This is a genomic window from Nonlabens sp. Asnod3-A02, assembly GCF_045063755.1.
Classification (GTDB): domain Bacteria; phylum Bacteroidota; class Bacteroidia; order Flavobacteriales; family Flavobacteriaceae; genus Nonlabens; species Nonlabens xylanidelens.
The window spans coordinates 752230-867572 of sequence record NZ_JBEFOC010000008.1 but is presented as its reverse complement, the minus strand read 5'-3'; the positions used below and the strand labels follow the sequence as shown (position 1 = coordinate 867572).

At 35.2% G+C, this 115343-nt stretch carries 112 protein-coding genes (2 of these 112 only partly in view); 50 read left to right on the top strand and 62 right to left on the bottom strand.

The window, feature by feature from the left end:
• Positions 1-530: the beginning of a 2-oxoglutarate dehydrogenase complex dihydrolipoyllysine-residue succinyltransferase gene (gene odhB / locus ACJJVN_RS13960; RefSeq protein ID WP_405378846.1), read on the bottom strand. Its footprint begins 757 nt before the window's first position; 530 of the gene's 1287 nt are visible here — the first part of the coding sequence; its start codon is at positions 528-530; the stop codon falls past the left edge of the window.
• A 3-nt stretch (positions 531-533) separates the two neighbouring features.
• The gene (locus ACJJVN_RS13955; RefSeq protein WP_405378843.1) at positions 534-3278 is read right to left on the bottom strand and encodes a 2-oxoglutarate dehydrogenase E1 component; all 2745 of its coding nucleotides are present in this window, start codon (positions 3276-3278) and stop codon (positions 534-536) included.
• 115 nt (positions 3279-3393) lie between these two features.
• On the opposite strand from ACJJVN_RS13955, the gene ACJJVN_RS13950 reads away from it, so the two are divergent.
• Positions 3394-3933: an alpha-ketoglutarate decarboxylase gene (locus ACJJVN_RS13950; protein WP_405378840.1), complete on the top strand. Its 540-nt coding sequence runs from the start codon at positions 3394-3396 to the stop codon at positions 3931-3933.
• A gap of 25 nt (positions 3934-3958) precedes the next feature.
• Here ACJJVN_RS13950 and ACJJVN_RS13945 read toward each other — a convergent pair whose 3' ends face one another.
• Positions 3959-4264 carry a hypothetical protein gene (locus tag ACJJVN_RS13945; RefSeq protein WP_104514458.1) on the bottom strand — a complete coding sequence of 102 codons (306 nt, stop codon included), beginning with the start codon at positions 4262-4264 and terminating at the stop codon, positions 3959-3961.
• A gap of 206 nt (positions 4265-4470) precedes the next feature.
• Between ACJJVN_RS13945 and ACJJVN_RS13940 the strand changes: the two genes are divergently transcribed.
• Entirely contained in the window at positions 4471-6927 is a 2457-nt protein-coding gene (locus tag ACJJVN_RS13940) for a ligase-associated DNA damage response DEXH box helicase (protein ID WP_104514457.1), read from the top strand.
• A gap of 3 nt (positions 6928-6930) precedes the next feature.
• Here the strand turns inward: ACJJVN_RS13940 and ACJJVN_RS13935 are convergent, their stop codons facing one another.
• The 7 genes from ACJJVN_RS13935 to ACJJVN_RS13905 form a co-directional block, all read right to left on the bottom strand.
• On the bottom strand, positions 6931-12435 hold the full coding sequence (locus ACJJVN_RS13935) for an AAA domain-containing protein (RefSeq protein ID WP_405378837.1): 5505 nt from the start codon (positions 12433-12435) through the stop codon (positions 6931-6933).
• Complete coding sequence (locus ACJJVN_RS13930; RefSeq protein ID WP_405378834.1) at positions 12428-13669, bottom strand: M48 family metalloprotease; 1242 nt, start codon at positions 13667-13669, stop codon at positions 12428-12430. Before ACJJVN_RS13930 ends, ACJJVN_RS13935 begins: the two co-directional genes overlap by 8 nt.
• A 133-nt stretch (positions 13670-13802) precedes the next feature.
• A complete protein-coding gene (locus ACJJVN_RS13925) occupies positions 13803-14507 on the bottom strand; it encodes a hypothetical protein (RefSeq protein WP_405378832.1) in 705 nt (234 codons plus the stop codon).
• 58 nt (positions 14508-14565) lie between these two features.
• A complete protein-coding gene (gene hflX / locus ACJJVN_RS13920; protein ID WP_405378830.1) occupies positions 14566-15777 on the bottom strand; it encodes a GTPase HflX in 1212 nt (403 codons plus the stop codon).
• Positions 15778-15908: 131 nt separating this feature from the next.
• A complete protein-coding gene (locus ACJJVN_RS13915; protein ID WP_405369929.1) occupies positions 15909-16370 on the bottom strand; it encodes a hypothetical protein in 462 nt (153 codons plus the stop codon).
• Between the two features lie 69 nt (positions 16371-16439).
• Positions 16440-17480, bottom strand: a complete 1041-nt coding sequence (locus ACJJVN_RS13910) for a transporter (protein ID WP_104514451.1) — start codon at positions 17478-17480, stop codon at positions 16440-16442.
• A gap of 101 nt (positions 17481-17581) precedes the next feature.
• Entirely contained in the window at positions 17582-17923 is a 342-nt protein-coding gene (locus ACJJVN_RS13905; RefSeq protein ID WP_405378827.1) for a hypothetical protein, read from the bottom strand.
• 185 nt (positions 17924-18108) lie between these two features.
• Between ACJJVN_RS13905 and ACJJVN_RS13900 the strand changes: the two genes are divergently transcribed.
• Positions 18109-19032, top strand: coding sequence for a histone deacetylase (locus tag ACJJVN_RS13900; RefSeq protein ID WP_405378824.1), 924 nt, complete (start codon positions 18109-18111; stop codon positions 19030-19032).
• Positions 19033-19061: 29 nt separating this feature from the next.
• On the opposite strand, the gene ACJJVN_RS13895 is transcribed toward ACJJVN_RS13900, so the two are convergent.
• Positions 19062-19493 carry a hypothetical protein gene (locus ACJJVN_RS13895; protein WP_405378822.1) on the bottom strand — a complete coding sequence of 144 codons (432 nt, stop codon included), beginning with the start codon at positions 19491-19493 and terminating at the stop codon, positions 19062-19064.
• Positions 19494-19727: 234 nt separating this feature from the next.
• On the opposite strand from ACJJVN_RS13895, the gene ACJJVN_RS13890 reads away from it, so the two are divergent.
• On the top strand, positions 19728-20279 hold the full coding sequence (locus ACJJVN_RS13890) for a hypothetical protein (protein ID WP_405378820.1): 552 nt from the start codon (positions 19728-19730) through the stop codon (positions 20277-20279).
• A gap of 426 nt (positions 20280-20705) precedes the next feature.
• Positions 20706-21308: an ATP-binding cassette domain-containing protein gene (locus ACJJVN_RS13885; RefSeq protein ID WP_405378817.1), complete on the top strand. Its 603-nt coding sequence runs from the start codon at positions 20706-20708 to the stop codon at positions 21306-21308.
• 2 nt (positions 21309-21310) lie between these two features.
• Here ACJJVN_RS13885 and ACJJVN_RS13880 read toward each other — a convergent pair whose 3' ends face one another.
• From ACJJVN_RS13880 to ACJJVN_RS13865, 4 genes are all read right to left on the bottom strand, one after another.
• Positions 21311-22039 carry a hypothetical protein gene (locus ACJJVN_RS13880; RefSeq protein WP_104514444.1) on the bottom strand — a complete coding sequence of 243 codons (729 nt, stop codon included), beginning with the start codon at positions 22037-22039 and terminating at the stop codon, positions 21311-21313.
• A 33-nt stretch (positions 22040-22072) separates the two neighbouring features.
• Complete coding sequence (locus tag ACJJVN_RS13875) at positions 22073-23131, bottom strand: CNNM domain-containing protein (protein ID WP_104514443.1); 1059 nt, start codon at positions 23129-23131, stop codon at positions 22073-22075.
• Between the two features lie 76 nt (positions 23132-23207).
• Entirely contained in the window at positions 23208-23774 is a 567-nt protein-coding gene (locus tag ACJJVN_RS13870) for a GNAT family N-acetyltransferase (protein ID WP_405378812.1), read from the bottom strand.
• 29 nt (positions 23775-23803) lie between these two features.
• Entirely contained in the window at positions 23804-24754 is a 951-nt protein-coding gene (locus ACJJVN_RS13865) for an SPOR domain-containing protein (RefSeq protein WP_405378809.1), read from the bottom strand.
• A gap of 190 nt (positions 24755-24944) precedes the next feature.
• Here ACJJVN_RS13865 and ACJJVN_RS13860 point away from each other — a divergent pair, with 190 nt between their 5' ends.
• The 5 genes from ACJJVN_RS13860 (at position 24945) to ACJJVN_RS13840 (ending at position 28401) form a co-directional block, all read left to right on the top strand.
• On the top strand, positions 24945-25655 hold the full coding sequence (locus ACJJVN_RS13860) for a hypothetical protein (protein WP_405378806.1): 711 nt from the start codon (positions 24945-24947) through the stop codon (positions 25653-25655).
• Between the two features lie 25 nt (positions 25656-25680).
• Positions 25681-26700 (top strand): phenylalanine--tRNA ligase subunit alpha, encoded by a 1020-nt coding sequence (gene pheS, locus ACJJVN_RS13855; protein ID WP_405378803.1) that lies wholly within the window; start codon positions 25681-25683, stop codon positions 26698-26700.
• Positions 26701-26711: 11 nt separating this feature from the next.
• Positions 26712-27107, top strand: a complete 396-nt coding sequence (locus ACJJVN_RS13850; protein WP_104514437.1) for a GTPase — start codon at positions 26712-26714, stop codon at positions 27105-27107.
• Positions 27108-27155: 48 nt separating this feature from the next.
• Positions 27156-27554: a hypothetical protein gene (locus ACJJVN_RS13845; RefSeq protein ID WP_405378800.1), complete on the top strand. Its 399-nt coding sequence runs from the start codon at positions 27156-27158 to the stop codon at positions 27552-27554.
• A gap of 265 nt (positions 27555-27819) precedes the next feature.
• On the top strand, positions 27820-28401 hold the full coding sequence (locus ACJJVN_RS13840; RefSeq protein WP_405378797.1) for a fasciclin domain-containing protein: 582 nt from the start codon (positions 27820-27822) through the stop codon (positions 28399-28401).
• 76 nt (positions 28402-28477) lie between these two features.
• Here ACJJVN_RS13840 and ACJJVN_RS13835 read toward each other — a convergent pair whose 3' ends face one another.
• Genes ACJJVN_RS13835 through hemA form a run of 5 tightly spaced genes read right to left on the bottom strand, consistent with a single transcriptional unit; the run spans position 28478 to position 32806 of the window.
• Positions 28478-29011 carry a 3-hydroxyanthranilate 3,4-dioxygenase gene (locus ACJJVN_RS13835; protein WP_405378794.1) on the bottom strand — a complete coding sequence of 178 codons (534 nt, stop codon included), beginning with the start codon at positions 29009-29011 and terminating at the stop codon, positions 28478-28480.
• A gap of 37 nt (positions 29012-29048) precedes the next feature.
• Positions 29049-29999, bottom strand: a complete 951-nt coding sequence (locus ACJJVN_RS13830; RefSeq protein ID WP_405369944.1) for a hypothetical protein — start codon at positions 29997-29999, stop codon at positions 29049-29051.
• 4 nt (positions 30000-30003) lie between these two features.
• Positions 30004-30957, bottom strand: a complete 954-nt coding sequence (hemC, locus tag ACJJVN_RS13825; protein WP_405378791.1) for a hydroxymethylbilane synthase — start codon at positions 30955-30957, stop codon at positions 30004-30006.
• A 10-nt stretch (positions 30958-30967) separates the two neighbouring features.
• Complete coding sequence (locus ACJJVN_RS13820; RefSeq protein ID WP_405378788.1) at positions 30968-31534, bottom strand: hypothetical protein; 567 nt, start codon at positions 31532-31534, stop codon at positions 30968-30970.
• Positions 31535-31552: 18 nt separating this feature from the next.
• The gene (gene hemA, locus ACJJVN_RS13815) at positions 31553-32806 is read right to left on the bottom strand and encodes a glutamyl-tRNA reductase (protein WP_405378786.1); all 1254 of its coding nucleotides are present in this window, start codon (positions 32804-32806) and stop codon (positions 31553-31555) included.
• A 191-nt stretch (positions 32807-32997) separates the two neighbouring features.
• Here hemA and ACJJVN_RS13810 point away from each other — a divergent pair, with 191 nt between their 5' ends.
• Complete coding sequence (locus tag ACJJVN_RS13810; RefSeq protein WP_104514430.1) at positions 32998-33873, top strand: AraC family transcriptional regulator; 876 nt, start codon at positions 32998-33000, stop codon at positions 33871-33873.
• Positions 33874-34208: 335 nt separating this feature from the next.
• On the opposite strand, the gene ACJJVN_RS13805 is transcribed toward ACJJVN_RS13810, so the two are convergent.
• A complete protein-coding gene (locus ACJJVN_RS13805; protein WP_405378785.1) occupies positions 34209-35114 on the bottom strand; it encodes a nicotinic acid mononucleotide adenyltransferase in 906 nt (301 codons plus the stop codon).
• A gap of 135 nt (positions 35115-35249) precedes the next feature.
• Positions 35250-35846 carry a CvpA family protein gene (locus ACJJVN_RS13800; protein WP_405369948.1) on the bottom strand — a complete coding sequence of 199 codons (597 nt, stop codon included), beginning with the start codon at positions 35844-35846 and terminating at the stop codon, positions 35250-35252.
• Between the two features lie 189 nt (positions 35847-36035).
• On the opposite strand from ACJJVN_RS13800, the gene ACJJVN_RS13795 reads away from it, so the two are divergent.
• Positions 36036-36473 carry a hypothetical protein gene (locus ACJJVN_RS13795; protein WP_104514427.1) on the top strand — a complete coding sequence of 146 codons (438 nt, stop codon included), beginning with the start codon at positions 36036-36038 and terminating at the stop codon, positions 36471-36473.
• Between the two features lie 132 nt (positions 36474-36605).
• Here ACJJVN_RS13795 and ACJJVN_RS13790 read toward each other — a convergent pair whose 3' ends face one another.
• From ACJJVN_RS13790 to ACJJVN_RS13775, 4 genes are all read right to left on the bottom strand, one after another.
• The gene (locus tag ACJJVN_RS13790; RefSeq protein WP_405378783.1) at positions 36606-38153 is read right to left on the bottom strand and encodes a glycine--tRNA ligase; all 1548 of its coding nucleotides are present in this window, start codon (positions 38151-38153) and stop codon (positions 36606-36608) included.
• An 82-nt stretch (positions 38154-38235) separates the two neighbouring features.
• Positions 38236-39357: a hypothetical protein gene (locus ACJJVN_RS13785; RefSeq protein WP_405378781.1), complete on the bottom strand. Its 1122-nt coding sequence runs from the start codon at positions 39355-39357 to the stop codon at positions 38236-38238.
• Positions 39350-40096 (bottom strand): glycosyltransferase family 2 protein, encoded by a 747-nt coding sequence (locus ACJJVN_RS13780; protein ID WP_405378779.1) that lies wholly within the window; start codon positions 40094-40096, stop codon positions 39350-39352. Before ACJJVN_RS13780 ends, ACJJVN_RS13785 begins: the two co-directional genes overlap by 8 nt.
• Before the next feature lie 146 nt (positions 40097-40242).
• The gene (locus ACJJVN_RS13775; RefSeq protein ID WP_405378777.1) at positions 40243-41124 is read right to left on the bottom strand and encodes a hypothetical protein; all 882 of its coding nucleotides are present in this window, start codon (positions 41122-41124) and stop codon (positions 40243-40245) included.
• Positions 41125-41380: 256 nt separating this feature from the next.
• On the opposite strand from ACJJVN_RS13775, the gene ACJJVN_RS13770 reads away from it, so the two are divergent.
• From ACJJVN_RS13770 to ACJJVN_RS13760, 3 genes are all read left to right on the top strand, one after another.
• Positions 41381-42016: a ComF family protein gene (locus ACJJVN_RS13770; protein WP_405378775.1), complete on the top strand. Its 636-nt coding sequence runs from the start codon at positions 41381-41383 to the stop codon at positions 42014-42016.
• Positions 42017-42151: 135 nt separating this feature from the next.
• Positions 42152-42919 (top strand): enoyl-CoA hydratase/isomerase family protein, encoded by a 768-nt coding sequence (locus ACJJVN_RS13765; protein WP_405378773.1) that lies wholly within the window; start codon positions 42152-42154, stop codon positions 42917-42919.
• A gap of 103 nt (positions 42920-43022) precedes the next feature.
• Positions 43023-43286, top strand: a complete 264-nt coding sequence (locus ACJJVN_RS13760) for a hypothetical protein (protein WP_405378771.1) — start codon at positions 43023-43025, stop codon at positions 43284-43286.
• A 64-nt stretch (positions 43287-43350) separates the two neighbouring features.
• Here ACJJVN_RS13760 and ACJJVN_RS13755 read toward each other — a convergent pair whose 3' ends face one another.
• The 10 genes from ACJJVN_RS13755 to ACJJVN_RS13710 form a co-directional block, all read right to left on the bottom strand.
• Entirely contained in the window at positions 43351-44508 is a 1158-nt protein-coding gene (locus tag ACJJVN_RS13755; RefSeq protein WP_405378769.1) for a metal ABC transporter permease, read from the bottom strand.
• Positions 44505-45617 (bottom strand): metal ABC transporter permease, encoded by a 1113-nt coding sequence (locus ACJJVN_RS13750; protein WP_104514420.1) that lies wholly within the window; start codon positions 45615-45617, stop codon positions 44505-44507. Before ACJJVN_RS13750 ends, ACJJVN_RS13755 begins: the two co-directional genes overlap by 4 nt.
• A 4-nt stretch (positions 45618-45621) precedes the next feature.
• Positions 45622-46359, bottom strand: coding sequence for a metal ABC transporter ATP-binding protein (locus ACJJVN_RS13745; protein WP_104514419.1), 738 nt, complete (start codon positions 46357-46359; stop codon positions 45622-45624).
• Positions 46359-47267, bottom strand: a complete 909-nt coding sequence (locus ACJJVN_RS13740) for a metal ABC transporter solute-binding protein, Zn/Mn family (protein ID WP_405378767.1) — start codon at positions 47265-47267, stop codon at positions 46359-46361. Before ACJJVN_RS13740 ends, ACJJVN_RS13745 begins: the two co-directional genes overlap by 1 nt.
• 52 nt (positions 47268-47319) lie before the next feature.
• Complete coding sequence (locus ACJJVN_RS13735; protein WP_104514417.1) at positions 47320-48108, bottom strand: transporter; 789 nt, start codon at positions 48106-48108, stop codon at positions 47320-47322.
• On the bottom strand, positions 48108-48761 hold the full coding sequence (locus ACJJVN_RS13730) for a metal-dependent transcriptional regulator (RefSeq protein WP_405378765.1): 654 nt from the start codon (positions 48759-48761) through the stop codon (positions 48108-48110). The genes ACJJVN_RS13735 and ACJJVN_RS13730 overlap by 1 nt, the downstream gene beginning before the upstream one ends.
• Before the next feature lie 96 nt (positions 48762-48857).
• On the bottom strand, positions 48858-49448 hold the full coding sequence (gene nadD / locus ACJJVN_RS13725) for a nicotinate (nicotinamide) nucleotide adenylyltransferase (RefSeq protein ID WP_104514415.1): 591 nt from the start codon (positions 49446-49448) through the stop codon (positions 48858-48860).
• Complete coding sequence (gene gmk / locus ACJJVN_RS13720) at positions 49432-50031, bottom strand: guanylate kinase (RefSeq protein WP_104514414.1); 600 nt, start codon at positions 50029-50031, stop codon at positions 49432-49434. Before gmk ends, nadD begins: the two co-directional genes overlap by 17 nt.
• Positions 50031-50906 (bottom strand): YicC family protein, encoded by an 876-nt coding sequence (locus ACJJVN_RS13715; RefSeq protein WP_104514413.1) that lies wholly within the window; start codon positions 50904-50906, stop codon positions 50031-50033. The genes gmk and ACJJVN_RS13715 overlap by 1 nt, the downstream gene beginning before the upstream one ends.
• A 46-nt stretch (positions 50907-50952) precedes the next feature.
• Positions 50953-51543 (bottom strand): Crp/Fnr family transcriptional regulator, encoded by a 591-nt coding sequence (locus ACJJVN_RS13710; RefSeq protein WP_405369959.1) that lies wholly within the window; start codon positions 51541-51543, stop codon positions 50953-50955.
• A gap of 389 nt (positions 51544-51932) precedes the next feature.
• Between ACJJVN_RS13710 and ACJJVN_RS13705 the strand changes: the two genes are divergently transcribed.
• From ACJJVN_RS13705 to ACJJVN_RS13680, 6 genes are all read left to right on the top strand, one after another.
• Positions 51933-52589, top strand: coding sequence for a uroporphyrinogen-III synthase (locus ACJJVN_RS13705; RefSeq protein ID WP_405378763.1), 657 nt, complete (start codon positions 51933-51935; stop codon positions 52587-52589).
• Positions 52582-53607 carry a uroporphyrinogen decarboxylase gene (gene hemE / locus ACJJVN_RS13700; protein ID WP_405369961.1) on the top strand — a complete coding sequence of 342 codons (1026 nt, stop codon included), beginning with the start codon at positions 52582-52584 and terminating at the stop codon, positions 53605-53607. The genes ACJJVN_RS13705 and hemE overlap by 8 nt, the downstream gene beginning before the upstream one ends.
• Before the next feature lie 9 nt (positions 53608-53616).
• Positions 53617-54423 carry an EI24 domain-containing protein gene (locus tag ACJJVN_RS13695; RefSeq protein WP_405378761.1) on the top strand — a complete coding sequence of 269 codons (807 nt, stop codon included), beginning with the start codon at positions 53617-53619 and terminating at the stop codon, positions 54421-54423.
• On the top strand, positions 54420-55322 hold the full coding sequence (hemF, locus tag ACJJVN_RS13690) for an oxygen-dependent coproporphyrinogen oxidase (RefSeq protein ID WP_405378759.1): 903 nt from the start codon (positions 54420-54422) through the stop codon (positions 55320-55322). Before ACJJVN_RS13695 ends, hemF begins: the two co-directional genes overlap by 4 nt.
• A gap of 176 nt (positions 55323-55498) precedes the next feature.
• Entirely contained in the window at positions 55499-56461 is a 963-nt protein-coding gene (locus ACJJVN_RS13685; RefSeq protein WP_405378757.1) for an OmpA family protein, read from the top strand.
• A gap of 21 nt (positions 56462-56482) precedes the next feature.
• Positions 56483-57193 carry a hypothetical protein gene (locus ACJJVN_RS13680; protein WP_405378755.1) on the top strand — a complete coding sequence of 237 codons (711 nt, stop codon included), beginning with the start codon at positions 56483-56485 and terminating at the stop codon, positions 57191-57193.
• 69 nt (positions 57194-57262) lie between these two features.
• Here ACJJVN_RS13680 and ACJJVN_RS13675 read toward each other — a convergent pair whose 3' ends face one another.
• Both ACJJVN_RS13675 and ACJJVN_RS13670 read right to left on the bottom strand, forming a co-directional pair.
• Entirely contained in the window at positions 57263-58360 is a 1098-nt protein-coding gene (locus tag ACJJVN_RS13675) for a DNA helicase PriA (protein ID WP_405378753.1), read from the bottom strand.
• A gap of 95 nt (positions 58361-58455) precedes the next feature.
• Positions 58456-59610 (bottom strand): SPFH domain-containing protein, encoded by a 1155-nt coding sequence (locus ACJJVN_RS13670; protein ID WP_104514404.1) that lies wholly within the window; start codon positions 59608-59610, stop codon positions 58456-58458.
• Positions 59611-59860: 250 nt separating this feature from the next.
• Between ACJJVN_RS13670 and ACJJVN_RS13665 the strand changes: the two genes are divergently transcribed.
• From ACJJVN_RS13665 to ACJJVN_RS13655, 3 genes are all read left to right on the top strand, one after another.
• Positions 59861-61018 carry an imelysin family protein gene (locus ACJJVN_RS13665; RefSeq protein WP_405378752.1) on the top strand — a complete coding sequence of 386 codons (1158 nt, stop codon included), beginning with the start codon at positions 59861-59863 and terminating at the stop codon, positions 61016-61018.
• Positions 61019-61111: 93 nt separating this feature from the next.
• Entirely contained in the window at positions 61112-62506 is a 1395-nt protein-coding gene (locus ACJJVN_RS13660) for a di-heme oxidoredictase family protein (RefSeq protein WP_405378750.1), read from the top strand.
• Between the two features lie 2 nt (positions 62507-62508).
• Positions 62509-63606 (top strand): imelysin family protein, encoded by a 1098-nt coding sequence (locus tag ACJJVN_RS13655; RefSeq protein ID WP_405378748.1) that lies wholly within the window; start codon positions 62509-62511, stop codon positions 63604-63606.
• Here the strand turns inward: ACJJVN_RS13655 and ACJJVN_RS13650 are convergent.
• Both ACJJVN_RS13650 and ACJJVN_RS13645 read right to left on the bottom strand, forming a co-directional pair.
• Entirely contained in the window at positions 63603-64346 is a 744-nt protein-coding gene (locus ACJJVN_RS13650; protein WP_405378746.1) for a metallophosphoesterase, read from the bottom strand. The genes ACJJVN_RS13655 and ACJJVN_RS13650 overlap by 4 nt on opposite strands.
• Entirely contained in the window at positions 64343-65479 is a 1137-nt protein-coding gene (locus tag ACJJVN_RS13645; RefSeq protein ID WP_405369971.1) for an ATP-binding protein, read from the bottom strand. The genes ACJJVN_RS13650 and ACJJVN_RS13645 overlap by 4 nt, the downstream gene beginning before the upstream one ends.
• Positions 65480-65616: 137 nt before the next feature.
• Here ACJJVN_RS13645 and ACJJVN_RS13640 point away from each other — a divergent pair, with 137 nt between their 5' ends.
• The 4 genes from ACJJVN_RS13640 (at position 65617) to ACJJVN_RS13625 (ending at position 69326) form a co-directional block, all read left to right on the top strand.
• On the top strand, positions 65617-66375 hold the full coding sequence (locus tag ACJJVN_RS13640) for a UDP-2,3-diacylglucosamine diphosphatase (RefSeq protein ID WP_405378744.1): 759 nt from the start codon (positions 65617-65619) through the stop codon (positions 66373-66375).
• Positions 66376-66473: 98 nt separating this feature from the next.
• Positions 66474-68315: a PAS domain S-box protein gene (locus ACJJVN_RS13635; protein ID WP_405378742.1), complete on the top strand. Its 1842-nt coding sequence runs from the start codon at positions 66474-66476 to the stop codon at positions 68313-68315.
• 144 nt (positions 68316-68459) lie between these two features.
• On the top strand, positions 68460-68846 hold the full coding sequence (locus ACJJVN_RS13630) for a hypothetical protein (protein ID WP_405378740.1): 387 nt from the start codon (positions 68460-68462) through the stop codon (positions 68844-68846).
• 120 nt (positions 68847-68966) lie between these two features.
• Positions 68967-69326: a hypothetical protein gene (locus ACJJVN_RS13625; protein ID WP_405378738.1), complete on the top strand. Its 360-nt coding sequence runs from the start codon at positions 68967-68969 to the stop codon at positions 69324-69326.
• On the opposite strand, the gene recJ is transcribed toward ACJJVN_RS13625, so the two are convergent.
• Positions 69323-71020 (bottom strand): single-stranded-DNA-specific exonuclease RecJ, encoded by a 1698-nt coding sequence (recJ, locus tag ACJJVN_RS13620; protein ID WP_405369973.1) that lies wholly within the window; start codon positions 71018-71020, stop codon positions 69323-69325. The genes ACJJVN_RS13625 and recJ overlap by 4 nt on opposite strands.
• A gap of 126 nt (positions 71021-71146) precedes the next feature.
• Here recJ and ACJJVN_RS13615 point away from each other — a divergent pair, with 126 nt between their 5' ends.
• A complete protein-coding gene (locus tag ACJJVN_RS13615) occupies positions 71147-71737 on the top strand; it encodes a carboxymuconolactone decarboxylase family protein (RefSeq protein WP_405378736.1) in 591 nt (196 codons plus the stop codon).
• A gap of 74 nt (positions 71738-71811) precedes the next feature.
• Here the strand turns inward: ACJJVN_RS13615 and ACJJVN_RS13610 are convergent, their stop codons facing one another.
• Entirely contained in the window at positions 71812-72621 is an 810-nt protein-coding gene (locus ACJJVN_RS13610; protein WP_405378734.1) for a hypothetical protein, read from the bottom strand.
• A 243-nt stretch (positions 72622-72864) separates the two neighbouring features.
• Between ACJJVN_RS13610 and recQ the strand changes: the two genes are divergently transcribed.
• Positions 72865-75027: a DNA helicase RecQ gene (gene recQ, locus ACJJVN_RS13605; RefSeq protein WP_405378732.1), complete on the top strand. Its 2163-nt coding sequence runs from the start codon at positions 72865-72867 to the stop codon at positions 75025-75027.
• 49 nt (positions 75028-75076) lie between these two features.
• Here the strand turns inward: recQ and ACJJVN_RS13600 are convergent, their stop codons facing one another.
• From ACJJVN_RS13600 to ACJJVN_RS13590, 3 genes are all read right to left on the bottom strand, one after another.
• The gene (locus ACJJVN_RS13600) at positions 75077-76081 is read right to left on the bottom strand and encodes an acyl-ACP desaturase (protein WP_405378730.1); all 1005 of its coding nucleotides are present in this window, start codon (positions 76079-76081) and stop codon (positions 75077-75079) included.
• 75 nt (positions 76082-76156) lie between these two features.
• On the bottom strand, positions 76157-76900 hold the full coding sequence (locus ACJJVN_RS13595) for a lysophospholipid acyltransferase family protein (protein WP_405369977.1): 744 nt from the start codon (positions 76898-76900) through the stop codon (positions 76157-76159).
• 320 nt (positions 76901-77220) lie between these two features.
• A complete protein-coding gene (locus ACJJVN_RS13590; protein ID WP_104514387.1) occupies positions 77221-77631 on the bottom strand; it encodes a BrxA/BrxB family bacilliredoxin in 411 nt (136 codons plus the stop codon).
• A 252-nt stretch (positions 77632-77883) separates the two neighbouring features.
• Here ACJJVN_RS13590 and ACJJVN_RS13585 point away from each other — a divergent pair, with 252 nt between their 5' ends.
• Entirely contained in the window at positions 77884-78234 is a 351-nt protein-coding gene (locus ACJJVN_RS13585; RefSeq protein WP_405369978.1) for a hypothetical protein, read from the top strand.
• Positions 78235-78289: 55 nt separating this feature from the next.
• Positions 78290-79438: a sensor histidine kinase gene (locus ACJJVN_RS13580; RefSeq protein ID WP_405378728.1), complete on the top strand. Its 1149-nt coding sequence runs from the start codon at positions 78290-78292 to the stop codon at positions 79436-79438.
• A gap of 16 nt (positions 79439-79454) precedes the next feature.
• On the opposite strand, the gene ACJJVN_RS13575 is transcribed toward ACJJVN_RS13580, so the two are convergent.
• Positions 79455-80909, bottom strand: a complete 1455-nt coding sequence (locus tag ACJJVN_RS13575; RefSeq protein WP_405378726.1) for an ATP-binding protein — start codon at positions 80907-80909, stop codon at positions 79455-79457.
• A 175-nt stretch (positions 80910-81084) separates the two neighbouring features.
• Between ACJJVN_RS13575 and ACJJVN_RS13570 the strand changes: the two genes are divergently transcribed.
• Both ACJJVN_RS13570 and ACJJVN_RS13565 read left to right on the top strand, forming a co-directional pair.
• On the top strand, positions 81085-81576 hold the full coding sequence (locus tag ACJJVN_RS13570; RefSeq protein WP_405369979.1) for an RNA methyltransferase: 492 nt from the start codon (positions 81085-81087) through the stop codon (positions 81574-81576).
• Positions 81577-81657: 81 nt separating this feature from the next.
• Complete coding sequence (locus tag ACJJVN_RS13565; protein WP_104514383.1) at positions 81658-81852, top strand: cold-shock protein; 195 nt, start codon at positions 81658-81660, stop codon at positions 81850-81852.
• Positions 81853-82003: 151 nt separating this feature from the next.
• Here the strand turns inward: ACJJVN_RS13565 and ACJJVN_RS13560 are convergent, their stop codons facing one another.
• The 7 genes from ACJJVN_RS13560 to ACJJVN_RS13530 all read right to left on the bottom strand — a co-directional run bounded on the left by ACJJVN_RS13560 (position 82004) and on the right by ACJJVN_RS13530 (position 89170).
• Positions 82004-82528, bottom strand: coding sequence for an OmpH family outer membrane protein (locus ACJJVN_RS13560; RefSeq protein WP_104514730.1), 525 nt, complete (start codon positions 82526-82528; stop codon positions 82004-82006).
• A gap of 74 nt (positions 82529-82602) precedes the next feature.
• Positions 82603-83496, bottom strand: a complete 894-nt coding sequence (locus ACJJVN_RS13555; protein ID WP_405378724.1) for an OmpH family outer membrane protein — start codon at positions 83494-83496, stop codon at positions 82603-82605.
• A gap of 34 nt (positions 83497-83530) precedes the next feature.
• Positions 83531-86110 (bottom strand): outer membrane protein assembly factor BamA, encoded by a 2580-nt coding sequence (gene bamA, locus ACJJVN_RS13550; protein WP_405378722.1) that lies wholly within the window; start codon positions 86108-86110, stop codon positions 83531-83533.
• 1 nt (position 86111) lies between these two features.
• A complete protein-coding gene (locus ACJJVN_RS13545; protein WP_104514381.1) occupies positions 86112-86846 on the bottom strand; it encodes an isoprenyl transferase in 735 nt (244 codons plus the stop codon).
• Positions 86847-86848: 2 nt separating this feature from the next.
• Positions 86849-87535, bottom strand: coding sequence for a DUF6089 family protein (locus tag ACJJVN_RS13540; RefSeq protein WP_405378720.1), 687 nt, complete (start codon positions 87533-87535; stop codon positions 86849-86851).
• 102 nt (positions 87536-87637) lie between these two features.
• Positions 87638-88513, bottom strand: a complete 876-nt coding sequence (locus ACJJVN_RS13535; RefSeq protein WP_405378718.1) for an NAD kinase — start codon at positions 88511-88513, stop codon at positions 87638-87640.
• The gene (locus ACJJVN_RS13530; RefSeq protein ID WP_405378716.1) at positions 88514-89170 is read right to left on the bottom strand and encodes a CBS domain-containing protein; all 657 of its coding nucleotides are present in this window, start codon (positions 89168-89170) and stop codon (positions 88514-88516) included. It lies immediately after the preceding gene.
• Positions 89171-89255: 85 nt separating this feature from the next.
• Between ACJJVN_RS13530 and ACJJVN_RS13525 the strand changes: the two genes are divergently transcribed.
• From ACJJVN_RS13525 to clpX, 8 genes are all read left to right on the top strand, one after another.
• On the top strand, positions 89256-89969 hold the full coding sequence (locus ACJJVN_RS13525; protein ID WP_405378714.1) for a pyridoxine 5'-phosphate synthase: 714 nt from the start codon (positions 89256-89258) through the stop codon (positions 89967-89969).
• Positions 89969-90730, top strand: coding sequence for an alpha/beta fold hydrolase (locus tag ACJJVN_RS13520; RefSeq protein ID WP_405378712.1), 762 nt, complete (start codon positions 89969-89971; stop codon positions 90728-90730). Before ACJJVN_RS13525 ends, ACJJVN_RS13520 begins: the two co-directional genes overlap by 1 nt.
• 103 nt (positions 90731-90833) lie before the next feature.
• The gene (locus ACJJVN_RS13515; RefSeq protein WP_405378710.1) at positions 90834-92084 is read left to right on the top strand and encodes an OmpP1/FadL family transporter; all 1251 of its coding nucleotides are present in this window, start codon (positions 90834-90836) and stop codon (positions 92082-92084) included.
• An 11-nt stretch (positions 92085-92095) separates the two neighbouring features.
• Positions 92096-93694, top strand: coding sequence for a G-D-S-L family lipolytic protein (locus tag ACJJVN_RS13510; RefSeq protein ID WP_104514375.1), 1599 nt, complete (start codon positions 92096-92098; stop codon positions 93692-93694).
• An 80-nt stretch (positions 93695-93774) separates the two neighbouring features.
• Positions 93775-94122, top strand: coding sequence for a phage holin family protein (locus ACJJVN_RS13505; protein ID WP_405378708.1), 348 nt, complete (start codon positions 93775-93777; stop codon positions 94120-94122).
• Between the two features lie 109 nt (positions 94123-94231).
• Complete coding sequence (tig, locus tag ACJJVN_RS13500; protein WP_405378706.1) at positions 94232-95560, top strand: trigger factor; 1329 nt, start codon at positions 94232-94234, stop codon at positions 95558-95560.
• A 92-nt stretch (positions 95561-95652) separates the two neighbouring features.
• Entirely contained in the window at positions 95653-96327 is a 675-nt protein-coding gene (locus tag ACJJVN_RS13495) for a ClpP family protease (RefSeq protein WP_405378704.1), read from the top strand.
• A gap of 160 nt (positions 96328-96487) precedes the next feature.
• The gene (gene clpX / locus ACJJVN_RS13490; RefSeq protein ID WP_104514371.1) at positions 96488-97723 is read left to right on the top strand and encodes an ATP-dependent Clp protease ATP-binding subunit ClpX; all 1236 of its coding nucleotides are present in this window, start codon (positions 96488-96490) and stop codon (positions 97721-97723) included.
• A gap of 64 nt (positions 97724-97787) precedes the next feature.
• On the opposite strand, the gene ACJJVN_RS13485 is transcribed toward clpX, so the two are convergent.
• From ACJJVN_RS13485 to ACJJVN_RS13475, 3 genes are read right to left on the bottom strand one after another with little or no spacing between them, the layout of a single operon-like run.
• A complete protein-coding gene (locus ACJJVN_RS13485) occupies positions 97788-98558 on the bottom strand; it encodes a hypothetical protein (protein WP_405378702.1) in 771 nt (256 codons plus the stop codon).
• Entirely contained in the window at positions 98555-99337 is a 783-nt protein-coding gene (locus tag ACJJVN_RS13480; protein ID WP_405378700.1) for a hypothetical protein, read from the bottom strand. The genes ACJJVN_RS13485 and ACJJVN_RS13480 overlap by 4 nt, the downstream gene beginning before the upstream one ends.
• A complete protein-coding gene (locus ACJJVN_RS13475; RefSeq protein WP_405378698.1) occupies positions 99327-100484 on the bottom strand; it encodes a hypothetical protein in 1158 nt (385 codons plus the stop codon). The genes ACJJVN_RS13480 and ACJJVN_RS13475 overlap by 11 nt, the downstream gene beginning before the upstream one ends.
• Before the next feature lie 240 nt (positions 100485-100724).
• Between ACJJVN_RS13475 and ACJJVN_RS13470 the strand changes: the two genes are divergently transcribed.
• The gene (locus ACJJVN_RS13470) at positions 100725-102326 is read left to right on the top strand and encodes an Ig-like domain-containing protein (protein ID WP_405378696.1); all 1602 of its coding nucleotides are present in this window, start codon (positions 100725-100727) and stop codon (positions 102324-102326) included.
• On the opposite strand, the gene ACJJVN_RS13465 is transcribed toward ACJJVN_RS13470, so the two are convergent.
• From ACJJVN_RS13465 to ACJJVN_RS13455, 3 genes are all read right to left on the bottom strand, one after another.
• Positions 102313-103089 (bottom strand): nitrilase family protein, encoded by a 777-nt coding sequence (locus ACJJVN_RS13465; RefSeq protein ID WP_405378694.1) that lies wholly within the window; start codon positions 103087-103089, stop codon positions 102313-102315. The two genes, ACJJVN_RS13470 and ACJJVN_RS13465, sit on opposite strands and share 14 nt — an antisense overlap.
• A gap of 90 nt (positions 103090-103179) precedes the next feature.
• A complete protein-coding gene (locus ACJJVN_RS13460) occupies positions 103180-104472 on the bottom strand; it encodes an aminopeptidase P family protein (protein ID WP_405378692.1) in 1293 nt (430 codons plus the stop codon).
• Between the two features lie 370 nt (positions 104473-104842).
• Positions 104843-105637 (bottom strand): DUF6503 family protein, encoded by a 795-nt coding sequence (locus ACJJVN_RS13455; protein ID WP_405378690.1) that lies wholly within the window; start codon positions 105635-105637, stop codon positions 104843-104845.
• A gap of 168 nt (positions 105638-105805) precedes the next feature.
• On the opposite strand from ACJJVN_RS13455, the gene ACJJVN_RS13450 reads away from it, so the two are divergent.
• Genes ACJJVN_RS13450 through ACJJVN_RS13425 form a run of 6 tightly spaced genes read left to right on the top strand, consistent with a single transcriptional unit; the run spans position 105806 to position 112691 of the window.
• Complete coding sequence (locus ACJJVN_RS13450; RefSeq protein WP_405378688.1) at positions 105806-108646, top strand: WD40/YVTN/BNR-like repeat-containing protein; 2841 nt, start codon at positions 105806-105808, stop codon at positions 108644-108646.
• 18 nt (positions 108647-108664) lie between these two features.
• Positions 108665-109054 carry a hypothetical protein gene (locus ACJJVN_RS13445; protein WP_405369997.1) on the top strand — a complete coding sequence of 130 codons (390 nt, stop codon included), beginning with the start codon at positions 108665-108667 and terminating at the stop codon, positions 109052-109054.
• A gap of 39 nt (positions 109055-109093) precedes the next feature.
• A complete protein-coding gene (locus tag ACJJVN_RS13440; protein WP_405378686.1) occupies positions 109094-109912 on the top strand; it encodes a cyclase family protein in 819 nt (272 codons plus the stop codon).
• A gap of 9 nt (positions 109913-109921) precedes the next feature.
• A complete protein-coding gene (locus tag ACJJVN_RS13435) occupies positions 109922-110542 on the top strand; it encodes a DUF4230 domain-containing protein (RefSeq protein ID WP_405378684.1) in 621 nt (206 codons plus the stop codon).
• A 1-nt stretch (position 110543) separates the two neighbouring features.
• Positions 110544-110912, top strand: a complete 369-nt coding sequence (locus ACJJVN_RS13430; protein WP_405378682.1) for an MmcQ/YjbR family DNA-binding protein — start codon at positions 110544-110546, stop codon at positions 110910-110912.
• Positions 110913-112691 (top strand): MutS-related protein, encoded by a 1779-nt coding sequence (locus ACJJVN_RS13425; protein ID WP_405378680.1) that lies wholly within the window; start codon positions 110913-110915, stop codon positions 112689-112691.
• 62 nt (positions 112692-112753) lie between these two features.
• Here ACJJVN_RS13425 and ACJJVN_RS13420 read toward each other — a convergent pair whose 3' ends face one another.
• The 3 genes from ACJJVN_RS13420 to ACJJVN_RS13410 all read right to left on the bottom strand — a co-directional run bounded on the left by ACJJVN_RS13420 (position 112754) and on the right by ACJJVN_RS13410 (position 114990).
• Entirely contained in the window at positions 112754-113284 is a 531-nt protein-coding gene (locus ACJJVN_RS13420) for a hypothetical protein (protein ID WP_405378678.1), read from the bottom strand.
• Positions 113285-113298: 14 nt separating this feature from the next.
• On the bottom strand, positions 113299-113838 hold the full coding sequence (locus ACJJVN_RS13415) for an RNA methyltransferase (RefSeq protein ID WP_405379258.1): 540 nt from the start codon (positions 113836-113838) through the stop codon (positions 113299-113301).
• 150 nt (positions 113839-113988) lie between these two features.
• Complete coding sequence (locus ACJJVN_RS13410) at positions 113989-114990, bottom strand: type IX secretion system membrane protein PorP/SprF (protein ID WP_104514358.1); 1002 nt, start codon at positions 114988-114990, stop codon at positions 113989-113991.
• 346 nt (positions 114991-115336) lie between these two features.
• Here ACJJVN_RS13410 and ACJJVN_RS13405 point away from each other — a divergent pair, with 346 nt between their 5' ends.
• Positions 115337-115343: the start of a NifU family protein gene (locus tag ACJJVN_RS13405; protein WP_104514357.1), read on the top strand. The gene runs 905 nt beyond the window's last position; only the first 7 of its 912 coding nucleotides appear in the window; its start codon is at positions 115337-115339; its stop codon lies off the right edge, out of view.

Genomic DNA, 115343 nt, shown 5'->3' with positions numbered 1-115343 from the left:
GCATTTACCGCATCGTTTTTAGTAATACGACCATCACGACCGCTACCAGAAACAGACTTAGTATCTACACCTTTTTCATCAAGAATTTTCTTAGCCGCAGGACTTGCAGTACCGCTAGCATATGTTTCTTTAGCTTGAGTAGGTTGTGGAGCTTTAGAAGATGCGGTCTTGCTGTTATCAGCATTATCCTTTTGCATCTCTTTGGCTACATCTCCATTATTTCCTCCTTCATCGCCACCTCCCATAGAAGACGGTGCGTTATCCACATCTTTAGAACCACCATTAGGGTTTGTTGCTTCTGTATCAATATGACACACAACAGCACCTACGGCAACAGCATCACCTTCTTCAGCCTTTAGGGTGATAATACCACTAGCTTCAGCTGGTAATTCTAGGGTAGCTTTATCGCTATCTACCTCTGCTATGGCTTGGTCTTTTTCAACCCAGTCACCATCGGCAACTAACCATTCTGCTATTTCTACTTCTGTAATCGACTCGCCTGGTGAAGGCACTTTCATTTCTAGAGCCATAATTTATTTATTGGTATTAAATACATCTTCTATTATTCTTGCCTGTCTTCTTTTAGATCTAGTAGAACTACCAGAAGCAGGAGCTGCGTACATATTTCTTGAGCACACTCTCCATGATCTAGTCTCTGGCATGTGTAGCATTAAGTGGGAATATGCTCCCATATTTCTAGGTTCTTCTTGTGCCCAAACGACATCTTTAGAACCGTATTTTTTAATAACTTCTTGCATTTGATCTACTGGTAGTGGGAACAATTGTTCTAGTCTTACCAGCGCCACATCGGTACGGTTATTTTCTTCTCTATATTCTAATAGATCATAATAGAATTTACCAGAAGTGAATACTAATGTTTCCGCTTTCGCGAAAGCGTCACCATCAACATCTATAACTTCTTGAAAATGCCCGTTCTCAAATTCAGACACCGTGCTTACCGCTTTAGGATAACGCAACAAAGATTTAGGAGTAAAAACAACAAGAGGCTTGCGGTAATTCACTTTCATCTGGCGGCGCAATAGGTGGAAAATGTTTGCTGGCGTTGTACAGTTTGCCATAAACATATTATCCTTTGCACAAAGCTGTAAATAACGTTCTATACGTGCACTAGAGTGCTCTGCTCCCTGACCTTCATAACCGTGTGGCAATAATTTTACCAAACCGTTTTGATTTTTCCATTTATCTTCTCCAGCACTTATGTACTGGTCCATCATAATTTGTGCACCATTTGAAAAATCACCAAATTGTGCTTCCCAAATCGTTAGTGTTTTAGGTCGTGCCAGCGCATAACCGTATTCAAAACCTACCACACCATATTCAGATAGGTGTGAGTTATAGATATACATTTGTCCTTTTACATCAAGATTGTTGTGCAAAATAAACTCATGCTCATTATTCTCTGATTTCACCACTGCGTGACGGTGAGAAAAAGTACCTCTTTCTACATCCTGACCACTCATTCTTACATTAAAACCTTCTTGCATTAAAGAACCATAAGCTAGATGTTCTCCCATAGCCCAGTCCAGTCGGTCTTCGTCAAACATTTTCTGACGTGTTTCGACAATCTTCTTTATTTTTCTAATGAAGTTGCGATCTTCTGGCAGCTTAGAAATAGTCGCAGTTATTTCTTCTAGAATTTTGCGATCTACACCAGTTTCTACCTGTTGCATCATTTCCACTTCCGTCGCTTGTTCAAAACCATTCCACTCATCTTGCATGAATGGTGTGATGATGGTATTTTCCATCTGGCGAGAAGTAGCAAGTTCTTCTTCTAGACGTTCTTTATATTGCTTTTCTAATTCTTTTACTTTAGAATTATTTATAATTCCTTCTTTAAGTAATCTGTCTGCATAAATATCACGTGGATTTTTATGCTTTCCTATCGCTTTATATAATTGTGGTTGTGTAAAACGAGGCTCATCACCTTCATTATGACCATATTTTCTATAACCTAATAAATCGATAAATACATCACGACCAAATTCCATACGGTAATCTAGTGCAAAATTCATCGCATGAACTACTGCCTCAGCGTCGTCTGCATTTACATGCAATACCGGAGAAAGAGTCACTTTTGCAATATCTGTACAATAGGTACTAGATCTTGCGTCTAGGTAATTTGTTGTAAAACCTACTTGGTTATTAACTACTAGGTGAATAGTACCTGCAGTTTTATAAGCGTCTAGTTGTGCCATTTGCACTACTTCATACACGATTCCCTGACCAGCAATTGCTGCATCACCATGTAGTACAATAGGTAACACCTTAGAAAAATTCTCAGGCGTGTGCATATCTTGTTTTGCACGTGTAATACCTTCTACTACCGCACCTACTGTTTCTAGGTGAGATGGATTAGGTACGATATTAATGTTGATATCGTTACCATTATCGGTTTTTCTTTTACTTGTATATCCTAGGTGATACTTTACATCACCATCAAAAATATCTTGCTCGTAGTCTTTACCGTCAAATTCTGAAAAGATATCCTTTACAGGCTTTCCAAAAATGTTAGTCAACACATTTAAACGACCACGGTGAGCCATTCCTAAAACAAATTGATCCACACCTTTATCTGCTGCGTTTTCTATCAACGCATCTAGTGCAGGAATTAAAGACTCGTTTCCTTCTAGAGAAAAACGTTTCTGTCCTACATATTTAGTATGAAGAAATGATTCAAAAGAAACAGCTTCATTAAGTTTCTTTAAAATCTGTATTTTCTCTTCCTTATTAAAAGTAGGATGGTTATCATTTTTGTGCAACCAGTTTTGTATCCACTTCACCTCATCTGGCTTACGTATATACATGTATTCTACACCTATACTCTCGCAATAGATTTTAGTTAAATGAGCGACTATGTTCCTAAGAGTAGTTTTACCTACGCCTATTAACTCGCCAGAATCAAAAACGGTATCTAGATCACTATCAGAAAGACCGAAGTTGACCAGATCTAGTTTAGGTTCATAATTACGTCTATCTCTTACAGGATTTGTTTTAGTAAACAAATGACCTCTTGTACGATAGGCATCAATTAATTTAACTACTTGAAATTCTTTTTGCACATTTTCAGGCACCGCAACCGGTGTTCCTGAGTGCTCTACTATAAGATCACCCTCGTGGGCGCTCTCCATACCAAAGTCAAATCCTTGAAAAAAAGCACGCCATGACGGCTCTACTTGATCAGGATTAATTAAATATTCGTCGTAAAGTTGTGCGAACTGAGCAGTGTGAGCTGCATTGAGAAATGAAAACTTGTCCATATATGGAAGGAAATTTATCCTTTTTATCAATTGTTATGGCAAAAATAAAGAAATACGTTGTCATGGCATAAGGTTTTGTATATTTATAACACTACAATTTGTTAATCATTCTATCATGAAAACCTATTATTTTAAAAACATTATCATATTATCATTATTCGGTCTATTTTCTTGCATTTCTTTCAGTCAGAATCAAAATGAATCCGAATTTTGGAAAAAAGTCCGATTTGGAGGAAATGTAGGCGCAAACTTTGGAAATAGCTACACATCTATATTAATCGCACCACAAGCCATTTATCAGGTAAATCAGTTTGTTGGTCTAGGTGCTGGTCTCAATTATAGCTATTCAGAATTTGATCCTAATAGTAATTCTAGCGTACAAGGTTATAAATCTAACATTGCTGGTGGTAGTTTAATAGCTATTGCGCAACCGCTAGATTTTCTCCAAGTTAGTGGAGATTTTGAATATTTACATGTGAATAGAAACTTTGATAATCCTGCTTTTGATGACACCTACTGGGTGCCTGCCTTATTTTTAGGCGCAGGATATCAACAAGGTAATTTTGTAATAGGCGCTCGATATGATGTCCTATATAATGATCGTAAAAGTGTGTATCAAAATGGCATACAACCATTTGTTAGGGTGCTGTTTTAATGAATTGTTTTATAATTATACGGAGTTACTGCCTCAATCTAAATTGAATTTTACTCCATTCTCTCATAATGAAACCTAGAATAATACCTTGTTCTAGGTTTTTTTCTTGCACATCTGCCAGGTAATATAACTGTTGCAATTTAGGATCACTATCTTCTATTGCCTCGTTTAATAAAGAAACTAGAGCATCTAGAAATTCCTTAGGTTCATTAATTTCTATAGACTCATAACCAGATCGCTGTAAATCTTTATTTACCTGACTCTTGTACACCATAAAAACATGATGCCTATCTTCTAATTTATCTTGTAAAATGGTAAGCTTTTCTGACATATGTTGACTTTAAAGATTCAAATTTAATAGGTTACTAACACAAGTCCATTATTTTATTTCTTATTCTTGATTTATAATTTGTTTACGCTTTCGCGAAAGCGAGAAATAACAAAATCCATCTCAAGATCTCTACTGGACCTTCAAGACACTTAAAAGAAGCAAATAGACCGACTAACTAAAAGACTTCCAGCAACGCAGAAAGTTTCATGACAAAAAAAGAATTACTCCATATCGCCGAATCCTATTTTGAGACCCAAGGCTGGAAAGCTTTTCCGTTTCAAAAACAGACTTGGGATGCTTTTCTATCTGGTAAAAACGGACTGCTCAACGCACCTACTGGTAGTGGTAAAACATACGCACTTTGGGTAGGAATAGTTCTTAGTTATATTAAATCAAACCCAGATTATAAAACCAAAAATAAAAAAGGGTTAAAAGCGATCTGGATCACACCTTTAAGATCGCTATCTCAAGAAATAGCACAAACTTCGCAAAAATTTGTGGACGGTATAGGCTTACCATTTACGGTAGGAATAAGGTCTGGTGACACCACCACAAAAGAAAGGGCTGCGCAAAAAAAAGCCATGCCCGATTTATTAATTACCACCCCAGAGAGCTTGCATTTATTGCTTGCCACTAAGGATCATGTAAATGTATTTAAAGATTGTAACGCCATTATTATTGATGAATGGCACGAACTACTAGGCACCAAACGTGGTGTACAAATGGAACTGGGCCTCTCTAGACTCTCAGGAATTAACAAAAACCTGCGCATATGGGGAATTAGTGCAACAATAGGAAATCTAGAACAAGCTAGACAGGTTTTATTAGGAGTGGATTCTTACCGCTATGACAATAGTGTACTCATCAAAGCAAATCTTAAAAAAGAAATAGAAGTACGCTCCATCATTCCAGAAACGATGGAGAAATTTCCATGGCGTGGTCATTTAGGATTGCATCTCCTTGAAGATGTTGTAAAGATTATCAACGAAAGTAAATCAACACTGATTTTTACTAATACCAGAGCGCAATGTGAATTGTGGTTTCAGGCATTAATGCATAAACATCCAGAATTTGCTGGTGAGGTAGCTATGCATCATGGATCCATCAATAAAGAAACACGTATTTGGGTAGAAAATGCTATTAGAAACGAGTCTCTAAAAGCTTGTATTTGCACCTCTTCACTAGATTTAGGAGTTGATTTTGCGCCTGTGGAAACCATCATTCAAGTAGGAAGTCCCAAAGGGGTAGCTCGTTTTTTACAACGCGCAGGAAGATCTGGTCACCGACCTGGAGTAACGTCGGTTATTTACTTTTTACCTACACATGCGTTAGAACTTATAGAAGCGAGCGCTTTACAGGTGGCCGTTAAAACCCAAGCTGTTGAGGACAGACTGCCTTATCTAAATTGTTATGATGTACTTATTCAATATTTATGCACGCTAGCCGTTTCTGGAGGTTTTTATCCTGATCATATATATCCAGAGGTAAAGGCTACTTTTTGTTATCAAGAACTTACTTATGAAGAATTTGAATGGTGCTTGCACTTTATAGTTTATGGTAGTGCTTCATTAGAATCTTATGATGAGTATAAAAAGGTCTCCATAGATGAGGATGGTCGTTATTTTATAAACGATCGCGGTATCGCCATGCGACATCGTTTACAAATGGGAACCATAGTAACAGGAACTAGTATTACTGTAAAATATGCTACTGGCGGCTACATAGGTTCTATAGAAGAGTATTTTATAAGTCAATTATCACGTGGTGATGTTTTTGTATTTGCCGGTCGTACTCTAGAATTTGTACGTTTAAAGGGAATGGTAGCACAAGTGCGTAATTCTTCAAAGAAAAAAGCAAAGGTTACCAGCTGGATGGGTAGCCGCATGCCATTAACCTCTCAATTAGGTGAATTACTAAGAGAAGAAATGCAGCATTTTCAAAGCGGTAAAAAGAGAACTCCAGAGGTAAAAGCGCTCAAAGACATTATTAATAGACAACAGCAAGAAAGCATTGTACCACAGAATCATGAATTCTTGATAGAAACGTTTAAGACTAGAGAAGGATACCATTCGGTATTTTACCCTTTTGAAGGTCGATTAGTTCACATGGCTATGGCAGGACTCCTGGCTTATCGCATGAGTTTATTACAGCCTATCAGTTTTACGCTAGCTTATAACGATTACGGTTTTGAAATACTAAGTGATCAAGAATTTGATATGCAAAATGTGCTGGACAACAACCTCATCACATCAGACATGATTCTTGAAGATTTAGAAGCCAGTGTCAATGCCACTGAGCTTGCCAAAAGAAAATTTAGAGATATCGCTGTTATTTCTGGATTAGTATTTACCGGCTATCCTAACAAAGCCGTAAAAGTAAAACACCTGCAAAGCAGCAGTCAGTTGCTCTTTGAGGTATTTAGAGATAATGAACCTGATAATTTACTTTACCGTCAGGCATACACAGAAACCTACGAGCAAGAAATTGAAGAATATCGCTTGCGAGAAGCTTTTGAACGTATTGAAAACCAAACGATAGTATGGAAAGCTTGCAAACAACCTACTCCATTTTCATTTCCTATAATTACAGACCGCTTACGCGAAAAGTTATCTAGTGAAAAGCTCGCCGATCGTATTAAGAGAATGCAGATTAAGTGGGAATAAAAACTAAACCGGTCTATACCCCTTACGAGTTTTCACTCCTATTAATCGCATTTCTTCTTTAAGAACTGATACTTGATCTTCAAAGGTTTTTCTATTTTCTTGTGCTTTATTACCTATGCGACCATATCTAGTAATGATATCAAATCCATCCACAGAAATTTCCCAAAACTTGTTACTAGAACCTTCTGAGAATTCATAACGTTTAAAGATTAAATTGCTACTAGATTTTTCTTCTTTTTTAGGTTTCAAATCCTCATCAAGTTCTAATAGATCTTTCTTTTCCTGAGGTTTTGCAGCTGGTAATTCTTCATTTACAGTAGATGAAATCTGCTCTTCAATTGGAGTCTCTAATTCGTTTTCAGATTTGTTCTCAAGTTCATTTTCAAGTTCGAGTTCCGTTTCGAGTTCAAGTTCACCTTCTAACCTTTGCATGATTTTTTCCATCACACGTTCTGGTTGTTCTAACCAGTCTTTGCTATAAACATGTTGCAGTTTCCAGCCGAATGCTCTTAGAACATCTGGTTTCTGACAGTATTGCTCCAAGATATTATCAGTTGCATAATGAGTAGAACGATCTATTAATATAGCAAGTTTGTAAGAAGTCGCCTCGTTTTCGCGCACAGCGATATCACATTTAAAATGAGATTGCCCAACGGCATCGTCTATCGTATAACCTTTGGCTTCCAGCTTTTCTTTCAACTGATTAATAATAGGCAGACGTTTGGTTTTCTCTGCTTCATCTTCATGAGCATGTAAACTATCGAGAACAGAATTGGCCGCCATTAACTGACCATCAGATGTATGTTTTGCATACTTCAAGAACTTCTTAAAGTAATTTGCTCCTTCATTATAATCGTTCTTGATATTTTCTGCCTGAATAGAAGAAACGATCATCATATTTTGCTTTGCTCTTGAAAAGATAACATTAAGCCTCTTCTCACCACCGCGTCTATTAATAGGTCCAAAGTTCATAAACATCTTGCCCTGATTATTAAACCCATAACAAATACTCATGATAATTATATCACGCTCATCACCCTGAACATTTTCTAGATTTTTGACAAATAAACCTATGAATTGATCTTCTTCTGTACGCTGGTATTCTTCTTCTAATTGTATACCGAATTGAGGATCTTCTAACGCTAGTTTATCGAGAGCACTCTCTATCTCACTTTGTTGATCCATAGAAAAAGCTACAATACCTATACTTTTTTTAATGTCATTCATTAAGAAAGTACGTACCAAGTTTGCGATATAAGCAGCCTCATCTTTATTAGTACGTTTATGGTAAATAGCATTTTCCATATAATGATAACTGATGCTGCGGCTCAAAACATCTTTATAATCGATTTCTTGATCTGGATCTATTATAGGAGCTAGTGGCTCAATACCAGCATTAGGTATGCGACTGTCTGGTATAGTAAGTAGGTTTCTTTTATAGAATGCGGCATTACTAAAACTTATTAAACTCTCTCGACGGCTGCGGTAATGCCAGCCTAACATTACAGAACTCAATTTACGAGCCCCTTGATTTAATAAACTATCTGCATCGAGACTTATACCTATTTTTTCTTCTGTTTCTTCTTCGTCTTCTTCTTGATCGGTAACATTTGCACTGAAAAAGTTAGTAGGCGGCATTTGCATTTCATCTCCTACGATTATAGTTTGATGAGTTCTGAAAAGTGAAGGAACACCTTCTTCTACCGTTATTTGAGATGCCTCGTCATAAATAACCACATCAAAAATAGATGTATCAATAGGCATAGAATCACTAACACTAAGCGGACTCATCAACCACACTGGTTTAAGTGTAGTCATAATATCTTGCGCCTCGCCTGTGGCTAGTTCACGTATAGATTTATAACGCATGCTCTTACCGAATTCATTTTCCAGAATCCTGCGCGATGCATTGTATTCCTTTTTAAGAACTTTCTCTTCTTCTGTTAACTGTGCAGCCACAGACTCTGTAATACGCACTTTATTTAAGAATTTATCTCTAATCTTAGAACGTATAAATGCGACATTAGAATCGTAATAACTATCTAATAGCGAGCTTATTTTACGCACAGAATTTCCTAAACCGTCTTCACTAGATTGAGAAAACACAGGATCCTTTTCATAAACCTCCTTTACAGATTTATAAGCGGTGTGAAAAGCAATATCATCTGTTTGCCAGTCTCTGGTGCGTAGATTCTGTTGCATCTCTGGACTCAACCCATGAAGTTGCTCTATATAAGGAGCAAATAAACCTAGGGTATGTACAGCGGCTCTTCCACGCTGCAATTGGTCTTCAATTTGTACTAGTGTTTGTGCTCCATGATTAGAGAACAGACCTTCTAAATGACCATACAACTCATCAAATTGAGATTTAAAACTTAATAAGGAACGTACATAAGAAGTATGATCTCTAGTCGTCCATGCTTTGATAATATGATCTGGATTATCTTGCTGCTCTTGAATCCAATGATAATCTGTTACAAAATTAGTAAGACCAAATCTTTGTGCTGCCTCTTCTCGCTGCTCCTCTAACTGCTCTAACGCTTCATATTCTTCATTAAGCGATTTAAGAACATTGCTTATTTCTGGTTTTATCTGGTGGGCATTAAAATTATAAGAAGCTTTTACCTGTCCTTTTAATTTATACCAGCCCGGATTTAGAAATTTAAAGAAACTACCGTCTAGCTTCTCCCATTTTTGGAGAGCTGTTTTTGCATCTGTATCATCAAATTTTTGAGTCCAGTTTTCATTCTCTTCTGTAAGTCGCTCGTGCAGTCTTCGCTGTTTCTCTAATTTTCTATTCAGGTTATCTAACTCTGACGCGGCGATGGTTTTTTTATCAAAAATACCTAAAGAATCACGCTCTACTATTCTCGCTACTTTCTCTGCAAAATCAAATTCTTGATGCCACGCCTCTATAGATTGTTCTTTTACCTCAACTTCTTGTTGATCTAACAATTCTACCAGGGCATCTAATCCATCTGTTGCTTTTTCTATTTTCTCAAGAACTTCTCCTTTTACATTAGACGCTTGTAATATTTCTACAGCAACACCATTTAAAGCATAGTTTGCAATAGAACTACCGTGATCATTAAGCTTTACTTGCGAGATAAATTCTGTGATCCACGTTTCATTATCTGCCCATTCTTTATAAAAAGGTACATAAATCAACTCTTTATCTGAGAGCATTTCCTTTTCTTGATAATAAGCGATCAATACTTGATATAAATCGTATAAAGGCGGCTCACCATCTCGCATATTTATATGAAACTTTTCTAATTTACCTAGATGTGTTTCTATTTCTTGGATGGTTTTATCTCGCTTTCGCGAAAGCGTGCTCGTATTCATATTCTTTTTCATGAAAGCCTCATACGTATCTTTGAGGTTCATGATAAAAGCTTTTTTATCGGTTTGAGAATCGTGAATTAAGCAACACAACTCATCTAATTTTTTATTTTTTAAACGGTGAAAAACTACATCTAACGCCGCACGCTTTTCACAAACGAAAAGTACTTTTTTATCTCTCGCCACATAGTCGGCTATGAGGTTAGTAATCGTTTGTGATTTACCTGTTCCTGGTGGTCCTTGAATGATGTAATTCTCTCCAGATCGTGCTTTTAAAACCGCTTGCGATTGTGTTGGGTCGGACTGTATAATAGGATACAGCTCTTCTAGACTGGTTTTTTTATAAGCGTCTAGATTAATATTTTTAGGCTGATCGCTGAAGAGCTCATCAAAAACATCATCTTTAATATCTGCTTTTAAGATCTCAGAATAATCACGCACAAGACTCATTTTACGGTATTTAAAATTACCTAGAGTCATGTTGCAAGTATCCACTTCCCACACCAGCGGATTCACCTTTCCATCGTTATCGGTATGGTAAAAACTACGCCTGCGCTCTGCAACAGCAAGATCTGTATAGGGATTAATGTCTTCGTTAATGATGTATTCTAACTGGTTGTGTTTTTTGGCAATTAGATTGTTGAAAATTGCGAGACCTAACGGCTTCACATTTTCAGCGTCATAAGAATAGTCATAACTGCGAGTGCTTAAACCAGAATTACGGTTATTGAGTTTACGCTTTTTAAGTTTAAAGTTGCGTTTTGCAATTTTATGTATGAGCTGTATTTTAGGCTTATCGCGCCATTGTAAATCTATTCCTGTGCCGCCTAAAGCAATCTGGTTTTTTATACTTTGTACCAGCTCTTCTATGCTACTCGTTTCTAGATCTACAAAATCTGGCAAATCTATGTCATAAAGATCCTTGAGGTAATAACTCAAGACAGGATTCACCTCGGCCTCTGTATCATTTACCGTTAATTCATACTTATCTTTTATTCCCTTCTTTTTTGTGATAGAAACTGGCAGTAATAAAAGTGGCGAACTTATACGCTCGTCTGCGCTTTCTTTAAAATTATACCAGTGTAAAAATGCGACTACAACACGCAGTTGGTCAAAACCGTATTCGTTCTTACTCTTGCGCGCTTCTAATCGTATTTTATTAAGTGCTGGAGATAAAAATCTATTTTGATCTATGTCTAGATAACGGTTAAGATTTATCTTTTTCTTGCTTATAAATTGAGTCTCTATATGACTATTCCAAAATATTAAATCTTTCTCATTGATATTTTTATAGTCCAACAACATAGGTACAGAGGACTCTGTAAGGTTTAAAAAACCACCTCGATCATTAAAATAGAGTAATTTATTTCTTCTAGAGATATCAAAGAGTCTGCGTTTTAATTTATCGAGAATATAACTACCACGATCCGACAGATTCAGATTTCTAAAACCTTCTGTATCGGTAAGATCTACATAGTTTTCTGGATTAAAATCACGATAATTTTTAAGCTTTGCTATTATTTCTTCTAGACTAGGCGCACGATCTTCTCTATAAAGCGGTGTCATCTCCCTAATTACATGATGTATAGTAGGGTGCAAGTTTTTATTATAAAAATAAAGTCGCTCTCTGTTTTCTACAAAACGCTCTAACTCTTCTACATCTCTAAAATCTATACCGTAGGCTACACTAGCTAGTATAAAACCTAATGTAAAAATCTCGGTAATAGGATCGTAATGACCGGTTTCAAAATCCCAAGTTTTATAATGCGGTAAGTATACTGGTTTTGAAATAGGAACATCTAGATCTTTATGAATCGCGTCATGATCATAAAGTCTATCACCATAATCATCTGGAGCATCTAATGGGTCGAGAGAACTTACCTCTTTATAATTTACACTTACCTCAACCGCATAACGTTGTTTAGGCTTCTTGAATACTTTATTAGACTGTGTGAAATTTTTTCCTTCAGATTCTGTTACCAGTATGCGACCGTTATAATCAATAGAATCGATAGAATAAATACCTAAAACTAGATTGCGCTCTCTAAGAAAATGTGCTTTTTCTAAAAGTGGTAATACTCTAGCTATAAAATCTGGTGTCGTACTGCCTCCATGTTCTTTAACCTCATCTAGCAGACTGAAAAAACTTGCTTTATAATCACTCATTGTCGTAAATACTGCTATCTGGGTTCTCGGTTACACGGCTCAAATCATTCATAGCCTCTTCCTTTAATTTCTTGAAATCTCTAATAGTCAGTTTTAACTCCTTTCTTAGAATACGCTCGTAATCTTCTTTTAACTCTAATAATTCTGACACCTCCAAAGTATGCGCGAGCGGTAATTTTTCTAGTGCGCTATCTATTCTAGCAAAGTCCAATAAGAGATAACATAAATAACTCTTAGTACTAGGTGTGGTGTGTTTCAGCTTTCGCGAAAGCGAACTCGTATCTATCTTTTCACTTCTATTAAAGTCTGGAAAAAACTGTTGTGCTAGATTCATCACAGCATTAGAATTGATCCATTGAGGCCTTAAAATAAGCTGTATAAAGTCAGATGTTAATGCTCGAGTCTCTTCTTGTTCAAAAATATCTAGGCTATTGATATCCCACTTTCCCTCTATTAACCTGTGTAGTTCTTCTTCATAATCTTTAGAATTGCGTGCTTTTAAATCTAGAGCAATACTGCGCAAGTAGGATTCTGGGTGTGTTTGCTGGTTAGTAGATTCATCTTCCTGACTTATGATTTCTTTGGCCTGGTCTAGGTAACTTTGTGCATTTACGTCTGCCAGCCCTGTATTTAATTTGATGAGCATTTGTATAACCGTGTAGTGTTCTCTACAAGATTTAAAAGCACCTGTATCACAAAAAAGTTCGAGGTACAGTTGAAAAATACGTGCCGTTTCTATGATGCTATCCTCACTACGAGAGTCGTTTGCTAGAGCAAGAACTATACGTTGTGTCACCTCATAATCTCCATCTTCTATTTTAAAGAAAAGGTAGTGCGAGAGCTCGTGAGCTATTAAGGCCTTTAACTGTTTATCATCTAACAACTGTAAAACATTACCAGAAAAAACAATATGCGCTTCTCTCTCAATTACAGAAATACTTGCATTTACTTGTAGACTGTTGTTCTCTTGATAGAAAGTGACTTGTGCATCGATATTTAGGTCTTTACAAATAGCGTCAGATACACGGTATAAATTTGCATGACTATCTAGATCTAGACGGTAGGTGTTTTTAAGCAGATTCTTTTTAAAAGACTCTACTTGTTGTGCTTTAATCTTCTCGTCTTTAAACCATTGCCAGGTTTTCTTGCGACTTTTTAAATGGTCTCTTAGTTTTTTATGGTATGGAAAAGGCTCTAAAAGTGCCTTTTTATCTATTGCAACGTCGTCAGTCATTCAATTATATTATGTATTTCCCCTAGGCTTTAAAGTTAAGGAAAACGACGATGATTTAAAGAATAAATCTGTTTTCAGAAATAGGTTTTTGTCTTGCAGTTTGAAACCGTTTTAAAAAAGAAAACTATTTAACTTAATTGATTTTCAATGTTTTCTCAAATTTAGTTAAATACTCCACTCCATACTCATCTACACTTTTTCTCATTTTCTTAATCCAACTTCTACTTTTGTCATGAGGTATGTGTTCTAAAATGATTTTAGAAGAGTCTATCATATTTTCAAAAAAAGGTACCTCTCGCATATATAAAAATGTCCCGTCTGTTATTTGGTATTTTATATAATACTCTGACAATTCTAATAATTGTTCATACGCTAATTCATACTGTTTATTATCATTAAGCACAAGCAAGTATTCAAATCTCATAAATGGAATAGATACACTGTCTTTTCTTCTACTTAAGCGCCTTAAATCAATGGCTTTAGAAAAACTCTTATCGCTTTTATCAAATTTTGAATTTTGGGTTAAAATGATAGAAAAGTAAAACCAGTCGATAGAAAAATTTGAAATTTCACAAAGTTCTTGAAATAAAATCTCCGATGTTTTAAAATCAAATGTTCTGTAATAAGTTAGTCCTGTCAGCCTCAACGCTTCGATTTTTAAATCAAGATCATCATTTTTTATATATTCGCTAGATATTTCTCTAGACTTTTTAAATTCTTCAGAACTAAATAATTTCCAAGCTATTTGTAATTCTTTAGATTCTAAAATTTTCTCTTCTTTAGCGTCAATAGTTGTAATCGAATTATCAGTCAAAATAAATTGATCGACTTCAGGCAAAAAAATCTTTTTTAAATAGCTTTTGATAGATATACTGCTTTAGTTGAATTAACTATATTTATTCCTCCTCTACATATTCAGGATATAAAAATGCGTTATAAGGAAAACGCTTCACGTGAATCTCACGTACACGATCATATACTTTCTTACGGAAATCATCCATATTTTCCTTTTCGGTAGCTGAAATAAAGATCACGTTTTCACCCATTTTTGCCATCCATGTTTCACGCCATTCTTCTAATGAGTAATGAGCAGAAGTACGCTCTTCCATTAAATCAGTTTCGTCATAATCTTGAGCCTTGTAAGCATCAATTTTATTAAAAACCATAATCATAGGCTTATCGGTCGCATCTATTTCTCCCAAAATTCTATTTACAGAAGCAATATGATCTTCAAAAGATTCATGGGATATATCTACAACATGAAGCAGTAAATCAGATTCTCGGACTTCATCTAACGTCGATTTAAAAGACTCTACCAGTTGTGTAGGCAGTTTTCTTATAAACCCTACCGTATCTGTCAATAAAAAAGGCATGTTGCGCAGCACTACTTTGCGTACCGTAGTATCTAATGTTGCAAAGAGTTTATTTTCTGCAAACACCTCACTTTTTGCAACGGTATTCATCAACGTACTTTTTCCAACATTTGTGTAACCGACTAACGCTACACGAACTAATGCACCACGATTACCACGTTGTGTGGACATTTGCTTATCGATGGTCAGGAGTTTTTTCTTAAGTAATGTGATGCGATCGCGTACAATACGTCTATCGGTTTCTATTTCAGTTTCTCCAGGACCACGCATTCCTATACCACCTTTTTGTCTTTCAAGGTGCGTCCATAGTCCAACTAATCGAGGTAAGAGGTATTCATATTGTGCCAGTTCTACTTGAGTACGTGCATAACTGGTTTGTGCTCGTTGTGCAAATATGTCTAGAATCAAATAGGTTCTATCAATAATTTTTGCCTCGAGAATTTTTTCAATATTCTTTTGCTGAGATGGAGAAAGCTCATCATCAAAAATAATGGTACCTATATTATGTGATTGCACATAGGCTGCGATTTCTTCCATTTTACCCTTTCCTACAAAAGTCTTAGGATTGGGTTTTTGCATTTTTTGATGAAAACGTTTACTAACGGTTGCACCAGCGGTATAAGCTAGAAACTCTAACTCATCCATGTATTCATTAAGCTTATCTTCATTTTGTTGTTGAGTAACAACACCTACGAGGATTGCTTTTTCGTATTCGTGATTTTCTAATTCTAACATAAAGATTTTTAGACTATAACAAAGATACTTTTTTCCCTTAAAGCGAGCATACTATTTAATAAGAGCTTATGAAATGAAAAAAGTCGCATTACCAGCTGATAATGCGACTTTTAAAATAGATAAAACTTTAATTAGTTAGCTAAAATTTCTTTAGCATTAGTAATCGCCGTCATCGTGTGATCTCTTAATTCTTTAATCTCTACTACTTCTTGTTCTAAAACTGGCATTTTTTTATCAAGATCAGCTTTAGTCTCTGGAGATGGTTCCCCATAAGGAAATTTCTCAGAATAGTCTGCCATCCAGTCCATCATACCGTCGTGAGATGCTTTTAAGTTACCTGCAGTTGCATCTAACTTCATTAATTGATCTTCACTTAACTCAGCTCCTTCTTTACTAGCAACTAGCTCTCCTTTAAGCTCCATAAGCTCTCCCATTTTAGGCATGATCTCGTCATGTACATCCATGGCCTCAGTCATAAGAAGGTCGTAGGCTTCTATTTGCTTTTGTAATGCTATCTCTTCTTTACTAGGCTCGTTCTTACATGAGGCAAGAGTTAGAACAGCTAGTAATAAAATATAAATTGAATTTTTCATAGTTTTTCTTTCAAAGTTAATGGAATAACTACAATCTAATCAATAGATTGTAGTTATTCTAGATATAAATTAAAATGCGTATTGCAATCCTGCAGTAAACACGTCTTGATTCTTAAGTTGTACACCGTTAAATTCTTGTACAATAGGTAAGCTATATTCTAAGCCTAATCTAAAACCTTTTAATGATCCAGAAGGCGCATAAAGATTAACACCTAGCCCACCATTTAACCAGCTACCACCAGAATTGCGAGTGTCTGCTGTAATAACCATAAGCGGATTCAAGTCAGGGTTTGCGCCATCAATATCCTCTACCTTAACTGCCTCTATACGAGTTGACACGCTTAACCAGTCTGTTGCCTTGTAAGCAGCCCAGTTATTCCAGTTTAAACGATCTCCTAGCGTATAACCATTATCGTTATCGCTGAATCTTTTTTCACCTCTCATTTGAGAACCCCAAGAAAAATTCTTGCTTTGTCCTAAATAAGTAACAGCAAGAATACCGCTATAAGTACCACTACCTACCTGCATAGGATAAGGCAAAACTACATCATTACCCATACTCGCAGGAATCACATCTTCATTATCGATAGAACCTGTAGGAATAGAAACTCCTAACTGTGCATGAAGTCTATAAGTAGGCTTCTTAAAAAACTGGTATAAAGCTGACAGTGATGTATCTCCTAATCCACTAGACTCTGTAGTAAAAGTACCACCCATAGCTGTTAAATGCTCCATGCTCATATCCATATACATAGTCATTGCCATAAGCGTTAACTTATCTGTAGGCGCATACATAGCACCTAGCATATGCATATTCATGGTCATCTCTGTAGGAGTAACCATATAATCGCCACCGTTAGGTAGTAAAACACTCTCAAAAGAAACATCTTCACTACCTCTTTTTAAATCCTTCATAGTAGTTGTGGCAAATCTATAAGAGAACATAAATTCTCCCTTAGCATGTGTATGGTCACCCATTACATTAATAGGCGCATGACCATCTGGTCGGTTACCATTGTAAGTATGTTCTGTAGATGTTGTGTTGTTATCGCTTTGCGCGAAAGCTGACATACCAGCAAGCAGTACAGCTATAAATTGAAATTTTTTCATAGTAATATATTTCTACTCACGCCTATTTCTTTTTAGAGGCATAAGTAATTAAGAGAATATCCCATCAAAGCGATGGCATAGAATAAGTAAAACTGAAGTAATTAAGAAAGTAATCTAGGAGGCGGATTGTAACTCCAAGACCTAGAGTACCTGTAAGAATTATGATAACTGAAGTTATTATGAATATGAGTACTGAAAACAGGTGTCAAATAATCATTATCTATTACCTGAAAAAAAATAGGGTAAAAAGCATTTGCCAGCTGTACAGTCTTAGAATTTGTACCAGCGTCTTCTTGAGCAGCTAGTGTAATTTGCTTGTTAAGATGGCACTTACCATTGCATTTTAATTGCGGTCTTTCTTTATTCACGCAATACTTTGCCACTATCACATCTATATTCATTTGAAAATAGAGATAATAACTCGCCTGATATGCTGGTCGCATGGCAAAAGTCATTAACATTAAAATTGCAAAAAGTGATTTGATAAAATACTATTTATTGCAAAGATAATTGACAGTAAGTGGTCGTTAAAATAAATGTGTTTTAAATTTCAAATAGATGTAATTCTATTCACCTTACTAAGACTTATTTTTGAAAATACTATAAAATAATCTAAAACAACACTTCATTGTTTCCTATAGCTTATCATTCTATCTACCAGCATATGCTCCCAGACAGACATCGCTTTCCCATGATTAAGTATGAATTGTTAACTCAACAATTACTACATGAAGGAACAGCTACTGCTTCAGACTTTTTTGAGCCTAGCAAACTATGTCCTGATATAGATGTCTTAAGAGTTCATACCGATCAGTATCTTAAAGATTTAAAAGAGCTTACTTTAGATAAGAAAGCTATAAGAAAGACCGGATTTCCATTCAGTGAATTATTAGTAGAACGTGAATTGCGCATTGCACAAGGTACCATAGATGGCTGCATCAAGGCATATGATCACCGCATCGCTATGAATATAGCAGGAGGCACACACCACGCTTATACCGATCATGGAGAAGCATTCTGTCTATTAAATGACCAGGCTATCGCTGCAAGGTATTTGCAACACCACCATCTTGCCGACAAAATTTTAATTGTAGATCTAGACGTGCATCAAGGAAACGGCACTGCTCAAATATTTCAAAACGATGACAGTGTTTTTACATTTTCCATGCATGGTGCGGGAAATTATCCATTTAAAAAAGAACAATCAGATTTAGACATTGCTGTACCAGATGGATCAGGTGACGACTATTATCTCAACGAACTTAAAAACACATTACCAGATCTCATCCATCAAGAAAAACCAGATTTCATATTTTACCTATGTGGTGTAGATGTCCTAGAGAGTGACAAATTAGGTAGATTAAGTATGAGTCTAGAAGGTTGTAAAAGAAGAGATGAATTTGCGTTGTCCGCTTTCGCGAAAGCGAGATCACAAAATAACTCTTTCCCACCTATACAATGCAGTATGGGCGGCGGTTATTCTCCAGAAATTAAAACCATTATCGAGGCACATGCCAATACTTTTAGAGCAGCACGAGAGATTTTTATGTAAAACCTCTCTTAATCCAGCTGGTTAATCATTTATTTGAGCCAACCTTTACTTTTAATACTACGAGCAAATAACCAAAGTGCCACTGATAATACAGGGACAACTATAAAGAAAGTACGGTCTGCAGTTTCCATCATATTCCATGCATCTACAGAAAGGTCATAAATTCTACAAATTACCACGGCTAGTAAAGAGATTAAAGCTAGCATAACGGCTTGTTTTCTTTTAAACAATAACCCTACACAACAAAACACACCTGCAAATACCGCTATTCCATATGCCCAAGTATACCAAATCGGGAAGCTGGTATAAAAAGCGACTTGCTCGGCAGTATAATTCTCCATAAGAGTTTCTGTACTTCCCATAGCCTCGGCAGTCCATGCGCCGACACCCATAAGATTCCAAACTAGAAAGAGGATCGTCACGATCCAAAACCACATTTTAGGTTTAGTAGAGTAAGCCATAAGTTAAATATTTAAAGGTTAAGTTATAAATTTAATATATTCTTACTTAAACAACTAAAATACTAACTATTATTAACATTAAAGAACTATTGACTACATATACGGTATTTAAAGAACAAAATAAATCTATCAGTTTCTTCTATGTTAAAAATTAAATTTTGTAGAAAATAAAAGTTTTGGCACTTTCTTTGTCTTAAGATATGCGAACTTTGCAAAAGCATCGTTAACTACATTATGAAGACCAGACTGCCTTTTATCTTTTTATTTATTTTCATCACCTTTTTGAGCAATGCTCAAGAAAAAGAGACTACAGTAGAACTACCATTAACTGATAATTGTAAGATATTATTAAGTAGCAAATTAGACTTTTTAATCAATGGAAGTTTTCAAGATGAATCTAGTCTAAGAAAAGAAATAAGCCGTCTAAAGGAGTGTGGTTTAGATGAGTTTGATGTAAAATTCTTTGGCCGCATGGAGTCTATGTCTGCCATGTTGCGCAAGATGACCAAAGGGAAGCAAATAGAACAACTGACTTTTGAAGATTTATTTACTCAAATAGAAAAAATTAAAGCAACAAGCGGCTTCACACAAGTAAAGAAAATTACTTTACTATCTGAAACTCTTGCCACGCGCAAAGGAAGTCTCAAAAACTGGAATCAAGACATCAACCTTTTTCAAGAATTAGGCGCTTCAAAAAATGTGATAGGACAGGTTTATGAATATTTAGAATCTCACCCTGATAATACTAAAACGTATCAAGAGATTTTAGAATCTTTTAAAAAGTAATCCCGTTTCACAATAATAGATTGTTAATTAAAGCGTTAAAAATGAGAGTATAGAACTAACTAAAAGAATTTAATTAACGCATGTGGTACCATAAAATTAATCTCTGGTTTACCTGGCGAGTAATGCTTTACAACAGTTGCTTCTCCTTTTTAAGCCTCGCAAAAGGCGATCCTTATTCTACTCTTTTTGTATTTCTAACTGGTGGCTTTATAGTTGGGTTACTAGCTCAAAAAAATATTCATAAACCAGAAGAATATGTTTTTCAAAATTTAGCAATTTCTAATGTACAACGGTACACATTTGCTTATGTTGGGCATATTTTGTTTTCTCTAGTAGCATTTTCACTCATTTGGTTGATTAAGGACTATGTCTAGACTTCATATTCATATCGATAGATACAAAGTAGGCCGATTTAAAAAAATGACTTTGATTAATAACTTGGATTTAACACTTGAAAAAGGAAAGATTACAGGACTTTTAGGTAGAAACGGTTGTGGAAAATCTTCTTTGATGAATGTTATTTTTGGAAAATCAAAAGCAGATACCGTGGCTCATTTTGATGGAAAACCTATTCAATTACGTGATCATCTAAAACACCAACTCGTTGCTTATTTGCCTCAAGATACATTTATGATAGGTGCAAGAACTGTAGTAGATGCAGTACAAATGTGGTATCCAGATCCTAAAGACCAGGACAAGATCTTATACGAGCCACTTATTCATAAAGTACATCACGTAAAAGTAAAAGCTCTTTCTATAGGAGAACGACGATTTTTAGAATTCTTATTGGTCATCAACTCAGAGCGACCATTTATTTTACTGGACGAGCCATTTTCTATGCTAGCGCCTATTCAAATAGAACGTGTAAAAGAGATTATTAAAACAGTAAAACCTAGAAGAGGTATTCTGATGAGTGATCATTACTATGATAACGTACTAGAGATGTCAGACTCTTGTTATGTCTTTAAAGAATCTACTCTAGTAGCTGTGGAAAATGAAGAGGATTTAAAAAACAATCTTTATATATAAGCTTAAACCAAAGTGCTATGAAGTCTTTTCACCTCGGCAAAAGTATTTCTATGCAATTTTACATTAGGCTTACTCATATGACTGTACTCTGTAAGAAGCTCTTCTATAAGTTCCTTTGCTGCCTCTGGCTTCTTGCGATCTATTAAAAATTGAGCTAAAACTAGTCGCTCTGGATAGTGAGAATATCTAACATCGAGAGATCTCAATTGCTTTTCGGCATTATTTAACTTACCTAATTCCTTATAAGATAACCCAAGAAAGAAATGAACCTTGGACGCTCTTAACTCTGAATTGGGTTTTAAAGATCTAGCGACCTCGATAACCTTATTATAGTTTTTAAGATGATAATGAGTTATCACTAGTTGCTCTTGTACATAGGCATCATCCTTATGAGCACCGCCCAAAACAGTCTCATAATTATCTAATGCTTTTTGATATTCTTGTTTATTAAAATAAGCATCAGCTAGTGCAACACGATTTGCAAAGGTGTCAGAAAACTTCACTTTATTAATAAGGTCGTTAATCTTTTTAGTCGGATTAATGACTGTAGTAATCTCGTCGGTAATTACTTGAGCGTCATTCTTCTTAAGTACATTAAGCACTAGATAAATAAGACTCCCTATAACCGGAAGAAGAAATATGATCGCATACCAATATACTTCACTTCTATTCTTATAGGCATGATAACAGCAAAATATCTGTACCGCAACAGTTAGATAATAAAAAATCATTTCTCAAGAATTAAATACAACTGATTACTAAGACTACTTGTTACGCTTTTCCCAATTCTTACGAGCAAGTTGTTGCATGTCTTCTACTTTATCACTCTCGTCCATAATCTCAAGACCTAACATACTCTCTATAACATCTTCCATAGTAGCGACACCTTGAATACTACCAAAATCATCTACCGCAAGTGCGATGTGTTCTTTAGTAGCGATCATGGTTTCAAATAACTGTGGGATAGGCAAACTAGCAGGCACCATCGTGATTTCCCTTTTTAGGTCTTCAAGTGTATTTGCAGGTTTGTCATTAATAATATCAGACAGTATATGATCCTTAAGAACATACCCTTTAATATCATCTCTATTTGCACCGAATATAGGAATACGAGAAAATCTCAAGTCTTGATTTTGATCAAAGAAATCTCTAATAAGAGTAGTTTGTGGCGCCATAAACATAACCGACCTAGGAGTCATAATATCCTGCACCATAATGCTATTAAAATTCATTAAACTTTTAATGTACTGACCTTCTGTAGGTTCAAAAACACCTTCTTGTTCTGCTGTTTCAGTTATGGCAACAAAATCCTCACGAGTCATTGAATTCATGTGCGCACTTTTACCGATAGCCTTAGTTGTTAATTGGAGCACCCATAAAATTCCAGTCCATTTCAATGGGAAAATCATGATATTAAGAGCGCGAGTCGTAAAACCAGCAAGACCTTTCCAGTAAGTCGCCCCTATGGTTTTAGGTATAATTTCAGAAACTACTAGAATTAATACCGTCATAATTGCTGACACCACACCTACTAATGGAATTCCAAAAACGTCAGCACGATAACCTTCTCCTACTAATGCTTCAGCTTGTACTCCGACTAGAATAGCACCTACCGTATGCGCTAGCGTGTTTAAAGTAAGAATAGCGATTAATGGTTTATCCACATCTTCTTTTAAGATTTTCAAAGAAGAAATATAAGAAGCACCTTCCTGCTCCTTTACCTTTACAAATGTTCCTGTGACACTTAACAAAACTGCTTCTAGTATAGAACACAGAAATGAAAAGAAAATAGAAACAACGGCATAGATAATAAGTAATGTCATGATAAGTTGATTTGATCACGTAAAAATAAACAATTCTACTGCTGTGATTATTAATTTGTTATTAAGACCTGATTTATTAGTCCTTTTTAATCTGTTCCCATGTTTTTCTGTTGATAGAGTAAACTAAAAAACGATCGGTAATTGTACTATCTATATAGTCAGACTCTAGAGACATGCCGTTGTGCAAAGCAACTTTTATGGAACCTATATTATCTTCATGAATTACAGAAACTAGACTGTTACCAAAATTCTTATCGTATCCTCTTTCAAATGCTAGGTCTCTCAACCTTACTGCAGCCTCTTTTGCAAATCCCTGTTTCCAGAAATGAGGTAAAATAGAATATCCTACTTCTAGTCTTTTTAATCCATTTACAGTCTGGACTAGTAAACCTGACTGACCTATAAATTCATTAGTCTCTTTATGTATCATCACATTCATACCACTAGTACCTTTATCATATCGCCAGAAAGCTTTTTCAAACCACACATCACATTGTTCTTGAGCGGTTAGACCTTGCTTCATCCCTAGAAACCGACCGGTATCCTCTTCTTTAAATATAGGTAACCATGTTTGATAATCTTCTCTCTTTAAGAGTCTGAAAGTAGAACGCACCGTAGATTCTCCTGTAAGTAGGTAGTTCATATTATGAATCGATAAAAGTAATTGAAATCTTATTTAGGTAAACTACCAGTAAATAACCAAGCCTTATCAAAACCAAGGGCTCTTAATTTATTAAGCTCATTAGTTGCGTCATCACGATCTACAAAACTAGAAAATGCAACATTATGGAGACCATAAGAATTAACACCTATACGTTTTGCATCAAAACCTTTACGTTTTAATTGAGCAACACGCTTGTCTGCATTTGCAGGATCACGGAAAGCGCCAGCAACTACATGAAAGTTTTTTGTTAACGGTGCAACATCTATAGATATAGTAGGTAAAGGTTCATTAATTAAAAAACTTGCACTTTCTATAGTAGAATTCACTTTATCAGTAGACAACTGTTCTACTGCAAGGGCATCGGTTTTCACTTGAGTTTGATAACCTTTAAAACCAAGACCTAATCCTAAAAGAATAACACCTGCCGCAGCATAACGTATCCAGGAACCAGAATTAGTTTTAGCAGTTTCTAACTCTACAACAGAAACTTCTTCTACAACCATTTCTTCTTCAGCAACAGTAACCGGTGCAACTGGAAGTCTATCGATAGCAAATGTCTCGTGAGAAGTAAGGCCAAAAGCTTCTGGCAAATAATTAACCAGATACATAGGTGTAAACTGTAACGCCTTTTCTTCATTACGAGAAAAACGACCTACCTTATGTATAGTTATTGAACCATTCCTATCCATTTCTTGATCTAGAAAACGTACATAATTACGTATCTCTTGAATAGACTCATCATAAGTCAGATTTGCAACACTTGCTATATAGTTAGCCAGTAACCCATCATTTTGTTGGATTTGAGCATTAAAACTCAATCCTTTTTTAGGTGGATATATAGTATGACTGCTAGCAAAATGTTGTGCAGGAACGCGACGTGAGATAAAAGCTCCAAAACCTGGAACAACTACACACTCGTGGCGGTACAATAAATCTGATATGTAAGTAGCGATTTGCATGTCACAAACATAAAAATTAAAACAAAACGATCAAGCACTTGGGGTAACTAGTTATTAAGAAATTGAGGTCAACGTATCTAACTCATTAATTTTTAACGTTTCCGCTTTCGCGAAAGCGTAACTTTTTACTTTCATTTAACCATAAATACCTATCAAAAACCCTTTATTTGTCGCTAAAAACAGCCTACATATGATCAACTTCTTGCTGCAACAAGTAAATGATAGCGGTCCTATTTACAAAGAAACCATAATGGGACGATTCCCTGTGGAACCATTCAACACGGCTAGCAACCTTATTTTTCTAGCCTCCATTATTTATTTCAGTATTTTAATTTATAAGTCAAAAAAGAAACACTGGTTTTTATCCTGTTGCATGCCTGTTTTCCTAGCAGGATTTATAGGCGGCACTATCTATCACGCCACTCGTAGTGATGAGTTTTGGCTCTTATTAGATTGGGTTCCCATAGTCGTGCTGTGTTTTGCCTGTTCTCTATATTTCATATTTAGGTCTCCAGTAAGTTCTTGGGAAAAGATCGCATTAGGTCTAGCTATCTTAGGACTAAACATCATCCCTAGAATATTACCTATACCCAAAGGTTATCGCAACTCTATAGGCTATATAGGCACCGCTATTGCCGTATTACTTCCTATTTTTCTATATGCCTACCGTCATAAATGGAAGCATTTTAAATTTATAGCATTTGCTCTACTTTCCTTTATTACCGCAGTTTCTTTTAGAACTCTAGATAAAAAATACGACATAGAGTTTCTATATATGGGCACTCACTGGTTGTGGCATACCTTCGGTGGTATAGCTGTGTTTTTCTTAATGAGATACATTTATATGGACAACGAGAATTCTGAGCGATATATGACTAGAAAGCACCTTAAAAATGATTAAATTTGCCAGCTTATAACGTGAGATCATGCTGGATAAAGTAAAAGAACATATTGAGAAAGTACAAGCCTTTAAAGCAGATTCTAAAGAGTCTATCGAGGCTTTTAGAATTGAATACCTAGGTAGTAAAGGATTACTCAAGGATTTATTTGCAAAGTTTAAAGAAGTCCCTAACGAGCAGAAGAAAGCATTCGGTCAGGCAATCAATGAACTTAAAGAAAAGGCCAAAGAAAAGGTTGAATCTCTAAAAGAAACTATAGAGTCTAAGGAAGAAGAAGCTGGAATTTACGGCGACCTTACTCGTACTGCATATCCCATGGAAATAGGTGCAAGACACCCTATATCTATAGTAAAAAAACAGATTATTGATGTATTCTCTCGCATAGGTTTTAATGTAAGTGAAGGTCCCGAAATAGAAGACGACTGGCACAACTTTACCGCACTTAATTTACCTGCACATCACCCAGCTCGTGATATGCAAGACACGTTTTTTATACAGACAGATCCAGATGTATTATTAAGAACGCACACCTCTAGTGTACAGGTGCGTTATATGGAAGATAATAAACCACCTATAAGAACTATTTCTCCAGGTCGTGTTTTCCGTAATGAAGCGATAAGTGCTCGTGCACACTGTATATTCCATCAGGTAGAAGGACTTTATATAGATAAGGATGTAAGCTTTGCAGACATGAAGCAGACTTTACTGTATTTCACTCAAGAAATGTTCGGTAAGTCTAAAATACGCTTGCGTCCATCTTATTTCCCTTTTACAGAGCCTAGTGCTGAGATTGATATTTATTGGGGTCTAGAAACAGAAACAGATTATAAAATAACTAAAGGTACTGGCTGGCTAGAAATAGGTGGTTGTGGTATGGTAGATCCTGCTGTACTTACTAATTGCGGTATCGACCCAGAGGAGTACAGTGGTTTTGCATTTGGTATGGGTGTAGAACGTATCGCAATGTTGTTATATCAGATAGGTGATATACGTATGTTCTTTGAAAACGATGTGCGTTTTCTCAAGCAGTTTTCTAACGCTTTATAAAAATTAGTATCGTGAAATCACAACTCATTTTTGTTTACAATGCAAACTCTGGTAAGCTTAATGCATGGCTAGATAGCGCGCATAAAATAATAAGTCCCAAAACTTATGAGTGCAGACTTTGCGATCTTACTTATGGTATTTTTAAAGAAAATGCAGAATGGGCACGCTTTCGCGAAAGCGTAACTAACACATATCCATCGATAGAATTAAAGTTCTTACACATAGATGAATTTGAGAAAGAATATGCCTCAAAGTGGCTGCCTAAATATGAATACCCTTGTATTCTTTTAAAAACTCCTGAGACAGATTCTGGTTTTGAAATTTTTATGAGCGCTGGTGAAATGAATGAAATCACCACTACACCAGACCTTATTAATGCGTTAGAATCTAAAATGAAAGCTATTTAATAATGTAGTCGCGCTATCTTTTATAGATACTAATCAATACATCAATTTATGAAAAAAGACATCGTTATACCAGTGGTAAAGGACGTTTACATCGCTATCGTAAAAGAAGATAATAAAGAAAAAACAGCACAAGACTGGATCGTGTACTTAATTAATGACAGTCTAGAACCTATTGAATCTATCATGATCATGAGTCGTGGTAAACATGAAGACGGTCGCAAGACATCTACATTTAGACACGCCTTCAAATTAGTTGCAGCAAAATCTGCTTTAAAAGTAGAACTGATCATGGAAGACGTATTTCCATTTAAGAATGAATTTATTCTCACTTATTTTATTGGACCTACTCTATATGACCATGTATTTACTGCAGCACCACACTCTATAAGTGAGGACCATTTCACTGCTTTACCAATAATGAAACAAGAAGGTATATTACTTTCTTAAATTGCTATATTTTTCATTATAACCCTATTATAAGCATCAATTTACACTGTTAAAAACAGTTCTAATTGACTTATTTACAAAACCTTAAACACCTTAATTAATATTTAATTAAGGTGTTTTTGATTGAAATCATCTTGTTTTCACAAAGTGTCTTAAAAAAGGCTGTTTTAGGTTAATAGAGCGTTAAAACACGTTAGTTAGAAAACCATACGCATACTAAGCGAGTATATCATACGTATTAACGACATAACTAAAACAAACAATTATGAAAAAGTCAAATTTTTTGAGCATAGCGCTCGTAGCAGTTGCATTATTTGCAGGACAATCAACATTTGCTCAAGAGGGTAAAATGATGAAAGAAAAAACAGTAATCGTAGGTGGTGCTGAAATGTATCCTTCTAAAACAATTGTAGAAAACGCTGTAAATTCAAAAGACCACACAACACTAGTAGCTGCTGTAAAAGCTGCAGACCTAGTAGATGTACTATCTAGTACAGGACCATTTACTGTATTTGCTCCAACTAATGCTGCTTTTGAAGCATTACCAGCAGGGACAGTAGAAACTCTTGTAAAACCAGAAAACAAAGAAAAATTACAAGGTATACTTACTTACCACGTAATTGCAGGAAAATTTAATGCAGCAGATGTAGTTGCGTTAATCAAAAAGAACAATGGGAAAGCAACTGTAAAAACAGTAGCAGGATCTGAATTAACTTTATCTCTTAGTGGTGACAAAGTAGTTGTAACAGACGCAAACGGTGGTAGCGCAACTGTTACTATTGCAGACGTAGCTCAATCTAACGGTATTATACACGTAGTAGACGCAGTATTGCTTCCTAAAATGTAAATCCCTATTTATATTTTACAAGAAATCCCAAACTTTATAGGTTTGGGATTTTTTTTGTTATTAAAACTAAACCTTCTTACTCGACAAATCTAGGATCAGTAGGCATGGTTGTATTGCAATTATCACAGGTGCGCAATTCTTCACTTGCATAAAACTCTCTAAAACGTGGCTGAAAATCTTTTTCTATATCTTCTAGAATAAAAAATGTCTCGTGCAATTTATGATTACAATTATCACAATACCATAATAAACCATCTACTGCACCAGCTTCTAGACGCTTGCGTTCTATTACCAGACCTATAGAGTTTTCATGACGTACAGGAGAATGTGGCACTTTAGCAGGATGTAAATACATATCACCAGGCCCTAATTTCATAGTACGCTTCTTACCATCTTCTTGAATATGAACCTCTATATTACCTTCTAATTGGTAGAAAAGCTCTTCAGTTTCATTATAATGGTAATCTTTACGAGCATTAGGACCTGCCACTACCATTACTATGTAATCTCCTGCATCTTTATACAGATTCTTATTACCTACTGGTGGCTTTAAAAGATCTCTATTATCTTCTATCCACTTATTAAGATTAAAAGGTGCTTGAATAGCCATTTTTTATCGTTTTTTAGAAATTAAAGGTACGTAATTATTATAAGCAAGGACAACCAAATTGATCAGCATACACGTTCCACAAGACTTTAATATCTTTTCCATCTACCCAAATTAAAGAACGTCCAGGAGCATATAATTTACCGTTATCTTCCCAATTATCATTGTAAGTAAAGTATACATTTGGATAACCTTTTAAAGCTGCAAATGTTTTGTAATTTTCTAATTCTGCTGGGCAATCTAAACATGCATCATGAAATGACTTAGTTATTAAACTATCAATATTTTGATCGCTTTTGTAATCTAATTCTAATTTAAAAGGGCTGGCGATCATTAATTTTTTTTGATCTTTTTTAGAAAATGAATACTTCACATATTCTAAACATTCATCCATATACAAGTGAATAGAATCTACTTTCGTTTCAAACCTAGAATCAATAGAATGTATAAATAAAGAATTGTTATGCTCTGCGTGCTTTGAAATAGCTCCATCGCACTCATAACTTAGAAATTCTGCAAACGGAAATTCTACATCTTTATCTTTAAAAAAAAGATATCCTTTATTAGAAACCCTGTATTCCTCTTGAGTTCTATCATGTTGAAAATCTTCATAAATACCAGCTTCAGTATTATTCTCGCCAATAATTGCAGCAATAGGTTTTAAAAACTCATATTCATTAACTTCAATTTTTGACAACGAATTCAGAAATTGAGTGTTCACTTGCGGCGCATCCACATTTTGTTCTACAATAAGTGAAATTATAGAATCTAATTGCTTTGCATTAAAACGAGATCTATGATAAACATCATTACAATCTATACCAGCTTTTTGAGAAGCTATAGCTGTATAGTCTATTTCTTCATTAGCTTTTATCTCTTGATTTTTAGGTATAGAATCAACAGCTTCAGCATCAATAACACGGTCCGTATTCCCAGACTGTCCACAACTAGTGACTATCAATAATAGCAATACAAGGAATACTTTTTTCATATAATTATTTTAACTCTGTTTTAATCTCTGCCATTAATTCTTTTCCTCCTTGAGAAAGAACTTTTTGTGATTGCGCTTTCGCGAAAGCGATACATGCATCTTTATCTACATTATCAAACCATGGCATAGAATCACTAACATCTATACGTTGCTTGCCATCGAGACTCATCAATGTACCTTTAAACGATAATTGATCATCTTTCACAACGGCAATGGCACCTATAGGCGCGGTACATCCACCTTCTAGATCTCGTAAGAATGCGCGTTCCATATCTACACATACAGCAGTCTGTTGATGGTTAAGCGCCGCAATAGCAGTTAAAACTTCTTTATTGTTTCCCATAGCAGTGATCATCATCGCGCCTTGTGCTGGTGCTGGGATAAAACTATCTAGGTCAGTATATTCAAAACCGTAATTTGCTTTTAATTTTGCTAGGAGACCTATGCGATCCAGACCTGCTTTGGCAAATATGGCAGCACTCCATTCTTTATTAGTATGTAGCTTAGATAATCGTGTGTTTACATTACCACGTAGATCTACCACGTTATGATGACTGTATAAATCTAACCATTGTGATTTACGACGCAAACTACCAGTCGCGATGGTAGTTTCTTCATCTGGATTAAAATTACTTTTATAAACGAGAATATCCTTAGAAGAAGCGCGTTCCATAACCGCTGCTTGGACCATTCCTTTAGGCAATTGTGTAGGAACATCTTTTAAACTGTGCACGGCAATATCTATTTCACCTTTTACCAGCGCCACATCTAGTGTTTTAGTAAAAATACCAGTGATACCCATTTCATACAAAGGCTCTGTTAAGTTAAGATCTCCTTGAGATTTAACAGGATGCAAGATCGTTTTATGCCCCAAAGCCTCTAGCTGTGCTTGCACTGTTTTTGCTTGCCACATAGCAAGCTCACTATCTCTGGTTCCTATTCTTATTATACTAGACATACTTTTAAATCTATTTAAAAAATGTGGTTTTTAATTTAAGTTTTTCAGCGTGGTTTTCTAACCATGTTCCTAAAAGCACAAATATAACTGCAATAAATAAGGAATGAGCTAAAACTAATGCTTGTGTACCTAACATAAGGTCCATCCCAGCAGTGTGCGTAGGTGGTAAATAATCACGATGTATAGAAGTCACTATAATAACCCAACGCTCCATCCAAAAACCTATATTAGATAAAAGACTTACAAGGAAAAGAATCCATACTTTACTGCCCGCCTTAGGAATAAATAATACTAAAGGAAGAATCAAACTTCCTAACAACATTATTATATAGAAAGAAGAATAAGGACCATTTAATCTATTTAAGCTAAAAATTTCCTGGTCCGTAAAAAATGAAGTGATTACCAGTAACCAATTAAATAAACAGTTAATTAGAATTAAAAACCTCATTATTTGTAAGGCAATCTTACTCGATATTTTTGGTAGTAACGATAGGAAGTAGATAAATAGAATAATAACAAAGCCCAGACGAACGAAGTTTGCATTAATAAACTCTTGAATATTTGAGAGTATTTCCATAACCAGAATCTACGGTTATTAGGAATTTATTTGCTCTAGCTTAAAAACCTTATTTAGTAACTCGATAGCCTCTTCAGTACTTTCTTCTTCATTGCGCAAATGATTTGCAAAATGACCGGCTATTTTCTGTATAATTTTATCAGCAATAAGGTCTGCTTGTTCTTGATTAAAATCAGTAATTTTAGTCCTGTTGCTTTTAATTTCTGCTTCTTTAAGAGTAGAAAGCTTTGTTTTTAAGGCATTCATAGTAGGTGCAAAACGACGTGACTCTTGCCATAATTTAAACTCACTATGTATCTCTTTAATAATTTGATGCGCTTGTGGTATAAAGTTCTCGCGATTTTGAAGGGTGCGATTAGTAATTCTAGAAAGTTCATCTAGATGCACTAGATTTACATTACTTAGTTCTTTTACATTCTCGTTTACATTCTTAGGAATAGAAAGATCTAAAATCAATAAAGGTTTATTGGTAAATATAAGATCTTTAGAAACCGTAGGATTTTGCGCTCCAGTGGCCACAATAAGAATATCAGTTTGAGCAATTTGCTCTTCTAATTGCGCATAATCTTTTACAACTAGGTCAAATTTACCTGCAATACGCTCAGCTTTATCCTTTGTTCTATTAATAAGAGTTATCTCCTTATTATCAGTGTGTTTAATAAGGTTTTCACAAGTATTGCGTCCTATTTTACCGGTACCGAATAAAGTTATATTTTGATTAGATCCTTTTTCAAAATTCTCTAAGATGTACTGCACACTAGCAAAACTTACAGATGTTGCACCACTACTTAAATCTGTTTCTGTTTTAATGCGCTTACTAGCTTGTATTACGGCATTAATTAATCGCTCCATATAAGGGTTGACTAATTGATACGATTTTGATTTCTTAAAAGACATTTTAAGCTGACCTATAATCTCAAAATCTCCCAAAATCTGACTATCCAGACCAGTTCCTACTGTAAAAAGATGGTCATTTGCAGCTTCATTTTTATAGATGTAAGCTATTTTCTCAAACTCTTCTACCGTTCCATGAGAATGCTCACATAACAATTTAATTAATTGAAAAGGATGTTGAGCAAATCCATACAACTCTGTACGGTTACAAGTAGAGATTACAGCTAGAGAAGGAATACCTTCAGCCTTAGCCTGTATCAGCAGGTTATCAATAGCGTCTGCACTCAATGAAAACGAGCCACGCGTGACAGCGTCTGCCTTGCGGTAACTAATTCCTATTGCGTAAAATGTGAAATGTGATGCTGCTGCCGCGGCCATAAATTACTTTCTGTAGTAGTCGACAAAATTAACAGAGGATTGGCTTTAAAAATAACGCTTAACGATCCTTTTTCGTCGCTATGAGTTATCTTTGCTTTATCAAACTGTATAATAGACTATTGATGGTGCTTATCTCGCTTTCGCGAAAGCGGAATAACACTTATTTAGAGTCGTTTTAAATAACAATGAAAATGGAAAACATCGCTAAAGGTGCTGGAGAGGTAACTATCATAGAAGACGGATTTCACGTCATACGTTTAAAAAATGATAGTGCAGAAAAAACAACTTTTTCACATCATGTCGATAGCAGTTTTTTACAGTTTCACTACTGTCTAAAAGGAAGCGTGCAACTAGCTTTTAATGAAGGTAGTTACAAACTAGATTTAAAAGAACAGAATTCCTACTTGCTATATAATCCGTCACGCGACTTACCTATGGACTTAAGTATAGCGCCTAACACATGGTTTATATCTGTACTGGTTTCTATTAAGAAATTTCACTCTCTTTTTTCTCCAGACGCGCAACATGTTAGCTTTTTGAGTGCCGATAATAAGGATAAAAAATACTATGTAGATGGAAAAATATCTCCATCTATGGCTGTTGCCTTGCACCAGTTAATGAACTATAACCTCAACGATACAATAAAACAGCTTTACTTTAAAGGTAAGTCCTATGAGTTGCTATCCTTATATTTTAATACCGAAGAAGAAGCAAATCTAGAGGCATGCCCATTTCTAGCTGACGAAGAAAATATGCGCAAAATAAAACGCGCCAAAGAAATAGTAATAGAACGCATGATCGATTTACCTTCTCTACAAGAGCTATCTATAGAGATAGGGTTATCTCTTAAGAAATTAAAAGAAGGTTTTAAGGAAGTGTATGGCGATACGGTTTTTGGTTTTGCACTAAGTCATAAAATGGATTATGCTAGACAGTTGCTCGATAGCGGCCAGCATAATGTAAATGAGGTAGGCCTAAAAGTAGGATACTCTACTGGTAGTCATTTTATAAGTGCATTTAAAAAGAAATACGGAACAACGCCTAAGAGATATATATCTGGGAAATAGATGGAATTATAGATTAGGTGTTTTAAAATCAATAAAAGCCTTTTCCCCAGCCCTAAAGGGTAAGATATCTCATAATCCTAATAAAAAATAAATGTTTGCGCACCATTTAGGGTTGGGTAATGGAAACATGAAACCCAAAACCAAACCTTTTCCCCAGCCCTAAAGGGTAAGGTTTCTCATAATCCTAATAAAAAATAAATGTTTCCGCTCTCTTTAGTGTTGGGGAATGGAAACATGAAACCCAAAAAATTTGAACATAAAAAAAACCGCCTGCGAGCAAAGAGTGCTCCACAGGCGGCTTCCAACCAACCAAATCTTAAATCAGTTTTACCTGATTATTTTTTATTTTCCATTGCTCTATTATAATCGAGCATTCTATTCTTTGTACTATTAACGCTAGAAGCGTTTTTTAATTGTATATAACCGCGACCTTTAAATCTATAAGTTGTGCCGCTATCTATATGAAACAATTCTATAGTCCTATCATCTACGATGTAAAGATCGAAATAATCATTCCATATAAAATCATAACCTAACGTTAATTGCTTGTTAATACTTCCTGGAGACTGATCGCGGACGGTATAATCACCGCTGTAGTCCCAAAACAAACTACTTGAGTTTAGTCCGTTTCTATCTTGAGAACTTTCAAAAATATCTTCATTATTTCCTGGAAAGAATCTCAGGTAGTTTTCTCTGTCAAAATCATTGATAGCCCCAACATTACTGGTATAAACTTTTTCCCAAGCTTGATATTCCTGCAAAAAATACTGAACGTTGTCATAAAACAACTGATCGTAATCAAAGTTTGCCCTATCATAACCGTCTAGAAAATATCTCGTATTGTTATGTAGATCTCTCAGTTCTAATCTGTCGTATGCCCTGACTATGACTTCAAAATCATGCAACCCATCTATATCATGAAGAATAGCAAGTTGATTATTAACCGCATTATAAGAACCTACATCTATTCCTAACCCTGCGCCTGCACTTCCTACACCTACTAGGTTATTATTTGCATACACAGTTCCAAAATCAAAACTTAACGTAAACGCTCGAGTCATAAATGGCACATTAGGTGTTCCTTGTGTGCTGTTTAAATCTACGTACCATACCTCGCTAGAAGCAAGCACTTCATTTAGTGTAGGAGCGTTATATCCGTCACCTATCACTATTTCTGTATCACAGCTCGTTAATGAAAAAGCTAGTAATGCAGATGCTAAAAAAGTAGTTATTGCTTTCATAATAGTAATATTTAAAAGTTACTTAGTGGTTTTCTAAAACCATGCCGAAATTTCAAACTACTGATTTAAAGCGTTTTGATAGTTACGCTTTCGCGAAAGCGGAATAACATCAACCTACTATTTAACCATAAAACACTAGAATATATTAAAACCTGTAGAGTCTTGAGATTGCTCTAGGTCCTGTTCTTGATTTTCATTCTCATCAATTTCTACAGCATCTTCACCGCGTAATCTTCTATCTACACGGTCTGCCTCTTCAAGAATTTTAGGCAATAAGAATGGAGCAAGTGGTTCTACATGCTCATAAACGATGCTTTGTTCTTTAATATCCTTATCAATGATATGAAACTCACCACTTGCCGAATTAATAAACATTAAAATCACACTAGCTAGAAATCCCATTTTCACAATGCCAAAGGCGGCACCAGCAAGTTTATTAATAAAACTAAGATTAACGGTTTTAAGCACCTTAGTAATTAATTTACCTACATAGGTAATTACAAATATGATAACCAGGAAGGTGACTATAAAACTAGCGATAGTAATATAAACGTCATCCCATTGCACCTGTTCTCGCAACCAGTCACCAGCATAGTTAGAAAAGTAGATGGACCCATAAATAGCAGCAACTAGCGCTATTAAAGATGTTAGTTCTACAAAAAAGCCATTTAAATAACCTTTATAAAGACCTATTAATAAAACAATGCAAATAATTATATCTAACCAATTCATCGGGCTAAGTTAGTTAAAATTGCCGTTAAGCAAACTCATAGTCGCATGAGATCCTATAAAGACGGTTTAACTAATCAAGTGCGCCTTTCATAGTACGAGAGTGAATGCATATCTATTGAGTATAGATATAACAAGAGGTTATAATTAATTTTCACATCTCAATTACATATTCATTTAACAAACTCATCCATGAAAAATTTATTTAAAACATCCCTTTTAATTTTCATATCCATCCTACTTTTTAGTTGTGACAATGATGATGGAATGGCCGATAATCAAAACGTGTGCACTTATGAAGGTCTTACCTTTTTTGACGGCACTACACAAACACTTATCCCAGAATCACAATTAACTACCGAACTTTTTCTTAACGGTAGTGGTAACGGCATACCAGAAATAGAGATTTATGAAACGACTAACCCTGGTAACATATGGTTACTTACTAAAGCGGTTACGGCCAACTCTAGTGACGGAGGTACGCTAGGATTAGGTAATACTAATTACACGGTAGCAGTAACCTGCCAGCGATCTGGTACTGCAGTAGGAGACGAATTCAGATTTGACGTAGTAACGGCAAACGGCCTAGAAGGTGAATTATGTGTCGTTCTAGATGCGATTATACCATAAGAACTGACACTTCACTACCTTATTTGGAACAAAAAAACGGTACAGATTTTAAAATCTGTGCCGTTTTTTATTTTATAAAGAAATCATTCTATATTAAATAAACATAGAACCTATTCTTTTGCTTTAAGAAGATTAGATCTTTCTTAACCACTCACTCATACTTACACGAGACTCCAGGTAATTTTTAAGATCTTTAATCGCTACACGTTCTTGTGTCATGGTATCGCGATCTCTTACCGTTACTGCATGATCTTCTTTAGTATCGTGATCTACCGTTACACAATATGGTGTACCATTTAAATCATGACGTGCATATCGCTTACCTATAGAATCTTTTTCTTCATAAGCTACGTTCATAGACCATTTTAATTCGTCTACGATCTCGTTTGCTATTTCTGGAAGTCCATCCTTTTTTAATAATGGTAAAATAGCAGCTTTAACCGGTGCAAGAACCGCAGGTAATTTAAGTACCGTACGCTCGCCACCACCATCTAGCTTCTCATCTACTAGAGAATTAGAAAATACAGCAAGAAACATTCTATCTAGACCTATAGAGGTTTCTAGAACATAAGGAACATAACTCTTATTATCTTCATGATCAAAGAATTGTAGTTTTTTACCACTGTGTTCTTCATGTGCTTTTAAATCAAAGTCTGTACGAGAGTGGATTCCTTCTAATTCTTTAAAACCAAATGGGAAGTCAAATTCGATATCGGTCGCAGCATTTGCATAGTGAGCCATTTTTTCATGATCGTGAAAACGGTAATTCTCATCACCCATCCCAAGAGATCTGTGCCACGCCATGCGCTTTTCTTTCCATATCTCAAACCACTTCAACTCTGTACCTGGCTTTACAAAATATTGCATCTCCATTTGTTCAAATTCTCGCTGACGGAAAATGAACTGACGTGCAACGATCTCGTTTCTAAAAGCTTTACCAGTCTGTGCAATCCCAAAAGGAATCTTCATACGACCGGACTTCTGTACATTTAAGAAGTTTACAAAAATCCCTTGAGCCGTTTCTGGTCTAAGAAATAAATCTGTAGCAGTGTCTGCACTAGCACCTATTTTAGTACCGAACATAAGGTTGAACTGACGTACATCTGTCCAGTTTTTAGAACCTGTATCAGGATCTGCTATTTCTAGTTCTTCTATTAAAGCTTTTACACCTTCTAGATCTTCAGCCTCTAGCAATTGGGCTAGTCTAGCAGTAGGCTCTGTAGCTTTTTTCATATAACCCACCACACGCGGATTAGTCTCAGCATACATTTTTGCATCAAAGTCTTCACCAAAGCGTTTTGCCGCCTTAGCAATTTCTTTATTTGCCTTCTGTAAATGTTTCTCACAGTAGTCCTCCACGAGCACGTCTGCACGGTAACGTTTTTTAGAATCCTTATTATCGATCAATGGATCGTTAAAAGCATCTACGTGACCAGAGGCTTTCCATACCGTAGGGTGCATAAATATCGCCGTATCTATACCTACTATATCTTGATTTAATTGAGTCATCGCTTGCCACCAGTATTCTCTGATGTTTTTCTTTAACTCCACTCCATTCTGTCCATAATCATAAACGGCACTTAAACCGTCGTAGATTTCACTAGATTGAAATACATATCCGTACTCCTTTGCATGAGAGAGTACTTTCTTAAACTGATCTTGGTCGTTGTTCTTTGCCATAGCTGCAAATGTAAAAAAATGTGATTAGTTAACGTTGTGATTTTGTGTATTTCGCTTTCGCGAAAGCGAGAAAAAAAATCAATTATTTACTAGTATCTAAAACTGTTGATTTATCAAACTCTTTATTTAAACCTAGCAATAGAAAAGGAACACAAAATAAAAAATAAGAAATATCCACAAAACTATTAAAAAAGGCACTCGACAAGCCGTGTTTATAGACTACATAAAAAGCATAAAACAATATACTAAAGAAAAGGACATAGCCTGAAAAAAGAAATCTATTTTGAGAATTTCTCGCTTTCCATCCTAGTAAAAATGCCGTAGCAAATAACACAGGCATATATTTTTGAGGTAATAAAAACGAAGATTGAATAATAAAAGGATTCATTTCTAAAAACTGATCTGGAAATGCTATTATCAATGGTAAAAAGGTCAAACTAAATGTAATAAGCACAAAAAAAGTATACTTTAAAAACTCTTTAACACGGAGAGTTTTGGTGGTTAAATAAGAAAGAAAAAAGACAATATATGCTAATGAAAAAACACTACGTGTAGATAATAAAAAACCTAAAACTATGGATAGCAGCAGTAATCTTTTACCATTCCCTACTAGCGATTTATCAAAGTAATATAGACCAATAACTACCATAGAACTATAAGTTATTATATTACTCAAAGTCATTACCTCCCATAACATAGGCACTGATAATATTGCCATTATTAAGTAGGATTGATATTTCTTACTATCTATTCTATTAAATAATCCCAAAAGAATAAATCCTGCAAGACTCAACAGACTGTAAAATTTAAATAAGAAAAAAGGAATCGCTATAATGAAGTAAAAAGGCATCGGGCCAGGATAGTTTCCAACATGAGAAGTAGCCTTGTAAGGATAATTCCCTTTAAAAAGTTCTGTAAGAAAAGAATCTATAACACTCCACCTATCTACATTTAAATCCTCTGGTATAATAATGAAAAAACTTATAATACTAATAAGAATAGGCATGACTATAATTGATGCATCTACTATCCTTCTAACTATTTTAAGATTAAAAAAACGATATCCTTGAAATACTAATAAAACTTGTATTACAAGATACAAAACTGTTATTAACACATAGAACTCAGTAACTCTTTCAAGATATTTTAAACAAAAAAGAGAGTTGATGAATATCAGTATGGATACCGCAAGGTTTTTAGTCATTTGTAAAAATCTTTGACTTAATCTTTAAGGTACGATGTGAAAAATACTGAATCGAAGTTCCTAAAACTCCAAAACCATACTTGGTACTTCTTGCAAAATTTATAGAAGAAGCTTCTTCAAAATACTTTGTAGGACAAGTAATTTCGGCGATTTCATAATTTACCATACATATTTGAGCCAGCATCTGGTTATCAAAAACAAAGTCGTCAGAATTTTTATCGATGTCTATTTTATCAAATATTTCTTTAGAAAAAGCTCGATATCCCGTATGATATTCTGCTAATTTTTGATTCATTAAGATATTTTGAAATGCTGTCAAAAATCGATTTGCTATGTATTTATAAATAGGCATACCACCATTTAAAGCGCCTTTACCTAAAATACGAGAGCCTAGAACTACCTTGTACACATCGTTTGCGATTAAATAAGACATAGAGTGTATCAACTTAGGCGTGTATTGATAATCTGGGTGCAACATGATAATAATGTCTGCTCCTAGTTCTAATGCTTTATGGTAACATGATTTTTGATTTGCGCCATAACCTTTATTTACATCATGTCGTATCACATGCTTTATACCTAATTGTGTAGCTAGAACACTGGTATTATCTGTACTAAAATCATCTACTAGAATAACCTCATCTACTATATCAAACGGAATCTCTCTATAGGTCTTCTCTAGTGTCTTTGATGCATTATAAGCAGGAAGAACTACTATTACTTTAAGGCTGTTTATCAAATCTTTGGATGATTAGTTGAAAATCAAAAATAACAAAATAAGTGTATTCTTATTCTTCTTAGGAAAAAGCAAAATTTAATCTTTAGAAAATAAAAAAGGTGTAATAAAACATTACACCTTTAAAATATAGCATTGTGTTTTTAAAATTACCTCAGCGTGATCTCATTACTACTCACACGTATAGGCCCATTATAAAGATTTACTCTATAACGTCCTTTTATAATATTATCTTCGTTTGCATCTACTACCTCACAAAGATCTAGCTCTTTACCTTTATAATTAAATTGTACTATCTTAGAATAAGTCAATTCTTGACCATCAAAAACTTGTTTCTTATTAAGACCTAGCACATTATTATCTGGATTAATAACTTGAAGGTAAAAAGAAGTAACCCCAGTACTAGCAAGTGGATTTTCTGGCAGTGTAAAACATACTTTTATATCATCTACTCTACGCGCTCTATCGTTTTCTATTTGCTTACCTGAACTTCTTACTATAATTCCTACCGGTTCAAAATTAGTAGGTACTAACGCAGCTGCACGAGCCATGTTTGCATTCATGTTCTCTATGGTCGAATTTTTATCCTGATTTTTTAAGATTTCACTATTTAAAGCCGATAGCGTACTATCATTAACCTTGGATAGGTTTTGATTCACTATTTCCAGAGTATTTATTCTATCCTGTAATAAATCACGCTCTTTTCTAATATTAGATAATTCGGCACGCATTCTAGACAGCACTCTTACATCTGTTTCTAACTTACCGACACTATCTACTAGTCTTGTAATGCGATCTCTTGCATCGACTAGGTCTGCATTAAGGGCGTTACCCTTATCTATTTCTATACTATATTCACTAGAGATGTTCTCTAGTTCTTTTTGAATTTGTGCTTTTTCATCTTTTAAAGCTACCTTGATACCTTCATTTTCTTGATACGTACTATAGGACCACACTCCTAATCCTATGAGTGCCAACAGTAAAACTGCTAGTAAAACTTTAAATATTCGGTTATCTTTTTGCTGTGCCATGTTGGGTTGTTTATCTTTAGAACGTAATTATACCTATTTCAATTATAAATATCGCCTATAAATCGGTTGTCTTAAAGTGTAAATGCATTAAAAAAAATATCCTGCGGTAATGACCTTGCCAGATATTGTTGCTTTTTTCACTTCTCGTCCATTTGATTTATGAACACCTCATTTATAATTAAAATAAATATGACTAAAATATTTTATTCTGAAGTGGATTTCTGATTTTATTAACTTGTTTTTTCCTGTCGTCTGTATGGGTTGTGACTGCAGTTTAACCACTGGAGAACAGATTATTTGCACCACCTGCCGTGCCGAAATCCCTACATCTCTCAATCATTTACAAAAAGACGATAAAGTGAAAGAACTTTTCTTTGCTAGAGTAAATATCGAGACTGCCACCAGTTTATTCTATTATGAAAAAATAGGCGTTGTACAACAGTTGATCTATCAATTAAAATACAATGGACATGAAGAAGTAAGTCCTTTTTTAGGAAAATGGCTTGCTACCAATCTTAAGGAAGATCCTGCTTTTAAAAACATAGATCTAGTAATTCCTGTTCCTGTGCATCCCAAACGACGCGCAAAAAGAGGCTATAATCAGGTGGATGGTTTTGGAAAAGAACTAGCTGCTGTTTTGGGTGCTCGCTTTCGCGAAAGCGTACTCATAAAAAAACGTAATACTATAAACCAAGCTCAATTGGGTCAAGTAAAGCGTAGTGACGAGACGCAATCTCCATATCAATTGGCAGAGAAAATTGCACCAGGCACTCATGTTTTACTGGTAGACGATGTAATTACTACTGGAACGACATTAACCCTTTGTGCCAAAGAACTACACAAAAATCCTAATATTAAAATCTCTATTGCGACCATGGCCATATCTGTATAGAATAAACAATTCATGATGTGATTTTTTGATTCAAGTTTCTTGAGAAGGTGTTGTAAAATTTTACCCTCTGAAACTTATGATTTTCTTTAATCATGGCTTTAATATTCTTTTTACTTTTGTTTTCAAACATTTACTATGAACAATATTCTAGTTGCTACCGAAAATAAAATTACAACCATAACCATAAATAGACCTACAAAATTAAATGCTCTCAATAAAGAGACCATTGAAGAATTGAGTCAGGCTATATCTACTGCAGAAGAGGACGTTAACACGCGTGTTATCATCCTTACTGGAAGTGGTGAAAAGGCATTTGTGGCTGGAGCTGATATTTCAGAATTTGCAGACTTCTCTCCAGAAGAAGGAAAGAGACTGGCTGGTAAAGGTCAGGAATCATTATTTGATGCTATCGAGAATTGCTCTACACCTGTTATTGCTGCCATTAATGGTTTTGCGTTAGGTGGTGGTCTAGAGCTTTCTATGGCGGCACATTTTAGAGTAGCTAGCGATAACGCTAGATTAGGACTTCCAGAAGTATCTCTAGGTGTGATACCTGGCTATGGTGGTACACAACGTTTACCACAACTAGTAGGTAAAGGTCGCGCTATGGAAATGATAATGACTGCAGGAATGATAGATGCTGACACAGCTCTTTCTTATGGACTTGTAAATCACGTAGTGACTCTAGACGAGTTGATCCCAACATGTGAAAAACTAGCTTCTAAGATTATCAAAAACAGTCCGATGGCTATAAGCGCTGCCATAGATGCGGTTAACGCTGGTTATACAGATGGTACTGATGGTTACCAGATAGAGATAGAAAACTTCGGATCTTGTTTTGGTACAGAACAGTTTACTGAAGGAACAACAGCTTTTCTTGAGAAACGTAAAGCACAGTTTTAGAAATAAAAATTTTATTTAATACCACAAAGGGCAGAATTAATTTTTGCCCTTTGTGGTATATGATTGTTAATTAATTACCTGATATTTATGGTTTATTAGCATCATGAATTCTATTCTTCTCAACTTACTACCTTTATTACTATCGCCTGTTTTTATTTTAATAGCAATAGCTTATTACTATGATTATAAAAAAGACCAGAAGTATTTACTAAGCGGTTTTAAGTTTATACTCTGGTTTGTCATCTTTATGGTAATTTATTTCTGGCTTACTAAAATTTTAAGTTTTGGTCTTTTAGAATCTGTGCTAGGTTTTGGTCTTTCTATTCCATTAGTATTAGTCGTAAAAAATAGCATTACAAAAAAATGACATGAATTACACATCACAAAGTGCAGAATTGATTCTACTCATAGTTATGTAAACATCTAGACTTCTATCCTCTAAACAAGAAGAAATCATCCTTCATGTCTTCGATTTGTTCATCTTTATTAGTGATGATATAGTCCAGTGCTTTCTCGGTAAACTTAAGACCTTTGTTAGTGAGAGAAACCACCTCATCTTGCATGGTAATCATGTTGTTTTTTTGTGCTAATTCAAGAACAGTTTTGGCACGTACTTTACCCCAATTGATATGTTCTTGTAAGTGGGCAACTCTTCTTTCTTCTATACTATCATGATTATTCAGATGAAGTAAGAATGTCAATAATGAAACTTCTGTACGCTGCCTTTTCTGTCGAAACAGAACTGCTATCAAGCCTTTAGTCGGTGCAAAAAGATAGACCAGTAAAAAGATTAATCCCAAGACTGTTGTAATAGAACCACTAATAGAAGCATCTAACCATACTGCAAAATAATAACCGCCTATAGCACTCATGATTCCAAAAAGAATGGACAAGACTATCATCTTTTTTAAATCTGTAGTAAGTAAATAAGCGGCAGCGGCTGGTGCAATCATTAATGCGACCACAAGAATAGCTCCTACTGCATCAAAAGAAACCACTGTAGTTACTGATGCAACACTCATTAATCCATAATGTAATATAACAGGAGAAAAACCTAATGCAGATGACAACCCTATATCAAACGTGCTTAATTTCAATTCTTTATAAAAAGCAAATAATAGAGCTAACGTTATTATTAGAGTTATAGAAATGGTCCACATACTCTTGGGACCATAGCTTACATGATCTATCATTAACTTATCAAAGGCAGCATACTCCAGTCTACCTACTAATACAGCATCGGTATCTAGATGAATATCGTTTGCATAAATAGCAATTAATAATACACCTATACTAAATAAGGCTGGGAATACTAATCCTATCGCTGTATCTTCTTTTACTAAACCGGTTTTTTGAATAGCTTCTACCAGCACAACAGTTATAATACCACTGAAGGCTGCAAGCAATATCAACCATGGTGAGGCAAGGTCTTCTGTAATAAAAAAACCGATTACTATACCGGGAAGAATAGAGTGACTTATCGCGTCACTAATTAACGCCATTTTACGTAAAACTAAAAACACACCTGGTATAGCACAAGCTACAGCAGTAAGGCAGGCAATTAAGATAATAGCTAATTCTGCATTCATGATTCAGGCATATTAGTGTTATACAAATTCTCTGCTGTTTGAAAACCTTCTTCAGTCAGAGACCAGTCTTGTCCTTTTATGGTTATCCAGCTCTTATCTGATAACGCTTTTAAAGTACCTCTTGTAAAACCTTGAAAACCGTTCAATATTTTAATAGAGTGAGGTCTAGAAATATCTTCATGCTTTTCTACAATACCATACATGAAATACAAAGTCTTTTTTAACTCTAGATCTCTACGGTTTCTTATCAAACGTATTTGTTTAAATAAAACACCACGACTAGGAGAAAAAATAAATGACACTCCTACAAAAACTGCGGCAACTAAAACAATCACTGGACCAGTAGATAGGTTGTTATAACTAGCACTTATTCCTGTACCAAAAACACCAGAAAAAGCACCAAATACAGCTGCTAGAATCACCATCGTCCCAAGACTATTAGTCCACTGTCTTGCCGCTGCTGCTGGAGCTAGCAACATGGCACTCATTAAAACAACACCTACCGTTTGTAAACCTATAACTATAGCTAGCACTATAAAAAAGCTGATCAATCCATCTATGAATCGTGTATTAAAACCTAGAGTCATGGCATAATTCTTATCAAATAACAAGAGTTTAAACTCTTTCCAGAACAGCAACATTACCACAAGACTTATACCTGTTACAATAATCATTACTATTACATCACTTTGCACAAGCGTAGCCGCCTGCCCAAATAAATATTTATCTAATCCTGCTTGATTTGCATCTGGTTGTTTCTTTAAATAACTTAAAACCAATTCTCCAAAGCCAAAGAACAAACTCAAAATAAGACCTAAAGCCGTATCTGTTTTAAGATGTGTTTTAGTCACTATTCCACGTATCCACACCGTACCTATAAAACCACTAATTAAAGCCCCTAAAAGAAGGACATTAGAATCCTTTAATCCAGTGAATAAAAACGCTAGCGCAATACCTGGTAACGCGGCATGAGAAATCGCATCACCTAGTAGGCTTTGTTTTCTCAACACAGCAAAGCTACCTAGCATACCACAAATAGCCCCTAGAACAGCTGTCCCTAGTGTTATGGTACGCAACGTATAATCTGTAAAGAAATCTGTTAATTCCATCTGGTTATTTTTGAACAGCTACTTTATAGTTGATACCATAAGTCTTTGTAAGGTTATCATCATTAAAAATATCTTTTACAGGACCTGTAGCGATATGTTTTACATTTAAAAAAGTAACCCAATCAAAGTATTCAGGAACTGTCTGCAAATCATGGTGCACTACTATTACCGTTTTACCAGCTTTTCTTAGTTCTTTTAAAATATTAATGATCGCTATTTCAGTAGTAGCATCAACACCTTGAAAAGGCTCGTCCATAAAATAGATCGCTGCATTTTGAACTAATGCACGTGCTAAAAATATACGTTGCTGCTGCCCACCAGATAATTGAGATATTTGCCTTCCTTTAAAAGCAAGCATTCCTACTTTTTCCAGAGCTTCTAGAGCTTGTTTCTTTTGCTTTGCACCTGGTCTTTTAATCCAGCCTAGAGCGCCATAAGTACCCATCATGACCACATCTAGCGCTGTCGTAGGGAAATCCCAATCAACACTACCCTTTTGTGGCACATAAGCCACTTTATCACGTTGTTTCTTATAAGGTTTACCATAAATAGCAACAGAACCTGCTATGGGGTCTATAATACCTAAAATAGATTTTATCAACGTAGATTTTCCTGCACCATTAGGACCTACTATCGCCATTAATACACCTTCTGGAATAGATAAATCTATATCCCAAAGAACTGGTTTATAGTTATAAGCCACCGTAAGGTCATCTACCGCTACTGCTATTTTCTGTTCCATTATTTAAGTGCGTTTACAATAGTACTCACATTATGTTTATACATACCTATGTATGTACCTTCTACCGTTCCGGCACTACCTAATGCGTCGCTAAAAAGCTCTCCACCTATCTTTACATCATGATTTTGTGCTTTAACCGCAGCTTGTAATGCCTCTACCGTACGTCTAGGGACACTACTTTCTATAAATACCGCATTAATTTTATTTTCTATTATAAAATCTGTTATGCGTTGAACATCTTTAACTCCAGCCTCTGTAGCAGTAGAAATACCTTGTAAACCTACCACTTCAAAATCAAATGTTCTACCAAAATAATTAAAAGCATCATGAGCAGTTACTAGAATACGGCGCTCCTTAGGAAGTTCTTGTATCTTCACGTTTAAAGCCGCTCTTAGATCAATTAATTGGAGTCGGTAAGCATCTCTATTTGCTTCATAAGCTAATTTGTTTTCAGGATCTAATTCAATAAGCTTTTCAGTGACGTAGTATGTGATTTCATTCCAGTAAGTCAGATCAAACCATATGTGCGGATCGTAATTACTTGCAAAATACTCACTACCTATAAGTGATTTCTCGGACACCCCATCACTTATCGCGATAGTAGTTTTACCTTGCTCATTCATTTTTTCAAAAACCTCTACCAGTTTCCCTTCTAGATGTAAACCGTTGTAAAAAATAACGTCTGCGCCGTCTAGTTTTCTCACATCACCCTGACTTGCTTTGTATAAATGAGGGTCTATCCCGCTACCCATTAAACCATTTACATCAACTAGATCACCACCTATGTTTTCTACTAGGTCTGTAATCATGGTAGTAGTTGTCACAACTTGTAGCTTACCGTTATCTTCTTTTTTTTCTCCACAGCTCACTATCGATAAGACTGTTAAGAGGAATAGTATTTTTTTCATTTTGTAAATTTTAAATGTTCCGCTTTCGCGAAAGCGGAATTAAAAAAAAGTTCTATTTATTATTTCTAATTCTATAACTTAAACCAGCGCTTAATAAAAGGTTTTGACCATCTGTAATTCCAGAACCGAAGGTTAAATCAAATTGTAAGTCATCATTTGCTAGATAGGTAAATCCTGCGTCCCAATTATGATTTGCCTTTGTATCTTCAGGAAAATCACCGTAAAGCTCTGCATAAACCCCTATCCTAGAACTTAAATCATAACCATAAGCCAGTGTATAGATATAAGCTAGTTCTGGATTTCCAGCATCTAATTTTGCTCCTAGATTATAAGCTATTCCAGACTTATCTGTAAGTGTGTGGTCAAATGAGAATCTAAAATCTAAACCTGTATTCTCTGGCTTATAATCTGATGCAGCGCTAAATGGAAGACTCAAATGACCTAGAATTGCTATTTTAGGCATCCACCCATTTTCCTCGGCTATAGCTATTTTTGCTCCTAACAATAATGGAGATGTACCATTGAGTCGCTCTCCTACTCGTTCACCATTAGCTTCAAACTCTGTAGTTAGATAATCTATTCCCAATCTCAATTCTAAATTATCTAGAAGTCCGTAACGCAGTAAAGTAGTGTTATAAACGGTTTCTTTAGTCTTAAAACTATCTTCTCCGCTTTCTGTGTAAAAGCCACCTGTTTCTATTTGTAAAAATCCTTTTCTTATTATGTTAGGAGATTCTGTTGCATCGGGCCTGTCTGTTACCAGTGCGCCTATATCATCAGTCTGAGCGATGGCAACCGTCGAGGATAAAAGTATAGTTAGTGCGAGTATTATTTTTTTCATTATTTCAATTTTATATAAAGGTTATCGGCAATTTGTTTTGAAATTTGAAGAGGCGACTCATTCACTTTTATAGAATAGGATAGGTCAAATTCTTCAAATTCTATGATCTCTATGTTAGTTCCCAACTTCATATGTTGTTTATCAAGGTACTTGAGAAAGTTCTTTGATGAATCTATTAAACCTATCAAAGTACCTTTATCTCCTTTTTTCAATTTAGAGAGTATGGTTTTGTTAGTTTTTTCATAATTACCATGACTATCTGGAATAGGGTCACCATGAGGATCCTTCTTAGGAAAGCCGAGATGTTTATCGAGTTGATCAATAAGTTTTTGTGACTGAATATGCTCCAGTTGCTCTGCCACATCATGTACCTCATCCCATGAAAAATCTAGTTTCTCTACTAGAAACACTTCCCACAGTCTGTGTTTTCTAATAATTTGATTGGCACATTGTACTCCTTTATCCGTCAGTCTCGCACCTTTATAAGGGACATATTCTGCTAGGTTTTTATCTGCTAGCTTTTTAAGCATGTCTGTCACAGACGATGCTTTTGTATTCATGCGCCCTGCAATTTCATTAGTAGACACTAGAGCTTTACCATCTTGTAGGTGGTAAATAGCTTTGATATAATTTTCTTCGGATATTGAATGCATGCGGCAAAGGTAAAGTTTTTATTTGATTTAGGTAAATTAATTTTTAGCCTTGCCTAAAAATTAAGTCAAAAGAAAAACCGAACGCGATAATTTAATCTATTCGTAGAAATGCATTTCTTCCACATATTTTTGCACATCATGGTGCATAAAATACCTCAAATCTTTACCTGACGCAATACCGTTGCGTATCATGGTAGAAGAAATCTCCATAATAGGTGCAGGAATAAGAGTGATTTTAGGATGGTTTACAAACTGCTCAGGAACATCACCAGATGAAACTCTAGGGTAAACTATGATACTATAATCTTCTAATATCACATGATAATTCTTCCATTTATGTAAACTTTTCAAATTATCTTCTCCCATTATAAGAGTAAAATCCTTTGTAGTATACTTTTCAGAAAGATATGCGAGAGTATTTACCGTGTAGTTAGGTTGTGGTAAGTTAAACTCAATATTACTTGCATTTATCTTATCATAATCATCAGTAGCAAGATGTACCATATGTAAGCGCTGGTAGTCATCTAACAATGTTTTCTTTTTCTTATGAGGATTATGAGGAGTAACCACCATCCAGATTTCATCTAGATCGCTATTTTCTACTAGGTAATTTGCAATAGCTAGATGCCCTATGTGTACAGGGTTAAATGTACCAAAGTACAGACCTATCTTACTCTTCTTCGTCATCACTGACTTCTTTATTTATAAACTCATGAACCGTCTGGAACGCTTTTAACTTTGCAGCATCAAGATTATCATTCTCAATAATGACGTCAAATTGTGGTGCTGTCGCCATTTCAGTACTCGCCTTTGCCACTCGCATAGCGATTTTCTCTGCCGTTTCTGTTTTACGTTTTTTAAGACGTATTTGCAACTCATTAATAGATGGTGGCTTAACAAAAATAGCTAGTGTACGATTAGGAAATTTTTTCTTTAAACGTAAACCACCCACCACATCTATATCAAAAATAACATGTTTACCTTGAGCCCAAAGTCTTTCTACCTCTTCTATAAGAGTACCGTAAAACTGGTCTTTATAAACCTCTTCAAATTCTAGAAAGTCATTTGCCCTAATTCTATTCTTAAATTCATGGGTTCCTAAGAAATAATAATCCTTTCCATGAACCTCTCCATCACGTGCCTCTCTAGAAGCTGCGCTTATAGAAAAAGCAAGATTAAGATCTTCTTGAGTCAATAAATGTCTTACTAGAGTGGTTTTACCAGCACCAGAAGGAGCACTAAAAACTATTAGTTTAGGTAATACTTTCATTATAATACGTTAAGCAGTTGTTCTTTTATTTTCTCTAACTCGTCCTTCATCTGTACGACTAGTTGTTGCATAGTAGCATCATTTGCTTTGCTACCTATCGTATTTACCTCTCTACCTATCTCCTGACATATAAAAGCTAGTTTCTTACCTTGAGATTCTGTGATACTCATAGTATCCATAAAGTAGTTGAGGTGATTTTCTAGACGTACCTTTTCTTCAGTAATGTCATATTTTTCAAGATAATAGATAAGCTCTTGTTCAAATCTATTTTGATCTATCTTTTCTTTTAGATCAGACACAGCTTTTTCTAGTCGAGTTCTTACGCCAGCTAGTCGTTCTTTATCTTCTTCTACCACTTGGTCTAGAAGGACTTTAATGTTAGTAATACGCTTATTGAATTCTAGTTCTAGCACATTACCTTCTTCTTTTCTAAACTCTTGCACCGCAGCAATAGCCTCTACAGCAACTTGTTGAATAGCAGCTACATCTTCCTTTGCTACTTCCTTACTTTCTTGAGAAAAAACGTCTGGAAATCTAGTTGCCATTTCTAGCAATTGCAGCTTGTGCTCCGAACTATCAAATGAAACACCATCTAACTGTGCCATTTGCTTCATATAGCCTTCTACTACCTCTAAATTAAGTTTTGCAGTAGCTGCGACACCAGTTTGCTCGATGTGAACAGAAAAATCTACTTTACCTCTCAATAAAGACTTTGCAACTAACTGCCTTAAAGGCAATTCTTGCTGTCTATATAAAGAACTTAATCTTATATTAAGATCTAGATTTTTACTATTAAGAGTTCTTATCTCAATAGTTATTTTTTTGTCTGATAATTGATTGACTGCTTTACCATAGCCAGTCATAGAAGTAACCATTCCCTAGTTTTTTGGCAAAGATAACAATTAAGAAAAGGATTTTTGTTTATGCTTTAGTTTCATCGATCTTACCACGCAATCTACTTAAAGACTGTTGCCTTATACCTAGAAAAGATGCAATCTCCTTAAGCGGTAACCTGTCTACTATGCGATCGTAACGTTCAATAAATTTAAGATATCTAGTAGTAGCATCATGACTTATCATTCTCGATTTCTCGTCCACCATATCATGATATCTTTTCAACATAATCTTATGAAAAGCTGGTGACAGACCAGAATACAACTTGCTCATGTATTCAAAATCTTGATATTTAAAACACAACACTTCACCTGCCTCTACACAAGTTATTTGTAGTTCAGAAGGTTTTTGATCTATAAAACTATACATAGATGCCATGACATTACCATCTGCAATAAAACGTACCGTATGTAAATTACCGAACTCATCAATAATACTTCCCTTCAGTATTCCCGATTTAACTATAAAAATACAGTCAGCAACCTCACCTAAGTGAAGTAAAACCTGTTTTTTGCGCACTTTAGACACTTCGAGCATACTAAAAATTTCATTAGCATACTCTAATGAAGGTTTATCACCTTCTCCAGTTAAATCGTATAAAAATGATGGTAATTCCATAATATGGATTAGATTTATTTACTCGTTTACTAGTAAATATCGATAAAATTAATAATTAAACAAAGTTCAAGACCTTATCGAGCATAGAATAAAAATCACAAAGCAAATTTAAAATCTTAATTAACTGATTATCAGCACTTAATCAAACACAGCTAGTGAATCAAGAAAATCAAAACTATGTTACTCGTCGGATAAAAATCACTAGCCGTCCTGAATTCGGTAAGATTAAAGCCGTAAATGGTAAAACTGGAGCCAAATTACTTTCCACAAAAAATTAACAGAATTTCTAAGAAAAAACTTTGATGAAAAATGAACTTTTTAGACATTAAAAAAGGTTTAATGAATCTAAAATCGAATAAATCGTTCAAAAAGAATATATTGTTCCCTTTATGAAGAACTCTTTACTCTCTACTAAAACACTCACACCAGCCCAGCAAGAACTAGTTCTTAATACAGGAATAGGATTAACACATTATAATATATTGAGAACAAAGCCCATAGTCATTAAGGACGACATTAATTGGGACCATATAATAATAACTAGTAAAAATGCAATCCCAGCGTTATTACCTTATTTAAATCAAATTAAAAACATTTACTGCGTGGGTAATCAAACGGCCGCTTTACTACAAGAAAAAGGACTCCATCCCAATTATACCGCACAAAACGCAGCAGACCTTGCGGTAGAATTAACTTCAACTTATTCTGGTGAAAACTTTTATTATTTGTGCAGCGAGCAACGCCGTGATGAACTTCCTGCGTTCTTTCTAGATAAAAAAATACCTTTAAAAGAAGTTTTTGTTTATAGTTCTATTGCGGTCATGAAAAGCTTTGATCGTATTTTTGCAGCTATAGCTTTCTATAGTCCTCGTGGTGTGCACGCTTTCGCGAAAGCGAATCCTAACAACAAACCTCTAATCGCAGTTTGTATAGGAGAAACAACAGCCAGTACTGCAAGGCTCTATTATAAAAATATAGCAGTCGCAAATAAACAGACTATAGAAAACACATTGATAACAGCAATAAAAGCATTACGTAATGATTAAGAACGATCTTTTTTTAAGAGCATTAAAAGGTGAAACCGTAGAACGTCCACCAGTATGGATGATGAGACAAGCAGGTAGATATTTACCTGACTTTATGAAGCTTAAAGAAAAATATGATTTCTTTACTAGATGTCAAACTCCAGAACTAGCTACAGAAATTACCGTAATGCCTATTGATCAAATAGGTCCAGATGCTGCAATTTTATTCTCTGACATTCTTGTGATACCACAAGCAATGAATATAGATGTAGAGATGAAAAACGGTATAGGACCATGGTTACCCAACCCTATTAGATCTGTAAAAGATCTAGACCGTGTGGTAGTACCTGATGTAAAAGACTCCTTAAGTTATGTTTATGAAGCCATAGATATGACTAAAAAAGTACTGGATAACAGAGTGCCTTTAATAGGTTTTGCAGGTTCTCCGTGGACTATTCTTTGCTATTGTGTACAAGGGCAAGGAAGTAAAAACTTTGACAAAGCAAAAGAATTTTGTTTTACGCAACCAGAGGCGGCACATATATTACTTCAAAGAATTACAGACACTACCATCGCTTACTTAAAAGAAAAAGTAAATCACGGCGTGAATGCTGTTCAAGTTTTTGACTCTTGGGGTGGTATGTTATCTCCTACAGATTATCAAGAATTCTCATGGAAATACATCCAGCAAATAGTAGATGCACTTAAACCTCATACAGAGGTTATCGTTTTCGGTAAAGGATGCTGGTTTGCACTTAATGATATGGCAAAGAGTGGCGCAAGTGCACTAGGTGTAGACTGGACATGTAGCGCTAGAAACGCACGTTATTTATCTGGTGGAGAAATTACATTACAAGGTAACTTTGACCCTTCTAGATTATTCTCGCCACCTGCTGAGATTAAGAAAATGGTAACGCAAATGATTAACGAGTTCGGTAAAGATCGCTTTATTGCTAACTTAGGTCATGGTATCTTACCTAACATTCCTGTAGAGAACGCACAAGCATTTGTAGATGCTGTGAAGGAATACGGACAATAAAAGACTACTATGTTTAAAAACATCCTTAAAGGACTTAAATCTTATAAAGACAGTCTTAAACTGATCAAAGAGTTAAAACTATGGTCGTTTTTTCTAGTCCCTATGGGTATAAGTTTACTTTTTGGAGCATGTATATTTTTAGCGATTTACGGTCTATCAGATAATTTAGGCCGTTTTATTGCTGGAATATGGTTTTGGGAATGGGGTAAAGAAACATTTACCGACATAGCCACATGGATAGGTGGACTAGCGATAGCCGTTTTAGGGTTTATATTATATAAACACGTTGTAATGGCATTAAGTGCTCCTTTCATGTCACCTGTTTCAGAGCGTATTGAAAAACACCTCTATCCTGATTTACATGACGATATTAAACATCGCAAAACAAGTAATACCGAACAATTAATGCGAGGTTTACGTATTAACATAAGAAATTTACTTTACGAGATTTTTATAAGCGTACCACTACTCTTTCTATCGTTCATTCCAGGAGTTAACTTTATTACCACACCTTTACTCTTTTTAGTGCAGGCATATTATGCAGGTTTTGGTAATATGGATTATACTCTAGAACGTCATTATAAATATAGAGACAGTGTCAATTTTGTTAAAAAAAGTCGTGGTTATGCCATAGGAAATGGTATCGTTTTTATGGCGATGTTATTTCTACCTATTATAGGTATTATACTTGTTTTACCAGTTGCAGTTACTGCTGCTAGTAAAACAACACTAGAATTATTAAGAGAACGTAAAATGCTGGTACAACGTGAACAGCAACAGTTAGAACAATCACACACTCCAAAACTAGAATCGTGAAAGATCAATTTTACTCCTTTATAGTAGAGCTTCAAAATACCATTACTTCAAAATTAGAAGCCATAGATGGTGGTGCAACCTTTCATCAAGATGAGTGGCACCGCAAAGAAGGCGGCGGCGGTTTTTCTCGCATTATTCAAAATGGTAATGTATTTGAAAAAGGTGGTGTGAGCATAAGTGCCGTTCATGGTGATTTACCACCAGCAATGCAAGCCTATTTTAAAGTAGAGGATTGTAATTTCTTTGCCACTGGTTTAAGTCTGGTATTGCATCCAGAGAACCCTATGGTTCCTACCGTACATGCAAATTTCAGGTATTTTGAAATGTATGATCAGTCAGGCACTATAGTAGACTCGTGGTTCGGTGGTGGACTAGACCTAACACCTTATTACCTGTTTGAAGAAGATGCCCGTCATTTTCACCAAGTATGTAAAGATGTATGTGACCGTCATGAAATTGCAGACTACGCTCTTTTTAAGAAGAAGTGTGATGCCTATTTTCACAACTCACATCGTGATGAGGCTCGCGGAATAGGTGGTTTATTCTATGATTACTGTAAAGTATCTGAAAAATTCTCCATGCAAGATTGGCTTGCTTTTCAAATGGATATGGCTAGTCATTTTCTAGAAGCTTATGTACCTATAGTAGAAAAGAGAAAAAAATTAACTTATACAGAAGAACAACGCAAGTGGCAAGAAATACGTCGCGGCCGCTATGTAGAATTCAATCTAGTGCATGACAAAGGAACACTCTTCGGCCTTAAAACAAACGGTCGTATAGAGAGTATTTTAATGAGTCTACCACCACATGTCCAGTGGGTTTATGATCACCAACCTGATGCTGGCAGTGACGAAGAAAAATTACTTAAGGTACTTCAACAACCTATTGACTGGATTTAGATCTTAATTATCATTTTAAGCTATTTGTAAAGTTACGCTTTCGCGAAAGCGGAACAAAACGCACCTTGTCGGTTAAAAATACTTTTTAACGGTTTTTAACTCGCTCTTAAGCACGATTTATACTTTTACCCTGATTTTACCCTAATTTTAGTACTTCACTAATAATCAACTAAATAATGGGAAAACTAAAATATCCGATAGGAATTCTTCTAACTATTATCATAGGCATACTACTCACCATGTGGTTGTGTTGCGGCACATGTTATAGTGGCAATTGTGATAGTCAGGAGAAAACAAAAACATCTATCACAACAGATAGCGACAGCTCTTCTCAAATTGAAACAGCATCAAAAAAAGATCGTTTTAACGGAATTGAACTCTATGATAGTAATCAAGAATTAATTGAAAGATCAGATGATAATCTAGATTTTAAAAGCAATGATTATCACCATATCACCCCTATATCAGATAACACAACTACTAGCTTTAACACTATCAAAAGTTATCTAGAAAAAAACCCTGATAAAAAATTAAATATTACTGGTCTCTATACGAGTAGAGAAACTAACTCTAGTGCTTTTACTAACCTAGGTGAGGCGAGGGCAAATGATGTGAAAAACCATTTAACTAATTTAGGGTTTGACAACTCTAGAATAGATATTTATGGCAGCTTAAATGATGACATGACACCTACTGATAGTATTTTAAAAGGACCTATTACCTATTCTACAGCTTTAATACCTCAAGGAGATGCTGCAAAAATGGAAAACCAAAAGCTAGACGAGTTAAAAGCTCAAATTAAAGCAAACCCCTTGATCTTACATTTTCAGACAGGAAGCAATACGGTACAATTAACAGCGGTACAACGTAAAAAAATATCTGACATCAACTATTACACTAATAAAAGACCTGAAGATAGAATTCTAGTCATAGGACACTCTGACAATGTAGGAAATAGAAACTCTAACATCACCTTAAGTAAAAAACGTGCCGTAGAGGTAAAAAAATACCTTATCGAAAACGGTTTACCTGAGTCTAAAATAGAGACTCTAGGTAAAGGCCCAGACGCTCCTATTGCAAATAATAGTACAGCTGAAGGAAAAGCAGAAAACAGACGTGTAGAAGTAACAATTAAATAAAACCAACTAAAAATTAATATTATGAGTTTATCAAATACATGGTGCTGGTTATTACTATTATTAACAGGAATTATTTCAGCAATAATAGGTTATTACTGGGGTAAATCTAATTCTATAGTTACTAATGATTGTGATGACTGGATAGATAAGAATAAATCATTACAAACAGAAATAGACCAACTAAGGGATCAATTAAAAAGTTGTGAGATCAATTCTTCTAGCTTAAAAAACAAAGTATCTCAATTAACTGAAAATTCAAACAATCTAAAAATAAAAGCATCAAAGGCAGTGGCTGATGCAAAATCACTTCAATTAAAATTAGATCAAGTACCTGCAGTAGATGCAACAAACACAGCAAATCTAGCTAGCGGATTTGTAGCAGGAGCAGTTACTAATACTGTTATCGACAGTGCAAGTGAAGACAGCAATTTAAAATATGATGCCGATGCAGCAAAGGCCGCGATGGGTAAAAGAATAAAACCAGACGACCTTACTATAGTGGAGGGAATAGGTCCTAAAATTTCTGAACTATTTCATGCAGCAGGAATTAGAACCTGGTATAAACTATCACAAACTGACCCTGTTAAATTAAAAGAAATTTTAAATAACGGCGGTCCTAGATTTCAGGTACACAAACCTGGTAGCTGGCCTAAACAAGCAGGCATGGCTTTTAAAGGTGAATGGTCTCAATTATCAAAATGGCAAGATGAACATAAAGGCGGTAAGGAATAAAACCATAATTTATGTTACTAGAAGATGCCCGATATTTTATCGGGCATTTTTGATTATTACATTAACTTATTACTGTTGAGTATTTATAAAATAAACTATCCCACCGATAACAATCAATGCAGCTAGAATAGCTAGAAATATCTTCCAAAAAGAATAAGGTCTAGTACCATGAATAACACCAGTCTGTCCATTTACGTAAAAATTATAACGCTTTCCATTAAACTTATAAGAGCTTATATAAACTGGTAATAGAATATGTTTAAAGGTCTGATCACTTAATTGCATTTCTAATCTATGAATACGTTGGGTATCACCACCTATATCACGCCTCACCCAATTTGCGGCAATATCTCTTGCTTTTTCTTTGGCATCTAGATGTCCATCTTTAAGAGGTATGGTATATTTTTCTGTCACATAACCGGCTAGAAATCTAGTGTCAAATGTTTTGAGGTGATCTAGATTCCATGAAGCAATTTGAGATGGGATCTGACCTCCTTTTTGTTGAGATGCTTTTACTAATGTATCATCTACAAAACCAGAAATCTCACCAGATGCGTCATACCATCTCGTACGACGTTCTTGCGTGGTGCGTTTATTTTTGCCAGAACCACGTGTTACTGTAACATAATAATACTCACCACGTTCTCCTTCATATTGAGCATCTAACTCTGCATCAAAGGTCCAGTAAGGAACATAGAGCCCTTTTGTATTCTCAGGACTCAGACTTGCTTTTTGTAAATTATTAGGCGCCCACCATAAACCAGAGACCCACTTTTTAAATATTTGATGCGCTTTATCAGACTTAAAATCAAAAGGCACAACAGCTCCAGGTAGAATCCAATCGTCTTTATACGCCTCTTCAATAATAAGCGGCATAGTACAGTACACACAATGTAATGATTTATAACTCTCTTCTACATGCTGGTTTGCCCCACAATTATCACAGTGCAACATGGTAATTTCCATGGAGTGTGACTGGGCACCCATCTGTTCCATGTATTTATTAAGTTCCAGTTCTTGAAATGGCTGGTCTGACTGCTCAATAACTTCTTTATGACCACAATAATCACAAGTAATAAGATCTGTTCCTGGCTCATAAGTAAGCTCTGCACCACAATTGACACAGGATTTTTTACGTTCAGAATTTATGGAAGATGTTACGTTCAATGGATAAATAGAAATAATAGAATGATTAAAACCCTAGTATTTTAACATTAGGACTTAATCATTCTATCTAGGTTAATAAAGTTAATAAAATCTAATTACATAGGTAATGGCGGCGGTGTATTACCACCTAGAAAAACTTTTAGTTCTTCTACCTGACTCACTGCTTTCCAACCATCCATACCTGCTTTCCATACTAGAGTATCTTTATTAATCGTACGACTAGCAAAAAGAGATCTTAATTGATCAAAAGAAACAGGTCCAGCCTGCGCACCGTTTAAAGCATAAAAATAACTTACTGCTTGTGGCATAGGTGGTGGCACAGCAGCAGCTTGAGGTTGCTGGTACTGTTGCTGTTGTTGAGGCATTTGTTGCTGTCCGCCCATTTGAGGTGACATCATACCGCCCATTTGTTGCGCCATGACAAAGCCCATTCCCATTCCCATACCTGCACCAGCAGTACCACCATCATTATTTGCTGCAGCTTCTATAGCTTTGGCAGTCTTAAATTTAGTGAGCTTATCTAGGTCAATTTTATCTAATCTACTGTATTCAAAGATCTCCTTTTTGAGTTCTTCTGGCATAGAAACATTCTCGATGTAGAATTTTTCTAATGATATACCTACACTTAAAAATTCGGTTTTCATCACTTCCTGACAAGTCTCAGAAAGCTCTGTTGTATTTGCTGCGTATAATTCTATAGGTAAATTTGCCTCTCCTACTGTATCTGTAAATCTAGTTGCGATAAGACTTTTCAGATGCTCATTGATCTCAAAATTGGTAAAATTGTTATCTGTACCTACTATATCTATGATAAATTTACCAGCGTCTGCTATCTTAAATGCATAAGTACCAAATGCTCTAATTTCTACAAGACCAAAACGATCATCACTTAAAGTGATTGGGTTTTTAGTACCCCATTTTTCATCAGTAAATAAAGTCGTGTTTACAAAATAAACCTCAGCTTTAAATGGCGAGTTAAAACCATATTTCCATCCTTTAAGCGTGCTTAGAATAGGAAGATTTTGAGTGGTAAGATCATAAGTACCAGGTTTAAATACATCTGCCAGTTGTCCTTCATTAATAAAAACAGCCATTTGCCCTTCACGTACTATTAATTTAGCACCGTTTTTAATTTCATTTTGATAACGTTCAAATCTATGCGCGATGGTGTCATCAGTGTAATCTAGCCACTCGACTATATCAATAAATTCGTGACTTAATTTCTCTTTAATCTTATCAAATATGCTCATGCTGGTTTGTTTTTAATTTGGATTTCTAAGGTACAGTTTTTTTAAATATTCCGCTTTCGCGAAAGCGGAATTAACACCATTTACCTCTATACGTCTATTACAGCTCTTTTTTGTTACAGTTTGAGAACTCTAGCAAACAACTATTTAACCTTCTTATCTAGAATTAATCTTAATAAAGTCTTGTTAAAATGAAATGACCCACTATATTTGCACCTTATTTATAATTAGTCTTAATTAACATAACTATATAATGAACTTTAAATTTAACTACCTAACGGCAGCTTTATTAGCCACCGGATTAGTATTCACAGCCTGTTCTGACGACGATGACCTATCTACTGGAACACAAAAAAGTGCAGTAACAACAAATTATGCAAATCTTGTTCTTGCAAATTATCAAGATGCACTTACAGATGCACAATCTCTAGAAACTGCTTTACAAACATTTACCACTACGCCTACAGATGCTAACTTTACAGCTGCAAAAAACGCATGGTTTACAGCTAGAGAATCTTATGGTACTACAGAGGCTTTTAGATTTGCAAACGGACCTATCGATACAGGTAGCACAGAAGATATAGAAGGTTATTTAAATTCATGGCCTATGGACGAGGCACATGTAGATTATGTAGATGGTGATCTAACTGCTGGTATCATTAACAACCCAACATTATTTCCTACAATTGATAAAAACACATTAATTAATCAAAATGGTAATGGTGGTGAAGAAAAGGTTTCCATAGGATACCACGCTATCGAGTTTTTATTATGGGGACAGGACAATACTGCACCTAGCGCGGGCCTACCAGGACAGCGCCCTTTCACTGATTTTGTAGATGCAGGAACTGCCTCAAATCAAGACAGAAGAAGAATATATATCAATGTATGTGCAGACTTAATCACCGACCATCTAGAAGTAATGATAGAGCAATGGACTGGAGATTATAAAAACACTTTTCTTGCACAAGACACAGACACATCACTTACAGACATGATTAACAGTATATCTGAATTATCACGTAGTGAACTAGCTATAGAACGTATTTCTGTTGCTTTACAAAATCAAGATCAAGAAGATGAACACTCCTGTTTCAGCGATAATACAGATCGAGATATACGTCTTAACCTAGAAGGTATCGTAAATGTATATAATGGTAGTTATGCTACTGTAAATGGTGCTTCTCTTAAAGACATTATTACAGAAGCAGACAGTGATTTAGGTACAGAACTAGATGTATTACTAGCAACAGCTACTACAGAGGTAGACGCAACTTTATCTCCATTTGATCTGGCTATTGTGAATGGACCAACAAGTACAGAAGGAATTAAAGTACAAAATGCAGTGAGAGCGCTTGTTGCTTTTGGAGATAGATTACTTGATGCAAAGGTAGTTTTAGGTCTTAACTAAAAGACGACACCGCATATTACTAGACTCATAAATTATTTAAAACTGGACGTATTTCTATACGTCCAGTTTTCTGATTCATACAAATTATCATTCATGCGCGTTTATTACAAGTTATTTATATTGCCACTACTGTTGTTCATAACCTCATGCAACACAGACGATTCTTACACAGCTCTAACAGCAGAAATAGGAGAAGAATTATCTGGTGGAGATAATACGTCGTTCAATTTTTCGGCAGAGGCTTTTGGGTTTGCAGCTCCTAATTTAAGTTTTGAGGAGCGTGTGACATTTGGTGTAGGAAACTCATTATTTAATCAGAGTTGGGTGACTGCACCAGCATCTACCACAGCAAGAGATGGTCTAGGTCCATTTTTTAATGCTCGTAATTGTTCTGGTTGCCATTTTAAGGATGGTAGAGGTAGAGCAAGTGCATTTGCAGGAGAGCTATCTCATGGATTGTTATTGAGATTAAGTACACCAGGTACTGGCGTTAATGGTGGTAACTTACCAGAACCTACTTACGGTGGACAGTTTCAAGACAACTCCATTCTATCACAAATGGACGAAGGAATTTTTGAAGTAGTGTATGAACCTAAAGTAGTTACATATAGTGATGGAACCACAGTTAGCTTACGTAATCCCACGTACACATTTCCTTTGCTCAATTACGGAGCGATGGTTAGTAATGTCCAAGTATCGCCACGTGTAGCAAATCAAATGATAGGTTTAGGACTTTTAGAAGCTGTTCCTGAGACTTCCATTCTAGCCCTAGCAGATCAATTTGATACTAACGGCGATGGTATTTCTGGAAAAGCTAACTATGTATATGATATTGCGAGTGGAACTAACACTCTAGGACGTTTTGGGTGGAAAGCAAACCAACCTAATTTAAGACAACAGGTGGCAGGTGCATTTGCCGGTGATATAGGTATTACCTCTTCCCTATTTCCTGATGAAAATTGTCCTACTGGAGTAGATTGTTTTCAAATACCCAATGGAGGTACACCAGAAATAGATGACACAAATCTAGATAAAGTAACTTTCTATTCTTCTACACTTGCTGTCCCAGCAAGAAGAAATTTTGAAGATCAAGATGTATTAGAAGGTAAAGAGCTTTTTAATGAGATAAGTTGTACCTCTTGCCACGTAGCATTACTACAAACTGGCAACCATGAAATCGCAGCGTTATCTAACCAGACCATTAGACCTTATACAGATTTATTATTACATGATATGGGTGATGATCTTGCAGATAATACTCCAGACTTTTTGGCCACAGGAAATGAATGGCGCACACCACCTTTGTGGGGAACTGGACTTATAGAAACTGTAAACGACCATACAAATCTATTACATGATGGTAGAGCACGTAATGTAGAAGAGGCTATTTTATGGCATGGTGGAGAAGCGAGCCCAGCCCAAGAAAGATTTAAAGAATTAAGCTCGAGCGAGCGTAGTAAAATCATTGCATTTATAAATTCACTGTAATTATGAAATTTTCAATTCTTCGAATACTTGCACTTTTTGCAATATCCTTAACTCTTATTATTTCTTGTGATAGTGATGATAGCTCTAGCGATACTGGTACAGCAGCAGCACGCGAGACTCAAATGACTCATTTATATGATAATTACATCATCTTATTACAACAGCAGCATGTTAATCAAGCTAATGATTTAATTAATACGAGCAACGCATTTACCCTAAATCCTACTTCGGTAACTCTACTAGAAGCTCGTGATTCTTGGAAAGCAGCATTCCTAACCTGGAAGAACATAGAAACCTTTAACATAGGACCTATCCAAAACGCTTTCTTAATTCCACGAGTGCATACATGGCCAGTAAGCAGTACAGGTATTGAAAGTAGGATTATGGATGCCACTGTGCAAAACAGTGATGATGTCGATATTATAGGTGCTACCATTAAAGGCTATGCGGCTATAGAGTATATGTTGTTCAATGAAAATGATCAGGTAGTAATAGATCAATTCACTACGGGAGCAACAACTACAGATAGAAAAGCTTACTTAAATGCACTGTCAGAAAATCTAGCATCTAGAGCTAGAGAATCACAAGACTTATGGATAGATTTTGAATCAGATTTTAAAACAAATCTAGAGTCTGGCGTTAATGGTAATTTTAACCGAGTTATAAACGCAATGGTTGCCGATTTAGAAAGTATAAAAGGACGTAAAATAGAAGAAGTATTAAATAGTTCTCCTACGGACATCACCCTTTTTGAAAACTACAGAAGCCAAATAAGCAAAGAGGCTATAAAAGCAAATCTAGATGCTGTTTACTTTACCTACACAGGTGATTTTAATGATATAGAAGGCTTTGGTGTAGAGGAATACACTTCTGAAGTTCTTAACCGTGAAGATTTAAACGTAGAATTACAATCTGCTTTTACTGCCGCATACAGCACTTTAAATAACATGAATGATTCTCTAGAAAACATAGCTATAACAGACATCAATCAACTAGAGGTTCTTAAAGAAGATGTTCAGAATATCATCAGATTACTTAAAGTAGATTTTTCTAGTGCTGCGAGCATAGTCATTACTTTTAATGATAATGATGGAGATTAATTTCTCCCATTCTCATCTGGATAAAAAGTATGCACAGGCTCGCTTTGCCACACCTCTTTAGTTTCTACGCATATGGCTGTTAATGGGCCTTTATAAGCCGCTGCAGTATCTATATTCCACACGCAGGCTGCGTTAATAGGTTGATGAGAGCCTAGACGATCTGTAGGAGTATGACCTATATACACCTCATTATATATTTTTAATCTACCTGGATACCGATCGTTATCTCTTTCTAGATTAGGATCTAATGCTAGAGCTAGCTCCCATAAAGTACGGTCCCAATAAGTGATATTTGCATAATACTCGTGATGTGGTCCTTTTAAATTATGAAATCCTGCATGAAAAAAACCATTGCCGTCTAACTCATAGAAATTATGAAGTTCGTTTCTCAAAAAATTAAAATGCAGTTCTAATTCGTTTTTACTTCTATTCTTGTAGCTATCTACTGTGCTTTGTCCACCGTGAAATAACCACATTTCACTAGGTATTGTTGCTTGTAAATTCTCTACGACTAATTCATCATGATTACCTCTCAAATAAATAGGTGCAACTTGATTGTTTTGTTTCCGCTTTCGCGAAAGCGAGATTAAAAAATCTATTACCTCAAAACTTTCTGACCAGCCGTCTACATAATCTCCTAGAAAGATTAACTGATCGTCATCTTTTAAATCTATCCTTTCTATAAGTTGAAGTAAGGCCTTATAACCGCCGTGAATATCTCCTATTGCAATAGTTCTCATGAATTATATTTTACTTTGCGCAAAACGCGTAATGCTTCTTTATATGATTTATAGGTATCTGGATAGTTTTTAAGAAAACTCTTATGAGATTTCATCTTTTCTATGGGTTCTCCTACATTATTAAACTGGCAAATTAACATAGTCTCAGGCAACTGTCTAAGATCAATTAACTCTTGATCTTTTAAAAGAATGCCGTTTGAGATCTTATGTAAAAGGGACAAGTTCGTGTTATAAATATGATGCAAGGTACGACGATCATAATAAGGTGGATTAAATAAAATCTTATTCTCTAATAGATAGGTTCCATTAGGAAAAAACCGGAGCGTCTGTCTTTCTAGTGGATGGTAACGCTGTCGGTCTCCTATACCTAGCTCTACAAACTCTAAGATACTGAAGCTGTCCTCGTCAAAAGAAATTTGAACCTCATCTAACGTACTGTAAAAAATTTTAACCTGTTCATTTACCATCTCAATGTCCACTCGATGATAATATCGCTGTCCTTTATTCACCTTTACCTTTCCAGACCAGCAGATAACAAATTGCTCTTTAAACACCTTATAATGGGTCTCTAGATCTTCGTTTTTACGATTTAAAAACTCTACAACACTATCTAAGGTATGTTCTATATTATTGCTAGCTTGTTTTTCTAATTTCTCTACTATCTCTGAATTGACATCTTTGATTTCAAGATCAAAAGTTTTAGGCATTGACATACTTCCATTTCTGAAGAATACACTACCTCCATAATACTTCCATATATTCTTACGCAGTGATGTGAGTCCTATTTGCGCTCTAATGGTAACTAACCCAACAACTTTACCCAGCGGCAAGTGAGGAAAAGGGATATTTTCATATTGAATTATAGGAGCATTTGTAAAGTAAGCATTTATCAGGTTTTGAAGTTTTGAATCATCAAAGAAATCTACACCTACTATAGCATTAGTCTTGTCATCAATACCTATTACTATATAACTGTTATTTTTAGGGTTAGAATTTGATAAGGCACAGATATGTTTTAAAAACTTCGCCTTTCCTTCCTTACTGCTCAGATCTATTTTTAACTTTTTATCATAGAAACTATTCTCGTCGTTATGAGCAAGCAAGTTCTTAACTAGAAGTCGTTTATTAATCATCAGGTCTAATATACTCTCTTTATGCGATGTACAAATGAAAGGAATGTAAAAATTAAGCTAAATAAACTGTAATATCATAGCTATACATTAACCTCTTCCATAAGTCAGATAGCAGTAAGTGTATTATCTTTGTATCTATGCAAATTCCCGAAGGAAAAAAAATATATTTCTCTAGCGACAACCATTTAGGAGCGCCTACTCAAGAATTAAGTAAACCACGTGAACAGAAATTTCTAGCTTGGTTAGATCAGGTTAAAGAAGATGCAGCTGCCATATTCTTATTAGGGGATTTATTTGATTTCTGGTTTGAGTACAAACATGTCGTACCAAAAAACCATGTAAGAGTATTGGGTAAACTTGCTGAGATTGCAGATAGCGGTATCCCTATTTACTTTTTTGTCGGAAATCATGATTTATGGATGTTCGGCTATTTTGAAGAAGAATTAGGAATTCCAGTATATCACAAACCCCAGATTTTTGAATTTAATAATAAGAAATTTTTAATAGGTCATGGTGATGGATTAGGACCTGGTGATAAAGGTTATAAACGCATGAAAAAGATATTTACTAGTAAATTCTTTCAATGGTGTTTTAAGTGGGTACATCCAGATATAGGTGTAGGAATAGCTAGATACTTATCTGTTAAAAACAAACTTATATCTGGAGATGAAGATGCTAAGTTTCTAGGTGAAGACCAAGAATGGCTAGCGTTGTACGCAAAGCGTAAATTAGAAACAGAACATTTTGATTACTTCGTTTTTGGCCACAGACATTTACCTATGGAGATAAAAGTGGGGGAATCTTCTACCTACATTAACCTAGGTGATTGGATAAATCATTACACCTATGGAGTGTTTAATGGAAAGCACTTTAAACTAAAAAAAACACCCTCTTAATCAATCAAACGTGCCGTTTATCGATTCAACCTTATAAAAAATTAACAACTTTTTAGGAATCTTACCGATTATCTAGATTACTATTTTAAATTAGATGAATGGAGCATCAAGAAAATCATAAAGTACACGATCAAATAAATATTATTATTCAGGCTCCTATTGCAGTAGCTTTTTTAGATAATCAATTGAGGTATGTTGCACACTCTGCAAAATGGTGTACTGATTATAAATTAACAAAGGCAGATTTAAGAGGCCTTAATCATTATGATCTATTTCCTGAAATAAGTGATGAATGGAGGGCAAAACATCAAAGAGTTTTAAATGGTGCCGAAGAATCGCGAGATGAAGAACTGTTTATACGTGAAGATGGCAGTGAACAGTGGCTAAAGTGGAGTGTAAAACCATGGTATTACCATGATGGAAAAATAGCTGGTATAGTCATGGTTACAGAAGACATTAGCTCACAGGTTCTTATTAAAAAACGTGATCAATTAGATTTTAAAATTTTGCTAGACCTATGCTCACATGCAAACATAGGTACCTGGCAATACAATAATGTGACTAGAGAACTGTACTGGTCAGATGCAACAAAAGAGCTTCATGAAGTATCTGATGATTTTATACCAAATCCTACTCAAGCTATAAATTTTTATAGAAACGGTGAATCTCGCAATAAAATATCAGAAGCTTTTCTCAACTCTATTACTAGAAATGAACCATACGATCTAGAATTAGAATTAGTAACCGCAAAGGGTAATTGCATTTGGGTAAGAGCAACAGGTCAAAGTGAGTTTAAAGATGGGTTATGTATAACACAATACGGGACATTTGAAAACATAAGTGACCGCAAAAAGAAGGAACACGAGATTAAAGTTACATCACAAAAATTTCAAAAGTTATTCTTTAATTCAAACTTAGGTGTAGCTATATTAGATACCGCTACACTGCAGTTCCTGAATGTAAATCCGACATTAGAACAAATAACTAAACTAAAAAACAAAGAACTTTTAGCTACCTCATTTGATAAGTTGATCGATGAAACTGATTTTGGAGAATGGTTCCATCATCTAGAAAAAGTTTTAAATAAGAAAACCGATCATATAAAACAAGCTATTACCCTAAGAGCATCTAATGGGGCGACAGTCTACACTCAAACTATATGTAACGTATTACATGATGAACATGGTGATCCAGAAAATCTAGTTATACAAATACTAGACATTACCAATGAGCGAAAAGTGGAAAAGGAAAAGAAATTGTTTCTTAAAGAAATAATGAGTAAAAATGAAAGGCTGCTCAACTTTGCCTATATAGTTTCTCATAATTTAAGATCGCACTCTAGTAATTTTAAAGGACTTATTGATTTTTATAAAGAAAGTGAAGAGCTAGAAATTCGTTCTAAAATCATATCCATGTTGGATATATCTAGCGATAACTTAAATCAAACCATAGAGGATCTAAATCAAGTAGTTTCTGTACATTCTAATAAAATAGAATTGAAAAACATAGCTTTAAAAGACTTTGTCCTTCATACTTTAGAAAGTGTCTCTTTAGAAGTAATGAAGAATGAGTACGATATAGAAGTAGACATAAAAAACGATACAAAGATCGTGGCTTTCCCTGCTTATTTAGAAAGTATTCTACTTAATCTAATTACTAACAGTATACGATATAGAGACCCTAATAAACAATTAAAAATAATAATCTCTGCAAAGATCCGTAACGAGTCTTGTACCATTATGGTATCTGATAATGGAATAGGAATAGACCTAGAAAGAAATAAGGATAAAATATTTGGAATGTACAAGACATTTCATGAACATAAAGATTCAAACGGACTAGGTTTATTCATGACTAAAAATCAAGTGGAAGCTATGGGAGGAAATATATCTGTGCAAAGTAAAGTGGGAACTGGAACAAAGTTCACCATAGAATTATAAATCTACTAATGGTATAACGCGTCTTTTAAAAAGTGCTTTTCAGCCGTTATTACAAACATTTGAACGATTACAAATTAAGTTAACCGTCTATTCTCAAAACGTAGTTTAAAAGTATGAAATTTATATTTCAAAACTACAAGTCTTATGACCACATCTAAAATTTGGATAATTGACGATAATCCTATAGATTCATACGTGATTAAAACCATGCTAGAAGTAAACGATCTAGCAAATAATATAGAAGTATTTTCTGATAACAAAGAAGCTCTAAAAAATTTAGATCAATTAAACACTACCAACTCAAAAGAATCCATTCTAGTCATCACAGAAAACAAGACTAATGCAGTAAATGGATGGGATCTTATTACAGATATGTCAGAAAAGAAGAAGGATTTGGATATCAAATTTCACATGACTAGCGAGCTGTATTCTAATAAGGATTTTAAAGAATTTAAAGCAACAGAACCTTTACTTTCTATAAATAAAAAGCCTCTAAGACTAGACGATCTAAAAAGCATAATAAATGAATAAGGAATCCTTAAAATAAAGGAATAATATAACATTCTTGAAGAACTATATTTAAGCGTTAAACTCCATAACCTACCGATCTTTGTAGGGTAATTAAAAGTTTAATCTTAAAACATTATAGTTATGAAAAATTCAAATTTAAAAACCGCAGCATTTAGTATTATTTTTTTATTTTTCACTTTATTCTCCTTTGCACAAGAAGCTCAAAAAACATCAAACAGGTTATCTAATTCTCTAGAAGAAATAACCATAACAGTTAAAAAATCATCACTCAAAGACCAAGCTATTTTTAAAAACAATAAAAAAGCATTGCGCAGGGCTGCAAAACTGAGTAAAGGTGATATTAACAAATTTAAAAGTGAAATAGCTACTTCTATCCCATCATTCAGCGATGTAATAGATAACAACTGGGAAGAACTCTATGACGAGTCTAAACTACTTACACTCATCGGTAAAGTAGAATCCTTACCGTCTGTACTTTAAGAAGTGATATCTCTCAACCTCAATTGCAGAGAAACATTTCCTTGCCATTCATTTTCATCAATGGAATAAGCAATGTGGAATTTTTTACCATCGGTAATTTGATCGCATTTCTCACCCATATTAAAACCTATGGCATTAAAGCCATTCTTCTCCCCTTTTTTTGAGGCCACCTTAATTTTAAGGTGGTCTTCATCTTTCCCCACACGTTTACCGTACCCAGTATCTACCACGTTTTCTGTCATAAACACAGGGGTCATATTACCTGGGCCAAATGGTGCCATTTGCTGTAGTATGCGATAAAATTTAGGTGTAATTGCGCTTAAAGGCAGCTTAGAATCAATATGTATTTCTGGTGTAAGATGTTTATTCTCTATGGTAGCACAAACCACCTCTTCAAATCTTGCTTTAAACTTCTCATAATTATCCGGTAACAAGGTGAGTCCAGCAGCGTACATATGCCCACCGAATTGTTCTATATATTCCGAGCATTGTTCTAATGCATTATAGACATCAAAACCTTTAACACTACGAGCACTTGCAGCTAGCCTATCACCAGATTTACAAAACACTAAAGTAGGTCTATAGTAGGTTTCAGTTAAACGAGAAGCCACAATACCTATCACTCCTTTGTGCCATCCATCATTATAAACAACACTTGTAAATTTTTCTTCTTCTTTATTTGTTATAATTTGATCTAACGCTTCTTCTGTTATGGATCGATCTAGCTCTCTTCTATCAGAATTATAATTTTCTATAGCAGCCGCAAATTCTTTAGCCCTATCTAGATCTGTCTCTTTGAGCAATTCTACCGCATGCAGCCCGTGTTTCATTCTACCAGCAGCATTGATACGTGGCGCAATGGTAAAAACAACATCAGTAATAGTAAGGACCGTTTTATTTAAATTCTCGATAATTGCCTCAAAACCGGCTCTCGGACTAGTATTTATAACATTAAGACCATGATATGCTAGTATTCTATTCTCTCCAGTCATCGGTACAATATCTGCCCCTATCGCAGTAGCAACTAAGTCTAGATATGGAATCAAAATATCAAAATCCCAATCATTTACAATAGCAAGAGCCTGACATAATTTAAACCCAACACCACAACCGCACAACTCATTATAAGGATAACTACAGTCTGATCGTTTAGGGTCTAGAACTGCTATCGCGTCTGGCAATTCCTTACCAGGTCTGTGGTGATCACAGATAATAAAATCTATTCCCTTTTCCTTTGCATAGTCAACTTTATCTACAGCCTTAACACCACAATCTAATGCAATAATTAATGAAAAATCATTATCGGCCGCAAAATCGATTCCCTTATAACTCACCCCATAACCCTCATCATAACGGTCTGGTATATAAGTAGAAACACGATCATAAAAACTTTCTAAAAACGTAGACATCAATGCAACACTAGTAGTCCCATCTACATCATAATCACCATAAACGAGAATATTCTCGTTATTACCTACTGCTTTTTGAATACGTTTAACAGCCAGCTCCATATCCTTCATTAAAAAAGGATCATGTAATTCTTCAAGATCAGGTCTGAAGAAGGATTTCGCTTTCGCGAAAGCGTCCACACCACGTTGTACTAACAAACCAGCTAGAAAAGGATCTACTCCTAACTCTTGAGCTAGCTGCTGTTGTTTTTGAGAATCTGGTACCGGTTTTAAAGTCCAACGCATTTGGTAAAGATAAGGTCTAAAAAAGAGTCTAAGCTCTTTAATTTAATTTGCAATTTTCACTTTTGTGATGTTTCCTTTATTTTTAAAACGTAAATTACAAGACAAGAAAATTTAAATAAAACAAACATGCCATTAGTAACCCCATTAGACGCCAGTCATGATCCAGAAACAGCGCAATTAGCAGATTTCTTTAATGAAACATTAGGTTTTTGCCCTAATTCTGTCCTTACCATGCAACGACGCCCAGCCATATCTAAGGCTTTTATCAACCTCAACAAAGCTGTTATGGCAAACAAAGGTCGTGTAACCAGCGCTTTAAAAAGAATGATTGCTTGGGTATCTAGTAACGCAACAGGATGTAGGTACTGCCAGGCACACGCCATAAGAGCTGCAGAACGTTATGGAGCAGAACAAGAACAACTGGATAATATATGGGAATACCGCACACACTCCGCCTTCAGTGAAGCAGAGCGTGCTGCACTAGATTTTTCTCTAGCCGCTAGTCAGGTGCCTAATGCCGTTAACCAAGACATAAATGACAGACTACACCAACATTGGGATGATGGAGAGATAGTTGAAATGCTAGGTGTAATCTCACTATTCGGCTACTTAAACAGATGGAACGATTCTATGGGAACTACCTTAGAAGGTGATGCTATCGATAGCGGTAACCAATACTTAGGAAAACATGGCTTTGAAGTAGGCAAGCATGTTTAAGCTACTCTAGAAATTCCTCAAATAAAAAGGTGCTGATTTATATCAGCACCCTTATATTTTTAAGTGTTTAATGTTTATGGAACATTTACAAATTCAATAATCTGCTCTTTCTTGTTATTTATGTACTCGATAACAAATTTATCACCATTCATGTATCCTACACCTGCAAACTCTGATGTATGAACTAGGTAGGCATTATTACTTTTCTTAAGTGCTACACCTATAGGTAGATTGTTATCAAAGATTAAAAAACCCTTGGCGCTTTTCATTAATGCATAACCTTCTTTTGAAGTAAATTCATATTCGCTAGACGACGCAGCATCGTCTGTCACGTTCTTTTCAGGTTTAGGAGTATTTTCTGAATGACTAGATTCCCCTATCATAGCTACAATTTCAACATTAGGGCGATCGCTTATTGATTTAGAATCAATAGCTTTTGGGCTTACGCTTAACATCTCCTTAAATTTATAATCAACAGCGTCAAAAGAAGTCATCGCATCTCTTAGTGCTTCAAAATAGGCTTTGTCATTAGACTTAGTTCTCCCTACACCTTTTTTAGTTGTGAAAACAGTATCACCAGCACAGTTAACCAGTCTTAAAATTAAATTTCTTGTGAGACTACCACTTTTATCTATTTTCAATTGAAGCGCATTACACACTCCTCTATTCATATCTTCTGGTAGAATTGCTGAATTTCTAAAAGCATTAAAATTGCGTTTTTTAAACTCAAAAACAATCAACTCGTTTAATCGGTATTCATTTGCCTCACTCTGAAAATCGTATTGATTTTCTACGACTATGTATTTATAATCATTCAAATCTTGATTTTGAGCAACTGCAAAAAATGTTATTGTAAAAAATAAAAATGCAAATAGATATTTCATAAACTGATATAAATTGAACTGTAAAACTTCTCTATAACGATAAATAAGGCATTTATGTTGTTAGAAATCTCGCTTTCGCGAAAGCGGAAAAATACAAATTAACTAGATAGAAAAGTGTCTATCTCACTAGCTAAATCAGGAAGTGGCCTCATCAAGTTATAAACAAAGCTTTATAAAAACACACTGAAACCCTACCTTTGAAACTTGTCTCTTAAGACGTTACACGCCATTCAAATCAATATCATGAAAAAGCTAGAACTACTCAAAAAGTATTTTGGTTACGACAGTTTCCGCCCGTTACAAGAAGAAATTATAGACAGCGTTATTGCTGGAAAAGACCTTATGGTCGTCATGCCTACTGGTGGAGGTAAATCCATGTGTTTTCAATTACCTTCTTTACTTCTAGACGGCATTACACTAGTTGTATCGCCACTTATTGCTTTAATGAAAGATCAAGTAGATGCGTTGCGAGCAAACGGTATTGCAGCATCTTACTTTAACAGTTCACAAGACGCTACACAGCAACAAGAAATGCTAGAAGAATTGCGCTCTGGACGTCTCAAATTAATTTATGTAGCTCCAGAGAGCATCGGTTTACTGAATAATCACCTTCAGGGAATTCCTGTTTCTTTAATTGCGGTAGACGAGGCGCACTGTATTTCTACATGGGGTCACGATTTTAGACCTGCATATACACAGTTATCTTATTTTAAAACCAGTTTTCCAGATGCTAACCTGATAGCACTAACTGCCACCGCAGACAGAGCCACAAGGGCAGACATCAAAAAACAATTAGGAATTCAAAATGCACAGGAATACGTCTCCTCCTTTGACCGCCCTAATTTAACTCTAGAAGTACGTCCAGGAAATAATAGACTGCAGCAAATGCGTCGTTTTTTACAAAAGAACAAAGACGAGTCTGGTATTATCTACTGTCTAAGCCGTAAAACCTGTGAGTCACTTGCTAGCAAAATTTCGGCATATGGTTTTGATGCGGCAGCTTATCATGCTGGTCTAAGTCATGAAGAAAGAGAAAATGTACAAGAGAAATTTATTAAAGACGACCTTAAAATTGTGTGTGCGACTATCGCATTTGGGATGGGAATTGATAAATCTAATGTGCGTTTTGTACTGCACTATAACATGCCTAAAAACATAGAAGGTTATTATCAAGAAATAGGTCGTGCTGGTCGTGATGGTATTAACTCGCATGCGTTATTATTTCACAGTTATGCAGACGTGATCCAGCTGCGCAAATTTGCCGAGGGAAGTGGTAACTCTGAATTGCAAATAGCAAAATTAGAGCGCATGAAGCAGTTTGCCGAAGCACTAACTTGCCGCAGGAAAATGCTCTTATCCTATTTTAATGAATATCTAGATGAAGACTGTGGCAACTGTGATGTATGTCTTAACAAGCCCGACTTCTTTGACGCCACACTACCTGCACAAAAAGCATTGAGCGCCATTATACGCACTAATGAACGAGCATCTCTTAATCTTTTAATAGATGTACTACGTGGTGCACAAAATGCTGCCATAATGGAAAGTGGTTTCCAGCATATTAAAACTTATGGCGCTGGTAAAGAAATTACATGGAACAACTGGCAACAGTACATCGTACAAATGATTAATCAAGGTCTGGTAGAAATAGCTTTTCATGAGAACAATCATTTAAAAATCACACCTCAAGGTAAGGAGGTGCTTTTTAACGGTCGCAAGGTATCGCTAGCAGTTATACCTAAACCAGAAGAACTAGCCTCTCGTAGAGCACAACGTACCAAAGAAGAACTACCGACAGAGGTGAATCGCGATCTTTATGAAGCATTGCGCAAAACTAGATTACAACTAGCTAATGCTGGAAATCTAGCACCTTACATGATTTTTAGTGATGCGACTTTAAAAGATATGGCAGCCAGAATACCACTGGACGATAATGAATTTGCTGACATTACCGGTGTGGGAACTCATAAACACGATACCTATGGTGCAAAGTTCTTAAAAATGATATCAGAATTTAAGGATGACCGTAAAAAAGACTTTGTCTATAGGGATGAAATAATAAAACCTAAAAAAGCTAAAAAGAAAAGTACTGGTCCTAAAAAGGATACTGTAATGGAAACGGTCCTTTTATTTAGAGAAGGTAAAACGATTCAAGAAATAGCTGCAATTAGAAATTACCAACCTGGTACTATCTTAAATCACCTTACTAAACGTTATGAAAGCCACAACGATATAGATTTAGAAAAATTGATAGATCCTAAGGATTATGATTTAATAGCTGCAGACTTTGAGCAAATAAAAGATGCTGAGAGCCTTAAAAGCATCTTTGAGCATTTTGACGGTAAGATAGATTATGGTTCTTTGAGACTAGGTCTGACTTTATTAAATGAAAAAGCAGCTATTTAAATAATAGCTGCTTTCTATATAAGTTACCTCTCAAAAATAAGAGTTTAAATTATCCTCCTACGATTGCTGGATTTACCCAACTAAATTTTGCTGACTCTGCCGGTATTTTAACACGTTGAGAAACGCGCTCCATACGTGCAGGTAGTTTCATTAAATAATCTCGTGCTTTCTCTGCTTCTTCAGTAAGATGAGTCATACTTGCTATATCCCATTGATCTATAAGCTTTTGCATGATATCTATGTAATCTTGAGCTGTATAAACACCTATACGTTGTGCGCTGTTTGAAAAATCTTCAAACGCACTACCTATACTCTCACCTTGCTCTCTTAAAAACATGGCTGGCATTACAATTTTATGCACCATCATTTCTTTAAATGCAATCATCATATTACTAGCATCTACTTTAAAGATCTCTGTTACAAAGGTACTGTAGGCTTTATGGTGACGCATTTCATCTCCAGAGATAATGCGACACATTTTTGATAAAGCAGTATTTCCATAACCACGTGCAAGTTTTGCTACACGGTTGTGTGAAATGTATGTCGCTAACTCTTGAAAACTTGTGTAAATAAAGTTTTTATAAGGATCGCGATCTGTACCTATATCAAAACCATCAGTAATTAAATGATGTGTTGTAATTTCTATCTGACGCATATTAACACGACCAGAAAGGTAAAGATATTTATTAAGCACATCTCCGTGACGGTTTTCTTCACCAGTCCACTGTCTGATCCATTTAGACCAAATGTTTCCTTTTCCTTCTACTTGATTAATACCTTCTACGTCCATTAACCAAGACTCATAGGTAGGTAATGCTTCTTCTGTGATAGTATCTCCTACTAGAGCTACCCAAAAATCATAGGGTAATTCTTTAGCTAGTTCTCTTAACTCACGTACTTCTTCAAAAAAGGTGTCTTCTTGAGAATTAGGTAAGAAATCTGTAGGCTGCCAGATCTTATCTACTGGAATTAAGTACTCATCCATAAAGGATTGTACTTTACTTTCTAGCGATTGCATCACCTCGATGCGTATATTTTTAAGGGGCTTGCTCATAAGTATAGCTTATTATGTAAAGGTAGTCGTTTTGAATTTGTTCCGCTTTCGCGAAAGCGGAAATATTATCTAGCTCTATACCGCTGTAGAAGTAACGCCGTTATGCACAATTTCTTGTGTTTCTAGAATCACCTCGTCCATATCTCTTCCTTGGATAGGAATAGGGTTATGAATGGTTAATGCTATTTTATTTCCCATACCGTAAGGGAATTTTCCATAACGATCTACTTTCCAACTATTATTAACTGTTACTGGTACTATAACGGCGTCTGGAGCGTATTTAAAAATAGTCTTTAAACCGTTAGTTTGAAATGGTTTAGGAACTCCTGTTCTACTGCGAGTTCCTTCAGCAAAAATTACTACGCTACGTTTCTTTTCATGTACGTTCTTAGCAAATTTAATAAGTGCTGTTATCGCCTGTTTGCGATCTTTACGATCAATAGCGCAGTTCTCTCCTATTCTTAAATTAAGTGAGATGCTAGGAATACCTTTGGCCAATTCCTTTTTTGCAATAAATTTTGCATGATAATCTCTAAGATAATAAATTAATGGAGGTATATCAAACATACTCTGGTGGTTACATACAAATACGTAAGATGGACCAACAGGTAGTTCGCTTTTATAATTGATGCTAAAGGTATTGAACAGTGGTAAATGAGATTGCATTAAGAACCAGTTAAGTATATACACACTCTTGCGATGTGCATTATAGCCACCTAATTTGTAACTAATAAGCTGTATAGGATGGAAAATAACCAGAAACAAGAAGAACAGTATGAAGTGAATTACTGTTAATGGATATGAGATGATTTTTTGCATGCTGCAAAGATAATTTGTTAATGCACATCAAAAAACGAGAACTGCTTAAATCGATATGCGTGCATAGTATTTTTGAGTTAGGAGTTAGGAGTTAGGAGTTAGGAGTTAGGAGTTAGGAGTTAGGAGTTAGGAGTTAGGAGTTAAGAAAATCAAATTTTTAAAATTATAACACAACAACAAATGGGATTTATTTTACTTGTGAATTTAAAGATGACCTTGCTTTTTATTTTAACACCTAAACATCTTGTGATACATCTTAAATAAAAAAAGTGCTTTTGTTTTCACAAAAGCACTTTTTAAAAATTTTAAACTAAGACCGATTAACAGTTCTCGTTATAAGCTTCTTTAAGGTTTTCAGCAATCATTTCAGCTGGTCTTCCTTCTATGTGGTGACGCTCTAACATGTGCACTAACTCACCATTTTTGAACAATGCCATAGATGGAGAACTAGGTGGAAAAGGAATCATAGCTGCTCTTGCTGCATCTACTGCATCACGATCTACTCCTGCAAAAACTGTCACTATATGATCAGGTTTTTTTGAGTTATCTAGAGACATTTTTGCTCCTGGACGTGCATTTGCTGCTGCACAACCACATACTGAGTTTACAACAACAAGTGTTGTACCTTCTTTACTTAGTGCTTCTTTTACGTCGTTTTGTGTATATAAGTGTTCAAATCCTGCGTTACCTAAATCGTCACGCATAGGCTGAACTAATTCTGCTGGGTACATAATATTAATTTTTTACAAAGGTAAAGACTTCTAGCTCTTTATAAAATAGTAATCCTATCATTTAAGTTTATTATAAGAATGCTTTTATGTATAGTTAAGTGAGTTGGTGAGTAAATTTTAAAAAAAACAATCACTCCCTATTTATTTCACTCATATCAGTAAATTTATAATAAAGAGCTGCTTCTGTTCTAATTTCATTCCTAACCGTTTACAAATGTTTAGTATCTTTAAAAAATAGATAGTAAGTTAATTATGGCTAGAAAAAAATGTCCTGAATGTAAGGAAGAAGTGCGCGGTAGAGCTGATAAGATTTACTGTAGCGACTACTGCCGTAATGTGGCTAACAATAAGCTTAATAGAGATAGTAACGCCTTAATGCGCAATATCAATAATAGATTACGTAAAAATCATAGAGTATTACAAGAACTCAACCCTTCAGATAAGATTAAGGTGACCAGAAATAAAATGCTTGCAGCAGGTTTTGACTTTAATTTTTTCACTAGCATTTACACTACTAAAAAAGGTACCGTCTATTACTTTGTATACGATCAGGGCTATCTACCTATGGACGATGATCACTATTTAATTGTTAAACGCGACTGATCAATAAAACACGTAAACGCACGTTAAAACCTCTATACAAACACCTCATTCTTACATGAACTTCACTTCTAATAAAGACATCTACCGATGGATCATGATTGTAGTTGCAGTCATTATTACTTCATTAATTCTATGGAATACTTTTGATTTTTTCCAGCAATTGAAAGAGAACGAACGTAAGAATATACGCGAGTTTGGTATCGCAGCAACAGATCTTCAAAATCAATCTCTTAATGCAGACTTAGGTGATTTAGGTTTTACCGTAATGGGAAATACTACATCAGTACCTATGATAGTGGTTAACTATAAAGGTGAAATGAGTGCCCGTAATTTACCAGAAAAAGCAGAGCGCGATACAGAAGAACTTAAAAGATTAATCGAGGTTTTTAAACAAGAAAATGACCCTATAATCACTGAGTTTGAAGGAGAGCCATTTAGTACCATTTATTATGGAAATAGCGACGTAATTACAAAGATTAAGTACTACCCAATGGCGCTGGTAATTATAATGCTTCTATTCTTCTCAGTTATATGGTTTTTCTATCGATCTAGTAAAGCCAGCGAGCAAAACAAACTTTGGGCCGGTATGGCTAAGGAAAGTGCACACCAGATAGGCACGCCGCTTTCTTCTCTCGTAGGATGGACTACTATTTTAAGAGATACAGATGTAGATCCTTCTTACATAGATGAGATGGAAAAAGATATAAACCGTTTAAAAATGATTACCGATCGTTTTTCTAAAATAGGTTCTATCCCTACACTTACCGAAGTGGACATCGTACAGCAAACTAAACAAGCCGTCGAGTATATAGCTAATAGGTCTTCAAAGCTCATCAAATTTGACATAGACCTACCAGATCAACCTATACAGGTTAAGTTAAATGAGCCCCTTTTTGAATGGGTGATAGAAAACTTGATTAAAAATGGTATCGATGCCATGAAGGGAAAAGGAAATATATCTGTCTACCTCAAAGCAGACGTGTACAACGTATTTATAAAAATAAAAGATACTGGTAAAGGAATTCCAAAACAGCAATGGAATCAAATATTTACACCTGGTTTTACTACTAAAAAAAGAGGCTGGGGCCTGGGGTTATCACTTGCTAAGCGCATTATCAAAGACTACCACAACGGTAAAATAAGAGTAGCCGATAGTAAAAAAGACCTAGGAACTACCTTTGAAATTACTCTAAACAAGATCTAACAACGATTATGAGAGCTTAACTTCTAGGTAGCGTTACTGTAAACGTGGTCCCTTCTCCATAGATCGTGTTCATCTCTATTTTTCCATTGAAGTTCTCTACGATTTGCTTTACCATAGCGAGACCTAATCCCATACCGCTATTTTTAGTAGTGAATTTAGGTTCAAATATTTTGTTTTCGTTATCAGGATGTACACCTGTACCGTTATCCTTCACCTCTAGAAATACATGTTGAGTATTGTGAGTAACTGACACATCTATAACATTTTCTCGGCTACTATCCACAGCCTGTATTGCATTCTTAACAAGGTTAGTAACCACACGTATCAATTGAGTTCTATCAAAAACTATCATTAAAGAATCTGTATCTTCTGTATAATTAATATTAGATTCATTAAATATATCCAGCGCTAGTTGGGTAACCATGCACACATCAGTCTCTTCGTTTTTTTGAGCCGGCATAGTTGCATAGGTAGAAAATGCACTAGCGATATTACTCATGACATCTATTTGCTCGATAATAGAATTAGAATATTCATTTAGTTTTTCCTTAGCATCTGGATCTTCAGGATCAAATCTTCTCTGAAAACTTTGCACTGTAAGTCGCATAGGTGTTAGTGGGTTTTTTATCTCATGCGCGACTTGCTTTGCCATTTCTCGCCATGCTTGTTCTCGCTCGCTAGTTGCCAGTTTTACAGCACTTTCTTCTAGCTCGTCCACCATTTTATTATAAGACTCTACTAGAGTATTTATTTCTTCAGTTCCTTTGTAATCTATTTCTAGCTTACGGTTGCGTTTTGAAATATCTAACTCTTTCAGGTTATCAGAAATATTTCTAATGGATCTAGTTATATATCTGGATAGAAAATATGCTAGGACTATAGAAAAGCAGAACATAAGCGCATAAACTAATGCCAGTCTCTTAAGAAACTCCTCTAGTTCATGATTCATAAAGTCGTCGTTCTCTATGTAGGGTAAGTTAAGAATAGCAATATCTTTAAACCTATTATCTACTAGGTAGGTATAACTAGAGCGATAACTCTCACCATCTACTTCAAATTGTTCTACAAAACGATCATCTTCGGCATTATTGAGTCTTTTAATAATACCTGGTGATATTTGATTATGTAAACTATCACTAATAAATTGTGCTTTAGAACTTTTAAGTAAAGCTCCATTTAAATCATACATATAAATAGGCATACCGTGTACAGCACTCAAATCATAAATATCTTTTTTAAAAATATAAGGCAAATTACTAGTCACCACCTCAAAAGTAGTTTCATCAAGAATAAACGCAATATGTTCCTTAATTGCTTGTTCCTTGCGTAATAATCGCTTTTCATGATAATCCTTAGCCTGCTCCTGAAATTGATATATAGACATACCAGCAATCAAGACACTCGCAATAATAGTTAGCACCATCATGGAGAAGAAGATGCGATTTCTAAGGCTATTTTTATACAATTTCATTAAGGTAAAAATAACAATAACCGAGCCAGTTGTAAAAAAATATTAAATCTTATAAGTGAATAGTGTTTTAATTCCGCTTTCGCGAAAGCGAATACAACATCCATCTATAAAGAGTCCATAAAACTCTGCGCGAGGACAGACTGCATATAATCACTTAAATTAATAGATTTGCATCATGAAAATAGATAATCTAGAGCAAGGATATTACGGAATAGGAATTATGCATGGCAAGACACCAGAAAATCTAGGTGTATTATGGCGTACGGCACAAAATCTAGGAGCAAATTTCATTTACACCATAGGTAAACGTTATGCAAAACAAGCCTGTGACACTCACAACGCTGTAGGTGCTATACCTTATTTTCATTATAAAACATTTGAAGATTTTTACAGTCATTTACCTAAAGGCGCTATGGTGGTGGGAATAGAGTTAACTGACAGTGCTGTGGTGCTAGAAGATTTTAAACACCCACGCAATTGTGTTTACTTATTAGGTGCAGAGGACCATGGATTAACTAACGAGGCCATCACAAAATCACATCATATAGTAAAATTTAATACTCCCAAAAGCCTAAACGTGGCAGTTGCAGGAAGTATAATCATGTATGATAGAAGCGTAAAAGGAAATCATGTCTACATAAATGGTGTTCCAAAAGAGTCCTTATAGACTTAAAATAATTTTACATTTTTAATTTTAAAACGATGAAAGTTTTTACTTTTATGATCTAAACTATTATTAAAATAAACCATGAAACAAGGAACCGTAAAATTTTTTAATGAATCAAAAGGATTTGGATTCATCATTGAAGAAGGAACTAACCAAGAATGCTTTGTACACGTTACAGGAACTATCGACGAGATAAGAGAAGGTGACCACGTAGAATATGAAGAAAAAGAAGGAAAAAAGGGAATGAATGCAGTTAATGTAAGACTAGTAGATTAATTTTCATTCCATAGAAAAAGCAAAATCCCAACTCATTAAATGAGTTGGGATTTTTTTTATGGTAAAGAGTATGGGTGTAATTAATTACAGCCCATTAAAAAGCCGCTATATAACTACAGCGGCTTTTTAAAATGTATTTTATAGAATTGAATTACTTAATTCCTAATTCTGCTTTTACATCATTAGTAAGATCATAACCGTCAGCCATGATGATACCAGTTCCTGTAGTAGAATCAAGTACATAATCAAATCCTTTTCTTCTAGCAACTGCAAAGATAGCCTCTCTTACTTTCTTATAAAGTGGCTTTAATAAGTCCGTTCTTTTTTGACCCATTGCAGTTTGAGAATTTTGGTAATACTCTTCTAATTTTTTCTGACCTTCAGCAAGCTCTGCAAGAATTCTTTCGTTTTCTTCTTGAGTTCTTTGCGGTGCAGCTTCTTGTGCATTTTGATATTTAGTTTTCAATTCTTTATCCATCGCAGTTAACTTAGTTTCATAAGTTTTTGCAAGATTTCTTAATTGCTTATCTGCTGCAATAGCACTAGGTAACGACTCTACTAATGATTGAGAAGCTACGTGACATACCTTAGTAGGTTGCGCATCTTGTGCCTGACCTAGATTAATACCTGCAAAGATAAATGCGATTACTGCTATTAGTGTTTTTACTTGTTTCATTTCTTTATTAATTGTTATCAATTTTTAATTCCATCAGCCTACTGAGGCGGCTGCAAATATAAGGAGTTCCTATATTATTCACCACCAGGTGGTGTTTTCTTATTTTTCTCTGCGTTTCTAGCGTCTATCTCAGCTTGTTTCTTTGCTCTAGCCGCTGCTCTTACTGCAAGAACACTGTCTTTTCTACGTTTGCGGTCTGCCATGAGCTTATCTCTTCTTACTTTGTAAGCTGCTGCTTTTGCTGCTTTTGCAGAGTCACGCACTCTTCTTTGCTCATTACGGACAGCATCACGCTCTGAGATCGCTTTTTGAACCGCTTCTTTTTTATCTTCTTTTGCCTGTTCCTTTTTCTCCTTTTCCTCTGCCTCTACAACAGACAAGTAAGGTTCATCATCTTCTACAGGATTATTTTTTGCATCTTGCTTTTCTTGAGCCTCTTTTCTTTTACCAGTTCTACCGATAGCTTTTAAAACTAAATCACTAACATCGTGACGGTCTGCACTATATAACAAAGCAGCTTCAGAACTATCGATTAACATGTCGTATTTCTTCTGCTTTCCTATCTTTTGCACCTCATTAAAAACTTGGTCTTGTATAGGCTGTATCAACTGTTGTCTTTGCAATAGAAAGTCACCTTGTGGACCAAAACGTTTTTGTTGATAATCTGCTAGATCTTGCTCTTTTAAAGAGATATCTTCTTCCTTTTCTTCAATAAGCTCTTTAGTAAGTAAAACCTTTTCATTTTGAAGAGAGGCTTTCATTTGAGAAATCTCATTAGACATTTGGTCTATCTCACCTTTCCACCTTTGCATTTTTTGCTCTAGTTGTTTTGATGCTTCTTGATATTCTGGAACACTTTCTAAAATGTATTCCATGTCTATGTAAGCTATTCTTGCTCCTCTTTGTGCTTGCGCAAAAGTGAAACTAAAAAAAGCTACTACTCCAATAATTAAAATCTTAGTTCTCATAAGCTAGTTGTTTAAAGAAATAATCATGCCATATTTAAAACTGTTGTCCGATTATAAAGTGAACGTTCCAGCCACTAGGCTCATCACTTGCAACGTTAGGAACACTATCAAAACCATAACCAAAGTCAACACCTAATAATCCAAATGCTGGCATAAATATACGTAATCCTGCACCTGCAGAGCGCTGTACATCAAAAGGATTATAGCTTCTAAAACGGTCATAAGAACCTGCAGCTTCAGCAAAAGTTAATACATAGATAGATGCTGCTTGTTCTAATGATATAGGATAACGTAATTCCATAGAGAATTTATTGTATACCGTATCTCCATCATCACTTGTAGTTAATGCACTGTTATCATAACCACGCATTCTAATAATATCACGACCATCTAGAGAGAAAGAACCTAATCCATCACCACCCACAAAGAATCTTTCAAAAGGAACTAGACCACGATCATTGTTATACGCTCCTAAGAAACCAAATTCAGTCTTAGTTTGTAATATCAATTTTTCATACAGTTGGGTATACCAAGTTCCTTCAAATTTAATTTTATAATACTCTAAAAACTTAAATTTCTCTTGATCTATCTTACCACTATCTGCTATTCCATTAGTTTGAAATTCTGGATCATCTTCTAGATTTTCATAATCTACTCCATTCCATACAGAATAAGGTAAAGTCATTTTTGCTGTAAGTGAGAAGGAAGATCCATATGTAGGGAAAATAGGATTTACACCCACGTTATTACGACTTAAACCAACTGTGTATGCCAGGTTATTTGAAAAACCGTTAGGGAAATTAAATAAACTAGTCTGGTAGTTTTTTAAGTTATAATGTTGGAAAGAAATAGCTTGAGAGAATTGAAAAAATTGATCAGGCCATTCTAATCTCTTTGCAATACCTACCGTACCACCAGTAATTAAGAATCTTTGATTTCTATCTACTTCACTAAAATCTTGTTGATTTACACGGAATTGCTCACTGTGTGAAAAAGAAACATTAAAAGAAACTGGTTTTTTACCGCCTAACCAAGGCTCTGTAAAGTTTAAACTATAGGTTCTAAAAATAGTACTTGCTTGTGCTCTTATGGCTAGAGTCTGACCATCACCCATAGGTACTGGCTCATATGCCTCGCCATTAAATAAATTACGTAATGAGAAGTTGTTGAAACGTAAACCTAGCGTTCCTACAAAACCTCCACCACCATAACCACCTTGCAATTCTATCTGACTTGCACCTGCTTCTACTAGTTCATAATCTACATCTACAGTTCCATCTTCTTGATTCACATTATTCAATTGTGGATTAATCTGTTGGGCATCAAAGAAACCTAACTGTCCTAACTCACGAATAGAGTTAATAATCTTCTGACGAGAGTACTTCTCTCCTGGAGACGTTCTTATTGCTCTATAAATAACATGGTCATTTGTTCTTGTATTACCACTTACACTAATGTTGTTAAAATAAGCTTCTTTACCTTCTACTATTCTAATTTCAAAATCAATCGTGTCATTTTGAACACGAGTTTCTACAGCGTTTACACTAGAGAATAAATAACCACTGTTTTGATATAGATTAGTTAAATCATCAGAATCTGGATCTTGTGGATTACTAATTTGTTCATCAAAAGCAACACCATTATAAACATCTCCTTTTTCTATTTTAAGTAATCTCTTTAATTGCTCATCAGAAAAAGCAGTATTACCTATAAACTTAATATCTCCAAAATAATACTTTCTTCCCTCTTCTACTTTTATATCTAGAGAGATGGTTTTATCATCTACCTTAGTCAAAGTATCAGAAATAACACGAGCATCTCGATAACCACTCTCTTTGTATTTATCTACAACAGCGATTAAATCAGTTTGGAAATCGTCTTCAATATATTTAGACCTTTTTAAAAGTCTTATAAAATTCTTCTTTTTAGTGTTGGACATTGCACCGCGCAATTCCTTATCGGTAAGCATAGAATTTCCTTCAAAATTTATCTCTGCTATTTTAACTTTCTTACCTTTATCGATATCTATTTTCATATCGACTCTATTCTTTCCAGTTGTATCCACTAGAGTGCGAGTTTTCACTTTAGCATCAGCGTACAAGAAACCTTTCTTTTTGTATTTATCTTCTATAAAAGATCTAGTTGTAGTAATGAGGTTTTCAGTCGCTTTACGTCCTCTAGTTAACTTTAATTCTTCTCTAAGATCTTTAGTCTGCCCTTTGCGCAGTCCTTGTATAGTTACCTCATTAAGGTTAGGTACCTCGATAATATTAATTTCTAGATTAATAGTATCCATCACATCGTCTTCTGGATCTCCTATAATATCTGTAGCAAAAATTCTTATGTCACTAAATAGTTTTAGATCCCACATTTTCTTTACTACCTGACTTATACGTTCACCTGGTACAAAAACCTCTTCACCTTTACGTAGTCCCGTAAAAGCGATTACCGTATTTTCATTATAAGTCTGGCTTCCTGTAACCGTAATCTCACCTATTTTATATTTGGTGGCATCACCTATAGCTAGGTCTCCTCTTTTCTCTTGAGCGTATGTAGTTGCACTTAATAGTAAACATGTTACCAGTAGTAGCGAGTTTGCTAACTTTTTTATCATTCTATAATTGTTCACTTGTTTTACCAAACCTTCTTTCTCTATCTTGATAATTATGTATTGCTTCTAACAGATTTTCTCTTCTGAAATCTGGCCAAAGCACTTCTGTAAAATATAATTCTGCATAAGCAATTTGCCATAAAAGGAAATTACTAATACGTTGTTCTCCACTGGTACGTATCAATAAATCTACATCTGGCATATAACTCGTATATAGATGTTTATTAATAACGTCTGTATCTATTTGATCGATCTCTAAGGAACCTTCCTTTACCTGACCGGCCACATTTTTTATAACTGATATCAACTCTTCTCTAGATCCATAACTTAAAGCTAGAGTTAAATTCATTCTTTTATTATCTTTAGTCGCCTCAATAACCTCAGCCAGCTCTTTTTGGGCAGACTTAGGTAAAAGACTTAGAACACCTACAGCTTTAAGAGAAATATCATTCTTCTGTAAAGTAGGAAGCTCTTTTTTAAGACTAGAAACTAACAACCTCATTAAGGTGTCCACCTCTAACTTTGGTCTTTTCCAGTTCTCGGTACTAAAAGCATATAAAGTTAAGTGCTCCACACCTAATTCTGCACATGCTTCTACTGATTGCCTAACTGCTTTTGCGCCTTTTTCATGTCCACGCACACGCATTAAACCTTGTTTTTTTGCCCACCTACCATTACCATCCATGATAATAGCAACATGCTTAGGGATTCTAGTACGATCGAGTAGTTCTTGTGCCATACTTAAAAGTTACAATAACAAGGTTTACGACCGAATGTGTAGGTAAGAGTCACCCCACTAAACACGTACCAGTCATTGTTATTTAAGTTACCAAATTTCAAATTGTCAAAATCTTTACTTCTCACAGGACTACTTCCATCGAGATTATCTGTAAAAGTATACCTAGCGCCTATCTCTGCTGCGAGTATCAATTTAGGAGTAAGAGACATCTTAACTCCAAAAATTATAGGCACCGCAATATCTGTTGTTTCACCGTATTCTTCCAACTCATTTGTGTTATTTAGTGCAAACAACTCATAATGAAACGCAGTAAGCCCAGTATATAAATAGGGTGTAAATTGTGGTCTACCTGAATATAATTCCCAATCCCAGAAGGTATACTCTATACCTACGCTCGCTTCTAGCATCGTGTAATCATAGTTTAAACCTCTTAAATCTCTTGAAATATCGTCGCTATCATTATCATCACCTACCATATTTGCAGATATAATGGTAGCTCTAAAACTGTGTCGTGGACTACGGTTCCATTTAAAAACACCACCTATTGCGACATCGTTAAATTGAATGTACTGAGTACTTCCTACATCACCTACCACATTTGAGGTTCCTGCAAAAATACCTAACTCATAGGTTTGCGCTTTCGCGAAAGCGAAACTAAAAAAAACAATAAATAAAAAAACTAACCGCATGGAATTTTTAAAACGTGCAAATATAACAATTCTCTTTACCCAGCATGATGTTTACATGCTCGATTCTAGTAATACAGAACTAGTATTGATGTTTTTTATTGTTTAATTGCGTTTATCTTCACCCCAAAGCAACTTCTCCCTGATGGTCTTAATGAAACTTTGTCCTTTTAACTCTATGAGATCTATAGTGAAATCTGCTTTTTTAAGTGTCAATTGCGTCTCATTAGGATAGGATGCTATACGATTATCTAGCGATGCAAGAAATTCTTCTTCACGACCACTTACTTTAATAGTGATCTCTGTATGATCTGGAATAACAAGTGGACGTGCATTTAAATTATGAGGCGCTATAGGTGTTATCACAAATGCATCTGTATCTGGAGATATTACCGGACCTCCACAACTTAAACTATAACCTGTAGAACCTGTAGGTGTGGATATTATCAAACCGTCTGCCCAGTAAACAGTTAACAGCTCTTTATTTAATTTAGTTTCTATTTGAATCATGCTAGTGGTATTCATACGACTAACAGTCACCTCATTAAGTGCAAAATTACGCGGCTCTGGATGGTTTTCTTCATGTGTAGAAACCAGCGTGATAAGACTGCGCTTACTTAAAGTATAATCTCCATTATGTAAAGCATTTACCGCTTCTTCTAGTTGGTCTTTATGCAGTGTTGCTAGAAAACCTAGTCTACCTGTATTAACCCCTATTACTGGAATATCTACTTTACCTATGTAGGCGACAGCTCTAAGAACCGTACCATCTCCACCCATACTTATAAGCAGGTCAAATGATTTATCTAATTGATCAAAAGAATCCAACCCTAATGCAACACCCTGACCTTTAAGCAAATCATGAAAGCCAGACTCCACTAGCGCGACGCAATCTTTACTTTTTAAAAGATCGATGAGCTTCTGACACGTTTTCACTGTGTCATCATGAAGATACTGACCGTATATAGCGACTTTTTTCATTTACATATTTAGGTATTTATTCAAATAATCTGAGCGTTCTTTTAAGGTATCTAGATAAGAATCTTCTTCGGCAGCGCTTACTATCTCATAACTATACCTTCTAAAAGTTTGCAGAACGGTATTTAAATTTTGAGGACTCAGTTTGAGTGTAATCTCAGACATATGATCATTATAATTACTTACAAAACAACCGAATATCTTAGAATCATTAGACTCCACTATTTGTGCTATTTCACTAAAACTATAATCATTAGATCCTTTTTGAACGACTACTACTGCACCAGACTCGTACATAAATGGTGCGTCATTAAATAGCTCCATAATATCTTTAAGCTCATAGTAGCCTAAATATTCATTTTTACCATCTAAGACAGGCATCATATTAGATTGATGTTGTGCAAACGCTTCTAAAACATCTAACCAGTGCGTTTCTTCTTTTACATGAAAAGCAGTCATAGAATATTTAACGGTCTGTAATTTTTGATCTGACTCAAAACAATGCGCATCATTTTCTGACAGACACCCTATATAAATATCATTTTCCATAATAGGCAAATGAGAATAAGTAAGCTGCGAGAATATTTCTTGAGCCTTTTTCATGTCTGACGAAATGTCCAAAGGCTTCACATCATTAATTATGTATTGCTTAATATCCATAGAGTGCAAAATTTAACGCAAATTAATCAATTCTACACTTATGCGTCTGACGCAATCCTTTGTATTTTTGAAATAAAAATACAACATGGCAATTTTAAGTGTAAATGTCAACAAGATAGCAACTTTGCGTAATTCTAGAGGTGGTGATGTACCTAATCTACTAAAAGTCGCGATCGATCTAGAAGCATTCGGCGCACAAGGAATAACAATTCATCCTAGACCTGACGAGAGACACATAAGATATCAAGATGCTAGAGATCTTAAAAAAGTAGTGCAAACAGAACTTAACATAGAAGGAAACCCTATAGAAAGTTTTATAAAACTAGTGGACGAGGTACAACCTGCTCAAGTAACCCTAGTACCAGACGGACCAGATGCCTTGACATCTAATGCTGGATGGGATACTATTAAACATAAAGATTTCTTGACTAAAATCGTGAAACATTTTAAAGATCAAGGGATACGCACCAGCATATTTGTAGACCCTACTATAGAAATGATAGAAGGCGCTGCGCAAACTGGTGTAGACCGCATTGAGTTATACACAGAAGATTTTGCTAGTCTTTATGATACGGACAGAGATAAAGCAATCGCTCCTTATATAACAGCAGCAAAAAAAGCTACCGAACTAGGTATCGGAATTAATGCTGGACATGACTTATCTTTAGAAAACATAAAGTTTTTCAGTGAGCAAATACCAGACTTATTAGAAGTATCCATAGGTCATGCTTTAATTTCTAAAAGTTTATATCTAGGACTAGAAAATGTAGTTAACATGTATAAATCAAGACTAGCATAATGTTACATTCTATAATTTTAGGTGAAGGACAGCCATTTTTAATCCTACATGGCTTTTTAGGCATGGCAGATAACTGGAAAACTCTAGGTCGCAAATGGAGTGAAGACGGTTTTCAAGTACACTTAATCGACCAGCGCAATCATGGACGCAGTTTACATAGCGACGAGTTTAACTACTCATTAATGGCACAAGACATAAAAGAATATTGTGATGAGCATGAGCTTAAAAACATTATTCTTTTGGGACACAGCATGGGTGGTAAAGTAGCCATGCGATTTGCTGCAGAAAATGAAAGCTATTTAGACAAATTGATAATAGCAGATATCGCCCCTAAAGTATACCCACCACACCATAGCGATATTATAAATGGACTAAAAAGCATTGACTTTGATAAGGTAAGCTCTCGCAATGATGCAGACGAAATGTTAGAAAAAGTAATTTCTGACTTCGGCACACGTCAGTTCTTGTTAAAAAGTCTTTATCGCGTTGAGAAAGGTCGTTATGGATGGCGATTTAATCTAGATATCTTAGGTGAGTCTCAAGAAAAAGTCGGTGTTCACGACCCTATTACTACACCTATAAAAACACCTACCCTTTTTATAAGAGGTGGTAAGTCTGGATACATATTAGACAGTGACGTGATGATTATAGAGCACGCTTTCGCGAAAGCGGAACTAAAAACAATAGAAAATGCAGGACACTGGCTTCATGCAGAGAAACCGCAAGAATTCTTAACATATGTTACGAAATTCGTAAAATAACAGTTGTTATGCTTGCATAATAATAACGAAAACGCTTGCGTAATATTAATTTAATATTAAATTTGACACATACAAATTTAACTTATACCTCAAACCCTTGATTATGAACAAACTGAAAGTTTTTGTTGTACTTTGTTTGATCTCTACGTTTGCTTATGCAGGTGGATATCGTGTTAGCACACAAAGTAACACGCAATTAGCAATGGGACATACTGGTGTCGCTGTCGTTAATAATGCAGACATCTTATTCTTTAATCCAGCTGGAATAGTACACCTGGAGAACAAATTAAATATAAGCGCCGGTGGTTTCGGTGTATTTTCTGATGTAAAGTACCAAAATCAAGAATTTGGGACCACATTTGAAACAGAAAGTGAAACTAGTACTCCTATTTATCTTTATGCTACTTACAAAGTATCTGAAGATTTTGCTGTAGGTTTAGGTGTCTACACACCTTATGGTAGTAATGTAACATGGCCTACTGATTGGGCAGGATCTCACCTAGTTAATGAAATAGACTTAAGTGCAATTTTTATTCAGCCTACTTTATCTTATCAATTATTTGATAGTGTAAGTATAGGTGGTGGACCTATCCTAGCTATAGGAGCGGTTACATTTAATAGAAACGCAAGTAGAACACTAACTGATGAAGAAGGTAATCGTTCTAACATTGAAATAGAAGATTCTGGTATTACAGCTTGGGGTTGGTCTGCTGGACTTATGTTTACTCCAGACGATAGATTTACTCTAGGTTTCAACTACCGTTCTTTAATAGACATTAATAGTACAGAAGGTACTGCTACTTTCTCAAACTTCCCTAACAGTTCTTTAACTCCTAGTAATGGTGAGACTGGATTTACAGCAACACTTCCTTTACCTGCAGAACTTACTATAGGAATGTCTTATAAATGGGACAAATTACTTCTAGCTTTTGATTACAATAGAACTCTATGGAGTGAATACAACAGTCTAGATCTAGAATTTAGTAATGGTGTTGCTTCTATTAACCCAAGAAACTATAAAGATGCTTCTACATGGAGATTAGGTGCTCAATATGAGTTTACTGAAAAATTAACCGTAAGAGGTGGTTATTACTTTGACGAGTCTCCTGTACAATCTGGATTCTTTGCTCCAGAAACACCACGTAATGATTCTAACAACTATACTTTTGGTCTTTCTTACAAAGTGAATTCAAAATTATCTATTGACACATCATTCTTATTTGTACAGTTTAAAGAAATAAATGAATCTTATGATTTCTTTTCTGATACTGGCGCAACTACTACTGCACCATTTGCAGGAACCTACAAATCATCAGCATTTATCGGTGGTCTAGGTATAACTTATAGCATGTAAAAAATAAAATAATGAAAAACTTAAATATAAAATTCATTGCTCTTTTTCTTGCAGGTGCTGCAGTAATAGGCTGTGATGACGAATTTGACAACGCTATCGAAGATGGCGGAGTATACACATCTGGAGAAGCAGACTTCTCTAAATTTGTAACTGTAGGAAACTCTTTAACGGCAGGGTTTGCAGATAACGCATTGTACCTAAATGGACAATTAAATTCTTACCCTAACATTATTGCAGGTCAAATGCAGTTTGCTGGTGGTGGTGAATTTAATCAACCACTCGTTAATGATAATGCTGGTGGCCTACTTGCCGCTGGGGTACAAATACTACCTAATCGTTTTGTACTAGCGTCTGACGGTAATGGAACTCCTGCTGGACCAGTTGTTCTAGACGCAACTCCTACAACAGACATTACTAACAAAGTAACCGGACCATTAAACAACTTTGGTGTTCCAGGCGCAAGAGTATTTCACCTAGCAGCTCCAGGTTACGGTGCTTTAGCTGGTGTTGCTACAGGTACTGCAAACCCATACTATGCTCGTTTTTCTAGCTCAGAATCTTCTACAGTAATAGATGATGCGATTGCTGCAAACGGAACGTTCTTTACTCTATGGATAGGTAATAATGATATATTAGGATATGCTACTAGCGGTGGGTTAGGTGTTGATAACAACGAATTAAACAACATAGACCCAGCTGCACAAGGAGACAACAGTATAACTAACAATAATGTATTTGCTGCCGTGTACCAACAATTAGTTGCTGGACTTACTGCAAACGGTGCAAAAGGAGCTCTAGTTAACATCCCAGATGTTACTTCTATTCCTTTCTTTACAACGGTACCATTTGCTCCATTAAGCCCTGCAAGCCCTACATTCGGTCCTCAGATACCTACTTTAAACGCAACATTTGCTGGTCTAAATCAAGCGTTTGCATTTTTAGGTGTTCCAGAAAGATCAATTACTTTTTCTCAAACTGCTGCAAGCGCTGTAGTAATTAACGACGAGTCATTAACAGACTTATCTGCACAATTAACGCAAGTTTTAATAGGTGGCGGATTAGACGCTGCTACAGCTACTCTATTCGGACAACAATTTGGTCAGGCAAGACAAGCTAACGCTACAGATTTATTAACTTTTACAAGTCAGACAGTTATCGGTGAGTTAAACGCAGCTCGCTTTGCACAACTTACAGGAGCTGGTTTAGACGCTGCTACTGCTGGACAACTTTCTATTAACGGTGTTACTTTCCCACTTGAAGACCAGTGGGTACTTACTCAAGATGAGCAAGATAGAATAACAACTGCACAAACTGCATATAACGCAACTATAGAAGCACTTGCTGCTGCAAATGGTCTTGCATATGTTGACGTACGTACAGAACTTTCTACAGTAGCTACTACAGGGATTTCTTATAACGGTGGCGTTTTAACTTCTACATATGCTTCAGGTGGTGCTTTTTCACTAGATGGTGTTCACCCTACAGCTAGAGGTTATGCATTAACCGCAAACACTATAATAGATGCTATCAACGCACAATACAGCTCTACTTTACCTAAAGTAGACATAGGTGCTTATGATTCTATTCAACTAAGTGATTCTGCTCAATAAACAGAGCATATAATTTCTATATAAATCTGCTGAAGGCTCGTTCTTCAGCAGATTTTTTATTTTTACACAAATTCTATATTATGAGATTCATTATAAAATTACTTATTACAGCTGCTCTAGTTATGGGACTGGCAGAAATATTACCAGGTATAGGTATTACTAATTATGTAAGCGCCATACTAGTTGCCCTTACCTTATCTATATTAAATTTTATAGTAAAACCCATACTTGTTATACTAACCTTACCTATAACTATAGTCACATTAGGTATATTTCTATTATTTATAAACGTTATCATTATCTACCTAGCAGACTGGTTTGTAAGCGGTTTTACGGTAACAAGTGTATTTTGGGCATTTATATTTTCACTATTACTCGCAGCGGCACGATCTTTTCTCTTTAAATTATTAGACAAAGAAGATAACTAAGAATATCTAACCACCACGTAGGTCAATAGCAATAAGACAAACACTTTGATAACTAGTAAATAAAGCTTAATTTTGCAGCCCAATTTTAACAGCATAAAAAAGTCTTTAAATGAATATAAAACGTACGGACACAGACGCATTAAATGCGACAATTACCATAGAAATTGAAAAGGCAGATTATCACCACCAAGTAGATAACGTACTTGCAACTCACCGCAAGACAGCAAACATACCTGGTTTTAGAAAGGGCCATGTACCTGCTAGCCTTATCAATAAAAAGTACCGCATTCCCGTATTAGTAGAAGAGATCAATAAACTGACTCAATCTCAACTTAATAAATTCATCACCAGTGAAAAAATGAACCTTTTAGGAAACCCACTTCCTAAGGCTCAAGAAGACATTGACTGGGATCAAGACAATTTTACTTTTGAATTTGAAGTAGGTCTAGCTCCAGAATTTGATGTAGATGTAAAAGGTAAAAAAGCCATTACACAGTACGAAATCAAAACTGATGACAAAACTATTAACGACCAGATCGATCGCATACGTGAGCAATATGGTAAGTTAATCGCAAAGAAAGAAGTTGAAGAAGGAAATGAAGTTACTGGAGTTTTTAGAAATGACGACGAAGAAATCAATTCTGACGCTACATTCTCTACATCAAAAATCAAAGGAAAGACCAATCTTAAGAAATTTGTTGGTGCTAAAGTAGGCGACTCTTTAGAACTTAAAACTAAAGGTCTTTTTAATGATGATCACGATCTAATGAATTTTCTTAAAGTAGAACATGATAAAGCACACGGTCTTGAAATACCTGTAACTTTTGAAATCACTGAAGTTAACGAGCGTGAAAAAGCAGAGCTAAATCAAGAATTCTTTGATAAGCTTTTTGGAAAAGATGTTATCAAGAGTGAAGAAGAACTAGTTGAAAAACTACGTGAAGACGCAGGGAAACAATTTGCTCAACAAACTGATCAGAAATTATTAACAGACGTTACAGAATCACTTATTGAGAACACAAAATTTGATTTACCAGCAGACTTTCTTAAAAGATGGATCGCAAGTAATGGCGAGAATCAATTAACAGAAGAAGAAGCTGCAGCAGAGTACGAGCGTTCTGAAAAAGGATTGAGATACCAACTTATTGAATCTAACATTGTAAAAAACAATGAAGAATTACAATTAAAGTTTGAAGACCTACAAGAATATTCTCGTAAGATGATACGCTTACAAATGGCTCAATATGGTCATACCGGTGCAACTGACGAAGAGGTAGACGGTGTAGTAGCACGTATCATGAGCAATCAAGAAGAAGTAAAACGCATGAGCGAGCAACTTCAAAATGAGAAAATGCTAGATTTCTTCAAAGCAAACGCAAAATTGAAAAAGAAAGAATTGACTTACGAAGACTTCATTAAAGAAGCTTACGAAGCATAATTTATTCCTGTCAATAATTCATATCTTTAGGCGTTGACTATTTTATCAATTAGTTAACGCCTTTTTTATCACTCATATAGTATCATTACAACATGGATATATCTAAAGAATTTGAAAAATTTGCCGTAAAAGATCAAGGAGTAAATCCTATGTATTACGATAAAATTATGGGTAGCATGTACCCAACTAATATGACTCCTTATATTTTAGAGGAACGTAGATTAAACGTCCAACCGATGGATGTTTTTTCAAGACTCATGGCTGACAGGATTATCTTTCTAGGGCAAGGAGTAAATGATCACATTGCTAATATCGTACAGGCGCAACTGCTTTTCTTAGAAAGTGCAGACGCAAAGAAAGACATACAGATCTACATTAACTCACCAGGTGGTAGTGTTTATGCAGGACTAGGTATATATGACACGATGCAGTTTATAAAGCCAGATGTAGCCACTATCTGTACCGGTATGGCTGCAAGTATGGGAGCTGTTTTATTATGTGCAGGAGCCGAAGGTAAACGTAGTGCTCTACCACACAGTCGTGTAATGATACACCAAGTATCTAGTGGAGCACAAGGTCAGGCTAGTGACATAGAGATAACAGCACGTGAGGTTGTAAAACTTAGAGAAGAATTATATACCATCATAGCAAAGCATTCTGGACAGACTTATGATAAAGTCTATGCAGACTCTGACCGTGATTACTGGATGAAAGCTGATGAGGCTAAGGCATACGGTATGATCGATGAAGTATTAAGAAGAGACTAAGAACGTTTCTTGCAATAAAATTGTGGTTATTCCGCTTTCGCGAAAGCGGAAACCACAACACTTAAACTGCCTATATTAAAATTAAGAATCGCATTTCTAACTTTATAGAAAAACGACTCCTATCTAAAAAGACACAAACTATCGTGTCAAAAACAGAAATATGAGTAAAGAACAACTAGAATGTAGCTTTTGTGGACGCAATAAAGCAGAAACTAATTTGCTTATTGCAGGACTGGACGCACATATTTGTGACCGCTGTATAGAGCAGGCTCATGGAATAGTTCTCGAAGATACTACAGTCGATAAACCTGGAGTTTCTAGTGCAGAATTAGAACTTAAAAAACCTAAAGCTATAAAAGCTTTTCTCGATGAATACATCATAGGGCAAGAGTTCACTAAAAAAGTAATGTCTGTAGCGGTTTATAACCATTATAAAAGATTATTACAAAAAAATACCGATGACGATGTAGAGATACAAAAATCTAACATCATGATGGTAGGGCAAACAGGAACCGGTAAAACACTTATTGCAAAAACAATTGCAAAAATGTTGAACGTGCCTCTTGCCATAGTAGATGCAACGGTACTCACTGAGGCTGGATATGTAGGAGAAGATGTAGAAAGTATCTTAACTAGATTATTACAGGCAGCAGACTATAATCTTGAAAAAGCACAAACAGGAATCGTTTTTATAGACGAGGTAGATAAAATTGCTCGCAAGAGTGATAACCCTTCTATTACAAGAGATGTGTCTGGAGAAGGTGTACAACAAGGACTTCTTAAATTACTAGAAGGAACTGTGGTAAACGTACCGCCTAAAGGTGGACGCAAACATCCCGATCAGAAATTTATCGAGGTAAATACAGAGAACATCTTGTTTATCGCAGGTGGTGCCTTTGACGGTATTGAAAAAGTAATACGTAAGCGATTAAACATGCAGGCAGTAGGTTTCAGCGCGAGTATGTCTAACGATGGGGTTGTAGAAAAAGACAATCTTTTACAATATATTATACCTAAAGACATTAAAGATTTTGGGATGATTCCAGAAATCATAGGTCGTTTACCTGTATTAACGTACATGAATCCGCTAGACGCAAATACGTTAAGAGCAATACTTACAGAGCCTAAAAATGCCATAGTAAAACAATACAAAAAATTGTTTGACATGGATGATATTAATTTCACAATCACCGACGATGCGCTTACCTATATAGTAGAAAAGGCTATTGAATATAAGCTAGGAGCTCGTGGACTACGTTCTTTATGTGAAGCCATACTAACAGACGCCATGTTCGACATGCCAGGTGGAGATACTAAAGAATTAGTTGTTACGAAAGAGTATGCTGCGTCTAAATTAGACAAAAGCGCTATACAGAAATTGAAGGCGGTGAGTTAGTAATACAACCTAATAAATTATTTTAAAAATCCCTTTGTTGTTTGAGGCAAAGGGATTTTTATATTTAATTATTAGAGCTTTTAAATAAACCCTTAGATGGAAACCATGTGAGTGATATATTAAAAAACTTTGAAGTTACTGCATGCTGTGAAACTGTATTTTGATTAATATCTTCATTAAAAATGAAGATATTATCATCTACTAGACGTCCATCTCCAAAGGCTGCCATACCACGTAAAGAAAACGCTCCTAACTTTTGATCTTTATAGGTATAAGAAAGAGAAAATGGTGTTCTTATAAAAGCGTCACTTCTATCTGGTCTTGCTATAAGTATACTATTATTTTGATTTGATGAAATGGTAAAAGATTCACTTGTAGCAATTAAATCATCCTTAATACGCCATCTTGTATTTACATTAACACCTAAACTTACAAAGTGACGCTCTGCAAGTTGATGCACAAACTCAAACCTAAAATTAACTGTGTAAATATTAAATACTCTATTATTATTGAGTGACAAAACATTATTTGTTCCAAATAAACTCTCAGGAATAAATCCTCTACTACGCACTTTCATTTGTTCATATGTGGTACTGAAACCAAATAAAAATTTGCCTGTAGCTGCATAATTCCAGTCCAATCCTATAGCTGCTCTAGGAGCAACATTATATTCAAAATCATAACCTACAGTACCATTATTAAGAATGCGATCTACCTGTAAACCAGTCATAATACCTAGATGAATAGTACCATCTCGCAATAATTGTGCATCACCACGTTTCTTTTGCGCATGTGATAAGCTAGCAATTAGTAAAAAAAGTATGGCTATTCTCATTTTAAAAAGTCTAAAAATCCCTCACGTGGGAAGTAGGTTAATGATAAGTTTACATAATTACCTGTCCATCGATGTGTAGAGGTAGCATCAGGAAAACCGTTAACATTAGTTGAAGTAATTCTATTAATATCCATTTTTTGAAAATGATAATGACCGGTCAGTGCTAGCCTAAACTTACTGTAATCTTTAAGATAAATATCTCCAGCAACTCCTGCGTTAATACCGAAGGTAAAAGGACTTTGATGCTCTTCGTAATTATTAGAAAGAATAACTTCATTGTTAACTGAAAGAATAGGATTCTCGTATCGTCCTTTAGTATAACCGTAATGCTGAATTTCTAAACCTGTTTTTATAAAGAATGGCAACTTTGAATTTTTATTAATTCTGTATAATGCTTCAATAGGCAAGTGATAAGTCCAATAAGGTGATTGAGTTAAATTTCTAGAAACACTTCGAGATATATTTATTAACTCTGGTGTTAGCGTGTACTCGTATCTATGTCCAATATTTTTTATAAAAAAACCTGTCGTAATTATCCATCGCTTTTTTCTCAAAACCTCAACATCAAAACCACCTATTAAAGTAACCCTATCGGTAAATTTTAAACCTAAAATATCATTTTCAGAAGTATTGGAAAAAAAATCATTATGCGCTCCTATTCTTAAACCAACAGGAAATGTAGGAATAAGCTCATTATCCTTATCAACATCTTGTGCGATAATAAAGTTACTTGCACCTAATATAAGTGCAAGTAACAATAGATTTATATTAATCTTCAAAAGTTAGCGTTTTATAAAATGGTCGTTGTCTGTGATCAGAATCTAGCTGGTCAATATCTGTACCTGTCACTAAATTAGTAGGGTGTGATTCTCGAGACTTAACTTTGGAACGACGCTTTTTACGATAAGCACCTGTGTCATCTATAGGTTCCAAATAATTACACCTCTCATTTGGGTTTACACCTGCATTAATGTCTACGGTATATAAATCACCATAAATACGAGCACTGCTGCTTATTCTTCTCTTCTTCATCTTACCGCGCTTTTTCTTATAATTCCTAGTAAATGCTTTAAATACATTAACATCGCCAGGTCCACTATCAAAAGTTCTACTTCTAATTTGATGAGAAGCTCTCATGCCGTATGTATTATCTAATTGAAAGCCTTCACTTTTCGCAGATTTATAAAAACAAGTTGGAGCACCTGGTGTAACAATGTCAGCTGTTGCAGCACCTGGCTCTTCTACATTACCACCGTAAGTTTCAATAACTTCTTCTATAGAGCTTCCATTATTTGCAGAAGATAGTGCATCAATAGCATCTGGATGGTTAGCATCAATCAAAAGCAAACCACCTTCCATATCTTTGTAAATCACATTACAAATCATGACCTCGTTGTAAGGATTGTATAAAGTTTGCTCTGCTGGATCAACCAAAAATTGGTTTTCTTGCCAATCATTCATGGTCCAACCAGGCTGATCTGATGCATCTAACCAAGAGTTCTCTGCAGCAGCTTCAACTTGCCTTAATGAACAAAATTGATGTATCAGTTCATATTCAATCAAAGGTAGGTCTGGATCATGACCTATACTTTCTTCTAGATCATTCAAATCGTCTTCTGATAAATGTTGATTTGGAATTAAAAAATCATCATCATGTGATTCTAATTGATCTTCTAAGTCTTCAAGCGTAGTTGCAAATGATTCCCATGAAGGAAAATGCATCATGTTATTTTCACATTCTACAGATTTACCATTATCGAAGTATAGACCATAAGGTTCAAAATCACAAATAGAGCCATCACCACCTTCTTCCGATTTTGTAGTAATCGCATCATTTGTTATCTCATCTTCACAACTAACTAGAGAGAGAGAGAGAGTTAGTAATCCTATTGAAAAATATTTCAATAGATGTTTTTGTTTTTTCATCTCGTTAAATTTAGTTAATAAATAATTGATGATCATCATGATAAAGTTATTCTTTTTTAGAGTAAGGCAAATGAGTATAAATACCCATTTCGTTGATTGTGAATTATTTAACTATAAATCATCTTGTAAATCAAGGCCTTAATTTTTGTTTTTTCATAACATTTTATAAAATTATCGAACATTAAAGTCTTTTTTATCATTAAGAATAATCAACTTAAATTGCACACGTTAAATATACCAGTGAAAAAACATCTTTTAAACATACTCGCAGTTCTATTAATAGCTATCACACTAGTTCAATGTGCAAAAAAAGGCTCACCTACAGGTGGTCCAGTGGATGAAAAGCCACCAGTAATATTACGTATGTATCCAGATAATTATACTCGTAATTTCAAAAATCGCATTATCGAGATAGAATTTGACGAATTTGTAAAACTTAATGATTTACAAAAACAACTGGTTATATCACCGCCTTTAAAAACGCGTCCTACTATTACACCACAGGGAACTCCATCGAGAAAAATAACTATAGAGATTACCGACACATTAAAGGATAATACTACTTATGTTTTCAATTTTGGACAAAGTATAGTAGACAACAATGAAGGGAATCCATATCCATTTTTTAAATACGTTTTCAGTACTGGGACCGTGATAGACTCCTTAACCTTAAAAGGTAAAATAACTGATGCCTTAAATTATGAGGCAGAAGAGTTTGTAAACGTTTTGCTATATGAAGTAAATGAAGAATATACAGATAGTATCATATATAAAGAACAACCGCGATATGTTCTAAACACCCTAGACAGTCTGACTACCTTTACTATGGAAAACCTTAAAGAAGGCACTTACAAAATGGTAGCTCTCAAAGAAGAGAATTACGATTTACGCTTTGATGTAACAAGAGATAAAATAGGCTTTATAACAGAACACATAACTATTCCTAGTGATAAAGTTTATGAACTTAACATGTACCAGCAAGAACTAGATCCTAGCATTAAAAAAATCACACAGCAAGCTCCATCTAGACTATATGTAGGTTATACAGGTAACGTAGACGATTTAAAAATAGAACCTACTAACAAATCACTAATTACCAAAAGTCGCTTAACACAATTAGAAAAGAAAGATACTTTACAATACTGGTATCAGCCAGTAATTAAGCAAGATTCTGTTATGATAAGTACAACAGTTTCAAATCAAGAAGAAGAATTTAAAGTACGCTTAAAAGAGCTGACAAAAGACACATTAAGCATAAAAAAAGGCAATGATTTCTCACTAAATAAACCATTTACCTTTTCAGCATCTACTCCTATAGAAAAGGTGGATACTAATTTCATGAAACTTATTGATAAAGACAGTCTACAAGTATCTTTTACTACAAGGTTAGACAGTCTTAAAAATAATGCTGTAGTAGACTTTGAAAGAAAAGAGTCTCAAAAATATAATCTAACCCTATTACCAGGTGCTGTAACAGATTTTTATGGTGAGAAAAACACAGATACGTTAAGTTATAATTTCAACACAGTAAAATCAACATCTTTAGGTAATATAAGCGTTACCGTAAATAACACAGGAGATTTCCCTATCCTTATTCAAATTACTAAAAAGGACTTGACCATAGAGCTAGAACAGTCTGTGGATAAAAATGGTACTTATAACTTCTTCTACCTCAACCCAGGAGAATACTATATAAGAGTAGTATCCGACACTAATGGCAATGGAAAATATGATGCCGGTAATTTCTTAAAAGGAACTCAACCAGAAAAAGTAGTTTACCATCCAGAAATTGTTAAGCTCAAACCTAATTGGGACAGAATTTATAATCTTAACTTAAACTAAATTGATCTCTATCTTCTAAAAAGCACAACTTAGAACGGTATTTCTTAATTTCAGACTTATGAATCTCAACAGTTTGTATTCCTTCTTCTTCCCAAGGCTGATCAAGTAATTCACTCCCTAAAACATCATAAACTTGAGAGTGTCCGTTATAATCCATTCCTGTACCATCTTTTCCTACTCGGTTCACACCTATGCAATAACTCATATTTTCAATGGCACGAGCTTTTAATAAAGCATCCCAAGCGTTTATTCTAGGTACAGGCCAGTTAGCAACATATAACAACACGTCATAATTACTAGTATTTCTTGCAAAAACAGGAAAACGCAAGTCGTAACAGATTTGCAGGTTAAATTTCCAGCCTAGATATTCGGCTACTACGGTTTTTCCACCTTTCTCGTACACCTCATGCTCACCAGCAAGTGTAAACGTGTGTCTTTTATCATAAATGGTAGAAGATCCATCAGGACGCATGAAAATACCGCGGTTTACAAATTTATCTCCTATTTGAAACATGACACTTCCATAAATAGCAAAACCACCTCTTATTGCATGGTCTTTTAAATAATCGATAACACCAGAGTCACAAGCAAGACCATCAGGCTTCATAGAAAAACCTGTAGTAAACATCTCAGGAAGCACTACTAAATCTGTTTTTCCATTGAGTGACTCCATCTTCTTAGAAAAATTCTTCAAATTTTGTTTTGGATTTTCCCAAACCAGAGAAGTCTGAATAATCGATGTTTTTAAAATATCCTTTTTCATGAGTCTGTTTTAAATTAAAAAAAATAGGCAGCACTATTTAAAGAACTGCCTATAATATTGTGTTAGATAATAAATGTAAATACTATAAAATTAAGCGTTCATTATATCTTCTATTTCTTCTGCTTCTATAGGAATATCTCTCATAAGATTAAATGGTGCACCACTATTATTGATAACCACGTCATCTTCTAGTCGTATACCAAATCCTTCTTCTGGAATATAAATACCAGGTTCTACCGTAAATACATTTCCTGCTTGCATAGGCTCCCATAAAATACCATAATCATGAGTATCTAGACCCATGTGGTGAGACGTACCATGCATAAAGTATTTCTTATATGCTGGCCAGTTAGGGTCTTCGTTTGCAACATCTGCCTTATCGATAAGACCTAGTTCTAGAAGTTCTTTGGTCATTATCTTACCTACCTCTACATGATATTCTTTCCATAACGTACCTGGCACAAGCATTTTAGTCGCGTCATTCTTTACTCTTAATACCGCGTTGTACACTTGCTTCTGTCTATCTGTAAAACGACCATTTACTGGTATAGTTCTAGACATATCACTTGCATAATTAGCATACTGCGCACCAGCATCGATAAGAATTAAATCGCCACTCTTGCATTCTTGATTGTTCTCTATATAGTGCAGTACGTTTGCATTATTACCACTCGCAATAATAGGCGTGTAGGCAAAACCATCACTACGGCTTCTTATAAATTCATGTAAAAACTCTGCCTCTACCTCATACTCCATGACACCAGGCTTCACAAAATCTAATACACGACGGAAACCTGCATTAGTAATATCACAAGCCTTCTGGATTAAATCTATCTCGATTTGATCTTTAACCGCTCTTAAACGTTGCATAATCGGTGCAGACTTTGCATAATTGTGCGCTGGGTATTGCGCTTTGGTTTTTTTAATAAATCGGTCTTCACGACCTTCTAATTCTACAGACTGGCGGTAATGCTCATTAGTATTAAAATAGATGGTATCGCATTGCGTCATCATTTCAAAAAACTTCTTATCAAAATCACTTAACCAGTATACAGTTTTTATACCTGTTACTTCAGTCGCCTTTTCTTTAGTCAGTTTTTCACCTTCCCATACAGCAATGTGCGCGTTAGTTTCCGTAACAAAAAGCACTTCTTTATGTGCTGGATCCGGACTATCTGGAAAAAGAACTAAAATAGTATTCTCTTGATCTGCACCACTTAGATAGAATATATCGCGGTGTTGTTTAAACGGCAGCGTACTATCAGCTCCTGTTGTAAAAACATCGTTAGAATTAAAAACAGCTAGACTAGACGGCTTCATTTTAGCCATAAAGTTCTTACGGTTTTTAATAAAAAGAGCCGGATTTATAGGATGATATTTCATATGTAAAATCTATAATTGAGTTAGGATAATGGTTATAATACCGCTTTCGCGAAAGCGGAACTACAACCTACCGCAAGGTAAGAATAGCTCTATAGACGGCAAAGAAAACTAGAATTCATTAACAACACAATCTCCCTTTCTTTTTAAGAATTACAAGAAAGATTAAGAACGTTTCTTTTTACGATTTTTAATAAAAGTAACTACTAAAAGTAGTACAATAACAATGGTAACACCGATGATAAAATATCTTGCAACTTCCATAATAATGATGATTTTGATTAGTCTTCTAAATTTATAGAAAAACTAGCGATAAAAAAAGCCCTGTTCCTTAGCTTAAGAAACAGGGCTTTACAATATTTTATAACTCTATCTAGTCTACATAAACACCGTTCTCAGGTTTTGCATATGTTGCTGTATCCATATTACCGCCGTCTATATCTATGCTCTTAAATTCTCTTACTTTACCAGCAGGCACCGTAGGTTTGTTGTTTTCTACTTTATACCAAGTAAGTTGTGTAGGTAACAATAAACCGTTTACCTCATTCCACTCATTATAGTTCACAAAGTTAAATTTATCTGACTTACCTCTATTACCAGCAGTAACTGTATAAGCTAGCCATGTCATTTTTTTAGTTTCTGGGTGGTAAAACATTAGGTAATTATCATCTGGCGAGTCTCCTACTGCAGCTTCAAACCCTACCTTAATACCAGGATAAGTAACTCCATCAAATTCTAGTGGTTCTACATCTTCATACACAATACCACTATCTGCAAGTAAGAAAGGCATAGAGTAGAAATAGAACATTAAATTATGATAGAACTTTGCTCTAGCTTCTGGAAAATAAGCACTATCCTGTGCGATCCACACTTTACCGTCTAGAGAACCTATGGTATGAGTAGGTGATTTTACCACTATATCTCTAGTCTGCACATCTGCAATAGTTTCTGTTTCATCTAGAGAGTAAGTAAGACTTCTCATTTCAGACCATTTTTGAAGTCCTCCATGTGCAGCAAGAACATCTTTTAATCCCTGAGGATATCTAGATAGGTCTACCATGGTTTTTTCTACAACGGTTTCTTTTTCTACAGAAACTTCTTTCTTCTCTTCGGTCTTGCAAGACACCATCAATGTCGCTACAAATAAAGCTAGTATAATTTTTTTCATCTGCGGAAAATAAATAAAGAGTATCACGATTATGTTAGGGATATTATAAAATTAAGTTAGAAGAAAACTACCCTAGAAAAAATTATTATATTCTTGTGGTAAGGAATTATATGGATTAAAACTATAACTCAAAGTCCTTATCTTTAAACGCCACTTAAAAAACACTTCATGAAAAAGCTCTTGTCTTTTCTATTTATCAGTTCTTCTATCTTCACTTTTGCACAAAATCCAGTTGCCACAAGCGGTACAGATGTGCAAAGTAGTCTAGATAAAAAAGAGCAACTGTCGCAATCTTCTCCTTTTAAAAACCTAGAATTTAAAAACATAGGACCTACAGTAATGTCTGGTCGTGTAGTAGATATAGACATTAACCCAGCAGACCCAACAGAAATGTTAGTCGCATATGCCAGTGGCGGTTTATGGTACACTAATAATAACGGTACTAGCTTTACTCCTATTATGGATAATGCTGGCACAATTAATCTAGGTGATATCGCTGCAGACTGGACTTCTAAAACCATATGGGCAGGAACAGGAGAAAACAACTCTAGCCGTAGTAGTTATGCCGGTATAGGTTTACTTAAATCTACCGATTGGGGTAAAACATGGAGCAAGCCCATGCTTACAGACTCTCAACATATAGGACGTATTTTAATAGATCCTAAAAATACCGCCCATGTAGTCGTTGCCGTAACTGGTCCGTTATATTCAGTAAGTGATAATCATGGTATTTACACTACTCAAGATGGTGGTACAACTTGGGATAAAACTCTTTTTGCAACCAGTACTGCAGGTTTTATAGATCTAGCGACAGCACCAAATAATTTTAATATTATGTATGCTGCCAGCTGGGAGAAAAATCGCAAAGCATGGAATTTTGATGGAAATGGAACGGCAAGTGCCATTTATAAAAGTACCGATGCTGGAAAAAACTGGATTAAAATCACTACAGAGGCAAGTGGTTTTCCTGTAGGAAGTGGAACAGGCCGCATAGGACTAGCTGTATATAATGAGAACACCGTATATGCTATTCATGACTCTCAATTTAGAAGACCAGCTCAAAAAACAGATTCTAAAAAAACAACTAGAAATCAACTTTCTAAAAACGATTTTACATCGATGTCCAAAGATGACTTCTTACAACTAGATGATAAAAAACTAAACACCTTTTTAAAACAAAACGGTTTTCAAGAAAAGTACCGCGCCCAAAACGTAAAAAACATGGTACGTGCAGGAGATGCTACTCCTATGGATGTTGCAAAATATCTTGAAACGGCAAACACACAGCTTTTTGACACACCTGTAAAGGGCGCCGAATTGTATCGTTCTAATGATGGTGGTAAGACATGGAATAAGACTCATGAAGGACAGATAGATGGCGTTTTTTACAGCTATGGATACTATTTTGCACAAGTACGTGTAGACCCTAGCGATGTAAATCACCTTTACGTTATGGGCGTACCGATTATTAAATCTGTAGATGGCGGTAAGAACTGGATCAACATTTCAAGAGAAAACGTGCATGCAGACCATCATGCTTTATGGGTAAATCCTAATAAACGTGGTCATATTATCAACGGTAACGACGGTGGACTTAACATCTCCTATGATGATGGTGAGACGTGGATTAAAAACAATTCACCTAGTGTAGGTCAGTTCTACTCTATTAATTACGACACAGAAAAACCGTATAATATTTATGGTGGTTTACAAGATAACGGCGTTTGGGTAGGCGCGCACAACGCAAGAGAAAACAGAGCATGGCAACAAAGAGGTCACTACCCATGGGAAACCATTATGGGTGGCGATGGTATGCAGGTTCAAATAGACGCTAGAAATAGTGACATCGTTTATACCGGATACCAGTTTGGTAACTATTATAGAATAAATCGCGATTCTGGAAAACGCACTTACATACAACCCAAACATGAATTAGGAGAATCTCCATACCGTTTCAACTGGCAAACTCCTATTCTATTAAGCTCACATAATCAGGATATCCTTTATTTAGGTAGCAATAAATTACACCGTTCTATGAACAATGGTACAGACTGGACCGCTATCTCACCAGACCTTACCCAAGGTGGTAAAGAAGGAAATGTAGCTTATGGAACCATAACGACTATTAGTGAATCTCCATTTCAATTCGGATTAATTTACACAGGCTCAGATGACGGTTTAGTACAACTTACTCAAGATAGCGGTGCTACCTGGAAAAGTGTTAAAGGCAACTGGCCGGCAAACTTATGGATAAGTCGTGTCGTTGCTTCTCAACATAAAAAAGAACGTGTTTATGTAACCTTAAACGGTTATCGATTTGATGATTTCACTACCTACGTTTTCATGAGTGATGATTATGGAACTACTTGGAAAAACATAGGCAACAACATTCCTACCTCTCCTGTAAACGTGATTATTGAGCATCCTAAAAGTAAGAATACTCTCTTTGTAGGAACAGATAATGGTAGTTACATAAGTACAGACAGTGGAGCAAATTGGGACATTTTAAATAACGGTATGCCACCAGTTGCCGTTCACGATATGAAAATACAACCAGTTGCAAACGACTTGTTAATCGGTACGCACGGTCGTTCTATTTATACTGCAAATTTAGATGCACTTGCATTGATGAATAATGATGGTTTCGCTTTCGCGAAAATCGATAAAACCAGAGCCTCGTCTAGATATGGATCGCAAGGATTTATGTGGAGCAAAGGACCAGAACCTGCTATAAAACTTTCTTACTACACTCCTATGGCTGGAAAAGTAAAAATAGAAGTGCTCAATAAAGATGGAAAAACCATTTTTGAAGATGCTAGCATGAGTTCTATCGGTATTAACTTTTACACTTATAATGGTACTGTAGGAGAATATGCTGTGAAAAGATTTGACAAAGAAAACAGACCAGTAAAAGCACAAAACGGAAAGTATTATTTACCTAAAGGAGTCTATTCTGTTAAATTAAGTGGTAGTGGTGGAAACGCTAGTCAGGAGTTAGTAGTGGAGTAAAGTATTTGTTTTTCTAAAATGACAAAAAAAGAGATCGATCACATTATTAAGAAAGAATCTGGTACTGTTTTACTAGTAAAAGATTCAGGGCAAACCTTTTTTGAGGCAATTCTTAATAATTGGATATCCTTTCTATCTGTTCTATATTTTTTAAGTCAAAAGAAACTTAACTATCTCGTTTTAACTGAAAAAAGAATAATTTTAATCATTAGAAATAAAGTTTCTAATGAGTACACTCTATCTGATTTTGAAACTATAAATTATAATGGGATAAAAAGCGTTTTAGAAATAACTGATGCAAATCAACAGCTTTCAATTCCTCTAACTAAATTAAAGATAAGTTACGAAGAGTCTAAGATTTTAAAACATCAACTATCAGAGTTTTTAATTCGTAAAAAAACGATGTAGAATCACTCAGTTATCGAAATGTAAATTAATAAGTTATATATGAAATATTACTTTCTATTACTTACCATTGTATTGACTAGTTGCGTAGAACAAAATAAGTCTGAACCACAAATATCATTCATGAAAACAACCATACAGCTAGAAAAAGAGCAAATATCTATAGATCTTTCAAAACCAAATGATATTAGTCTAGCGATACAAAACAATGCTGGAGTTGGTGCTTGGTATATCGATCAACCGGTCATTAAACATGTGGAAGTAGATGGATATGTGGGGAATGTAAAATTGGGTGGCTCGACTAATTTTAATGACGTTAATTTTAATCCGCATAGTCATGGAACACATACGGAATGTATTGGGCATATTACAGAAGAGTTTCATAGTGTGAATAATGCACTAGATGGGACCTTCTTTAAAGCGCAGTTGATAAGTGTAAGACCTCAAGAAATAGATGGCGATCTAGTCATTAATGAATCGGTAACAACTCCTCTCACTACTGGAATAAAGGCTGTGATCTTGCGTACCATGCCTAATCCAGAAAGTAATAAGAGTAAGAATTATTCCAATAGCAACCCACCGTATGTAGATGCTGGATTAATGTTACGCTTTCGCGAAAGCGGAATCCAACACATTCTCATAGATTTACCTAGTGTGGACAAAGAAAAAGATGATGGTGCGTTACTGGCACATAAAGAATTTTGGGATTTTAATGGTGAGCAACGACTAGACGCTACTATCACCGAGTTGATTTATGTACCTGATGTAATAAAAGACGGCTTTTACATGCTAGATCTTCAAGTAGCACCTATAGAAAATGATGCTGCACCTTCTCGTCCTATTCTCTACGAGATATTGTAACTTTGATTTATGGAATTATTATTTTTTCTCGGACTGGCATTAGGAGCAGTCGCTTCATTTTTTATTTTTAAATTCTTTTTTAAAAATGGCAAAAAAGAAAACACACGCGAGCAAAGTGTTGTACTTATGGAGAAAATACGCTCGGTTTGTAAATTCATAACCGTAGAAGGGGATTTTTCTGAAATCTACCACTATCAAAATGTAAAAGACAAAATTGCAAACTTTCTATTAGGAAAGAAAAAAGCCATTATCTTAATTAATGCAAAGGCACATATAGGTTTTGACCTTACTAAAATAGAAATGGATAGCGATCCTGAGAGAAAAACGATTGTTCTTAAGAACTTTCCGCAACCGCAAATTTTGAGTATAGAAACCGATTTTAGTTACTATGACAAGTCAGAAGGATGGGCAAATTATTTTACCAGCGACGACCTTACTGAGGTAACACGCAATGCAAAACAACACATTATTGATAAAGTACCAGAAAGCGGCCTTATGGAACAAGCTCGTAAAGAAGCTATTCTTGCTATTAAAATGATGGAAGGACTCGCAGCAACTATAGGCTGGACCCTAGATTATAATGCCTTAGTTTTAGAAAAACACGAGGAGACTAAAAAACTAGATTCATAAGATGGAAATAGACCAACTTAGGGACTACTGTCTTTCTAAAAAAGGAGCTACAGAAGAGTTCCCCTTTGACGAGGTAACCTTAGTTTTTAAGGTAATGAATAAGATGTTTTGTCTCGCTGGTCTTGAAAAATGGGAACGTGGAGAAAAAACTATAAATCTTAAATGCGATCCTGACAAAGCCATAGAGTTAAGAGAGCAATATGATGGCACTGTAATAGGTGGTTTTCATTCTAATAAAAAACACTGGAATACCATATACACAGACCGTGATATGCCGCGAGAAGAACTGCAACAATGGATAGATCACAGTTATGATCTAGTCGTTGCAAAACTGACTCGCAAAGACAAAGAACTTTTAAAAAACAGCTAATTGGATTCAAAACTCCACACCTTTTATAACGAGCGCATTGCTCAATTTACAGACTCTAGCAACCGTTTACAAAATCAATTGCGCTTATCTAGCACGATACGGTTTCTAGTATTTATAGGTGGTTGTGCTGCCGTTTATTTACTTTTTGATTACTGGCAATATGCCTTATTAGCAGCATTTGTAATATTTGGTATCTTTCTATTTTTAGTTTCTAGACATGAGAATTTAAAACGCAAGCGCGATTTTCAAATAGCATTAAGAGATATTAATGGTAAGGAATTACAAATTCTAGATCGTGATTTTCATGGCTTCCCTGATGGTAAAGAATTTCTAACAGAAGATCATGAATATGGTCGTGATATTGATTTATTCGGTGCAGGGTCTATATTTCAATACCTCAATAGAAGTGTTACTAAAGATGGAATTAAATCACTTGCTCATAAACTAAACAGCAACGACATCTCTCAAATAGAGAAAAAACAAGGAGCTGTAAAAGAACTAGCAAACAAGGTAGATTTTAGACAAGAATTTTGGGCAACAGCTACATTGCTTGATAATGAACGCAATCCCAAATCGATGTTAGAATGGGTAAAAGGCTATGAACCTTTTGTCCCTAAGATATTCTCCTGGTTATGCTGGTTATGGCTAGCGCTGAGTATATCGACATTTGCTCTATACTTCTACGATCTAGTTACTGGTTATGTGCCATCTGTTGTGTTTTTTACAGGTTTAGGAATTACAGGTAAATACATTAAAAGAATCACTGCTTTTTCTGGTAACATAAGTAGTCTAGAATTATTTTTTAGTCAGTACAGTCAGTTAATTCTCGCGATAGAAAATGAAAATTTTGAAAGTGAATTGTTAGTAGAATTAAAGTCAAAAATAACAACCGATGGAGCGCCGGCTTCAGAACGTTTTTATGAACTAGCAAGATCCATAGGAAGACTGGACCAAAGAAACAACATGCTTTTTGGTGTTATGGCAAATGGTCTGGGACTTTGGGATTTAAAACAAGTACATACCATAGAAAACTGGCTACAAGAAAACGCGAGTCATATAGAAAACTGGTTACAAGCCGCTGCAGAGATAGATGCAATGAGCTCGCTAGGTAACTTTGCTTACAACCATCCTGACTTTATTTATCCTAAAATAGTATCAGGTGATTTTCAATTAAAAGCGACAGAGGCACATCACCCTTTATTAGATCCAAACAAATCCATAGGCAACAACATAGATATATCCTCTGGTGAGTTCTTTATCATTACCGGTGCAAACATGGCTGGAAAAAGTACCTTCTTACGAACTGTATCTATGAAAATAGTACTCTCTAACGTAGGCTTACCTGTACGCGCTCAACAAGCGACTTATAGCCCGATTAAGCTGATTACAAGTATGAGAACCAGCGACTCTTTAACAGATGATGAATCGTACTTCTTTAGCGAATTAAAACGTCTTAAATATATAGTTGATAAAATAGAAACCGATCGGTATTTTATTGTTCTTGATGAGATTCTTAAAGGAACTAACAGTCAGGATAAAGCTAACGGTTCTCGCAAGCTTATTGAAAAACTCTCTAGAAAACATGCGACAGGAATTATCGCTACACACGATTTAAGCCTTACTGAAGTAGCAAACGAATACGACACCATTTCCAATTATTTCTTTGACGCAGACATCACTAATGACGAGCTCACCTTTGACTACAAATTCAAAGATGGTATTGCTACTAATATGAATGCGAGTTTCTTGTTGAGGAAAATGGGGATTGTGGATGAGTAGACAGTAGACAAAATATATTCCATTACAAATAATGACGTTAAGTTTTAACTTAAACGATCGAGTTATTTAAGCGTTTTATTTTCTAAAATATCAAAACCAAAAAAACCTTCTTTTACTTCTAACTCAATTATTTTGAACTCATTTCTTCGTTCATAAAATTGATGTGAGAAAACTAGCTGTTTACGATAATACGAATTGTATTGAATTTCAAAAATTGGCTTTCTTTCATTTCTATGTCTTTTCCCTCCAGACATGGAAGATCTACTTATAATAGTATGTTGTTGAATTTCTATTTGCCCACTTGATAAATAAAAATTCATCAAAATAAAAATACCAGAAACGATAAAGCCAAAACTGATTAAAGATTGTAACACAGTAAAAAACATAAGTTTTATACCACTATATATGGGATATATTTTACTGTAGTTTCTTGATATCATAACTACACCTATTATAGTAGCTATGATTACTATAGCACTTAATAATTTAGGATCTACAATAGTCTTACGATAGATTAAAATTTGCCAACACAATAAAGCAAAACCTAGAAATAAAGAATAAGTATAAACTCTTTTTGCAGTTTTATCAGTCATATACTCTACCTGTATTAATCTCTTAACAAACTAATCTTATTAAAGACATCATAGATCACAATACCGGCACAAACTGATATGTTTAAACTGTGTTTAGTACCATATTGATCTAGCTCTATGACTTCTTTACACGCGTCTACTACTTCTTGCTGTACACCTTTTACCTCGTTACCGAGAACAATGGCTACCTTATCACCTTTTGATGGTGAGAAATTATAAAGGTTTTGCGAGCGCTCTGCTTGTTCTATTGCACAGGTTGTATAACCTTGCTCATTGAGCCTGTTTACTATATCCACAGTATCTTCTACATATTCCCATTCTATGGTTTCAGTAGCTCCTAAGGCCGTTTTTCTAATGTCTTTATGAGGTGGTTGTGCAGTGATTCCACATAAATAAATTTTTTCAACACGATAAGCATCTGCACTACGGAAAACGGAACCGATGTTATTTAAACTACGCACGTTATCTAAGACAATTATCAAAGGTGTTTTATCACTTTCTTTAAAACCTTCTGTAGTAAGGCGATCTAGTTCTTCGTTAAGTAGTTTTCTCATCATGTGTCAAAGGTAAGAAGTTGTATTTTCTTTCTAGAAACTTTATTTAGGTAATGGCATTAAAGTTATTCCGCTTTCGCGAAAGCGGAACACAAAAAAAAAGGATAGCCATAAAGCTATCCTTTTATATTATAATTGATTTATGTAATATTATAAGTTAACCGCAGGACAGTTACAACTCCATCTATCTTTTCTACATAAGAAATCGATACCTAAGGTAATCTGGTGAAAACCTCCATTTGCAAACTGTACATCACCAAACTGGTAACTGTAGTTATAGCCAAATGTAAACTCTTTGTACTTTACACCAAGAATAGGAGAAAGAAGAGAAAGGTTTTGTTCTTGTACGCTAGTTCCATCTAAGAACTCAGCCCCATCAAAACTCTGACGGTAAGAAAGTCCCATGTAAAGAACACTAGTATCGTTAAGGTCATAATAAGCCTTTGCATTTATGTCCATAAATTGCTCTCCAGTGCGGTCCGTACGTTGATATAATACAGAAGGTTCCCACTGCCAGTCACTATTACGTGGCGCAAATAAATAACCTACTGTTGCAACATAACGACGCTGGTTAGTACTTTCAAAACCTTCAGAATAAATTTCACGGTTTTGGAAAAGAGCATTTTTAACAGTAAAGTGTGCATAAAATTCTTTGTAGAAGTAAGACATACCTATATCTACATTAAAGTAAGAATCACTTCTAAGAACTCCTGTAATAATAGGGTCAAAATCTGCAAGGTTAAAATCTGATTCATCTAGTCTACTTTGCACTAGACCAGCACTCATACCGAAGGAAAGTCTGTTTAAATCTTCAAAACCACCACCTATTTGTAAGTGATAAGCATAAGAAAGGTAAGCACCAGTTTGTGAGTGATAACCGTTCTTGTCATTAAATAATATTGCTCCTATACCACTATTCTCTCCTATACCTGTATTAAAACTTAACGTTTGTAAGTTAGGCGCGTCTTCTTGATCAAACCATTGCTGTCTTACTGTACCTCTTACTTTACCACATGCCGCAGCTCCTGCCATAGAAGGGTGAAGTAAGTAATAGTTATCTGTTAGATAATCTAAATAAACTGGAACACCTTCTTGTGCGATGGCTAGCTGACCACTAAAAACGATAGCTAGTAAAATGAATAGTTTTTTCATGTTTAGTTTTGTGTAACTCTCTAACGTTATCAACGTTAAAAATGTTTTATACCTTGTTAGTTAATTGATTTTTCAAAAATGAAACAAATGAATTGCTTGGGCGCATTTTCTGAAAAACATCGTCTAAAAACCTAGGATTAGATGACAAGGTTTCAAATATATAAATTTTTGTTTTAGAACAAGGGTTTATAAGGATTATGTTGAACAACTAATGAAATAAAATCACAAATTTGTCCTATAATCTCACAGAATTGGTAAAACAAAAAGCTTCATAAAATTAATCGATTGATTTATATGAAGCTTTACCTTCTTAAGCGCCTTATCTTTGTGTTAGATTAAAATAATTATGGAAA

Coding starts and splice junctions, on each gene's coding strand:
- ACJJVN_RS13955 (WP_405378843.1), bottom strand. CDS start 3,278: ATGGACAAGTTTTCATTTCTCAATGCAGCTCACACTGCTCAGTTCGCA.
- ACJJVN_RS13950 (WP_405378840.1), top strand. CDS start 3,394: ATGAAAACCTATTATTTTAAAAACATTATCATATTATCATTATTCGGT.
- ACJJVN_RS13945 (WP_104514458.1), bottom strand. CDS start 4,264: ATGTCAGAAAAGCTTACCATTTTACAAGATAAATTAGAAGATAGGCAT.
- ACJJVN_RS13940 (WP_104514457.1), top strand. CDS start 4,471: ATGACAAAAAAAGAATTACTCCATATCGCCGAATCCTATTTTGAGACC.
- ACJJVN_RS13935 (WP_405378837.1), bottom strand. CDS start 12,435: ATGAGTGATTATAAAGCAAGTTTTTTCAGTCTGCTAGATGAGGTTAAA.
- ACJJVN_RS13930 (WP_405378834.1), bottom strand. CDS start 13,669: ATGACTGACGACGTTGCAATAGATAAAAAGGCACTTTTAGAGCCTTTT.
- hflX (WP_405378830.1), bottom strand. CDS start 15,777: ATGTTAGAATTAGAAAATCACGAATACGAAAAAGCAATCCTCGTAGGT.
- ACJJVN_RS13915 (WP_405369929.1), bottom strand. CDS start 16,370: ATGAAAAATTCAATTTATATTTTATTACTAGCTGTTCTAACTCTTGCC.
- ACJJVN_RS13910 (WP_104514451.1), bottom strand. CDS start 17,480: ATGAAAAAATTTCAATTTATAGCTGTACTGCTTGCTGGTATGTCAGCT.
- ACJJVN_RS13905 (WP_405378827.1), bottom strand. CDS start 17,923: ATGCGACCAGCATATCAGGCGAGTTATTATCTCTATTTTCAAATGAAT.
- ACJJVN_RS13895 (WP_405378822.1), bottom strand. CDS start 19,493: ATGGCTTACTCTACTAAACCTAAAATGTGGTTTTGGATCGTGACGATC.
- ACJJVN_RS13890 (WP_405378820.1), top strand. CDS start 19,728: ATGAAGACCAGACTGCCTTTTATCTTTTTATTTATTTTCATCACCTTT.
- ACJJVN_RS13880 (WP_104514444.1), bottom strand. CDS start 22,039: ATGATTTTTTATTATCTAACTGTTGCGGTACAGATATTTTGCTGTTAT.
- ACJJVN_RS13875 (WP_104514443.1), bottom strand. CDS start 23,131: ATGACATTACTTATTATCTATGCCGTTGTTTCTATTTTCTTTTCATTT.
- ACJJVN_RS13870 (WP_405378812.1), bottom strand. CDS start 23,774: ATGAACTACCTACTTACAGGAGAATCTACGGTGCGTTCTACTTTCAGA.
- ACJJVN_RS13865 (WP_405378809.1), bottom strand. CDS start 24,754: ATGCAAATCGCTACTTACATATCAGATTTATTGTACCGCCACGAGTGT.
- ACJJVN_RS13860 (WP_405378806.1), top strand. CDS start 24,945: ATGATCAACTTCTTGCTGCAACAAGTAAATGATAGCGGTCCTATTTAC.
- pheS (WP_405378803.1), top strand. CDS start 25,681: ATGCTGGATAAAGTAAAAGAACATATTGAGAAAGTACAAGCCTTTAAA.
- ACJJVN_RS13845 (WP_405378800.1), top strand. CDS start 27,156: ATGAAAAAAGACATCGTTATACCAGTGGTAAAGGACGTTTACATCGCT.
- ACJJVN_RS13840 (WP_405378797.1), top strand. CDS start 27,820: ATGAAAAAGTCAAATTTTTTGAGCATAGCGCTCGTAGCAGTTGCATTA.
- ACJJVN_RS13835 (WP_405378794.1), bottom strand. CDS start 29,011: ATGGCTATTCAAGCACCTTTTAATCTTAATAAGTGGATAGAAGATAAT.
- ACJJVN_RS13830 (WP_405369944.1), bottom strand. CDS start 29,999: ATGAAAAAAGTATTCCTTGTATTGCTATTATTGATAGTCACTAGTTGT.
- hemC (WP_405378791.1), bottom strand. CDS start 30,957: ATGTCTAGTATAATAAGAATAGGAACCAGAGATAGTGAGCTTGCTATG.
- ACJJVN_RS13820 (WP_405378788.1), bottom strand. CDS start 31,534: ATGGAAATACTCTCAAATATTCAAGAGTTTATTAATGCAAACTTCGTT.
- hemA (WP_405378786.1), bottom strand. CDS start 32,806: ATGGCCGCGGCAGCAGCATCACATTTCACATTTTACGCAATAGGAATT.
- ACJJVN_RS13810 (WP_104514430.1), top strand. CDS start 32,998: ATGGAAAACATCGCTAAAGGTGCTGGAGAGGTAACTATCATAGAAGAC.
- ACJJVN_RS13805 (WP_405378785.1), bottom strand. CDS start 35,114: ATGAAAGCAATAACTACTTTTTTAGCATCTGCATTACTAGCTTTTTCA.
- ACJJVN_RS13800 (WP_405369948.1), bottom strand. CDS start 35,846: ATGAATTGGTTAGATATAATTATTTGCATTGTTTTATTAATAGGTCTT.
- ACJJVN_RS13795 (WP_104514427.1), top strand. CDS start 36,036: ATGAAAAATTTATTTAAAACATCCCTTTTAATTTTCATATCCATCCTA.
- ACJJVN_RS13790 (WP_405378783.1), bottom strand. CDS start 38,153: ATGGCAAAGAACAACGACCAAGATCAGTTTAAGAAAGTACTCTCTCAT.
- ACJJVN_RS13785 (WP_405378781.1), bottom strand. CDS start 39,357: ATGACTAAAAACCTTGCGGTATCCATACTGATATTCATCAACTCTCTT.
- ACJJVN_RS13775 (WP_405378777.1), bottom strand. CDS start 41,124: ATGGCACAGCAAAAAGATAACCGAATATTTAAAGTTTTACTAGCAGTT.
- ACJJVN_RS13770 (WP_405378775.1), top strand. CDS start 41,381: ATGGGTTGTGACTGCAGTTTAACCACTGGAGAACAGATTATTTGCACC.
- ACJJVN_RS13765 (WP_405378773.1), top strand. CDS start 42,152: ATGAACAATATTCTAGTTGCTACCGAAAATAAAATTACAACCATAACC.
- ACJJVN_RS13760 (WP_405378771.1), top strand. CDS start 43,023: ATGAATTCTATTCTTCTCAACTTACTACCTTTATTACTATCGCCTGTT.
- ACJJVN_RS13755 (WP_405378769.1), bottom strand. CDS start 44,508: ATGAATGCAGAATTAGCTATTATCTTAATTGCCTGCCTTACTGCTGTA.
- ACJJVN_RS13750 (WP_104514420.1), bottom strand. CDS start 45,617: ATGGAATTAACAGATTTCTTTACAGATTATACGTTGCGTACCATAACA.
- ACJJVN_RS13745 (WP_104514419.1), bottom strand. CDS start 46,359: ATGGAACAGAAAATAGCAGTAGCGGTAGATGACCTTACGGTGGCTTAT.
- ACJJVN_RS13740 (WP_405378767.1), bottom strand. CDS start 47,267: ATGAAAAAAATACTATTCCTCTTAACAGTCTTATCGATAGTGAGCTGT.
- ACJJVN_RS13735 (WP_104514417.1), bottom strand. CDS start 48,108: ATGAAAAAAATAATACTCGCACTAACTATACTTTTATCCTCGACGGTT.
- ACJJVN_RS13730 (WP_405378765.1), bottom strand. CDS start 48,761: ATGCATTCAATATCCGAAGAAAATTATATCAAAGCTATTTACCACCTA.
- nadD (WP_104514415.1), bottom strand. CDS start 49,448: ATGACGAAGAAGAGTAAGATAGGTCTGTACTTTGGTACATTTAACCCT.
- gmk (WP_104514414.1), bottom strand. CDS start 50,031: ATGAAAGTATTACCTAAACTAATAGTTTTTAGTGCTCCTTCTGGTGCT.
- ACJJVN_RS13715 (WP_104514413.1), bottom strand. CDS start 50,906: ATGGTTACTTCTATGACTGGCTATGGTAAAGCAGTCAATCAATTATCA.
- ACJJVN_RS13710 (WP_405369959.1), bottom strand. CDS start 51,543: ATGGAATTACCATCATTTTTATACGATTTAACTGGAGAAGGTGATAAA.
- ACJJVN_RS13705 (WP_405378763.1), top strand. CDS start 51,933: ATGAAGAACTCTTTACTCTCTACTAAAACACTCACACCAGCCCAGCAA.
- hemE (WP_405369961.1), top strand. CDS start 52,582: ATGATTAAGAACGATCTTTTTTTAAGAGCATTAAAAGGTGAAACCGTA.
- ACJJVN_RS13695 (WP_405378761.1), top strand. CDS start 53,617: ATGTTTAAAAACATCCTTAAAGGACTTAAATCTTATAAAGACAGTCTT.
- ACJJVN_RS13685 (WP_405378757.1), top strand. CDS start 55,499: ATGGGAAAACTAAAATATCCGATAGGAATTCTTCTAACTATTATCATA.
- ACJJVN_RS13680 (WP_405378755.1), top strand. CDS start 56,483: ATGAGTTTATCAAATACATGGTGCTGGTTATTACTATTATTAACAGGA.
- ACJJVN_RS13670 (WP_104514404.1), bottom strand. CDS start 59,610: ATGAGCATATTTGATAAGATTAAAGAGAAATTAAGTCACGAATTTATT.
- ACJJVN_RS13665 (WP_405378752.1), top strand. CDS start 59,861: ATGAACTTTAAATTTAACTACCTAACGGCAGCTTTATTAGCCACCGGA.
- ACJJVN_RS13660 (WP_405378750.1), top strand. CDS start 61,112: ATGCGCGTTTATTACAAGTTATTTATATTGCCACTACTGTTGTTCATA.
- ACJJVN_RS13655 (WP_405378748.1), top strand. CDS start 62,509: ATGAAATTTTCAATTCTTCGAATACTTGCACTTTTTGCAATATCCTTA.
- ACJJVN_RS13650 (WP_405378746.1), bottom strand. CDS start 64,346: ATGAGAACTATTGCAATAGGAGATATTCACGGCGGTTATAAGGCCTTA.
- ACJJVN_RS13645 (WP_405369971.1), bottom strand. CDS start 65,479: ATGATTAATAAACGACTTCTAGTTAAGAACTTGCTTGCTCATAACGAC.
- ACJJVN_RS13640 (WP_405378744.1), top strand. CDS start 65,617: ATGCAAATTCCCGAAGGAAAAAAAATATATTTCTCTAGCGACAACCAT.
- ACJJVN_RS13635 (WP_405378742.1), top strand. CDS start 66,474: ATGGAGCATCAAGAAAATCATAAAGTACACGATCAAATAAATATTATT.
- ACJJVN_RS13630 (WP_405378740.1), top strand. CDS start 68,460: ATGACCACATCTAAAATTTGGATAATTGACGATAATCCTATAGATTCA.
- ACJJVN_RS13625 (WP_405378738.1), top strand. CDS start 68,967: ATGAAAAATTCAAATTTAAAAACCGCAGCATTTAGTATTATTTTTTTA.
- recJ (WP_405369973.1), bottom strand. CDS start 71,020: ATGCGTTGGACTTTAAAACCGGTACCAGATTCTCAAAAACAACAGCAG.
- ACJJVN_RS13615 (WP_405378736.1), top strand. CDS start 71,147: ATGCCATTAGTAACCCCATTAGACGCCAGTCATGATCCAGAAACAGCG.
- ACJJVN_RS13610 (WP_405378734.1), bottom strand. CDS start 72,621: ATGAAATATCTATTTGCATTTTTATTTTTTACAATAACATTTTTTGCA.
- recQ (WP_405378732.1), top strand. CDS start 72,865: ATGAAAAAGCTAGAACTACTCAAAAAGTATTTTGGTTACGACAGTTTC.
- ACJJVN_RS13600 (WP_405378730.1), bottom strand. CDS start 76,081: ATGAGCAAGCCCCTTAAAAATATACGCATCGAGGTGATGCAATCGCTA.
- ACJJVN_RS13595 (WP_405369977.1), bottom strand. CDS start 76,900: ATGCAAAAAATCATCTCATATCCATTAACAGTAATTCACTTCATACTG.
- ACJJVN_RS13590 (WP_104514387.1), bottom strand. CDS start 77,631: ATGTACCCAGCAGAATTAGTTCAGCCTATGCGTGACGATTTAGGTAAC.
- ACJJVN_RS13585 (WP_405369978.1), top strand. CDS start 77,884: ATGGCTAGAAAAAAATGTCCTGAATGTAAGGAAGAAGTGCGCGGTAGA.
- ACJJVN_RS13580 (WP_405378728.1), top strand. CDS start 78,290: ATGAACTTCACTTCTAATAAAGACATCTACCGATGGATCATGATTGTA.
- ACJJVN_RS13575 (WP_405378726.1), bottom strand. CDS start 80,909: ATGAAATTGTATAAAAATAGCCTTAGAAATCGCATCTTCTTCTCCATG.
- ACJJVN_RS13570 (WP_405369979.1), top strand. CDS start 81,085: ATGAAAATAGATAATCTAGAGCAAGGATATTACGGAATAGGAATTATG.
- ACJJVN_RS13565 (WP_104514383.1), top strand. CDS start 81,658: ATGAAACAAGGAACCGTAAAATTTTTTAATGAATCAAAAGGATTTGGA.
- ACJJVN_RS13560 (WP_104514730.1), bottom strand. CDS start 82,528: ATGAAACAAGTAAAAACACTAATAGCAGTAATCGCATTTATCTTTGCA.
- ACJJVN_RS13555 (WP_405378724.1), bottom strand. CDS start 83,496: ATGAGAACTAAGATTTTAATTATTGGAGTAGTAGCTTTTTTTAGTTTC.
- bamA (WP_405378722.1), bottom strand. CDS start 86,110: ATGATAAAAAAGTTAGCAAACTCGCTACTACTGGTAACATGTTTACTA.
- ACJJVN_RS13545 (WP_104514381.1), bottom strand. CDS start 86,846: ATGGCACAAGAACTACTCGATCGTACTAGAATCCCTAAGCATGTTGCT.
- ACJJVN_RS13540 (WP_405378720.1), bottom strand. CDS start 87,535: ATGCGGTTAGTTTTTTTATTTATTGTTTTTTTTAGTTTCGCTTTCGCG.
- ACJJVN_RS13535 (WP_405378718.1), bottom strand. CDS start 88,513: ATGAAAAAAGTCGCTATATACGGTCAGTATCTTCATGATGACACAGTG.
- ACJJVN_RS13530 (WP_405378716.1), bottom strand. CDS start 89,170: ATGGATATTAAGCAATACATAATTAATGATGTGAAGCCTTTGGACATT.
- ACJJVN_RS13525 (WP_405378714.1), top strand. CDS start 89,256: ATGGCAATTTTAAGTGTAAATGTCAACAAGATAGCAACTTTGCGTAAT.
- ACJJVN_RS13520 (WP_405378712.1), top strand. CDS start 89,969: ATGTTACATTCTATAATTTTAGGTGAAGGACAGCCATTTTTAATCCTA.
- ACJJVN_RS13515 (WP_405378710.1), top strand. CDS start 90,834: ATGAACAAACTGAAAGTTTTTGTTGTACTTTGTTTGATCTCTACGTTT.
- ACJJVN_RS13510 (WP_104514375.1), top strand. CDS start 92,096: ATGAAAAACTTAAATATAAAATTCATTGCTCTTTTTCTTGCAGGTGCT.
- ACJJVN_RS13505 (WP_405378708.1), top strand. CDS start 93,775: ATGAGATTCATTATAAAATTACTTATTACAGCTGCTCTAGTTATGGGA.
- tig (WP_405378706.1), top strand. CDS start 94,232: ATGAATATAAAACGTACGGACACAGACGCATTAAATGCGACAATTACC.
- ACJJVN_RS13495 (WP_405378704.1), top strand. CDS start 95,653: ATGGATATATCTAAAGAATTTGAAAAATTTGCCGTAAAAGATCAAGGA.
- clpX (WP_104514371.1), top strand. CDS start 96,488: ATGAGTAAAGAACAACTAGAATGTAGCTTTTGTGGACGCAATAAAGCA.
- ACJJVN_RS13485 (WP_405378702.1), bottom strand. CDS start 98,558: ATGAGAATAGCCATACTTTTTTTACTAATTGCTAGCTTATCACATGCG.
- ACJJVN_RS13475 (WP_405378698.1), bottom strand. CDS start 100,484: ATGAAAAAACAAAAACATCTATTGAAATATTTTTCAATAGGATTACTA.
- ACJJVN_RS13465 (WP_405378694.1), bottom strand. CDS start 103,089: ATGAAAAAGGATATTTTAAAAACATCGATTATTCAGACTTCTCTGGTT.
- ACJJVN_RS13460 (WP_405378692.1), bottom strand. CDS start 104,472: ATGAAATATCATCCTATAAATCCGGCTCTTTTTATTAAAAACCGTAAG.
- ACJJVN_RS13455 (WP_405378690.1), bottom strand. CDS start 105,637: ATGAAAAAAATTATACTAGCTTTATTTGTAGCGACATTGATGGTGTCT.
- ACJJVN_RS13450 (WP_405378688.1), top strand. CDS start 105,806: ATGAAAAAGCTCTTGTCTTTTCTATTTATCAGTTCTTCTATCTTCACT.
- ACJJVN_RS13445 (WP_405369997.1), top strand. CDS start 108,665: ATGACAAAAAAAGAGATCGATCACATTATTAAGAAAGAATCTGGTACT.
- ACJJVN_RS13440 (WP_405378686.1), top strand. CDS start 109,094: ATGAAATATTACTTTCTATTACTTACCATTGTATTGACTAGTTGCGTA.
- ACJJVN_RS13435 (WP_405378684.1), top strand. CDS start 109,922: ATGGAATTATTATTTTTTCTCGGACTGGCATTAGGAGCAGTCGCTTCA.
- ACJJVN_RS13430 (WP_405378682.1), top strand. CDS start 110,544: ATGGAAATAGACCAACTTAGGGACTACTGTCTTTCTAAAAAAGGAGCT.
- ACJJVN_RS13420 (WP_405378678.1), bottom strand. CDS start 113,284: ATGACTGATAAAACTGCAAAAAGAGTTTATACTTATTCTTTATTTCTA.
- ACJJVN_RS13415 (WP_405379258.1), bottom strand. CDS start 113,838: ATGAGAAAACTACTTAACGAAGAACTAGATCGCCTTACTACAGAAGGT.
- ACJJVN_RS13410 (WP_104514358.1), bottom strand. CDS start 114,990: ATGAAAAAACTATTCATTTTACTAGCTATCGTTTTTAGTGGTCAGCTA.